The organism is Pseudomonas peli (genome assembly GCF_900099645.1).
Classification (GTDB): Bacteria; Pseudomonadota; Gammaproteobacteria; order Pseudomonadales; family Pseudomonadaceae; genus Aquipseudomonas; species Aquipseudomonas peli.
Window position 1 is genome coordinate 455735 of the sequence record NZ_FMTL01000001.1, and the last position, 113286, is coordinate 569020.

Annotated in this window: 109 protein-coding genes and 1 tRNA gene (2 of these 110 only partly in view); 59 read left to right on the top strand and 51 right to left on the bottom strand. The window is 60.3% G+C overall.

Annotated features, from left to right (window positions below; all coding sequences use genetic code 11):
• From uppS to rpsB, 5 genes are all read right to left on the bottom strand, one after another.
• Positions 1-722 carry the 5' portion of a polyprenyl diphosphate synthase gene (uppS, locus tag BLO50_RS02280; RefSeq protein ID WP_090248390.1) on the bottom strand. It extends 34 nt beyond the left edge of the window, so only the first 722 of its 756 coding nucleotides appear in the window; it begins with the start codon at positions 720-722; its stop codon lies off the left edge, out of view.
• 16 nt (positions 723-738) lie between these two features.
• Positions 739-1296: a ribosome recycling factor gene (frr, locus tag BLO50_RS02285; RefSeq protein WP_090248391.1), complete on the bottom strand. Its 558-nt coding sequence runs from the start codon at positions 1294-1296 to the stop codon at positions 739-741.
• Positions 1286-2035 (bottom strand): UMP kinase, encoded by a 750-nt coding sequence (pyrH, locus tag BLO50_RS02290; RefSeq protein ID WP_090248393.1) that lies wholly within the window; start codon positions 2033-2035, stop codon positions 1286-1288. Before pyrH ends, frr begins: the two co-directional genes overlap by 11 nt.
• Positions 2036-2225: 190 nt before the next feature.
• Positions 2226-3092, bottom strand: a complete 867-nt coding sequence (gene tsf, locus BLO50_RS02295; protein ID WP_090248394.1) for a translation elongation factor Ts — start codon at positions 3090-3092, stop codon at positions 2226-2228.
• A gap of 182 nt (positions 3093-3274) precedes the next feature.
• Positions 3275-4018: a 30S ribosomal protein S2 gene (gene rpsB / locus BLO50_RS02300; RefSeq protein WP_090248396.1), complete on the bottom strand. Its 744-nt coding sequence runs from the start codon at positions 4016-4018 to the stop codon at positions 3275-3277.
• Between the two features lie 285 nt (positions 4019-4303).
• Here rpsB and map point away from each other — a divergent pair, with 285 nt between their 5' ends.
• The 7 genes from map to BLO50_RS02335 all read left to right on the top strand — a co-directional run bounded on the left by map (position 4304) and on the right by BLO50_RS02335 (position 12234).
• Positions 4304-5086, top strand: coding sequence for a type I methionyl aminopeptidase (map, locus tag BLO50_RS02305; RefSeq protein ID WP_090248397.1), 783 nt, complete (start codon positions 4304-4306; stop codon positions 5084-5086).
• A 42-nt stretch (positions 5087-5128) separates the two neighbouring features.
• Positions 5129-7831, top strand: a complete 2703-nt coding sequence (locus tag BLO50_RS02310) for a [protein-PII] uridylyltransferase (protein WP_090248399.1) — start codon at positions 5129-5131, stop codon at positions 7829-7831.
• Between the two features lie 68 nt (positions 7832-7899).
• The gene (dapC, locus tag BLO50_RS02315) at positions 7900-9096 is read left to right on the top strand and encodes a succinyldiaminopimelate transaminase (RefSeq protein ID WP_090248400.1); all 1197 of its coding nucleotides are present in this window, start codon (positions 7900-7902) and stop codon (positions 9094-9096) included.
• Complete coding sequence (locus BLO50_RS02320; RefSeq protein ID WP_090248402.1) at positions 9096-9443, top strand: ArsC family reductase; 348 nt, start codon at positions 9096-9098, stop codon at positions 9441-9443. Before dapC ends, BLO50_RS02320 begins: the two co-directional genes overlap by 1 nt.
• Before the next feature lie 39 nt (positions 9444-9482).
• Positions 9483-10517 carry a 2,3,4,5-tetrahydropyridine-2,6-dicarboxylate N-succinyltransferase gene (dapD, locus tag BLO50_RS02325; RefSeq protein WP_090248404.1) on the top strand — a complete coding sequence of 345 codons (1035 nt, stop codon included), beginning with the start codon at positions 9483-9485 and terminating at the stop codon, positions 10515-10517.
• An 83-nt stretch (positions 10518-10600) separates the two neighbouring features.
• Positions 10601-11806 carry an aminotransferase class V-fold PLP-dependent enzyme gene (locus BLO50_RS02330; RefSeq protein ID WP_090248405.1) on the top strand — a complete coding sequence of 402 codons (1206 nt, stop codon included), beginning with the start codon at positions 10601-10603 and terminating at the stop codon, positions 11804-11806.
• Complete coding sequence (locus tag BLO50_RS02335) at positions 11803-12234, top strand: SufE family protein (protein WP_090248407.1); 432 nt, start codon at positions 11803-11805, stop codon at positions 12232-12234. Before BLO50_RS02330 ends, BLO50_RS02335 begins: the two co-directional genes overlap by 4 nt.
• Here BLO50_RS02335 and BLO50_RS02340 read toward each other — a convergent pair.
• Together BLO50_RS02340 and tcdA are read right to left on the bottom strand one after the other, a co-directional pair.
• Positions 12213-13016 (bottom strand): substrate-binding periplasmic protein, encoded by an 804-nt coding sequence (locus tag BLO50_RS02340; protein ID WP_244152824.1) that lies wholly within the window; start codon positions 13014-13016, stop codon positions 12213-12215. The two genes, BLO50_RS02335 and BLO50_RS02340, sit on opposite strands and share 22 nt — an antisense overlap.
• A gap of 74 nt (positions 13017-13090) precedes the next feature.
• Positions 13091-13912 carry a tRNA cyclic N6-threonylcarbamoyladenosine(37) synthase TcdA gene (gene tcdA / locus BLO50_RS02345; RefSeq protein WP_090248409.1) on the bottom strand — a complete coding sequence of 274 codons (822 nt, stop codon included), beginning with the start codon at positions 13910-13912 and terminating at the stop codon, positions 13091-13093.
• Between the two features lie 250 nt (positions 13913-14162).
• Here tcdA and BLO50_RS02350 point away from each other — a divergent pair, with 250 nt between their 5' ends.
• From BLO50_RS02350 to BLO50_RS02365, 4 genes are all read left to right on the top strand, one after another.
• Positions 14163-16757, top strand: coding sequence for a glycosyltransferase (locus tag BLO50_RS02350; protein ID WP_090248410.1), 2595 nt, complete (start codon positions 14163-14165; stop codon positions 16755-16757).
• 93 nt (positions 16758-16850) lie between these two features.
• On the top strand, positions 16851-18005 hold the full coding sequence (dapE, locus tag BLO50_RS02355; RefSeq protein ID WP_090248412.1) for a succinyl-diaminopimelate desuccinylase: 1155 nt from the start codon (positions 16851-16853) through the stop codon (positions 18003-18005).
• Positions 18006-18151: 146 nt separating this feature from the next.
• On the top strand, positions 18152-18955 hold the full coding sequence (locus BLO50_RS02360; protein ID WP_090248413.1) for a putative RNA methyltransferase: 804 nt from the start codon (positions 18152-18154) through the stop codon (positions 18953-18955).
• A gap of 2 nt (positions 18956-18957) precedes the next feature.
• On the top strand, positions 18958-19329 hold the full coding sequence (locus BLO50_RS02365; protein ID WP_090251136.1) for a hypothetical protein: 372 nt from the start codon (positions 18958-18960) through the stop codon (positions 19327-19329).
• A gap of 92 nt (positions 19330-19421) precedes the next feature.
• Here BLO50_RS02365 and fadD1 read toward each other — a convergent pair whose 3' ends face one another.
• Both fadD1 and fadD2 read right to left on the bottom strand, forming a co-directional pair.
• On the bottom strand, positions 19422-21110 hold the full coding sequence (gene fadD1, locus BLO50_RS02370; RefSeq protein WP_090248415.1) for a long-chain-fatty-acid--CoA ligase FadD1: 1689 nt from the start codon (positions 21108-21110) through the stop codon (positions 19422-19424).
• A gap of 378 nt (positions 21111-21488) precedes the next feature.
• Entirely contained in the window at positions 21489-23177 is a 1689-nt protein-coding gene (gene fadD2 / locus BLO50_RS02375) for a long-chain-fatty-acid--CoA ligase FadD2 (RefSeq protein ID WP_090248416.1), read from the bottom strand.
• A 185-nt stretch (positions 23178-23362) separates the two neighbouring features.
• Here fadD2 and BLO50_RS02380 point away from each other — a divergent pair, with 185 nt between their 5' ends.
• The 4 genes from BLO50_RS02380 (at position 23363) to BLO50_RS02395 (ending at position 26255) form a co-directional block, all read left to right on the top strand.
• Complete coding sequence (locus BLO50_RS02380; RefSeq protein ID WP_090248418.1) at positions 23363-24091, top strand: substrate-binding periplasmic protein; 729 nt, start codon at positions 23363-23365, stop codon at positions 24089-24091.
• A 72-nt stretch (positions 24092-24163) separates the two neighbouring features.
• On the top strand, positions 24164-25126 hold the full coding sequence (locus BLO50_RS02385; RefSeq protein WP_090248419.1) for an alpha/beta hydrolase: 963 nt from the start codon (positions 24164-24166) through the stop codon (positions 25124-25126).
• Positions 25123-25593, top strand: a complete 471-nt coding sequence (locus BLO50_RS02390; protein WP_090248421.1) for a MaoC family dehydratase — start codon at positions 25123-25125, stop codon at positions 25591-25593. The genes BLO50_RS02385 and BLO50_RS02390 overlap by 4 nt, the downstream gene beginning before the upstream one ends.
• A gap of 155 nt (positions 25594-25748) precedes the next feature.
• A complete protein-coding gene (locus BLO50_RS02395; protein WP_090248422.1) occupies positions 25749-26255 on the top strand; it encodes a DUF1993 domain-containing protein in 507 nt (168 codons plus the stop codon).
• 13 nt (positions 26256-26268) lie between these two features.
• On the opposite strand, the gene BLO50_RS02400 is transcribed toward BLO50_RS02395, so the two are convergent.
• Complete coding sequence (locus tag BLO50_RS02400) at positions 26269-27258, bottom strand: alpha/beta fold hydrolase (protein WP_090248424.1); 990 nt, start codon at positions 27256-27258, stop codon at positions 26269-26271.
• A gap of 199 nt (positions 27259-27457) precedes the next feature.
• Complete coding sequence (gene metE, locus BLO50_RS02405; protein WP_090248425.1) at positions 27458-29761, bottom strand: 5-methyltetrahydropteroyltriglutamate--homocysteine S-methyltransferase; 2304 nt, start codon at positions 29759-29761, stop codon at positions 27458-27460.
• Positions 29762-29911: 150 nt separating this feature from the next.
• On the opposite strand from metE, the gene metR reads away from it, so the two are divergent.
• The 7 genes from metR (at position 29912) to BLO50_RS02440 (ending at position 38146) form a co-directional block, all read left to right on the top strand.
• Positions 29912-30829: a transcriptional regulator MetR gene (gene metR, locus BLO50_RS02410; RefSeq protein WP_090248427.1), complete on the top strand. Its 918-nt coding sequence runs from the start codon at positions 29912-29914 to the stop codon at positions 30827-30829.
• 110 nt (positions 30830-30939) lie between these two features.
• Entirely contained in the window at positions 30940-31860 is a 921-nt protein-coding gene (locus BLO50_RS02415) for a bestrophin family protein (protein WP_090248428.1), read from the top strand.
• A 171-nt stretch (positions 31861-32031) separates the two neighbouring features.
• Complete coding sequence (locus tag BLO50_RS02420; protein WP_090248430.1) at positions 32032-32688, top strand: TetR/AcrR family transcriptional regulator; 657 nt, start codon at positions 32032-32034, stop codon at positions 32686-32688.
• Positions 32689-32693: 5 nt separating this feature from the next.
• The gene (locus BLO50_RS02425) at positions 32694-33776 is read left to right on the top strand and encodes an efflux RND transporter periplasmic adaptor subunit (RefSeq protein WP_090248431.1); all 1083 of its coding nucleotides are present in this window, start codon (positions 32694-32696) and stop codon (positions 33774-33776) included.
• 1 nt (position 33777) lies between these two features.
• A complete protein-coding gene (locus BLO50_RS02430) occupies positions 33778-36924 on the top strand; it encodes an efflux RND transporter permease subunit (RefSeq protein ID WP_090248433.1) in 3147 nt (1048 codons plus the stop codon).
• A gap of 126 nt (positions 36925-37050) precedes the next feature.
• The gene (locus BLO50_RS02435; RefSeq protein ID WP_090248434.1) at positions 37051-37791 is read left to right on the top strand and encodes a glutathione S-transferase family protein; all 741 of its coding nucleotides are present in this window, start codon (positions 37051-37053) and stop codon (positions 37789-37791) included.
• Positions 37792-37816: 25 nt separating this feature from the next.
• A complete protein-coding gene (locus BLO50_RS02440) occupies positions 37817-38146 on the top strand; it encodes a DHCW motif cupin fold protein (protein WP_090248436.1) in 330 nt (109 codons plus the stop codon).
• Between the two features lie 17 nt (positions 38147-38163).
• Here the strand turns inward: BLO50_RS02440 and BLO50_RS02445 are convergent, their stop codons facing one another.
• Positions 38164-38850 carry a class I SAM-dependent methyltransferase gene (locus BLO50_RS02445; protein ID WP_090248437.1) on the bottom strand — a complete coding sequence of 229 codons (687 nt, stop codon included), beginning with the start codon at positions 38848-38850 and terminating at the stop codon, positions 38164-38166.
• A 299-nt stretch (positions 38851-39149) separates the two neighbouring features.
• Here BLO50_RS02445 and BLO50_RS02450 point away from each other — a divergent pair, with 299 nt between their 5' ends.
• Entirely contained in the window at positions 39150-42233 is a 3084-nt protein-coding gene (locus tag BLO50_RS02450) for a transglycosylase domain-containing protein (RefSeq protein WP_090251139.1), read from the top strand.
• Between the two features lie 74 nt (positions 42234-42307).
• Here BLO50_RS02450 and cheR read toward each other — a convergent pair whose 3' ends face one another.
• Both cheR and BLO50_RS02460 read right to left on the bottom strand, forming a co-directional pair.
• On the bottom strand, positions 42308-43135 hold the full coding sequence (gene cheR / locus BLO50_RS02455) for a protein-glutamate O-methyltransferase CheR (protein ID WP_167354419.1): 828 nt from the start codon (positions 43133-43135) through the stop codon (positions 42308-42310).
• Between the two features lie 44 nt (positions 43136-43179).
• On the bottom strand, positions 43180-44112 hold the full coding sequence (locus tag BLO50_RS02460) for a chemotaxis protein CheV (RefSeq protein WP_090248441.1): 933 nt from the start codon (positions 44110-44112) through the stop codon (positions 43180-43182).
• A gap of 73 nt (positions 44113-44185) precedes the next feature.
• On the opposite strand from BLO50_RS02460, the gene flgA reads away from it, so the two are divergent.
• The 4 genes from flgA to BLO50_RS02480 all read left to right on the top strand — a co-directional run bounded on the left by flgA (position 44186) and on the right by BLO50_RS02480 (position 46830).
• On the top strand, positions 44186-44944 hold the full coding sequence (gene flgA, locus BLO50_RS02465) for a flagellar basal body P-ring formation chaperone FlgA (protein WP_090248442.1): 759 nt from the start codon (positions 44186-44188) through the stop codon (positions 44942-44944).
• A gap of 158 nt (positions 44945-45102) precedes the next feature.
• Complete coding sequence (gene flgM, locus BLO50_RS02470; protein ID WP_090248444.1) at positions 45103-45447, top strand: flagellar biosynthesis anti-sigma factor FlgM; 345 nt, start codon at positions 45103-45105, stop codon at positions 45445-45447.
• A gap of 85 nt (positions 45448-45532) precedes the next feature.
• Entirely contained in the window at positions 45533-46000 is a 468-nt protein-coding gene (locus BLO50_RS02475; RefSeq protein WP_090248446.1) for a flagella synthesis protein FlgN, read from the top strand.
• 80 nt (positions 46001-46080) lie between these two features.
• Positions 46081-46830: a flagellar brake protein gene (locus tag BLO50_RS02480; protein WP_090248447.1), complete on the top strand. Its 750-nt coding sequence runs from the start codon at positions 46081-46083 to the stop codon at positions 46828-46830.
• Here the strand turns inward: BLO50_RS02480 and BLO50_RS02485 are convergent.
• Genes BLO50_RS02485 through BLO50_RS02500 form a run of 4 tightly spaced genes read right to left on the bottom strand, consistent with a single transcriptional unit; the run spans position 46827 to position 50736 of the window.
• Positions 46827-47438: a TIGR04282 family arsenosugar biosynthesis glycosyltransferase gene (locus BLO50_RS02485; protein ID WP_090248449.1), complete on the bottom strand. Its 612-nt coding sequence runs from the start codon at positions 47436-47438 to the stop codon at positions 46827-46829. The two genes, BLO50_RS02480 and BLO50_RS02485, sit on opposite strands and share 4 nt — an antisense overlap.
• Positions 47435-48127 (bottom strand): TIGR04283 family arsenosugar biosynthesis glycosyltransferase, encoded by a 693-nt coding sequence (locus BLO50_RS02490; RefSeq protein WP_090248450.1) that lies wholly within the window; start codon positions 48125-48127, stop codon positions 47435-47437. Before BLO50_RS02490 ends, BLO50_RS02485 begins: the two co-directional genes overlap by 4 nt.
• The gene (locus tag BLO50_RS02495) at positions 48124-49440 is read right to left on the bottom strand and encodes an MFS transporter (RefSeq protein ID WP_090248452.1); all 1317 of its coding nucleotides are present in this window, start codon (positions 49438-49440) and stop codon (positions 48124-48126) included. The genes BLO50_RS02490 and BLO50_RS02495 overlap by 4 nt, the downstream gene beginning before the upstream one ends.
• Before the next feature lie 54 nt (positions 49441-49494).
• A complete protein-coding gene (locus tag BLO50_RS02500) occupies positions 49495-50736 on the bottom strand; it encodes a glutamine synthetase family protein (RefSeq protein WP_169852831.1) in 1242 nt (413 codons plus the stop codon).
• A gap of 446 nt (positions 50737-51182) precedes the next feature.
• Between BLO50_RS02500 and BLO50_RS02505 the strand changes: the two genes are divergently transcribed.
• On the top strand, positions 51183-51656 hold the full coding sequence (locus BLO50_RS02505; RefSeq protein ID WP_090248454.1) for a hypothetical protein: 474 nt from the start codon (positions 51183-51185) through the stop codon (positions 51654-51656).
• Positions 51657-51716: 60 nt separating this feature from the next.
• Here the strand turns inward: BLO50_RS02505 and BLO50_RS02510 are convergent, their stop codons facing one another.
• The gene (locus BLO50_RS02510; RefSeq protein ID WP_090248455.1) at positions 51717-52379 is read right to left on the bottom strand and encodes a YceH family protein; all 663 of its coding nucleotides are present in this window, start codon (positions 52377-52379) and stop codon (positions 51717-51719) included.
• A gap of 272 nt (positions 52380-52651) precedes the next feature.
• Between BLO50_RS02510 and sstT the strand changes: the two genes are divergently transcribed.
• The 3 genes from sstT to BLO50_RS02525 all read left to right on the top strand — a co-directional run bounded on the left by sstT (position 52652) and on the right by BLO50_RS02525 (position 54752).
• Complete coding sequence (gene sstT / locus BLO50_RS02515; protein ID WP_090251141.1) at positions 52652-53872, top strand: serine/threonine transporter SstT; 1221 nt, start codon at positions 52652-52654, stop codon at positions 53870-53872.
• A gap of 197 nt (positions 53873-54069) precedes the next feature.
• Entirely contained in the window at positions 54070-54351 is a 282-nt protein-coding gene (locus tag BLO50_RS02520; protein ID WP_090248458.1) for a peptidylprolyl isomerase, read from the top strand.
• 149 nt (positions 54352-54500) lie between these two features.
• The gene (locus tag BLO50_RS02525) at positions 54501-54752 is read left to right on the top strand and encodes a hypothetical protein (RefSeq protein ID WP_090248459.1); all 252 of its coding nucleotides are present in this window, start codon (positions 54501-54503) and stop codon (positions 54750-54752) included.
• Here the strand turns inward: BLO50_RS02525 and BLO50_RS02530 are convergent.
• Positions 54749-55633, bottom strand: a complete 885-nt coding sequence (locus BLO50_RS02530; RefSeq protein ID WP_090248460.1) for an EamA family transporter — start codon at positions 55631-55633, stop codon at positions 54749-54751. The two genes, BLO50_RS02525 and BLO50_RS02530, sit on opposite strands and share 4 nt — an antisense overlap.
• A 334-nt stretch (positions 55634-55967) precedes the next feature.
• Between BLO50_RS02530 and BLO50_RS02535 the strand changes: the two genes are divergently transcribed.
• The 5 genes from BLO50_RS02535 (at position 55968) to BLO50_RS02555 (ending at position 60856) form a co-directional block, all read left to right on the top strand.
• On the top strand, positions 55968-56669 hold the full coding sequence (locus tag BLO50_RS02535) for a YebC/PmpR family DNA-binding transcriptional regulator (protein ID WP_090248462.1): 702 nt from the start codon (positions 55968-55970) through the stop codon (positions 56667-56669).
• Positions 56670-56858: 189 nt separating this feature from the next.
• Positions 56859-57479 carry a putative periplasmic lipoprotein gene (locus BLO50_RS02540; RefSeq protein ID WP_244152826.1) on the top strand — a complete coding sequence of 207 codons (621 nt, stop codon included), beginning with the start codon at positions 56859-56861 and terminating at the stop codon, positions 57477-57479.
• 175 nt (positions 57480-57654) lie between these two features.
• Positions 57655-57981: a DUF2025 family protein gene (locus BLO50_RS02545; RefSeq protein ID WP_090251148.1), complete on the top strand. Its 327-nt coding sequence runs from the start codon at positions 57655-57657 to the stop codon at positions 57979-57981.
• Between the two features lie 113 nt (positions 57982-58094).
• Entirely contained in the window at positions 58095-59837 is a 1743-nt protein-coding gene (locus tag BLO50_RS02550; RefSeq protein ID WP_090248463.1) for an N-acyl-D-amino-acid deacylase family protein, read from the top strand.
• A gap of 113 nt (positions 59838-59950) precedes the next feature.
• Entirely contained in the window at positions 59951-60856 is a 906-nt protein-coding gene (locus BLO50_RS02555) for a hypothetical protein (protein ID WP_208597412.1), read from the top strand.
• Here the strand turns inward: BLO50_RS02555 and BLO50_RS02560 are convergent.
• The 4 genes from BLO50_RS02560 to BLO50_RS02575 all read right to left on the bottom strand — a co-directional run bounded on the left by BLO50_RS02560 (position 60813) and on the right by BLO50_RS02575 (position 65550).
• Complete coding sequence (locus BLO50_RS02560) at positions 60813-62135, bottom strand: phospholipase C/P1 nuclease family protein (RefSeq protein WP_420875446.1); 1323 nt, start codon at positions 62133-62135, stop codon at positions 60813-60815. The two genes, BLO50_RS02555 and BLO50_RS02560, sit on opposite strands and share 44 nt — an antisense overlap.
• 127 nt (positions 62136-62262) lie before the next feature.
• On the bottom strand, positions 62263-63117 hold the full coding sequence (locus tag BLO50_RS02565; protein WP_090248465.1) for an FHA domain-containing protein: 855 nt from the start codon (positions 63115-63117) through the stop codon (positions 62263-62265).
• A 133-nt stretch (positions 63118-63250) separates the two neighbouring features.
• Positions 63251-64753 carry a serine/threonine-protein kinase gene (locus BLO50_RS02570; RefSeq protein WP_090248467.1) on the bottom strand — a complete coding sequence of 501 codons (1503 nt, stop codon included), beginning with the start codon at positions 64751-64753 and terminating at the stop codon, positions 63251-63253.
• Between the two features lie 23 nt (positions 64754-64776).
• The gene (locus BLO50_RS02575; RefSeq protein ID WP_090248468.1) at positions 64777-65550 is read right to left on the bottom strand and encodes a PP2C family protein-serine/threonine phosphatase; all 774 of its coding nucleotides are present in this window, start codon (positions 65548-65550) and stop codon (positions 64777-64779) included.
• A gap of 280 nt (positions 65551-65830) precedes the next feature.
• Here BLO50_RS02575 and BLO50_RS22140 point away from each other — a divergent pair, with 280 nt between their 5' ends.
• From BLO50_RS22140 to BLO50_RS02600, 6 genes are all read left to right on the top strand, one after another.
• Positions 65831-65962 (top strand): hypothetical protein, encoded by a 132-nt coding sequence (locus BLO50_RS22140; RefSeq protein ID WP_256665405.1) that lies wholly within the window; start codon positions 65831-65833, stop codon positions 65960-65962.
• Positions 65963-66030: 68 nt separating this feature from the next.
• Entirely contained in the window at positions 66031-66465 is a 435-nt protein-coding gene (locus tag BLO50_RS02580) for a GNAT family N-acetyltransferase (protein WP_090248470.1), read from the top strand.
• A gap of 129 nt (positions 66466-66594) precedes the next feature.
• Positions 66595-67632 carry a GGDEF domain-containing protein gene (locus tag BLO50_RS02585; protein WP_090248471.1) on the top strand — a complete coding sequence of 346 codons (1038 nt, stop codon included), beginning with the start codon at positions 66595-66597 and terminating at the stop codon, positions 67630-67632.
• A 118-nt stretch (positions 67633-67750) separates the two neighbouring features.
• On the top strand, positions 67751-68266 hold the full coding sequence (gene msrB, locus BLO50_RS02590) for a peptide-methionine (R)-S-oxide reductase MsrB (protein WP_090248473.1): 516 nt from the start codon (positions 67751-67753) through the stop codon (positions 68264-68266).
• A 2-nt stretch (positions 68267-68268) separates the two neighbouring features.
• Positions 68269-68937 carry a peptide-methionine (S)-S-oxide reductase MsrA gene (gene msrA / locus BLO50_RS02595; protein ID WP_090248475.1) on the top strand — a complete coding sequence of 223 codons (669 nt, stop codon included), beginning with the start codon at positions 68269-68271 and terminating at the stop codon, positions 68935-68937.
• Between the two features lie 121 nt (positions 68938-69058).
• Positions 69059-69496 carry an abscisic acid-deficient protein Aba4 family protein gene (locus BLO50_RS02600; RefSeq protein ID WP_090248476.1) on the top strand — a complete coding sequence of 146 codons (438 nt, stop codon included), beginning with the start codon at positions 69059-69061 and terminating at the stop codon, positions 69494-69496.
• Positions 69497-69640: 144 nt separating this feature from the next.
• Here BLO50_RS02600 and BLO50_RS02605 read toward each other — a convergent pair whose 3' ends face one another.
• On the bottom strand, positions 69641-69976 hold the full coding sequence (locus BLO50_RS02605; protein WP_244152828.1) for a hypothetical protein: 336 nt from the start codon (positions 69974-69976) through the stop codon (positions 69641-69643).
• A gap of 282 nt (positions 69977-70258) precedes the next feature.
• Between BLO50_RS02605 and BLO50_RS02610 the strand changes: the two genes are divergently transcribed.
• Complete coding sequence (locus tag BLO50_RS02610; protein WP_090248478.1) at positions 70259-70795, top strand: thermonuclease family protein; 537 nt, start codon at positions 70259-70261, stop codon at positions 70793-70795.
• Between the two features lie 14 nt (positions 70796-70809).
• Here BLO50_RS02610 and BLO50_RS02615 read toward each other — a convergent pair.
• Positions 70810-70885: transfer RNA gene (locus tag BLO50_RS02615), tRNA-Thr, on the bottom strand.
• Between the two features lie 115 nt (positions 70886-71000).
• A complete protein-coding gene (locus tag BLO50_RS02620; RefSeq protein WP_090248479.1) occupies positions 71001-71843 on the bottom strand; it encodes a CvfB family protein in 843 nt (280 codons plus the stop codon).
• 312 nt (positions 71844-72155) lie between these two features.
• Here BLO50_RS02620 and BLO50_RS02625 point away from each other — a divergent pair, with 312 nt between their 5' ends.
• On the top strand, positions 72156-72344 hold the full coding sequence (locus tag BLO50_RS02625; RefSeq protein WP_169852821.1) for a hypothetical protein: 189 nt from the start codon (positions 72156-72158) through the stop codon (positions 72342-72344).
• A gap of 228 nt (positions 72345-72572) precedes the next feature.
• The gene (locus tag BLO50_RS02630) at positions 72573-74801 is read left to right on the top strand and encodes an LTA synthase family protein (RefSeq protein WP_244152829.1); all 2229 of its coding nucleotides are present in this window, start codon (positions 72573-72575) and stop codon (positions 74799-74801) included.
• Positions 74802-74817: 16 nt separating this feature from the next.
• Here BLO50_RS02630 and BLO50_RS02635 read toward each other — a convergent pair whose 3' ends face one another.
• Together BLO50_RS02635 and BLO50_RS02640 are read right to left on the bottom strand one after the other, a co-directional pair.
• Positions 74818-75597: a substrate-binding periplasmic protein gene (locus BLO50_RS02635; protein WP_244152830.1), complete on the bottom strand. Its 780-nt coding sequence runs from the start codon at positions 75595-75597 to the stop codon at positions 74818-74820.
• A gap of 127 nt (positions 75598-75724) precedes the next feature.
• Entirely contained in the window at positions 75725-76117 is a 393-nt protein-coding gene (locus tag BLO50_RS02640) for a transcriptional regulator (RefSeq protein WP_090248483.1), read from the bottom strand.
• A 174-nt stretch (positions 76118-76291) separates the two neighbouring features.
• On the opposite strand from BLO50_RS02640, the gene BLO50_RS02645 reads away from it, so the two are divergent.
• Both BLO50_RS02645 and BLO50_RS02650 read left to right on the top strand, forming a co-directional pair.
• On the top strand, positions 76292-76597 hold the full coding sequence (locus tag BLO50_RS02645; RefSeq protein ID WP_090248484.1) for a hypothetical protein: 306 nt from the start codon (positions 76292-76294) through the stop codon (positions 76595-76597).
• Between the two features lie 121 nt (positions 76598-76718).
• On the top strand, positions 76719-77699 hold the full coding sequence (locus tag BLO50_RS02650; RefSeq protein ID WP_090248486.1) for a zinc-dependent alcohol dehydrogenase family protein: 981 nt from the start codon (positions 76719-76721) through the stop codon (positions 77697-77699).
• 67 nt (positions 77700-77766) lie between these two features.
• On the opposite strand, the gene BLO50_RS02655 is transcribed toward BLO50_RS02650, so the two are convergent.
• Positions 77767-79116 carry a DEAD/DEAH box helicase gene (locus tag BLO50_RS02655; RefSeq protein WP_090248488.1) on the bottom strand — a complete coding sequence of 450 codons (1350 nt, stop codon included), beginning with the start codon at positions 79114-79116 and terminating at the stop codon, positions 77767-77769.
• A 253-nt stretch (positions 79117-79369) separates the two neighbouring features.
• Between BLO50_RS02655 and BLO50_RS02660 the strand changes: the two genes are divergently transcribed.
• A complete protein-coding gene (locus tag BLO50_RS02660) occupies positions 79370-80023 on the top strand; it encodes a 7-cyano-7-deazaguanine/7-aminomethyl-7-deazaguanine transporter (RefSeq protein WP_090248490.1) in 654 nt (217 codons plus the stop codon).
• 96 nt (positions 80024-80119) lie between these two features.
• On the top strand, positions 80120-80674 hold the full coding sequence (locus BLO50_RS02665; protein WP_090251165.1) for a dihydrofolate reductase family protein: 555 nt from the start codon (positions 80120-80122) through the stop codon (positions 80672-80674).
• Here the strand turns inward: BLO50_RS02665 and rarD are convergent.
• The 3 genes from rarD to BLO50_RS02680 all read right to left on the bottom strand — a co-directional run bounded on the left by rarD (position 80669) and on the right by BLO50_RS02680 (position 82822).
• Positions 80669-81565 carry an EamA family transporter RarD gene (rarD, locus tag BLO50_RS02670; protein WP_090248491.1) on the bottom strand — a complete coding sequence of 299 codons (897 nt, stop codon included), beginning with the start codon at positions 81563-81565 and terminating at the stop codon, positions 80669-80671. The genes BLO50_RS02665 and rarD overlap by 6 nt on opposite strands.
• Before the next feature lie 200 nt (positions 81566-81765).
• Positions 81766-82365, bottom strand: a complete 600-nt coding sequence (locus BLO50_RS02675; RefSeq protein ID WP_090248493.1) for an FMN-dependent NADH-azoreductase — start codon at positions 82363-82365, stop codon at positions 81766-81768.
• 142 nt (positions 82366-82507) lie between these two features.
• Positions 82508-82822, bottom strand: coding sequence for a 3-phosphoglycerate kinase (locus tag BLO50_RS02680; protein ID WP_090248494.1), 315 nt, complete (start codon positions 82820-82822; stop codon positions 82508-82510).
• Between the two features lie 77 nt (positions 82823-82899).
• Here BLO50_RS02680 and BLO50_RS02685 point away from each other — a divergent pair, with 77 nt between their 5' ends.
• The 5 genes from BLO50_RS02685 (at position 82900) to BLO50_RS02705 (ending at position 87754) form a co-directional block, all read left to right on the top strand.
• Positions 82900-83826 carry a PA3225 family LysR-type transcriptional regulator gene (locus tag BLO50_RS02685; RefSeq protein ID WP_090248496.1) on the top strand — a complete coding sequence of 309 codons (927 nt, stop codon included), beginning with the start codon at positions 82900-82902 and terminating at the stop codon, positions 83824-83826.
• 15 nt (positions 83827-83841) lie between these two features.
• A complete protein-coding gene (locus BLO50_RS02690) occupies positions 83842-84654 on the top strand; it encodes an alpha/beta fold hydrolase (protein WP_090248498.1) in 813 nt (270 codons plus the stop codon).
• An 11-nt stretch (positions 84655-84665) separates the two neighbouring features.
• Complete coding sequence (locus BLO50_RS02695; protein ID WP_090248499.1) at positions 84666-85220, top strand: peptidylprolyl isomerase; 555 nt, start codon at positions 84666-84668, stop codon at positions 85218-85220.
• Positions 85221-85343: 123 nt separating this feature from the next.
• Complete coding sequence (locus BLO50_RS02700; protein WP_090248501.1) at positions 85344-87176, top strand: ABC transporter ATP-binding protein; 1833 nt, start codon at positions 85344-85346, stop codon at positions 87174-87176.
• A 101-nt stretch (positions 87177-87277) separates the two neighbouring features.
• The gene (locus BLO50_RS02705) at positions 87278-87754 is read left to right on the top strand and encodes an REP-associated tyrosine transposase (protein WP_090248502.1); all 477 of its coding nucleotides are present in this window, start codon (positions 87278-87280) and stop codon (positions 87752-87754) included.
• 109 nt (positions 87755-87863) lie between these two features.
• Here the strand turns inward: BLO50_RS02705 and BLO50_RS02710 are convergent, their stop codons facing one another.
• The 7 genes from BLO50_RS02710 to BLO50_RS02740 form a co-directional block, all read right to left on the bottom strand.
• Positions 87864-88988, bottom strand: a complete 1125-nt coding sequence (locus tag BLO50_RS02710; protein WP_090248504.1) for a GNAT family N-acetyltransferase — start codon at positions 88986-88988, stop codon at positions 87864-87866.
• Between the two features lie 82 nt (positions 88989-89070).
• On the bottom strand, positions 89071-89988 hold the full coding sequence (locus tag BLO50_RS02715) for a ParB/Srx family N-terminal domain-containing protein (protein WP_090248506.1): 918 nt from the start codon (positions 89986-89988) through the stop codon (positions 89071-89073).
• 85 nt (positions 89989-90073) lie between these two features.
• A complete protein-coding gene (locus BLO50_RS02720; RefSeq protein ID WP_090248507.1) occupies positions 90074-91405 on the bottom strand; it encodes an OprO/OprP family phosphate-selective porin in 1332 nt (443 codons plus the stop codon).
• A gap of 227 nt (positions 91406-91632) precedes the next feature.
• Positions 91633-92232, bottom strand: a complete 600-nt coding sequence (locus BLO50_RS02725; protein ID WP_090248509.1) for an HvfX family Cu-binding RiPP maturation protein — start codon at positions 92230-92232, stop codon at positions 91633-91635.
• A 45-nt stretch (positions 92233-92277) separates the two neighbouring features.
• Complete coding sequence (locus tag BLO50_RS02730; protein WP_090248510.1) at positions 92278-92985, bottom strand: HvfC family RiPP maturation protein; 708 nt, start codon at positions 92983-92985, stop codon at positions 92278-92280.
• The gene (locus BLO50_RS02735) at positions 92982-93824 is read right to left on the bottom strand and encodes an HvfB family MNIO-type RiPP peptide maturase (RefSeq protein ID WP_090248512.1); all 843 of its coding nucleotides are present in this window, start codon (positions 93822-93824) and stop codon (positions 92982-92984) included. The genes BLO50_RS02730 and BLO50_RS02735 overlap by 4 nt, the downstream gene beginning before the upstream one ends.
• Before the next feature lie 23 nt (positions 93825-93847).
• Positions 93848-94147, bottom strand: coding sequence for an HvfA family oxazolone/thioamide-modified RiPP metallophore (locus BLO50_RS02740; protein WP_090248514.1), 300 nt, complete (start codon positions 94145-94147; stop codon positions 93848-93850).
• A 211-nt stretch (positions 94148-94358) separates the two neighbouring features.
• Here BLO50_RS02740 and plsB point away from each other — a divergent pair, with 211 nt between their 5' ends.
• The 3 genes from plsB (at position 94359) to BLO50_RS02755 (ending at position 97894) form a co-directional block, all read left to right on the top strand.
• On the top strand, positions 94359-96842 hold the full coding sequence (plsB, locus tag BLO50_RS02745; RefSeq protein ID WP_090248516.1) for a glycerol-3-phosphate 1-O-acyltransferase PlsB: 2484 nt from the start codon (positions 94359-94361) through the stop codon (positions 96840-96842).
• Positions 96843-96862: 20 nt separating this feature from the next.
• Positions 96863-97078, top strand: coding sequence for a hypothetical protein (locus BLO50_RS02750; protein ID WP_090248517.1), 216 nt, complete (start codon positions 96863-96865; stop codon positions 97076-97078).
• 138 nt (positions 97079-97216) lie between these two features.
• Entirely contained in the window at positions 97217-97894 is a 678-nt protein-coding gene (locus BLO50_RS02755) for a DUF4197 domain-containing protein (RefSeq protein ID WP_090248519.1), read from the top strand.
• A gap of 332 nt (positions 97895-98226) precedes the next feature.
• Here the strand turns inward: BLO50_RS02755 and BLO50_RS02760 are convergent, their stop codons facing one another.
• From BLO50_RS02760 to BLO50_RS02770, 3 genes are all read right to left on the bottom strand, one after another.
• A complete protein-coding gene (locus BLO50_RS02760) occupies positions 98227-99666 on the bottom strand; it encodes a high affinity choline transporter 1 (protein WP_090248521.1) in 1440 nt (479 codons plus the stop codon).
• A gap of 362 nt (positions 99667-100028) precedes the next feature.
• Positions 100029-103109 (bottom strand): efflux RND transporter permease subunit, encoded by a 3081-nt coding sequence (locus BLO50_RS02765; RefSeq protein WP_090248522.1) that lies wholly within the window; start codon positions 103107-103109, stop codon positions 100029-100031.
• Positions 103110-103114: 5 nt separating this feature from the next.
• The gene (locus tag BLO50_RS02770; RefSeq protein ID WP_090248524.1) at positions 103115-104236 is read right to left on the bottom strand and encodes an efflux RND transporter periplasmic adaptor subunit; all 1122 of its coding nucleotides are present in this window, start codon (positions 104234-104236) and stop codon (positions 103115-103117) included.
• A gap of 91 nt (positions 104237-104327) precedes the next feature.
• On the opposite strand from BLO50_RS02770, the gene BLO50_RS02775 reads away from it, so the two are divergent.
• Positions 104328-104966 (top strand): TetR/AcrR family transcriptional regulator, encoded by a 639-nt coding sequence (locus tag BLO50_RS02775; protein ID WP_090248525.1) that lies wholly within the window; start codon positions 104328-104330, stop codon positions 104964-104966.
• An 18-nt stretch (positions 104967-104984) separates the two neighbouring features.
• Here the strand turns inward: BLO50_RS02775 and BLO50_RS02780 are convergent, their stop codons facing one another.
• Positions 104985-105773: a class I SAM-dependent methyltransferase gene (locus BLO50_RS02780; RefSeq protein ID WP_090248527.1), complete on the bottom strand. Its 789-nt coding sequence runs from the start codon at positions 105771-105773 to the stop codon at positions 104985-104987.
• Positions 105774-105879: 106 nt separating this feature from the next.
• Between BLO50_RS02780 and BLO50_RS02785 the strand changes: the two genes are divergently transcribed.
• Complete coding sequence (locus BLO50_RS02785; RefSeq protein ID WP_244152831.1) at positions 105880-106644, top strand: hypothetical protein; 765 nt, start codon at positions 105880-105882, stop codon at positions 106642-106644.
• A gap of 8 nt (positions 106645-106652) precedes the next feature.
• Here BLO50_RS02785 and BLO50_RS02790 read toward each other — a convergent pair whose 3' ends face one another.
• From BLO50_RS02790 to ppc, 7 genes are all read right to left on the bottom strand, one after another.
• Positions 106653-107345: an extensin-like domain-containing protein gene (locus BLO50_RS02790; RefSeq protein WP_090248528.1), complete on the bottom strand. Its 693-nt coding sequence runs from the start codon at positions 107343-107345 to the stop codon at positions 106653-106655.
• Between the two features lie 13 nt (positions 107346-107358).
• On the bottom strand, positions 107359-108219 hold the full coding sequence (locus tag BLO50_RS02795; protein WP_090251167.1) for a DUF72 domain-containing protein: 861 nt from the start codon (positions 108217-108219) through the stop codon (positions 107359-107361).
• A 134-nt stretch (positions 108220-108353) separates the two neighbouring features.
• The gene (locus tag BLO50_RS02800; protein WP_090248529.1) at positions 108354-108695 is read right to left on the bottom strand and encodes a hypothetical protein; all 342 of its coding nucleotides are present in this window, start codon (positions 108693-108695) and stop codon (positions 108354-108356) included.
• A gap of 133 nt (positions 108696-108828) precedes the next feature.
• Positions 108829-109509, bottom strand: coding sequence for a tRNA (adenosine(37)-N6)-threonylcarbamoyltransferase complex dimerization subunit type 1 TsaB (gene tsaB / locus BLO50_RS02805; protein WP_090251170.1), 681 nt, complete (start codon positions 109507-109509; stop codon positions 108829-108831).
• A 161-nt stretch (positions 109510-109670) separates the two neighbouring features.
• On the bottom strand, positions 109671-110456 hold the full coding sequence (locus BLO50_RS02810) for a 5'-nucleotidase, lipoprotein e(P4) family (protein ID WP_090248530.1): 786 nt from the start codon (positions 110454-110456) through the stop codon (positions 109671-109673).
• Between the two features lie 194 nt (positions 110457-110650).
• Positions 110651-111298: an adenylate kinase gene (gene adk, locus BLO50_RS02815; protein ID WP_090248532.1), complete on the bottom strand. Its 648-nt coding sequence runs from the start codon at positions 111296-111298 to the stop codon at positions 110651-110653.
• Positions 111299-111544: 246 nt separating this feature from the next.
• On the bottom strand, positions 111545-113286 hold the 3' portion of the coding sequence (gene ppc / locus BLO50_RS02820) for a phosphoenolpyruvate carboxylase (RefSeq protein WP_090248534.1). It continues 895 nt past the right edge of the window; 1742 of the gene's 2637 nt are visible here — the last part of the coding sequence; its start codon lies beyond the right edge, outside the window; the stop codon is at positions 111545-111547.

Genomic DNA, 113286 nt, shown 5'->3' on the forward strand with positions numbered 1-113286 from the left:
GTTTTCCCAAAGCGACGCTGGCGGCTAGCAAAATCGGCCAAGGCTTTGCGCATGGCGTCGTGTTTGAAATCCGGCCAAAACAGGTCGGAGAAATACAGCTCGGTGTAGGCCAGCTGCCAGAGCAGGAAGTTACTGATGCGGTGCTCACCACCGGTGCGGATGCACAGATCCGGCAGCGGCAAATCGCCGGTTACCAGGCAACTCTGCAGCAATTCGGGAGTGATGTCCTCGGCGCGCAAATGACCGCCTTGAACTTCACGGGCCAAACGCTGCGCCGCCTGAGCAATATCCCACTGGCCACCATAGTTGGCCGCCACCTGCAGGACAAAGCGTTTGTCGCCAGCAGTCTGCGCTTCAGCCTCACGCATCGCGGCCTGCAACTCAGGGTGAAAGCGTGAGCGATCACCAATGATGCGCAGGCTGATGTCATTGGCATTGAGCTTCTTCGCCTCGCGGCGCAGCGCACTGAGGAACAGCTCCATCAGCGCACTGACTTCCTCGGCCGGGCGCTGCCAGTTTTCACTGGAGAAGGCGAACAGCGTCAGCACCTCGACGCCCGCCTCGGCGCACACCTCGATCACCGCACGCACCGCATCGACACCGGCTTTATGGCCGGCCACGCCGGGCAGCAGACGCTTCTTCGCCCAGCGATTGTTACCGTCCATGATGATCGCCACATGCCGTGGCACGGCGAACGGACTACCGTCTTTGGTCTTTTCCATGACGATATCCTGGCCGTTAAACGGCCATCAGATCCGCTTCTTTCTGCTTCACTGCCACTTCGATTTCCGCGACAAACTTGTCGGTCAGCTTCTGGATTTCGTCGGCCGCACGGCGCTCTTCGTCTTCGCTGATTTCCTTCTCTTTAACCAGGTCTTTCAACTGGCTCAGGGCGTCACGACGAATATTGCGCACCGCCACACGACCATCTTCAGCCGCATCACGCGCCTGCTTGGTGAAGCCCTTACGGGTTTCTTCGGTCAGCGCCGGCATGGAGATCAGCAGCAGCTCACCCAGGTTGGTCGGGTTGAAGCCCAGACCGGAGCTCTGGATCGCCTTGTCGACAGCCGCCAGCATGTTGCGCTCAAAGGCCACAACCTGCAGGGTACGGGCGTCCTTGACGGTGACGTTAGCTACTTGGTTCAGCGGGGTGTCGGAGCCGTAGTAAGGCACCATAACGCCACCGAGGATGCTTGGATGGGCCTGACCGGTACGGATTCGGCTGAAGGCATGAACCAGTGATTCCAGGCTCTTTTGCATACGCACTTGGGCGTCTTTCTTGATCTCATTGATCATGTTTATCTTCCTCAATCAGAGTGCCTTCAGCGCCACCCACTACAACGTTTAGCAGGGCACCAGGCTTGTTCATGTTGAAAACACGCAGCGGCATATTATGGTCGCGGCACAGGCAGATGGCCGTCAGGTCCATTACGCCCAGCTTGCGGTCGAGCACCTCATCGTAGGTCAGGCGATCGAACTTCTCGGCATGCGGGTCTTTGAATGGATCGGCAGTGTACACACCATCCACCTTGGTCGCCTTGAGCACCACGTCGGCATCAATTTCGATGGCGCGCAGGCAAGCGGCCGAGTCGGTGGTAAAGAACGGATTACCAGTGCCAGCGGCGAAAATCACCACCTCACCGGTTTTCAGATGACGCAGCGCCTTGCGCCGGTCGTAGTGATCGGTCACCCCAACCATGGAAATGGCCGACATGACGATGGCCGGGATATTCGAACGCTCCAGCGCGTCGCGCATGGCCAAGGCGTTCATCACGGTCGCCAGCATGCCCATATGGTCGCCGGTTACCCGATCCATACCCGCTGCGCTCAGCGCCGCGCCACGGAACAGGTTGCCACCACCTATAACCAGACCGACCTGTACACCGATACCGACCAACTGACCGACTTCCAGCGCCATGCGGTCCAGCACCTTGGGATCGATGCCAAAATCTTCCGACCCCATCAGGGCCTCGCCGCTAAGTTTGAGCAGAATGCGCTTGTAGCGCGGTTGACGACCACTCATCTGCTGAGCCATTGCGAGTCTCTCCTGCGGCGTTTGAATTCTGTGCAAACCTTCGGTTCGCTTTTATCGAGCGCTTCGACAGCGCCATGAGTCATTGGTACCAAAGCACCAACCACTCCACAGCTTAGCTGCGCCCTCAATTTGACAAAGAGGCCGCGCGCGTTAGCGGGCAGCCTCTTCGGGGCAACAGCGGTTAGCCGTCTTACTGCTTGCTGGCAGCAGCTACTTGCGCAGCAACTTCTTCAGCAAAGTTGTCGACCGGCTTCTCGATGCCTTCGCCAACCTTGAAGTAGGTGAAGGAAACGATTTCAGCACCGGCTTTCTTAGCCAGAGCACCGACCTTGATTTCCGGATCCTTAACGAAGGCTTGCTCAACCAGGCTGGCTTCAGCCAGGAACTTCTGGATACGACCAGCAACCATCTTCTCGACGATTTCGGCCGGTTTGCCCTTGATCTTGTCTTCGTTGAGGCTGACGAACACGGCTTTCTCGCGCTCGATGGCTTCAGCGGAAACTTCCGAAGGCAGCAGGAATTCAGGGTTGCTTGCAGCTACGTGCATGGCGATGTCTTTGGCCAGGTCGACGGTGCCGCCCTTGAGCACAACCACAACACCGATCTTATTGCCGTGCAGGTAAGAACCCAGAACGTCACCTTCAATACGCGCCAGACGACGGATATTGACGTTCTCGCCAGTTTTGGCAACCAGGGCCAGACGGGCTTCTTCTTGAGCAGCGATCAGCGGCTCAACTTCGGTCATCTTGTCAGCAAAGGCTTTCTCGACGCTGGCAGCAACGAAGTTCTTGAAATCGTCCTGCAGAGCCAGGAAGTCGGTCTGCGAGTTGACTTCGAGAATGACGGCAGTCTTGACATCTTCCTTGATGCTGATAGCGCCTTCAGCAGCCACGTTGCCGGCTTTCTTGGCAGCTTTGATCGCGCCGGAAGCACGCATGTCATCGATGGCTTTTTCGATGTCGCCGCCAGCCTTGGTCAAGGCCTTCTTGCAATCCATCATGCCTTCGCCAGTACGCTCACGCAGTTCTTTAACCAACGCTGCAGTAATTTCTGCCATTTCAAAATCCTCTGGATAGGTTGTTAACCATTCCACCCGCGAAAACGGGCGCTCAATTCGTAACGCATTGCCGACAATGACCAGAAACGATTGCAACTGCACGTCGACGATGGTTTTCAAGGTGGCAAAAAGGGGGCTAAGCCCCCTTTTTGCGAACTAAGCAAACGCTAAGCGCGTTTTACTTAGCCTTCAGCAGTTTCTGCAGCCGGGGCTTGCTCAACGAACTCGTCGGCGCCGCCGTTAGCGTTGGTGCGACCACGGATTACCGAGTCAGCCATTGCACCCATGTACAGCTGGATGGCGCGAATGGCGTCATCGTTACCTGGGATGATGTAGTCAACGCCTTCAGGGCTGCTGTTGGTATCGACGATGCCGATAACTGGGATACCCAGCTTGTTGGCTTCGGTGATAGCAATGCGCTCGTGGTCAACGTCGATCACGAACAAAGCGTCTGGCAGACCGCCCATGTCCTTGATACCACCCAGGCTGCGATCCAGCTTTTCCAGATCACGGGTGCGCATCAGGGCTTCTTTCTTGGTCAGCTTGGCGAAAGTACCGTCCTGGGACTGAACTTCCAGATCACGCAGACGCTTGATCGAGGCGCGGATGGTTTTGTAGTTGGTCAGCATGCCGCCCAACCAGCGATGATCGACGTACGGCGAACCGCAACGTGCTGCTTCTTCAGCAACGATCTTGCCAGCGGAACGCTTGGTGCCCACGAACAGAATCTTGTTTTTGCCCGAAGCCAGTTTCTCAACGAAGGACAGTGCTTCGTTGAACATTGGCAGGGTTTTTTCAAGGTTGATGATGTGGATCTTGTTGCGCGCGCCGAAAATGTACTTGCCCATTTTCGGGTTCCAGTAACGGGTCTGGTGGCCGAAGTGCACACCGGCCTTCAGCATATCGCGCATGTTGACTTGGGACATGATAGTTCCTTGATAAGTCGGGTTAGGCCTCCACGCATCCCGATCTCCAACCCGGCGAACTTGTCGCAAGGCACCCAGGAAACCGTGTCGATACGTGTGTGGGTTTAAGCTTTCGGGCACACAGCCCGTAAAGCGGCGCGTTTTATATCATAAAAGTCAGGACCAAGCTACTCACAGACAACAACATATGCAGCCAAGTTAGCCGCAGGTTTAACGTAGCGCTTATAGCTGGCGACTTGTAGCTGTTAAGATGTCGCCCTTTCTGTTCGCGTTCGAGAGCCGCACATGACCGTCACCATCAAAACGCCCGACGAAATCGAGAAAATGCGCGTAGCCGGTCGCTTGGCTGCCGAAGTTCTGGAAATGATTGGCGAACACGTCAAGCCCGGCGTCACCACCGAAGAGCTTGATCGCATCTGCCATGACTATATTGTCAACGTGCAACAGGCCATCCCTGCGCCGCTCAATTACAAAGGTTTCCCTAAGTCGATCTGCACTTCGGTCAACCACGTCGTCTGCCACGGCATCCCAAATGACAAGCCGCTGAAAGAAGGCGACGTGATCAACATCGACATCACCGTGATCAAAGATGGCTACCACGGCGATACCAGCAAGATGTTTATGGTCGGCAAAGTGCCGGAGTGGGCTGAACGCCTGGCCAAGATCACTCAGGAATGCATGTACAAAGGGATTGAGCTGGTCAAGCCCGGCACGCGCCTGGGCGATATTGGCGAAGTGATCCAGAAGCATGCGGAGAAGAACGGTTTCTCGGTGGTGCGCGAATACTGCGGCCATGGCATTGGCGCAGTGTTCCATGAAGAACCGCAAGTGCTGCACTATGGCCGCGCCGGCACTGGTATGGAACTGAAGGAAGGCATGACCTTCACCATCGAGCCGATGATCAACCAGGGCCGACCGGAAACCCGCACCCTGGGTGACGGCTGGACCGCAATCACCAAGGATCGCAAGCTCTCCGCCCAGTGGGAGCACACCATTCTGGTGACCGCTGATGGCTACGAGATCTTCACCCTGCGCAGTGATGACACCATCGCCCGTACATCGGCCTGAGCCGCTCGCTGAGTCTGCTCTATAGATAGAAGGAAGGCCGCAATGCCGCAGGTAGATCCCGAGCTGTTCGACCGCGGCCAGTTCCAGGCGGAACTGGCCCTAAAGGCCAGTCCTATTGCGGCGTTCAAAAAGGCCATTCGCCACGCCCGCGAAGTGCTCGACGGGCGTTTCACCAGTGGTCGCGATGTGCGCCGCCTGGTTGAAGACCGCGCCTGGTTTGTCGACCAGATATTGCGCGAAGCCTGGGACCGCCTGTCGTGGAGTGAAGACGCCGATATCGCCCTGCTCGCAGTCGGCGGCTATGGCCGCGGCGAGCTGCACCCCTTCTCCGATATCGACCTGCTAATCCTGCTCGACAACGCCGACCACGAAACCTTCCGCGAGCCCATCGAGCGCTTCCTTACCCTGCTCTGGGATATCGGCCTGGAAGTCGGGCAGAGCGTGCGCAGCGTGGATGAATGCGCCGAAGAGGCGCGCGCCGACCTGACGGTGATTACCAACCTGATGGAAAGCCGCACCATTGCCGGTCCCGAACGCCTGCGTCAGCGTATGCAGGCGGTCACCAGCACCGAGCAGATGTGGCCAAGCAAGCAGTTCTTCCTAGCCAAGCACAAAGAGCAGCGCGCCCGTCACGGCAAATACAACGACACCGAATACAACCTCGAGCCCAACGTCAAAGGCTCACCCGGCGGATTACGCGATATCCAGACCATCCTTTGGGTCGCACGCCGGCATTTCGGCACGCTGAACCTGCACGCCATGGTCGGCCAGGGCTTTTTGCTGGAAAGCGAATACGCCCTGCTCGCCTCCAGTCAGGAATTCCTCTGGAAGGTGCGCTACGCACTGCACATGCTCGCTGGCCGCGCCGAAGACCGTCTGCTGTTTGACCACCAGAGCAAGGTAGCGGCCCTGCTGGGTTACGAAGACAGCGACAGCAAGCTCGCCATTGAGCGCTTTATGCAGAAGTACTACCGCGTGGTGATGGCGATCGCCGAATTGAGCGATCTGATCGTCCAGCACTTTGAAGAGCAAATCCTCAACGCCGGCGAAATTGGCCAGGCCACGCCGCTTAACAGTCGTTTCCTGCTGCGTGATGGCTATATCGAGGTCGCGCACCCCAACGTCTTCAAGCGTACGCCGTTTGCCATCATGGAAATCTTCGTCCTGATGGCGCAGCACCCCGACATCAAAGGCGTGTGCGCCAATAGCATTCGCCTGCTGCGCGAGCACCGTCACCTGATCGACGATGATTTCCGCCGTGACATCCGCAACACCAGCCTGTTCGTTGAACTGTTCAAAAGCCCGCAAGGCATTCATCGTAATCTGCGGCGCATGAACCGTTACGGCATCCTCGGCCTGTACCTGCCGGAGTTCGGCCATATTGTCGGGCAGATGCAGCACGACCTGTTCCACATCTATACGGTCGATGCGCACACCCTGAACCTGATCAAGCACCTGCGTAAGTTCAAGTGGACTGAGCTTGCGGAAAAATTCCCCCTGGCCAGCAAGCTGATCGACAAGCTACCCAAACCCGAGCTGATCTATATGGCCGGGCTGTATCACGACATCGGCAAAGGCCGAGGCGGCGACCATTCGGAGCTCGGTGCGGTAGACGCGGAAGCCTTCTGTGTACGCCACCAGCTGCCAAACTGGGACTCCAAGCTGATCGTCTGGCTGGTGCAACACCACCTGGTGATGTCCACCACGGCGCAGCGCAAAGACTTGTCCGACCCACAGGTCATCTTCGACTTCGCCCGCCTGGTCGGCGACCAAACCCGCCTGGATTACCTCTATGTGCTGACCGTGGCCGACATCAACGCCACCAACCCCAGCCTGTGGAACTCCTGGCGTGCCAGCCTGCTGCGCCAGCTGTATACCGAGACCAAGCGTGCGCTGCGCCGCGGCCTGGAAAACCCGCTGGACCGCGAAGAGCAGATACGCCTGACGCAGATCGCCGCCCTGGACATCCTGGTGCGCGGCGGCACCGACCCGGATGATGCCGAGCAACTCTGGTCGCAACTGGGTGACGATTACTTCCTGCGCCACACGGCATCGGACGTGGCCTGGCACAGCGAGGCGATCCTGCAACACGGCAACAACAGCGAGCCGTTGGTACTGATCAAGGAGACCACCCAGCGCGAGTTTGAAGGTGGCACGCAGATCTTCATCTACGCCCAGGATCAGCACGACTTTTTTGCCGTGACCGTGGCGGCCATGGCCCAGCTCAACCTGAACATCCATGACGCGCGGATTCTCACCTCCACCAGCCAGTTCACCCTCGACACCTACATCGTGCTCGAAGGCGAAGGCGGCTCGATTGGCGAAAACCCAGTGCGGATCAAAGAGATTCGCCAGGGCTTGGTCGACGCATTGAAGAACCCAGACGACTACCCGGCCATTATCCAACGCCGGGTACCGCGCCAGCTCAAGCACTTTGCTTTTGCGCCGCAAGTGACCATTCACAACGATGCGCACCGACCAGTGACCATCCTCGAAGTCACCGCACCGGATCGACCGGGCCTGCTGGCGCGAATCGGGCGGATTTTCCTCGACTTCGACCTGTCGCTGCAGAATGCCAAGATCGCCACTCTGGGCGAGCGGGTGGAGGACGTGTTCTTCGTCACCGACGCGCACAACCAGCCGCTGTCCGACCCCGAGCTGTGCATGCGCCTGCAGGAAACCATGGTTGCGCAACTGTCCGATGCCCCAGGCACGCAGGCCGAACCAAGCCGAATCGTTATTTAAAGCCCCTTATTACCCTTGAGCCGCCCGCCATCTTGGATGCGGGCGCTGGCAGACCTCAGGAAGCAACAATGAACGACGCGTTAAACCAGCTGCAGCCCTACCCGTTCGAAAAGCTCCGCGCACTGCTGGGCGCCCTACAGGCTCCCGCCGGCAAGAGCCCGATTGCCCTGTCGATCGGTGAGCCGAAACACCGCTCGCCGGAATTTGTCGCCGAGGCGTTGCGCGCGAACCTCGACCAGCTTGCGGTCTACCCGACCACCCTGGGCATCCCGGCGCTGCGTGAAGCCATCGCCAACTGGTGTAACCGCCGCTTTGGCCTTCCGGCCGGCGTGCTCGATCCGGCGCGCCACGTGCTGCCGGTCAACGGCACACGTGAGGCGCTGTTTGCTTTTACCCAGGCGGTGGTCAAGCGCGATGTCGATGGCCTGGTAGTCAGCCCCAACCCCTTCTATCAGATCTATGAAGGCGCGGCTTTTCTTGCCGGCGCGCAGCCGCACTATCTACCATGCCTAGAAGAACATGGTTTCAACCCGGATTTCGACGCCGTCAGCGACGAGGTCTGGCAGCGTTGCCAGATCCTCTTTCTCTGCTCACCCGGCAACCCGACCGGCGCGCTGATTCCGCTGCCGACACTGAAGAAGCTGATCGCCCTGGCCGATAAATTCGACTTCGTGATCGCAGCGGATGAGTGCTACAGCGAGTTGTATTTCGATGAAGGCCACCCGCCGGCCGGCCTGCTGACCGCCTGCGCCGAACTGGGCCGCCATGATTTCAAACGCTGCGTGGTGTTCCACAGCCTCTCCAAGCGCTCCAACCTGCCAGGCCTGCGCTCGGGCTTCGTCGCCGGTGACGCCGACATTCTGAAATCTTTCCTGCTGTACCGTACCTACCACGGCTGCGCCATGCCGGTGCAAACCCAGCTGGCCAGCGTCGCCGCCTGGAGCGACGAAGCCCACGTCAAAGCCAACCGCGACCTGTACCGCGAGAAGTTCGACGCGGTGCTGGCGATTCTTGGCGATGTGCTGGATGTGCAACGGCCGGATGGCGGTTTCTACCTGTGGGCGAAAACGCCGATAGACGATGAAACATTTACCCGCGAGCTGTTTGCCCGCGAGCATGTCACCGTGGTGCCTGGTTCGTACCTGTCGCGCGCAGTGGACGGCAACAACCCGGGTGCCGGCCGTGTGCGCATGGCTCTGGTCGCGCCGCTGGCCGAGTGCGTGGCAGCAGCCGAACGTATCCGTGATTTTGTGAAGAGCCTCTGATGAGCAAGACCCTGTTTGGCATAAAAGCCTGCGACACCATGAAAAAAGCCCGCACGTGGCTCGACAAGCACGGGGTAAGCTACGCCTTTCATGATTACAAAGCCTGCGGCATAGACCGTGGCAACCTGGAAAAGTGGTGCAATGAGCATGGTTGGGAAACCATCCTGAACCGTGCAGGCACCACCTTCCGCAAGCTGGACGAGGCGCAGAAAAGCGGTCTCGATCAGCACAAGGCGATCGAACTGATGCTCGCCCAACCGTCGATGATCAAACGCCCGGTGCTGGATCTCGGCAACAAGACCCTGGTTGGCTTCAAAGCCGACCGTTATGCCGCCGAACTGGTTTGAACCAGCCGGCCCACACGAATTTGCGGTAAGGAAAACAGCATGAGCACAACCCTATTCAGCCTGGCTTTCGGCGTTGGCACCCAGAACCGTCAGGGCACCTGGCTGGAAGTCTTCTACGCCCAGCCACTGCTCAACCCGAGCAGCGAACTGGTCACCAAAGTGCTGGAAAAAATCGCTTACCAAGGCGGCAACCAGGCTCTCAGCCTGACCAATAGCCAGGCAGGCGACCTGGCCGAAGCGCTGAAAAACTTCGACAGCCAGCAGTCCGCCCTGCTCACCCGCCTGGCCGAAAGCCAGAAGCCTCTGGTGGTCACTCTGCTCGCCGAAGACGCCGCACTCACCAGCACGCCTGAGGCCTACCTCAAGCTGCACCTGCTGTCGCACCGCCTGGTTAAGCCGCACGGCCTGAACCTCACCGGAATCTTCCCGCTGCTGCCAAACGTGGCCTGGACCAGCCAGGGTGCGGTCGACCTCGGTGAACTGGCTGAGCGTCAACTGGAAGCACGCCTGAAGGGCGATCTGCTGGAAGTCTTCTCGGTGGACAAGTTCCCGAAAATGACCGACTACGTTGTGCCGGCTGGCGTGCGTATCGCTGACAGCGCGCGCATTCGCCTAGGCGCCTATGTGGGCGAAGGCACCACCGTGATGCACGAAGGCTTCGTTAACTTCAACGCCGGTACCGCTGGCCCAGGCATGATCGAAGGTCGCGTATCGGCGGGCGTATTCGTCGGCAAGGGTTCGGACCTGGGCGGCGGCTGCTCGACCATGGGCACCCTGTCCGGTGGCGGCAATATCGTCATTTCCGTCGGCGAAGGCTGCCTGATCGGCGCTAATGCCGGCATCGGCATTCCGTTGGGCGACCGCAACACTGTGGAATCCGGCCTGTACATCACCGCCGGCACCAAGGTGGCACTGCTGGATGCTGACAACAAGCTGGTCAAGGTGCTCAAGGCCCGTGATCTGGCGGGCCAACCGGACCTGCTGTTCCGCCGCAACTCGCAAACCGGCACCGTGGAGTGCAAAACCCACAAGTCGGCTATCGAGCTGAACGAAGCCCTGCACGCGCACAACTAAACGCTACGCAGTTGCCACAGGCCGGGCCCATGCCCGGCCTATCTATTTATACTCAACAGACAGTTCTTGCGGTGCCCAAGCCCATGTCACTGATCTCCCCATGGCGTGCTGACTTCCCTGGCATTCTGGCCCTTGCGGCCGAAGGCCAGACCTATCTGGACAGCGCTGCCACTGCGCAAAAACCCCAGGCCATGCTCGATGCCCTGCTCGGCTATTACGCCGGTGGAGCAGCCAATGTGCATCGCGCCCAGCACCTGCCGGGCGAGCGCGCCACCCGCGCCTTCGAAGCCACGCGGGAGAAGGTTGCACGCTGGCTAAATGCTCCCAGCGCGCAGCAGATCATCTTCACCCGCAGCGCCACCGAAGCCTTCAATCTGCTGGCCTACGGCCTGGAGCAGCGCCTGCAGCCCGGTGACGAGATCGTCATCAGCGCCCTGGAACATCACGCCAACCTGCTGCCCTGGCAGCAACTGGCACTGCGCCGCCAGCTCAAGCTGGTGGTGCTGTCGCTGGATCAGCATGGGTTGATCGACCTAGCCCAAGCAGCGCAGCTGATCGGCCCACGCACGCGCCTGTTGGCGGTCAGCCAGCTGTCCAACGTGCTCGGCTGCTGGCAGCCACTTGAGCCGCTGCTGGCCTTGGCACAGGCGCAAGGCGCACTGACTGTGGTCGATGGCACACAAGGCGTGGTGCACGGTCGCCAAGACGTGCAAGCCCTGGGCTGCGACTTCTATATCTGCTCTAGCCACAAACTCTATGGTCCGGACGGCGTGGGCCTGCTTTATGGCCGCACGCACGCCCTTGAGCAGCTGGCGCACTGGCAGCTTGGTGGCGAGATGCTGTTGCACACCGACTACAGCAGCGCCAGCTTTCGCCCAGCACCATTGGGTTTTGAGGCTGGCACACCGCCGATTGCCTCGGTGATCGCCCTCGGCGCCAGCCTGGATTATCTGAACAGCCTCAATGCCAGCGCCGTAAGCGCCCACGAAGCAGCCCTGCATAGCCAGCTGATCACTGGGCTGCAGCAGCGCCAGGGCCTGCGCCTGCTCGGTACACCGACTGTCGCGCTGGTCAGCTTTGTAGTCGATGCCGTGCACCATGCCGACTTGGCTCACCTGTTGACCGAACAAGGCATCGCCGTGCGCGCCGGCCATCACTGCGCCATGCCGCTGTTACAGGGCCTCGGTCTGAGCGGGGCGATTCGTGTGTCGTTGGGTTTGTATAACGATGGCAGCGATTTACAGCGTTTTTTCAGCGCGCTGGATCAAGCCTTGGAGCTGTTGCAATGAGCCTTCCTGCCACTGCGCAGACTGCACTGCAAGCCTTTAGCGCATGCCCCGGCTGGGAACAGCGCGCCCGCCTGCTGATGCAATGGGGCGACCAGCTCGTCCCGCTGAGTGATGCCGAACGCATTGAAGCCAACCGGGTGCAGGGCTGTGAAAGTCAGGTGTGGCTGCTGGCCGAGCGCGACGGCGCGCACTGGCAGTTTCGCACCAGCAGCGATGCACGGCTGTTGCGTGGTTTGCTGGCACTGCTGCTGGCCAGAGTCAACGGCCTGCCGGCATCCGAACTGGCGCAACTGGATCTGCCGGACTGGTTTGCCCAGCTTGGCCTGGCCCGCCACCTGTCGCCCTCACGCAGCAACGGCCTCCAGGCTGTGCTGACACGGATGCAGCACTTGCTCGATGCCAACGATCAGGGCGCGGCGCGCCACTGATCGGCATTGCCGGAATACAGGGCCTGTTGCAAACGCTCCAACTCACCGTTCTGCGCCAAACGGCGCAAACCGGCATTGAATACCTTACGCAGCTGATCAGCCTTGGTATCGCCTTTGCGAAACAGCAGGTGCAGCGGCTCGGTATTCAATACTCGCGAATGATGGGTGATTACCGCACGCGCTTCGGGGGCAAACATCCGCCGCAGCATGGCGTAACCCACCGCCCGATCCTGCGGATGAAAATCTACGCGGCCTAGTTCTAGCAGACGAAAGCCGGTGTCTTCCTTACCGCTTTGCTGCACCGTTAACGCCCCACTCTGCACCGCCGCATCAAACTGCGGGCCATAGGAGTAACCATGGGTGGTGGCGATGCTGAACGACTTGAGGTCTTCAATACGCGCCCAGTTCAGCTGCTGGTCGGTGCGCTGGAACAGCACAATTTCGCCCTGCACCACCGGATCACTGCATTCACTGATGCGCCGCCGCGGGGCTGAACAGGAATACGGCATCACCGCATCCAGATTGCCCTGTTCGAGCATCAGCAGGTTGCGGTCCCAGGGGTAGTAGACGAACTCAACCTGATACCCCGCCGCCTTGAAGATATCGCGCACCAACCGTGACAAGGCGCCGCCATCTTTGCGCTGCTGATCAACATAGGGCACCCAGTCACCGGTACCAACTCGCACAACCGGGTGGGCATGGACACTCAGGCAAGCAGAGAACGCAGCAAACAGCAGCGCATATCGCGGGACATGACGTAATACATGACGCAGCAGGGACAACACAGCACACCTCAAAAGAGAACTACCAGCACATCCCTGCTGAACATAGACCGCAACCGGTCATTCTTTAAATATTAGCCAACATCATCATGTGCGGGCCGCCGCTCTGCCGGCCGCCGAGTACCAGCAACCAATTTATCGACGATGCGCGCCGCGGCGACCATGCCAAAAGTCGCGGTCACCATCATCACTGCGCCAAAACCGCCGGCGCAGTCGAGCTTGACCCCCTCCCCCACAAAACCCTTGTATTGACACACCGTACCGTCGGGTTTGGGATAGCGCAGCTGCTCGCTGGAATACACGCAGGGCACGCTGTAATTGCGCCCAGGCGTGCGTGAGAAGCCGTAATCGCGGCGCAGGGTGGAGCGCACCTTGGACGCAAGCGGATCATTCCAGGTTTTGTTCAGGTCGCCGACCTGGATCTGCGTCGGGTCGATCTGCCCGCCCGCGCCACCGGTGGTAATCACCTGGATCTTGCGCCGTTTGCACCAGGAAATCAGCGCAGCCTTGGCATTGACACTGTCGATGCAGTCGATCACTGCATCCAGGTGCTCAGTGATGTACTCGGCCATGGTCTCACGGGTCACGAAATCCGCCACCGCATGTACCACACAGGCCGGATTGATCGCGCGGATACGCGCCGCCATCACCTCGACCTTGGGCTGACCAACCGTGCTGTCGAGCGCATGCAGCTGACGGTTGCTGTTGCTGACGCAGACATCATCCAGATCAAACAAGGAAATCTCGCCCACTCCGGAGCGCGCCAATGCCTCTGCTGCCCAAGAGCCCACGCCGCCAATCCCGACCACCGCCACATGCGCAGCCGCGAGCCGCTCGGCTCCCTGGCGACCATATAGACGGGCGATCCCGGCAAAGCGTTGTTCATCCACAGGCATTCTTCACTCTCACAAGCCACAAGCGGCGCGCATTATAGGTAGCTGACGAGCCGCACCCAAGCCCTGTCTTGGTCTAGCCCTGTCTATCCGATGAACAGCCATAGCACATTGCCACTATCGGAACCTTCACGACCGACAATCGTCCCATCAATATGCCCGTCTGCCGGCTATACAGCCCAATGTCAGCGGCGTAGCATGCGGCACCCGACGCTCGTCGCTTTTTATTGCCCCTTCGCTGGACCTGCACACTATGCCTTCGCGTAAGTTTGGACTGAACCTGGTCATGTTCCTGGCAATTGCCGCCGTGTTTACCGGTATCTGGGCGCTGTATAACCGCCCGGTGACCGCACCGGATTGGCCAGAACAGATTTCCGGATTTTCTTTCTCGCCTTTCCGCGCCGGGCAAAACCCGCAGCAGGACACCTACCCCAGCGATGAGCAGATGCGCGCTGACCTGGAGCTGCTGAGCACGCACACCGACAACATCCGTACCTACTCGGTAGACGGCCCACTGGGCAACATCCCCCTGCTCGCCGAAGAATTCGGCCTGCGCGTGACCCTGGGTATCTGGATCAGCCCGGATCTGGAGCGAAACGAGCGAGAAATCGCCAAAGCCATCGAAATCGCCAATAACTCACGCAGCGTAGTGCGCGTGGTGGTCGGTAACGAAGCGCTGTTCCGCAGCGAAGTGACGCCGGAAAACCTGATTGCCTACATCGACCGCGTACGCGCGGCAGTCAAGGTGCCGGTGACCACCTCGGAGCAGTGGCACATCTGGCAGGACCATCCAGAGCTGGCTCAGCACGTCGACCTGATCGCCGCCCACGTTCTGCCTTACTGGGAATTCGTGCCGATGGAGGACTCCACCGACTTCGTGCTGGAGCGCGCCAAAGACCTGAAAAAACTCTTCCCGAAAAAGCCGCTGCTGCTTTCCGAAGTTGGCTGGCCGAGCAACGGCCGCATGCGCGGCGGCGCCGATGCCTCTCAAGCGGACCAGGCGATATACCTGCGCACGCTGGTCAATGCGCTCAATGCCAAAGGCTACAACTACTTCGTTATTGAAGCCTTCGACCAGCCGTGGAAAGCCAGCGATGAGGGCTCGGTGGGTGCGTATTGGGGCGTTTACAACCTCGAACGTCAGGCCAAATTCGCTTTCGAAGGCCCCGTGGTGGCGATCCCACAATGGCGCTTGCTAGCTATCGGCTCGGTGGTACTGGCCCTGCTCAGCCTGGCGCTGATGCTGATCGACGGCAGTGCCCTGCGTCAGCGCGGGCGCACCTTCCTGACCATTGTCGCGTTCGCCGGCGGCTCCGCCCTGGTATGGATCGGTTACGACTACAGCCAACAGTACAGCACCTGGTTCAGCACCTTGGTTGGCCTGCTGTTGGGCATTGGCGCCTTCGGCGTGTTTATCGTCCTGCTGACAGAAGCCCACGAACTGGCTGAAACCGCCTGGACCCGCGCGCGGCGCCGGCCGTTCCAGCCGGTCTTGGCCGACAGCGCCTACCGCCCCAAGGTATCGGTGCACGTACCCTGCTACAACGAGCCGCCGGAGATGGTCAAACAGACCCTCGACGCCCTGGCTGCGCTGGATTATCCGGATTACGAAGTCATCATCATCGACAACAACACCAAGGACCCGGCCGTGTGGGAGCCGGTTGAGGCGTATTGCAAAGTCCTGGGCCCACGCTTCCGCTTCTTCCACGTAGCACCAATTGCCGGTTTCAAAGGCGGTGCGCTGAACTACATCCTGCCGCACACCTGTCCGGACGCCGAAGTGGTGGCGGTGATCGACGCTGATTACTGCGTCGACAAGAACTGGCTCAAGTACATGGTGCCGCACTTTAGCGACCCTAAGATTGCCGTGGTGCAATCACCGCAGGATTACCGTGACGGCAACGAGAACGTCTTCAAGAAGCTCTGCTATGCCGAATACAAAGGCTTCTTCCATATCGGCATGGTGACGCGTAATGACCGCGACGCGATCATCCAGCACGGCACCATGACCATGATCCGTCGTACCGTGATGGACGAACTGAAGTGGGCAGACTGGACCATCTGCGAAGACGCCGAACTGGGCCTGCGCGTATTCGAGAAAGGCTACAGCGCCGCCTACGCCCACGAAAGCTTCGGCAAGGGGCTGATGCCGGACACCTTTATCGACTACAAGAAGCAGCGCTTCCGATGGGCTTACGGCGCCATTCAGATCATGAAGGGCCATGCACGCAGCCTGTTCCTCGGCAAGGACTCCGAACTCAAGAGCGGACAGCGCTACCACTTCGTCGCCGGTTGGCTGCCGTGGATCGCCGATGGCCTGAATATCTTCTTCACCGTCGGTGCGCTGCTCTGGTCGGCAGCGATGATCATCGTGCCGCAGCGGGTTGACCCGCCGCTGATGATCTTCGCCATCCCGCCGTTGGCGCTGTTCTTCTTCAAGCTGGGCAAGATCCTGTTCCTCTACCGCAAGGCCATGGGAGTTGACTTGGTGCGCTCCTTCCAGGCTGCGCTGGCAGGCCTGGCGTTGTCGCACACGATCGCCAAGGCGGTGCTCTACGGCACCTTCACCAAGACTATTCCGTTCTTCCGCACCCCGAAGATGGCCAGCAACCACGGCATCCTGGTGGCCTTGGCCGAGGCCCGTGAAGAAGTGTTTATCATGCTGCTGCTGTGGGGTTCAGCCATCGGTATCAGCATCGTCCAGGGCTTGCCCAGCGCCGATGTGAAGTTCTGGGTAGCCATGCTGCTGGTGCAGTCGCTGCCCTACCTGGCCGCGCTGATCATGGCTTTGCTGTCGTCACTGCCGGCGCCTCAGGCAAGCGTGCAGGAAACCGCCGCGGCCAGCTGATCACAGGTGTGCCTGAATGCTAGACGGCGGCCAATGGCCGCCGTTTTGCTTTAAGATGGCGGCCTTTCCGCTTGATGCCGCCTTGGAGCCGCAATGACCGCCAACGCCACGCCCCTCTCCCCGACGCTGGAGCTTGCCTGTGAGCTGATTCGTCGTCCTTCCGTCACGCCGCTTGATGAAGGCTGCCAGGAGCAGATGACGCGCCGCCTTGCCGCCTGCGGTTTCACCATCGAGCCGATGCGTATCGAAGATGTGGACAACTTCTGGGCCAGCCACGGCAGCCAAGAGGGTCCCGTACTGTGCTTTGCCGGACACACCGATGTGGTGCCCACCGGCCCGGTGCAGAAGTGGCAGCACCAGCCATTCGATGCACTGATTGATGAAGACGGCATGCTATGTGGCCGTGGCGCGGCGGACATGAAAGGCAGCCTGGCGTCGATGATCATCGCCGTTGAACGCTTTGTTGCGGAATACCCGGACCATAAAGGCCGTATCGCTTTTCTGATCACCAGTGATGAAGAAGGCCCGGCGCACCATGGCACCAAGGCGGTGGTTGAACGCCTGCGCGAACGTAACGAGCGTCTGGACTGGTGCATCGTCGGCGAACCCTCGAGCACTACCCTGGTCGGTGACGTAGTGAAAAACGGCCGCCGCGGCTCGCTCGGCTGCACCCTCACCGTACGCGGCAAGCAAGGTCACGTGGCCTATCCGCACCTGGCGCGCAACCCGATTCATCTGGCCGCGCCGGCCCTGGCCGAACTGGCCGCCGAGCATTGGGACGACGGCAACGCGTTCTTCCCGCCGACCAGCTTCCAGATTTCCAACCTCAACGCAGGCACCGGCGCGACCAACGTGATTCCAGGTGAGTTGAAGGCCATCTTCAACTTTCGTTTCTCGACTGAATCGACGGTTGAAGGCCTGCAGCAGCGCACTCAGGCCATCCTCGACAAACACGGCTTGGATTTTGAGCTGGACTGGGCACTCTCCGGCCTGCCTTTTCTCACCGAACCAGGTGCCTTGCTCGACGCCGTAGCGGCCAGCATCAAGGCCATCACCGGCCGCGATACCAAACCGTCTACTAGCGGCGGTACCTCGGACGGGCGCTTTATTGCCACCCTTGGCACCCAAGTGGTCGAACTCGGCCCGGTCAACGCGACCATCCACCAAGTCGACGAACGCGTGCTGGCCAGTGATCTGGATGTGCTGACCGAGATTTACTATCAAACCCTGGTCAATCTGCTCGCATGAAAATCCATGAACAAGCCTGCTACGCACCCCGATAGCTGCGTTGGGCGGTACTCGCTCCCCGCCTATCTATTTGATATGTCTCGTCGCTGCGCTCCGTCCGCCTTGCTCTCAGGGCGCTCGCGACGGCCTGTTAATGGATTTTTCGCATGCTGACCTGCCCGATCTGCCAGGCGCCGTTGCAGACGCTCGACAATGGTGTGACCTGCCCGGCCAACCACCGCTTCGACCGTGCACGCCAGGGTTACCTGAACCTGCTGCCTGTGCAGCACAAGAACAGCCGCGACCCCGGCGATAACGCCGCCATGGTCGAGGCCCGACGGCGCTTTCTCGACGGTGGGCATTACGCCCCCCTAGCGCAGCGCCTGGCCAAACTGGCCGCCGGTTATAAACCGGAACGCTGGCTGGATATTGGCTGTGGCGAGGGTTACTACACCACACAGATCGCCGACGCCCTGCCGCAGGCCGATGGCTATGCCCTGGACATCTCCCGCGAGGCGGTCAAGCGCGCCTGCAAACGTTCGCCCCAGCTGACCTGGCTGGTGGCGAGCATGGCCCGTGTGCCGTTGGCGGACGCCAGCTGCCAATTACTCGCCAGCGTCTTCAGCCCGCTCGACTGGCAGGAAGCCAAGCGCCTGCTGGCACCCGGCGGTGGCCTGCTGCGCATGGGCCCAACCCGCGAACACCTGATGGAATTGCGGCAGAAGCTGTACGACGAAGTGCGTGACTACGATGATCAGAAACATCTGGAGCTGATCCCTGATGGCATGCGCCTGGCCCACAGCGAAACCCTGACCTTTAATCTGCACCTGAACAGCAGCGAGGCCCGCGCCGACCTGCTGGCCATGACCCCACACGGCTGGCGCGCCAGCGCCGAGCGCCGTGCGGCGGTAATCGCCGAACCTTGCGACGTGACTGTCGCCATCCGCTACGACTGGATCGAGAGACTATGACCATGCGCCAACCGGATATCGAGATTTACCTGAAAGACGCCGACCACACCGCCATCGGCGAGTGGCTGAACAGCGCACTGGGCAGCTGCACGCCTTGGCAGCAGAAAGGCCAGACCTATAAATGCACGGCCGGCGACGTACCCGTCACCTGGCTGCCCAAAGCGGTTGGCAAATGGAACAGCCTGTACCTGGAAAGTGATGCCACGCCCTGGGCTGACGACCTGGCCTGCGCTCAAGCGGCCTTCGCGACACTGAATGTTGAAGTCCGCTGCGCGCCGGGCGGCTGGCAGGAAGAAGAAAGCGACGAGCAAGCCGACCGCTGGATGCGCATCAGCGCTGATGGCGTAGAGGAAATCACCTGGCGCACAGCTTGACCGACCACTGAAACTAAAGCTCACCGCTGTTCGGTCGGTTTAGTCGCAGACACAAAAAACCCCGCCTAGGCGGGGTTTTGTTTAGCGCGGTTTTACTTCTTGCCCATCTTCTTCAGTTCTTCATCACGCAGTTCGCGGCGCAGGATCTTGCCAACGTTGGTGGTCGGCAGGATGTCGCGGAACTCCACGGCTTTCGGCACTTTGTAACCAGTGACGTTGGCGCGCATGTGCTCCATCACCTGCTCTTTGGTCAGGGTTTCACCCGGCTTGACCACCACAAAGATCTTGATCGCTTCGCCCGACTTCTCATCCGGCACACCGATGGCTGCGCACTGCAGCACACCTGGCAGAGTGGCGAGCACGTCTTCCAGCTCGTTCGGGTAGACGTTAAAGCCGGACACCAGAATCATGTCCTTCTTGCGGTCGACGATACGCATGTAACCGTCTTCCTGAATCACCGCGATATCGCCAGTCTTCAACCAGCCTTCGGCGTCGAGGATTTCGTCGGTGGCTTCCTGGCGCTGCCAGTAGCCCTTCATCACCTGCGGGCCTTTGACGCACAGCTCACCAATCGAACCCAATGGCTGCTCGACGCCTTCGTCGTCGATCACCTTGCACACGGTCGACGGTACTGGAATACCGATGGTGCCGATTTGGATATTGCTGAACGGGTTGACCGAGGCCACCGGGCTGGTTTCGGTCATGCCGAAGCCTTCGCAGATCGAGCAACCGGTCACCTGCTTCCAACGCTCGGCAGTCGCCAGTTGCAGCGCCATACCGCCGGAGAACGTGGCTTTCAGGGTAGAGAAGTCCAGCTTGCGGAAGTCCTCGTTGTTGCACAGGGCAACGAACAGGGTGTTGAGACCGACAAAACCGGTGAATTTGTACTTGGCCAGGTCCTTGGTCATCGCCGGCAGATCACGCGGGTTGGTGATCAGCACGTTGTGCCCACCAATCAGCATCATCGCCATGCAATGGAAGGTGAAGGCATAGATGTGGTACAGCGGCAATGGCGCGATCAGCACTTCGCTGCCTTCGCTCATTTCCGAGCCCATCAGTGCCTTGACCTGCAGCATGTTGGCGATCAGGTTGCGGTGGGTGAGCATCGCGCCCTTGGCCACGCCGGTGGTGCCGCCGGTGTATTGCAGCACGGCAATTTCACCATTGGCCGGAGCTGCTTCTTTCACGCTCTGACCACGGCCTTTGGCCATGGCAGCGGTGAATTTGACGGCTTGCGGCAGGTTGTAGGCCGGGACCATCTTCTTCACGTGCTTGACCACGCTGTTGACCAGCAGGCGCTTGAGCGGCGATAGCATGTCGCCGACTTCAGTGATGATGACCGTCTTGATCCCGGTTTTCGGCAGAACCTGTTCTGCCAGGTGGGCCATGTTGGCCAAGCTGACCAGGGCCTTGGCGCCGGAATCGTTGAATTGGTGTTCCATTTCCCGCGCGGTATAAAGCGGGTTGGTGTTGACCACCACCAGACCGGCGCGCAAGGCACCGAAGACAACAACCGGATACTGCAGCACGTTGGGCAGTTGCACGGCGATTCGGTCGCCAGGCTGCAAGTCGGTGTTCTGCTGCAAGTAAGCGGCAAAAGTGCCGGACAACTCGTACAGCTCACCATAGGTAATGGTTTTACCCATATTGCTGAAAGCTGGCTTGTCGGCGAAGCGTTGGCAGGACTCTTTCAGTACCGCCTGGATGTTCGGGTACTGGTCAGGATTGATTTCGGCAGCAATCCCAACGGGATACTTATCCTTCCAAAAGTTTTCGGTCATGGAAGCCCACTCCTCAGCAACAGCTTGATCTTCACCGCGCGTAGACGGTTGTTTATTGTAGATTTGCGTGTTTTCTGCGATTTGAACGGCAAAAAAATTGCCGGGAGCAATTTTTGACGTCACACAGCAACAGCCTGGAAAGCAGGGTCGCCATGGATGGTGGATCACAAAAAAGCCGCCCGAGAGTAGCAGCTTTGCCAAACAGCGACTAGCACCAATAAGCGCCGCAGCAGTCACAAAAATGACCAGCACGGCAATTTAAGTCATTTTTATTGATGGCGCTGAAAGCAGCGAGTTACAGGGGTTGCGCGGGGATTGGCGGAGGTTTCATACAGCCGCAGCTAAACCTGCGACTGTATTGACGCGACCGTGTATGCGTCAGGCGATATCGCGCAGCTCGCGACGGAGAATCTTGCCTACCGGGGTCATCGGCAGCGAATCACGGAAGACGATCTGCTTGGGCACCTTGTAGCCGGTGAAGTTTTCCTTGCAGTAGGCCTTAAGCTCATCAGCACTAAGGCTGCTGTCGCGGGCCACCACGAACAGCTTGACCGCTTCCCCGGACTTCTCATCCGGCACGCCGATGGCCGCGCAACTGGCGACTTTCGGGTGAGCCATGACCACATCTTCGATCTCGTTGGGGTACACGTTGAAACCCGAGACGATGATCATGTCCTTCTTGCGGTCGACAATGCGCACAAAGCCATCTGGGTCGATAACCGCCACATCACCGCTTTTGAACCAGCCCTCGGCGTCCAGCACCTCGGCAGTGGCTTCTTCACGGTTCCAGTAGCCCTTCATCACCTGCGGGCCCTTGATGCACAGCTCGCCGCGCTCGCCCAGGCCTTGCTCAACGCCGTCATCATCAATGACCTTGAACGCCGTACCCGGCACCGGAATGCCCACCGTGCCCAGACGCGCTTTATCGCCATAAGGGTTGGTACTGGCCACTGGCGAGGTTTCGGTGAGGCCATAGCCTTCAACCACGGTACAGCCGGTCATCGCCTGCCAGCGCTCTGCGGTGGCCTTGACCAAGGCGGTGCCACCGGAGTTGGTGACCTTGAGCTTGGAGAAATCCAGTTTCTGGAACTCGGGGTTATCCATCAGCGCGACGAACAGCGTGTTGAGGCCCAGCAAGGCAGAAAACTGCCACTTGCCCAGCTCCTTGACGAAGCCTGGGATGTCACGCGGGTTGGTGATCAGCACGTTGTGGTTGCCGTTGACCATCATGCACATGCAGTTCGCGGTGAAGGCATAGATATGATAGAGCGGCAGCGGCGCGATCATGATTTCCTGGCCCTGCTTCATCAGCGGGGTGCCATCGTTGCCCAGCTGCGACAGGCAGGCATCGACTTGCAGCATATTGGCCACCAGGTTGCCGTGGGTGAGCATCGCGCCCTTGGCCACACCGGTGGTGCCGCCGGTGTATTGCAGCACGGCGATATCTTCCTGACCGACCTTGACCGGCTTCAGTGCATGCCCTTGGCCCTGCTTGAGCGCATCCTTGAAGCCCACCGCCTGCGGCAGGTGGTAGTCAGGAACCATCTTCTTGACCTTCTTTACCACGGTGTTGACCAGCCAGCCTTTCAGGCTAGGCAGCATGTCACCCATCTTGGCTTCAATCAGGTAATCGATCTCGGTATCCGGCAGCACGTCCTGCACCAGCTTGCCGAACATGTTCAGGTACACCAGCGCACGCACGCCGGCATCCTTGAACTGGTGGCGCATCTCGCGGGCGGTGTACAGCGGGTTGGTGTTGACCACAATCAGCCCGGCGCGCATGGCGCCGAACACGGCAATCGGGTACTGCAGCACGTTGGGCATCTGCACGGCGATGCGCTCACCCGGTTGCAGGTCAGTGTGCTTTTGCAGGTAGGCGGCAAAGGCCGCCGAGAGCCGATCAAGCTCGGCATAAGTCAGGGTCACGCCCAGGTTGCTGAAGGCGGGCCGGTCGGCGAACTTCTTGCACGAGCGCTCGAACACCTCGATAACCGACTTGTAAGCCCCCAGGTCGATGTCATTGGGTACGCCGGCCGGGCGTTTGTCACTCCAGAAATCAGGCTGCATTATTTTTATCCTCTTGCCCTGAGATGGTCTAATCCGCGCTGCGGAGTTGGCTGGAAGTTAACAGCTAACGCCAAACAGGCAAATAGCCGAGCAGCGTCATTGACGCACTGAATCTTGCCGCTCCCTATGGAACTATCCTGCCGCGCCACCTATAACCAATCTGCACCCTGCGCTGACGGCTCCCCATGCCTATCGTTCTATTCGTTGCTACGTTGCTGTTTTTCTTCGCGCAATCGGCGCAGGCCCAGCCACAACTGCGCATGGCCACCCTGGAATACCCGCCCTACAGCTCTGAACACCTGCCGGATGGCGGCAGCATCGTCGCCCTGACCCGCCGCGCCTTTGCCGTACGCGGCTATCCGCTGCAGATCGACTTTCTACCCTGGGCGCGAGCGCGTGTTGAGCTGGGCAACGGCAACTACCAAGGCGCGCTGGCGCGGTGGCCCAAGGAGGTTAACGAGGAAGGGCTGCAGCCCTCGCGCCCGCTGTTTTACAGCGAACTGGGGCTGTTTATCCGCAACGGTTATCCGCTGCAGTTCAGCCAGCTGCAGGAATTACGCGAGCGCACCCTGGGCATCGTGCGCGGCTACGGTTACCCACAGCATATTCTCGATGCTGGGCTGACCCTCGAAGACGCCGTGGACGACATAAGCAACCTGCGCAAGCTCAATGCCCGGCGTTTCGACATGGTGTTGCTGGAACGTATCGTCGGTAACTATTTGATCGCCAACGATGAACAACTGCGCGGCAAGCTCAGCTGGCAGGGCAATGTGCTGGAGCGCGTCCCGCTGCTGGTCGGCTTTGTTCCCGCCAAGCCCGGCGAACCGGATTGGAGCGCAGTGTTTGAGCAGGGCCTGCGCGATCTACACAGCAGCGGCGAATATATGCAGATATTGCGCAGCCATAATCCTTAAACCCGCACGGACTTTGCGCCGCGCCGCGCGGGGTGCACAATGCGCAGCTTCTGCAGGCTTAAGGGATTCGCCATGCTCCACCAAGCGTTCTGGCTCAATAGCACCGATGCAGCGCCCCTCTTTATCAACCGCTGGTACGCCGAACAGCCGCCGAAAGCGTTGCTGATGGTCGCTCACGGCATGGCCGAACACAGCGGGCGCTATGCACGCCTGGCCGAAGCACTGGTGGCGCAAGGCTTCGAGGTGTATGCGCATGACCAGCGCGGGCACGGCAAAACTGCCGAACATGGTCTGCTCGGCCACTATGCCGACAACAAGGGCTGGGAGCTGGTGGTCAATGACCTGGCCCACCTTAACCATCATATGCGCCAAACCCACCCGCAAACGCCGATATTCCTGCTCGGCCACAGCATGGGCAGCTACATCAGTCAGGCCTACCTGATGCACCACAGCTGCAGCCTGCAGGGCGCAATTCTTTCCGGCTCCAACTACCAACCCGTGGCCCTGTACCGCGCCGGCCAGTTGCTGGCACGCTTCGAGCGCTGGCGGCAAGGGGCACAGGGGCGCAGTGCGCTGCTGGAGTTCGTTTCGTTCGGCTCATTTAACAAAGCCTTCAAGCCCAACCGCACCGCCTTCGACTGGTTGAGCCGCGACCCGCTGGAAGTCGACAAATACATCAGTGACCCACTGTGCGGCTTCCGCTGCAGCAATCAGCTGTGGGTCGACCTGCTCGGCGGCCTGCAACAGATCACCCCGCTGGAAAATCTTGCGCAGATCGACAACAGCCTGCCGCTGCTGGTGATCGGCGGGGCCTGTGACCCGGTCAGCGACGGCCACCGTCAGCAAGACCTGGGTAATGCACTGAGCGCCGCCGGCAACCAGCACGTACAGGTCAAACTCTATCCCGATGCGCGTCATGAGCTGCTCAACGAGAGCAACCGCGACGACGTCACCGCCTACATCATCGACTGGTTGCAGCAGGCTCTCAGCCAACCGCGCCAGTGCCACCAACAGAGCCAAGAGAGTCACCCATGACCCAGAGCAGCAACACGCCCTACGACGCCCTCGAAGTCGGCCAGACCGCCAGCTACAGCAAGACCGTCAGCGAACGCGACATCCAGCTGTTTGCCGAAGTATCCGGCGATCACAACCCGGTGCACCTCGACGCTGAATATGCCGCCACCACCATGTTCAAGGAGCGTATCGCCCATGGCATGTTCAGCGGTGCATTGATCAGCGCCGCCGTAGCCTGCGAACTTCCTGGCCCTGGCACCATCTACATCGGCCAGAGCATGCGCTTCACCGCACCAGTGAAGCTCGGTGACACCCTCACCGTGCGTCTTGAAATCCTTGAGAAACTGCCAAAATTCCGCGTGCGTGTAGCCACTCGCGTGTTCAACCAGAACGATGAGCTGGTGGTCGATGGCGAAGCGGAAATCCTCGCCCCGCGCAAAGCGCAAACCGTTGAACTGACTCAGCTACCGCCGATCACCATCGGCTAAAAATTGCTCACGATCGACTGCCCGTTGCTCGGCGGCAAGATCATCAACAGCTTCTAAGCTTGTTAGACCACGTCAACGCCGCTGCCTGCAGCGGTGCACCGCCCTTCTAAACAATCGCGCTCGGGCAATCCGCTTCGGCGCTTCTGGAGATTTTCATGTCCCTGTCCATGTACCAAGCATCCATCCCGGTCTTCACCCGCCAGCTAAACAATCTGTCGACTATCCTCGGTATCGCCGCCGCCCACGCCGAAGAGAAGAAGATCGAGCAGAGCGTATTTCTCAACGCGCGCCTGGCCCCCGATATGTTTCCACTAAGCCGCCAGGTGCAGATCGCCTGTGATGGCGCCAAGGCCGGCGCCGCCCTGCTGGCCGGGGTCGACGCACCGAGCCATGCCGATGATGAAGCCAGCTTTGCCGAGCTGCAGGCACGCATCACCAAGACCCTGGATTTCCTGCACAGCCTCGACGCTGCGAAGATCGACGGCAGCGAAGCGCGTACAGTCACCCTCAAGCGCCGCGACAAGGAAACCCACTTCCAGGGTCAGGCCTTCCTGCTCGATCACGTCATGCCGAACTTCTATTTCCACTACACCACTGCCTACGCCATCCTGCGCCACAACGGTGTCAGCATCGGTAAGCGCGATTTCCTCGGTACTCGTTAAGTAACTCTGCGCCTTAAAGCCGCGCCCACTGCCCATCGCCTCGATGGGCCTGCAGATGCGGCAACACCGCCGCCAGCAAGGGTTCTTTGAACGCTTCCTGAAAGCGGTGGGCCAGACCGGGGATCAGTCTCAATTCACTGTTCTTGATATGCGCCGCCACATGCACGCCGTGCATCACCGGCAGCAGCGGGTCGGCCGTGCCATGCACCACCAGGGTTGGCACGCGCAGACGGTTAAGCAGCTCGACCCTGCTCGGCTCCGCGAGAATCGCCAACAACTGACGTTGCACACCTTCGGGGTTGAACGCCCGGTCGTAGGCAATCTGCGCCTGTTGCAGCAGTAACTGCCGGTCATCGCTGACCGCCGGGCTGCCCAGCGCGGCCAGCAGGTCGGCCTGCTGCTCCAGGGCTATCGCGCGGTTGGGCGCTTCACGTTTGGCCAGCAGACTCAGTAGCGCGCTACTTGGCGCCGGCAACCCCTGAGCACCGGAGCTGGTCATAATCAAGGTCAGGCTCTGCACCCGCTCAGGTGCAAGGTCGGCCATATGCTGGGCGATCATTCCGCCCATGCTCGCCCCAAGTACGTGAACCTCACGCACGGCCAATGCATCCAGCAAGCCCAGGGCATCCTTGGCCATATCGCGCAGCCCATAGGGTGCTGCCACCGACAGACCGAGGCGATAACGCAGTGCTTCATAGGTCAGATTGATTTCTGGCGCGTTGCCAGCCCATGCGCTCAGCCCAACATCGCGGTTATCGAAGCGGATCACCCGAAAGCCCTGCTCACACAGGCGCGCCACCACTTCATCCGGCCAGTGAATCAACTGCCCGCCCAGGCCCATCACCAGCAGCAGCGCAGGATCGCTGTCGCGACCAATGCTCTGATACGCCAGACGCACCTCGCCCACATCCGCCGTGTGCGTCGGCACCTCCACATCACAACGCTGCGCCGCAAAAACCGGCAGGCCGCACAACAGTGCAGCGAGAAGAATCAACCCACGCATAACATCACCCAGACCCGGGACAGCAGAACGCAGCACCCCATTAAGACGCGAGTGTGGTGATGTTTGTGCGAGCGCGCTGCCACACAAGCGTGACAATTTGATGAAGGGAGACGAGCGGTCTTTCTACCGCGACAAAAAATAGCGAAAGCCCCTGCGACAGCCGATCAGGGCAGTCACAGGGGCGTACTCGTGAAGGCAATCAGGCCAGTTCGCTACGCAGCTGACGAGCTGCCGCCACCATATTGATCAACGCGGCTTCGGTCTCCGGCCAGGCACGGGTTTTCAGGCCGCAGTCCGGGTTGACCCACAGCCGCTCGAGCGGAATGCGCTGCGCAGCCTTGCGCAGCAAGTTGACCATCTCCCCGCTGTCCGGCACCCGTGGCGAATGGATGTCATATACGCCGGGGCCGATGTCGTTGGGGTAGTCGAAGCGTTCGAAGGCCTCCAGCAGCTCCATGTCCGAACGCGAGGTTTCAATGGTGATCACATCGGCATCCATAGCGGCGATGGACTCGATCACATCATTGAACTCGCTGTAGCACATATGGGTGTGGATCTGCGTCTCGTCGCGCACGCCCGAGGCGCACAGGCGGAAGGCTTCGGTGGCCCAATTGAGGTACCCCTGCCACTGTGCCTGACGCAGCGGTAAGCCTTCACGAAACGCCGCTTCGTCGATCTGGATGATCTTGATCCCGGCCGTTTCCAAGTCCACCACCTCGTCACGAATGGCCAGGGCCAGCTGGCGTGCCTGCTGTTCGCGGGAAATGTCGTCGCGCGGGAAGGACCACATCAGCATGGTCACCGGGCCGGTCAGCATACCCTTCATCACTTTGCGGGTAAGGGTCTGCGCATAACCGATCCAGGCCACAGTCATGGCCTTGGGCCGACTCAGGTCGCCATAGATCACTGCCGGTTTTACGCAACGCGAACCGTAGCTCTGCACCCAACCGAAACGGGTAAAGGCATAGCCGTCGAGCTGCTCAGCGAAGTACTCGACCATGTCGTTGCGCTCGGCCTCACCGTGCACCAGCACATCCAGACCGAGGTTTTCCTGCACCTCGACGGCATGACGGATTTCGCTGTGCATGGCCTCGGTGTAATCCCTCGCCGACAGCTTGCCAGCCTTGAACGCCTGACGCGCCAGACGAATGGCGGCGGTCTGCGGAAACGAGCCGATGGTGGTGGTCGGCAAGACCGGCAACTGCAGGCGTGCACGCTGCTGCTCGATGCGTGTGACAAATGGCGACTGACGCTGGCTGTCGGCAGCAGTAATGGCAGCCAAACTCGCCTGCACTGCCGGCTTGTGGATGCGTGGCGATTGCGCGCGACAGGCCTGCACGGCGCGGCTTGCCGCCAGCGCGGCCTGCACCTGAGCATCCTGCGGGTTATTAAGCGCCGTGGTCAGCAGTGCGACTTCCTCACACTTCTGCACGGCAAAGGCCAGCCAGCTTTTCAACTCATCATCCAGCTTGTCCTCACGACTCAGGTCGACCGGGCTGTGCAACAGCGAGCAGCTCGGCGCCACCCACAAGCGCTCGCCCAGGCGTTCCTGAGCCTGCTGCAGCGTCTCCAGTACCGCTTGCAGATCGGCACGCCAAACGTTACGGCCGTTGACCACGCCCAGCGACAGCACCTTGTAGGCCGGCAAACGGTCGAGGATGGTCGGGAACTGCTCGGGCGCACGTACCAGGTCGATATGCAGTCCATCCACCGGCAGGCTGGCGGCCAGGCCGAGGTTGTCTTCCAGGCCGGCGAAATAGGTAGCGATCAGTTTCTTGCAGGGCTCGCGCTGCAGCAGGTTGTAGGCGCGCTCGAAGGCGTTCTTCCAGGCTTGCGGCAGGTCCAGCACCAGAATCGGCTCATCGATCTGCACCCACTCCACACCCTGAGCGGCCAAGCGCTGGAGGATTTCGCCGTAGACCGGCAGCAGCCGCTCAAGCAAATCGAGCTTGTCGAAATCGCTGCCCTTGGCTTTGCCCAACCACAGATAGGTCAGCGGGCCGATCAGCACCGGTTTGATGCGGTGACCCAGGGCGTGGGCTTCTTCGACTTCCTCGAACAGTTGTTCCCAGCTCAACTGGAACTGCTGATCGGCGGTAAATTCAGGGACCAGGTAGTGGTAGTTGGTGTCGAACCACTTGGTCATCTCTTGCGCATGAGCAGCGCAACAGGCGCTCTGGCTGCTCTTGTTTGCAACGGCACCGCGCGCCATGCCGAACAAGGTATCCAGGGTCGGCTTGCCGTCTGCCGGGCGAAAGCGCTCGGGGATCACGCCGAAGCTCAGCGAGTGCGTCAGCACCTGGTCGTACCAGGCAAAGTCGCCGCCCGGCAGCAGATCGATGCCAGCGTCCTTCTGCAGCTGCCAGTGGGCGGCGCGCAGTTCACGACCCACAGTCCGCAGGCCGGCCTCGTCCAGCTCGCCTTTCCAGTAGGCCTCCAGGGCTTTTTTCAGTTCTCGGTCACGACCGATACGCGGAAAACCAAGGGAATGGGACAGGGCCATGTCAGAACGCTCCAGCAGATCAATAAGATGCTGGCTATTCTCGGCACCCCGTCTAAGTGAGACAAACTCAATCTATTCGCCTTGATCTATAGTTTTACTCATGTTCTGCTTGTCGCTAGAACGCCGATCCGCCAAACACCGAGGCCCGCCATGCTCGAATTGCGCCACCTGAAAACCTTGCATGCCCTGCGCGAAAGCGAAAGCCTGGTGGACGCAGCCGAGCGTCTGCACCTGACGCAATCGGCGCTGTCGCATCAGTTCAAGGAGTTGGAAGAGCGCCTGGGCATGCCGCTGTTCGTGCGCAAAACCAAGCCGGTGCGCTTTACCAGCGCCGGCCTGCGCCTGTTGCAGCTATCCGACACGGTATTGCCGCTGCTGCGCGGTGCCGAGCGTGATTTAGCCCGCCTGGCCGGTGGGACCGCCGGCCGGCTGCACATGGCCATCGAATGCCACAGCTGCTTCCAGTGGCTGATGCCGACTATCGACCAGTTCCGCGATGCCTGGCCGGAAGTGGAACTGGACCTGGCCTCGGGCTTCTCCTTCGCCCCACTGCCCGCCCTGGCCCGCGGTGATCTGGACCTGGTGGTGACCAGCGATCCACTGGAGCTGGCCGGCATCACCTATGTGCCGCTGTTTACCTATGAAGCCATGCTCGCCGTGGCCAACCAGCATCCGCTGGCCAGCAAACCGTGCATCAAACCGCAGGACCTGGCCACGGAGACCCTGATCACCTACCCGGTGGAACGCGACCGCCTGGACATCTTCACCCGCTTCCTTGAGCCGGCGGATGTCGAACCAGCGCAGGTGCGGACCTCCGAGCTGACGGTGATGATGATGCAACTGGTGGCCAGCGGCCGCGGCGTGTGTGGCCTGCCCAACTGGGCGCTGCATGAATACAGTTCGCGTGGCTACGTGACGGCAAAACGCCTGGGCGATAAGGGGCTGTTTGCCACCCTGTATGCCGGCATCCGCACCGATATGCTCGACGCGCCGTTTATGCGTGACTTCCTGCTGACCGCCAAGGACACCTCCTTCGCCAATCTGGAAGGCGTCAGCGTGGCGCGTTAGAGGCCTTGCAGAAACGTCGTGGCGGATTAAACAGGACCTAGGCAGACACCCAGGCGCGGCGCATAATTCGCGCCGCTCAAACCCCTCCGATCCCTGGATGCACTTCCGCCATGATCGTTCGCCCGCGCCCCAGTGCGTTGCACCTGTTCTTTGTTCGCCGTGGTTCAATCTTCCCGCACATTGCCTCCAAGCTGCTGAGCATCACGCTGCTCTCCTGCATGGTGGTGGGGTTTTATGAATACGGTTGGCTCCAGTGGCTCGACCAGGTCAGCGCCCCACCGTTTTCACTGCTGGGGTTGGCGCTCTCGGTGTTTCTCGGGTTTCGCAACAGCGCCTGTTATGACCGCTGGTGGGAAGCACGCAAGCAGTGGGGCGAATTGATCATCCAGGCTCGCGGCCTCGCCCGTGAAAGTCATGCCCTACTGCCCGGTGATGACAACGCGGGCTTGCGCCGCCAGACCATCCAGCGCTGTATTGCCTTTGCTCACGCCCTGGCCGCTCATCTGCGTGGGCAGGATGGCGCGGCGGCCTGTGCCGCCTGGGTCGGCCCAGACGAACTGACAATCCTGCGCCAACGGCGCAACGTGCCGGACACGCTCCTCATCTGGATCAACCAGGACCTGGCCCAATGCGTACGTGAACAGCGCATCAGCGATGTGCTCTACAGGGGCCTGGAACAACGACTGGATACCCTAGCCGCCAGTCAGGCCGTCTGTGAACGCATCAAGAGCACACCCACACCGTTCGCCTACACCCTGCTGCTGCACCGCACGGCCTGGTTGTTCTGCATGCTGCTGCCATTCGGCCTGGTCAGCTCACTGGAACTGCTCACACCGGTTCTGGTAACGATTATTGCCTACACCTTCTTCGGTCTGGATGCTCTGGGTGACGAACTGGAGGAGCCCTTCGGCCTGTCAGACAACGACCTCCCCTTAAGCGCCATGGTTAGGGGGATTGAGATCGACCTGCTCGAGTCTCTTGGCGACACCTTGCCCGCACCCTTGCAGCCGCAGGACTACGTTTTGCGGTAATGGCGCTTAAACAGGAGCGCAGCAGCAATAACCTGGTGTTTGCCTGATGAGCCCTCAACACTCACTTCTCTGCAAGTAACTGCACGGCAAAGCCTGTTACAACTGCCGGCTTGCCGCATCGTGACCAACAGTCATAGCATGACCACCGGTCACAACCTCTGAAAAATCCGTATGCGCTACCAAGATCAACTCTTCGAACAACGCGAAAACGCCCTTCTCGATGCGGCCCGCCAGCTGTTTGCCGAGCAGCCCTGGGATCGCGTGACGATTGCCGAAGTGGCGCTTGCCGCCGGCATCGGCAAAGGCACGGTGTACAAGCACTTCCCCAGCAAGGAAGCGCTGTATGCGCGCCTGGTGCTCGACCTCAGCCGCGCCAACCTGCTGGAACTGCGCGAACTGCATGCCGCCAGCCCCGCGCAGGACGCCATGCGCCGGGTGATCCTCCGCGCCTTCGAGCAGATGCTGGCTAACCCGATTCAGGCGCAGCTGTGCCTGCACTGCGACCGCCCGGAGTTTCAGGAGCGCCTGGAAAGCCCGTACCGCCAGCAATTCCTCGATATAGAGCGCGAATTCCAGCTGTTCTTCAGCGACATGCTCGGCGTGGCCCTGAACAACCAGGCGCTCAGCCAGAGCGACTGTCAGAACCTGTTGTGGGGCGTGGAAGCCTGCGTCAACGGGGTAATGGCACGCATCGCCTCCGGTGGCTTTGCCCACTGGGCTGAGCCGATTGCCCTGGATGAGTACTTCGCCCGCGTCACCGATTTCATTATTGCCGGCCTGCGCACTCAGGCCGCCGAACTGCTTGCTCAACCCCATTGCCACGAGTAACCACCATGTTCAGTCAGCTGTCCAAACGCCCCTGGTTGATCGCCGTCGTCATCAGTCTGCTGCTCGTGCTGTGGCTGTTCAGCGGCTCGCTGTTCAAGACCCAGGAAACCGCCACGGCCGATGCGCCAGTGGAGGAAAAGGGTCTGACCAAGGTTGAAGTGCAGTGGCTGGAAGCCAGCCCGATGCAGCGCCAGCATGTGGTGCAAGGGCAGATCGAAGCCTGGCGCCGGGTCGAGCTGCGTTCGCAGATCAGCGGCACGGTGATGCGCCTGGATCAGGACAAAGGCAACCCGGTCAAGCAGGGTCAGTTGCTGCTCAGCCTCTCCACCGATAACCGTCCGGCTCAGGTGGCCAAGGGCGAGGCCGATGTACGCCAGCGTGCCGCCGATGCCAGCGCCGCCGAACGCCTGCGCGAACGCAACCTGGTTTCGACCAACGAACTGATCCGCCTACAGAGCGAACTGGCCAAGGCCCGCGCCGAACTCGATCTGGCGCGCATTCAGCTGGGCAACACGCAAATCAACGCGCCGTTTGCCGGGGTGTATGACCAGCGCATGGTCGAGCTGGGTGATTTCGTTCAGCCGGGGCAAAGCTTGCTGACCCTGGTGGACATCAGCCAGCTCAAGGTCAGTGCGCAGATTGCCCAGCAGGAAGTCACCCAACTCAAGCTGGGGCAGCCGGTGAAGGTCGAATTGCTCGACGGCCGCGAACTGCAGGGCGAGCTGCACTTTATCGCCGCCGCCGCCGATCCGGGCTCACGCAGCTTCCGCATCGAGGTCAAGGTTGCCAACCCGCAAGCCCTGCGCCTGGCGGGTGCCAGCGCGACCCTGCATGTACAGACCGGCGAAGCCCTGGCCCATCGCCTGTCGCCCGCCCTGCTGAGCCTGGATAAAGCCGGCCGGCATGGCGTCAAGTGGGTTAACGAGCAGCAACAGGTAGAGTTCACGCCCGTGCAACTGATCAGCGTCGACAATCAGGGCGCCTGGGTCAGCGGCCTGCCTAACAAGGTCGCCTTGATCACCCTCGGCCAGGGCTTTGTCGAGCCGGGCCAGCAGGTGATCAGCCAGCTGGCCAAAGGGGGTAGCTGATATGCACGGCCTGATCGCTGCGGCGCTGGATCGCAGCCGCACCAGCCTGCTGGTGCTGCTATTTCTTATGCTAGGTGGGCTGGCGGCGTATTTCGCCATCCCCAAGGAAGCCAATCCGGATGTCAGCATCCCGATCATCTATGTTTCGGTAACCCTCGAAGGCATCAGCCCGGAAGACGCCGAACGCCTGCTGGTTCGCCCCCTTGAGCAGGAGCTGCGCAGCCTCGAAGGGGTCAAGGAAATGCGCTCCATGGCCAGCGAAGGCCATGCCTCGGTGACTCTGGAGTTCGATGCTGGCTTCAACGCCAAACTGGCCCTGGCCGATGTGCGTGAGAAGGTTGATACCGCCCGCAGCAAGCTGCCAGAGGAAGCCGAGGAACCGACAGTCAATGAAGTCAACGTGGCGCTGTTTCCGGTGCTGTCGATTGGCCTGTCCGGGCCGATTGCCGAAACCGAATTGGTCTACATCGCCCGGCGCCTGAAAGAGAACGTCGAAGGCATCGCCGAAGTGTTGTCGGTGGAAATCGGCGGCGACCGCGAAGACCTGCTGGAAATCGTCGTAGACCCACAGGTGCTCGACAGCTACGGCATCGATTACAACGAGCTGTTCAACCTGGTCAGCCGCAACAATCGCCTGGTCGCCGCCGGCAGCCTGGACACCGGTGCCGGGCGTATGAGCATGAAAGTGCCCGGGGTGATCGAAGACCTCGAAGACGTACTGTCCATGCCGATCAAGGTGGTCGGCGACAGCGTGGTGACCTTCGGCGACGTTGCCACCATTCACCGCACCTTCAAGGACCCCACCGGCTACGCACGGATCAATGGCCAGCCGGCGGTGGTGCTGGAGGTGTCCAAGCGCAGCGGCGCCAACATCATCGACACCATCGAGCAGGTCAAGGCGCTGATGGTCAAAGCCCAGCCGCTGCTGCCCGAAGGCCTCAAGGTCAGCTACATCATGGACCAGTCGCAGCAGGTGCAGAGCATGCTCAGTGACCTGCTCAACAACGTGATGACCGCCATCGTGTTGGTGCTGATTCTGGTTGTGGCGAGCATGGGCATGCGCTCGGCGCTGTTGGTTGGGCTGACCATTCCAGGGGCCTTTCTGACCGGCATCCTGGTGATCTGGATGTTCGGTTTCACCCTGAATATCGTCGTGCTGTTCAGCCTGATTCTGGTGGCTGGCATGCTGGTGGACGGCGCCATCGTCGTCTCAGAACTGGCCGACCGCTACCTGCACCAGGGGCAAACACCACGCCAGGCCTGGGCCAATGCCGCCATGCGGATGGCCTGGCCGGTCATCTCGTCCACCGCCACCACCCTGGTGGTGTTTTTGCCGCTGCTGTTCTGGCCCGGTGTGGTCGGCCAATTTATGAAATACCTGCCGGCCACGGTGATCGTCTGCCTGCTCGCTTCACTGGCCATGGCCCTGGTATTTCTGCCGGTGCTCGGTGCGGTCACCGGTGGCCAACCGCTGCCGCAGCCGACTCAGCCAGGCCGAGCAGCCGTGGGTTATCGTCGCCTGCTGGGCGCTTTGCTGAAGCGCCCAGGGCTCACCCTGCTGGGCATCCTCGCGTTGATTGCGCTGATCTACACCGCCTATGGCCGTTTCAACCATGGCGTGGAGTTCTTCCCCGAAGTCGAGCCGGAAAACGCGCAGATCTGGTTGCGCGCCCGTGGCGATCTGTCGGTGCAAGAAAAAGACGCCCTGCTGCAACAGGTGGAAAAGCGCCTGCTCGGCATGAGCGAGGTCAAAGCGCTGTACGCCCGCTCCCTGGCGCAGCCGGACGGCCAGCTCGGTGCGGACGTGATCGGCACCCTGCAGTTCCAGTTCGTCGAATGGCATGAGCGACGTTCGGCCGGCCAGATCCTCGCCGATATGAGCACGCGAACGGCGGATATCCCGGGCATCGTGCTGGAGTTCCGCAAACAGGAAGAAGGCCCCAGCAGCGGCAAACCCGTAAAGCTACAGGTCAGTTCCATGGACCCGGCCAAGGCCGATCAGTGGGTCGAACAGGTGCGCGCCAACATGCAGCGCCTGGGCGGCTTCAAGGATGTCGAGGATGACCGTGCCCTGCCGGGTATCGAATGGCGGGTCAAGGTCGACCGCGAGGCGGCTGCGCGTTTCAGCGCGGATGTGCTGAGCGTGGGCAATGCCGTGCAGATGGTCACCAACGGCCTGAAACTGGCTACCTACCGCCCGGAAGACGCCACCGATGAGGTGGATATCCGCGTGCGTCTGCCAGCTAATTGGCGCTCCCTCGACCAGCTCGGCCGGCTGACCCTGAACACCCCGGCCGGGCAGATTCCGCTGAGTAATTTCGTCTCCCTGCAACAGGCGCCGAAGGTCGGCACCCTGCGCCGGGTCGACGGTAACCGCACAATCACCCTACAGGCCGACATCGCCGAAGGCGCGCGCCTGGACGAGCGCCTGCAAGCCCTGCGCGAAGCCATGGGCGAGGTGCCCGTTGATGTGCAGGTGAAGTTCGCCGGCGAAGACGCCGACCAGCGTGAAGCCGCGACCTTCCTCGGCACTGCCTTTGCGGTGGCGATCTTCCTGATGTTTATCATCCTGGTGACCCAGTTCAACAGCATCTACCAGTCGCTGCTGGTGCTCTCGGCCATCGTACTGTCCACCGCCGGGGTGCTGATGGGCCTGCTGGTCAATGGCCAGTCGTTCGGCATCGTGATGGTCGGTATGGGTCTGATCGCCCTGGCGGGCATCGTGGTGAACAACAACATCATCCTCATCGACACCTACAACCAGCTGCGCCGCCAGGGTCTGGAGCCGCGTGAGGCGGCGCTGGAAACCGGCAGCCTGCGCTTGCGCCCAGTGCTGCTGACCGCCGTGACCACGGTCCTCGGCCTGGTGCCGATGGTGATCGGGGTGAACGTTGACCTGCTCACCCCAGGCCTGGGCTTTGGCGCGCCGTCGACCCAGTGGTGGACCCAGCTGTCCAGCGCCATCGCTGGCGGCCTGAGCTTCGCCACCGTGCTGACCCTGCTACTGACGCCTTGCCTGCTGGTACTCGGCTCGCGTTTCGAACGTCGCCCGCCGCCGCTGGAAACCTTCGACGATGACCTGCTCGACTTGCCGGAGCATCTGCTGGCCAGTGCCACCGGCAAGGTCGAGCTGCAACGCACGCCCTAAGCAGTTCGCCCAGGTCAACGGTGGCCTGGGCAATGGCTCCCCCAACGAAAGCCTGGACTGCTGATTGCGACTGGGTAGTCGACCAAACAGCCCGTACACTCGGCGCATCATTGTCGAGGGCCCACCATGCGCACGCTTTATCAGTTCCCGATATCCCACTACTGCGAAAAAACCCGCTGGCACCTGGATCACAAGGGCCTCGATTTTCAGGTGGATAATCTCTTTCCTGGTCTGCACCGGCTGAAAAGCAAGCGCCTGGCCAATATCGTCACCCTGCCGATCCTCAAGGATGGCGAGCAGGTCATCGGCGACTCCACGCAGATCGCCCTGTACCTGGAGCAGCATTATCCAGAGCGTCCGCTGCTGCCGACCGACGCGGCACAACGCGCCGAGGTGCTGGAGCTGGAAGAACAGTTCGACCGCCTGGGTGTGCATGTACGCCGCTGGTTGTACGGCCAGATCAAGCAATGGGACTCGGTGATGCACGCCATGCTCAAGGTCTACCGCCCGCTACTGGGCCTGCGTGACCTGATGAAGCCGGTGCTGATCAACGGCGTACAACGCCTGTATGGCGTTACGCCGCCGCGGGTGGCGAAGTCTCAGGCCGAACTGCTCGAAGGCTTGGCACTGATCGAGTCGCGTATTCATGGCGACCCATCACGCTATCTGGTCGGTGAGCAGCTGACCCTGGCCGATATCAGCGCCGCCGCCCTGTTCGCCCCGCTGTTCACCCCCGCCGGTACGCCGTGGGAAGGCATTGCCGGACACGATGCCAAGACCCAGGCCTTCCTTGATGAGCTGCACGCTCACCCGGCCGGCCAATGGGTGATGCGCCGCTATGCAGAAGACCGTCAACGCCGCAGTTGAGCGGCTTGAGCAAAGGACTGACACCATGAACCTCAGCGATATCCCATTCGGCGTTACCGACTGGAGCCAGATTGAGCGCAGCGAACATGCCGGCGAAACCGGTATGGCCTACTGGCGCACCCAGGTGTTTGGCAACATTCGCGTGCGCATGGTCGAGTACAGCGCCGGCTACCTGGCCGATCATTGGTGCAAGAAAGGCCACATCCTGCTGTGCCTCGAAGGCGAACTGCACACCGAGCTGGAGGATGGCCGGCGCTTTGTCATGACAGCGGGTATGAGCTATCAGGTCGCTGATCAGGCTGAGGCGCATCGTTCATCCACGACCGACGGGGCGCGGCTGTTTATCGTCGATTGATCGGCAGTACAGCCGGTTCAGCTGCGCTCGGAACTCAGCAGCATCAACAGCGATACCGGCTGTTCGCTCTCCGGGTGCAACGGCTCCTGCAGCCATTGCAGGCGCCAGCCGGTTTCACTGAACAACCCCAGCCAGGACTCCAGCGTGCGAAAGAACCAGGGCATCGGTTGGGCAAAGCCCTCGCCGAAGCCGGCAAAGGTTTCCACCCGCCAACCGTCGCGATAGCTCGCATCGTTGCAGGCGCGCCAAGGATGCAGGGTCTGGATCAATAAGCGACCGTTCTCCGCCAGTAGGCCATGCAAGGCATTCAGGGTCGGCGTCAGGGGTTCTTCCAGCAGGGCAAAGTTGCACACCAGAACATCGAAACGGCCCAGCAGCTCGGCCTGACTTTCCAGCTCGGCATAGCCGCATACGCGGTACTGCGACGCACCTGTCGCCGCCTGCTGCGCCACAGCAATCAGCGGGGCGGAAGCATCCACGCCAACCGCCTCGATGCCATGTTCGACCAACCCACGGCACAACCAGCCCTCGCCACACCCCAGATCCAGCACACGCTTAGGCGCCAAGGCCAGAATCGCCTGAACGATGGCGGCATCCGTCACCAACCGGCGGCTTTCAATGCGCTGCTCGCGCACGGCTGCCGTCCAGGCATCGGCATTGGCCTGCCAACTGAGGTTGAGTTGCTCCCGATGATCGCGCTGCATCGCTCACTCGTCGCCTGTTCCGTCACGGCAAAATTCCAGCCAACTGCGCCTCAACGCAGCATCACCACAATCGTGCACCAGTTCCCGTATCGCGGTGTTGCCGCTGATCACTTAATCCAACAGCCGCGCATAAAAATCAGCAAAAAATCTTCCGGCTGCCAAGCCCATCCCGGCTTACCTACTGCACCAACGACTAAACTACAGGCAGTGGCCAGCTGAGAGGAACTCAGTGCTCAAGCCCGCTGATGTTATTCAGCAACCTGTCAAACCTATGGATGAGTACATCAGGCTAAATGAATATGGGCGCACCTTGGCAACTCGATATCACCACCCTGCCGGCCGGCGAACCACCTAACCGGCGCAAGCGCATCAGTAAAGTGAAGGTCACTTTCTGGCTGCTGGTTTTACTGCTGTGCATCGCTGCCGGCTTTTGGCTGGCCGAGGAAGTGCGCACCTCACGCTTTCAGGCTCAGGAACTCAGCCGCTATGCGCAAACGTTGAGCTACCAGGTCAAGCCAGGTCCCAGCCCGTCGATCATCTACCCCAAAGAAGGCCCTTTCGATAAGCGCCAGGGCTATACCTACCTGCCCCTGATGCTGGAACGCCTTGGCCAGCGCAATTACATCGTTCAGCAGCAGGCGCAGTTCTCCCCCGCCCTGCTCAGCTATGCCCAGCGAGGCCTGTTTATCCCCTACCCGGAAAAAATCCAGAGTGGCCTGCGCATCAGTGATTGCAGCGGCACGCCCTTCTATGAATTTCGCTACCCGCAACAGCGCTACCCAAGCTTCAACGCCATCCCGCCACTGGTAGCCAGCAGCCTGCTGTTTATCGAGAACCGTAAGCTGCTCGACCCCGAGCAGCCGCTGGCCAATCCGGCGGTGGATTGGCCGCGCTTTGTGATGGCAGCCATCTCCCAGGTTGGCAAGCTGCTGGACATGCAGGACCAGTCTGCCGGCGGCAGCACGCTGGCCACCCAGTTGGAGAAGTACCGCCACTCCCCGGATGGCCTGACCTTGTCGGCCACGGAGAAACTGCGGCAGATGCTTTCCGCCAGCGTGCGCGCCTACCAGAGCGGCCCGCAGACACTGGCTGCGCGGGAAAATATCGTGCGCGACTACCTCAATAGCGTGCCGCTCTCCGCCGCCCCCGGGCATGGCGAAGTGCATGGCCTGGCCGATGGCCTGCGCATCTGGTTCGGCGCGGACTTCACCCAGGTCAATCTGCTGCTCGACCCGGCGCGCTCGCCAGATGCCAGCCTGGCCGAGCGCGGCCTGGCGCTGCGTCAGGTACTGGCCCTGATGATTGCCCAGCGCCGCCCCTCGTATTACCTGGCTCAGGGCCGTAATGACCTGGCCGAACTGACCGATAGCCATATCCGTCTGCTGGCCGGCGGCGGCCTGATTGACGCGGCGCTACGCGATGCGGCACTGAACCAGTCACTGGTCTACCGCGACTGGGCCCTGGAGCCCAACCTGCAGGTGGTGGACGGTAACAAAGGCATCAGCGTTTCGCGGGCACGCCTGTCAGCCATGCTCAACATGCCGCTGTATGACCTGGATCGCCTCGACCTGAGCGCCACCAGCACGCTGAACAACCAGCTGCAGCAAGCCGCCAGCCAGTACCTGCAGCAATTGGCCGACCCGGAGTTTGCCGGGCAAATCGGCCTGTTTGGCGAGCGTCTGCTGTCCCCGGAAAAGACTGCCGATGTGCGCTACAGCTTCACCTTGTTCGAGCGCACCAGTAACGGCAGCGTGGTAAGGGTGCAAACCGACAGCACAGACCAGCCGTTCGACATCAATGAAGGCAGCAAGCTGGAGCTGGGCTCCACCGCCAAGCTCAGGGTGCTGGCTACCTACCTGGAAATCATTGCCGAGCTGCACCAGCGCCATGCCGGCCAAAGCGCCAGCGAATTGCGCGCTGTCAACGCTCAGGACAACCTCACCCGCTGGGCCATCGGCTATCTGCAGAGCACCCCCAACGCCAGCCTACCGGCCATGCTGGATGCCGCGCTGGAGCGCAAATACTCGGCCAGCCCGGGCGAGCGTTTCTTCACTGGCGGCGGCATTCACACCTTTGCCAACTTCCGCCGCGAAGATAACCAGCGCATCGCCAGCATGCGCGAAGCCCTGCGCGAGTCGCTCAATCTGCCATTTATCCGCCTGATGCGCGATCTGGTGCGCTACAGCACCTACCAGGGCCCGAACAACAGCGCCGAACTGCTCAAGGACGACAAGGACCCGCGCCGCCAGGCCTACCTGCAAGACTTCGCCGACCGCGAAGGCACCACCTTCCTGCTGCGTTTCTGGCGTAAATACCAGGGCCAGCCCGAGCAACAGCGCCTGGACACCTTCCTCAACGGCCTGCGCCACACCTCGGTACGCCTCGCTGCCGTACACCGCTACCTGATGCCGCATGCAGACGAAGCCAGCTTCGCCGCCTTCCTGCGCAAGTACCTGCCCCAGGAAAAACTCAGCGATAGGCGCATCGCCGAGCTCTATAAGAGTTACGGCCCCGGCACCTACAGCCTGCCTGACCAGGGCTATATCGCTCGCGTCCACCCGCTTGAACTGTGGCTCTTGGGCTACCTGATCGAACAACCGCAAGCGACCTTCAGCAATGCGGTGGCCGCCAGCCAGGACGAACGCCAGGAAGTCTACGGCTGGCTGTTCCGCAGTCGCCACAAGAGCGCGCGCGACAGCCGCATCCGCATCATGCTGGAGGTAGAGGCCTTCCTCGATATTCATCGGCGCTGGCAAAACCTGGGCTACCCCTTCGCCCACCTAGTCCCGTCGCTAGCAACCGCCATCGGCAGCTCTGGCGATCGGCCGGCTGCGCTGGCCGAGCTGGTTGGCATTATTCAGAACGATGGCATTCGGCAGCCCACCGCGCGCATCGACAGTCTGCATTTCGCCGCTGATACGCCTTACGACACCCTGGTGGTGCGCGACCATGCCGAAGGCAAGCGAGTGATGGCCTCGGAAGTCGCAGCGGCGCTGCGCAGCGCCCTCGCCGATGTAGTTGAAGCCGGCACCGCGCGGCGCCTGCTCGGCAGTTTTACCCAGGCTGATGGCCAACCCCTCAAGGTCGGCGGCAAAACCGGCACAGGCGATAACCGCATTGAAACCGTCGGTGCAGGAGGTCGGGTGCTCAGCTCACGGGCGATGAACCGCACCGCAACCTTTGTGTTCTACCTCGGCCCGCGCCACTACGGCACCCTCACCGCCTTCGTCCCAGGCCGCGCCGCAGAAAGCTTCCGTTTCACCTCAGCGCTGCCGGTGCAGGTGCTCAAAGGCATGGCACCAATTCTGCTGCCCTACCTTCAACCGGACACCCACAGCCAGTGCTTGCCACCTATGCCGGCGGCTCAGGCCAGAACCTTGTAGACCCTGAGCAAAAAACTGTCCGCAATAAAAACGGGAGGCCAATGGCCTCCCGTTTTTATTGAACCTTGCCGCGACTATTTCGCCTTGTAGATGATCCCAGGGCTGCATTGCACCATCTGATAATGGTTAGGCAGACCATTGAGCGCTTCAGAAGCCCCCAGGAACAGATAACCGCCCGGTTTCAACATGGCATGAATACGCGTGAGGATGTCCTTCTTCACCTCGGCCGAGAAGTAGATCAGCACGTTACGGCAGAACACCACATCGAACTTGCCCAGGCTGGCGTAACTGTCCAGCAGGTTCAGTGGACGGAACTCAATGCGGCTGCGAATGGCCGGCTTGACCACCCAGCGCCCCGGCCCCTTGGGGTCGAAATAACGCTGCAGGCGCTCCTGGGAAAGACCGCGGCCCATCGCCAGGCTGTCGTATTCACCGGATTTACAGTTGATCAACATGGTTGGCGAAAGGTCGGTGGCAACAATCTGCAAGCCGCCTTTGAGCTGACCGATATTGGTCTTCTCGAACTCGTCGATGGTCATCGACAGCGAATAGGGTTCCTGCCCCGACGAGCAGGCTGCTGACCAGATGCGCAGGCGCTGACCAGGGCTGGCCTTGATCATCTCCGGCAGCACGCGGTTCTTCAGCACCTCGAACGGATAGGTGTCGCGAAACCACAGGGTTTCGTTAGTGGTCATGGCATCGACCACTTGCTCGCGCAAACCACTGCGCGGCTGGGTCTGCATGCGCTGCACCAGCTCACCCAGGGTCTTGATGCTGTTCTGCTCCATCAACTTGTTGAGCCGACTGGAAACCAGATACTGCTTGTTGGTGCCAAGCAGAATGCCGCAGGCTTTTTCCAGGAAAGTCCGGAACTGCTCGAAATCCAAATTACCTGTAGACACTCGCGAGGCCTCGACAAACATATGATTCACTGAGGGCAAAGCCCTCAGTCCCCTGCCGCGATATTGATGCGGTCAGCTACCCGTGCAGCCAGGTCATCCGGGCGAAACTTAGCGAGAAAATCATCCGCGCCGACTTTCTTCACCATGGCCTGGTTGAACACGCCCGATAACGAAGTATGCAGGATGATGTGCAGCTTTTGCATGCGCGGATCTGCGCGGATCTCCGCGGTCAACGTATAGCCATCCATTTCCGGCATCTCAATGTCGGAAATCAGCATCAAAAACTCTTCTGCAGGGTTCTTGCCCTCGTCCACCATCGCCTTCAGATAGTCCAGTGCCTGACGCCCGTCGTTAAGCGCAACCACCTCCACGCCGACAGTTTCCAGACAGCGAGTAACCTGTTTACGCGCCACTGATGAGTCATCGCAGGTCAGCACACGCTTACTCACCGCACGGGCCTGGGTCTCCGCATTCAGAACACCTTCAGAGATAACTTCGGATGTCGGAGCCACTTCGGCCAGAATCTTCTCGACATCAATGATTTCAACCATCTTGTCGTCAAGGTGGGTGACCGCTGTGAGGTAATGGTCACGACCGGTGCCCTTGGGTGGTGGATGAATCGACTCCCAGTTCATGTTGACGATGCGCTCTACCGAGTGCACCAGAAAGCCCTGAACCTTGGTGTTGTATTCAGTGATGATGACAAAGCTGTTGTCGATGTTAGCCAGCGGCGCGCTGCCGGTGGCCATGGACAAATCAAGAATCGGGATAGTGCCGCCACGGATATTGGCGACACCACGAACAACCGGGCTCGATTTCGGCATGATGGTGAGCTTGGGGCACTGCAGCACCTCTTTCACCTTGAACACGTTGATCCCATACAGCTGGTTGCTGTTCAGACGAAACAGCAACAACTCCAAACGATTCTGCCCAACCAACTGAGTTCGTTGGTTAACCGAATCCATCACACCGGCCATACCCAAACTCCTTATTTGAGTAACAGATTGCTGTCAGCGTAGCAGGCGGCACGCGCCTTGCTATCTAACCCATATGAACACTGAAACGACAACGAACCGACACTCACTGGCAAAATGCCGCTACTGGCTGGCAGTTGTACCCGCTTTGCTGGCAGTCGGCTATAGCGCTTTGGCAACAGCCAACGCCACACGACCTGAACAACTTATCGGCGCTGGCGAAGTTTTTCTTGAGCAAGCGGTGAACGATTATTTACAGCGTAGCAACATCGCTGGCCGCCATGAGATTCAAATCAACCAACTCGACCCACGCTTGCGCCTGCCAGAGTGCCAGCAGCCCCTGACCACAACCTTGGAAAGCCCTGCGGAGCCGATTGGCCGTGTCACCCTGCGCGTACGCTGTGACGGCGCCTCGCCTTGGACGGTGTTTGTGCCCGGACAAGTGCGCCTGTACCGCGAAGTGGTGATCGCCAGCCGACCGTTGAAGCGCGACATCCTGTTGACACAAATGGACGTGATGTTGGCTGAGCGGGATGTCGGCCTACTCAACCAGGGTTATCTCACTGCACTTAAGCAAGCTATCGGCAAAAAATTGACGCGCCCTTTGTTACCCGACCAGGTGCTTGCGCCCATCCATGTGCAAATGGCCGACGCCATCCGCAAAGGTGATCAGGTTGTTATCAGCGCGCGCAGCGCAGGTATCAGCGTGCGAATGCAAGGCGAAGCCTTATCTGACGGCATAATTGGCAAGCAGATCAGTGTGCGCAATCAACGCTCGAACAGAGTGATCAGAGCCCGTGTAATCGGCCCTGGACAGGTTGAAGTAGCGATGTAGGCATGATTCTTGTTTTAAACTTTGTTCACTCGGTGAGCTGACGATTATCCACACTGTGTTTAGACTGTTAGTTGGCGCACACTTTTTTGCCCTAAAGTTTTCCAGGGCAATGCCGACAAGCTAGGCAAGCGTCCAAACTCTGTTCGAGGTTTTGCATCATGGTCATTGATATCAACCGGCTCAACAATGCCGCATCGCCAGCCAATTCGGGGCGGGCCGGCAGTGCGCAGGCCGGTGGCCAGAACGAAGCCATCAGCGGCAAACAGCCTGGCAACGTCCCCAACCCTGTCGAGCAGGCACAACAGGCCGGCAAAAGCGGTGAGTCCGTGCAGTTGAGCCGTGATGCGCAACAGCTGCAGAAAGTCAGCGAGAAGTTGCGCGACCAGCCGACCGTCAATAAAGAGCGCGTTGCCCAACTCAAGCAAGCGATTGAAGACGGCAGCTACCAAGTTGATAGCCAGCGCGTTGCCGGCAAACTGCTTAATTTCGAATCCCAGCGCTAGTCACCGGGCTACGCTGGGGTAATTGGTCGCCCAATAGACGCTGAATGCTACTCGCATCAGTGCCTGTTACCCCGAAGAGCCTGCGATGCACGACACCCAGTTGCTTGAACTGTTCACCAACGATATCGGCACCGCCGAGCAGTTGCTTGAATTGATCGACACCGAATTTCAAGCCCTCAGCGACCGCGACCTCCCTCGCCTGCAAAGTATCCTCACGGAAAAACTGCCGTTGCTGACGCTGCTCGACCAGCACGGCAAGATACGCAGCCAGCTGCTTAGCAGTCTTAACCTCAGTACCGACCGTGCAGGCCTGAAAACGCTTGCAGCTCAGTCCAATCAGGGCGAGCTGTTGCTGGAGCGTGGCGACCAGCTCAACAGCCTGCTCGAACGCTGCCAAGCGGCCAATCTGCGCAATGGCCGGTTGATTCGTTCCAGTCAGGCGTCCGCTCACAGCATGCTCGGCATTCTGCGCGGCAACGAGACACCCAGCCTCTATGACAGCCGCGGTAGTGCCGCTAGAATCGGCCAGCAGCGCCCGCTTAGCCAGGCCTGAAACCCAACAAGGCACAGGGGACATACTGTCATATTGCCAGTATGCTAGTGCCATAGTATTTGCTCGGAGAGTTATGGACCGTGTCCAGTCCTTTTAGCCAGGAAGATGGCCCGCAGCCGCCCAAGGTGCTCAAGGCACCGGTGGAAATAGTTGCCAACCTGCGCCAACTGCAACAAAACCATGACCCACTGATCATCACCTTCAACGAACGCAACCAACGTTTCCAGAGCTACGTCATTGACGTCAACCGCGATAAAAATCTGCTGATTCTCGATGAGTTAGTGCCAAATGACGGCGAGCGCTATTTGGCCAATGGCGAAACATTCAACGTAGAAGCCTTCCATGAAGGCGTGCGTGTAGCCTGGACATGTGAACAGAGCGTGCGCATTACCGAGCATGAAGGCGCGCGCTGCTACTTCAGCCCGATGCCGCTTGAGGTGACCTATCACCAACGGCGTAGTGCATTCCGCGCGCCGCTTAAGCAAAGTGAGCTAATCAAAATTGAGCTCGCCGGCGATAAGCTGCGTACAGCCGTACCGGGGCATTTGCTGGATATCTCTGCAACCGGCTGCAAGCTGCGCTTCCCCGGCAACATCACCAGCAGCCTTCAGGCGGGCCAGGTCTATGAGCGGTTTACTGCGCGCTTTCCTTTCGGCGCCATGACCACGGCCATCGAAATGCGACACGTTCAATATGAAGACAAGGTAGACACCACTTTTGTCGGAGCACGTTTTCACCGCATAAATGGCCAGGAACAGCGCCTGGTTGAACGCTTCGTCTACCAGCTGCAGCGCGAAGCGCGGCGCTTTGAAAGTGACGGACTGTTCTAGATCACGATATTCAGCGCCGCCAGGCGAGACAAATCTTCAGGTCGATCCACATCCCACAACGCAGGCAGCAGCCCCGGATGCCAGTCCAGTTGCTGCAGGCGTTGCAGTGTCATATCCAGCACTCGCTCAGTGCCCCATGGCATCTCACTGAATAAAGCTGCCTCTATGCAACGCAGCCCTAGCAGCACATAACCGCCATCCTCCGCAGGCCCAATCACGACAGACCGCTCCTGCAATGTGCTACAAGCTGCTTGCAGGTAGTCGCCATTGAGCGCCGGACAGTCATTACCGATCAGGATCACCGCATCACTTTCAGCCAGCCCTAGCGTGGCGATACGGCGCATGCGCTCGCCAAGATCACCAGCCGGTTGTTCGACCAACGTCCAGCCAAGGCGCTGCGCCAGCGCCTGCAGACTTGTACTGGGAACGCCATCCAACCAGAGAAAACGCTCAGCAAAGCCGTGAGCCGGTAACTGCAATGCGCGCTCTAGCAGCATTTGCTGCAGGTCACAGGCCCCCTGAGCACCCAGGGCTGGAATCAGGCGAGTCTTTACCTGCCCCGCGACCGGTGAACGAGCAAGCAGGTGCAATGAGATCGACAGGTTCATAGCCATGACCCTCGGCGGTATTGGCGGGCCAGCTTTGCTGGACTGACACCACAGTAGTAGGCAAGCCGTAGGCGCCACATCAGCAGCACAGTACGCACAATCCCGTTCTGCTCCCAGCGCCGACTGGAGGTCAATAAGGGCGGACGCAAACAGCGCGGTCGAGCCAGCGACCTAAGTCGCTTGCACAGGTGTAAATCTTCCATCAAGGGGATCTGTGCATAACCGCCCAACGCGTCAAAGGACTGTCGGGCAACAAAAATCCCCTGATCACCCGAGGCGATACCGCTCAGGCGCGAACGCAAACTGATCATCGCGCCAATCAGCCGCAGTGCCGGCCCTTGCCCAGATAAACGCACATCGAAGCGCCCCCACAGAGGTCGCTCACTTAGCACGTCGTGTAAACGCATGAGCGACGCGGCACTGACCCGCGTGTCGGCATGCAAAAACCACACATATTCACCACAAGCCACCGCCGCACCGGCATTCATCTGCAAAGCGCGCCCAGGGGCCACTCGAAGTATTTGATCAACCCGCCCGAGTGCCAGCTCACAAGTACTATCGCTGCTACCGCCATCGACCAGGATCAATTCGGCACCAGAGGCACGAAGCCCCGCCAAATCATCCAACAATGCGGGCAAGGCTTGCGCTTCATTGCGTGCAGGAATCACCACGCTTAGCAACGGTTTCATCCGCGCGGCTCTGGCTGGGTAGGCGACTCACCTTCAGGCGCTTGCACGGCACTGGTGTCATGCATCTGCTCTTGCACCACCTGCTCATCGACGCGAGGATCAAGTGCCGCCGTCAACGGCGAACTGATGGTACTGTCAGGCATAGGAATGTGGTGCAGCGGCGCATCGTCGACCTGATGCAGATGGGTGACGCGCTCCGGACGGATACGCAGCACCAGAATCAGTGCGCAGCCGCAGACGAAGGCATACAGCATGTTCGCGCCGAGAAAGCGCATCAGCACGCCCGCCAGCAACGGTCCGATACTGGCGCCGACACCGAAGGTCACCAGCAGCATGGCCGTCAGTGATACCCGCCGCTCGGCTTCAACATGGTCATTGGCCAGGGCCACCGCCAGCGGGTAGAGGCTGAATTGCAAGGCACACACCGCAAAACCGCCGGCAAACAACAGCGGCAAACTGGCCTGCGGCAGAATCGCCAGAGGCAGCGCAGCCAGCGCCAGCAACGCGGCACAGCCACGGATCAGCTGCACGCGGTCATGCCGATCAGACAACCAGCCCAACGGCCACTGCACCACCAGGCCAGCGATGATGCAGCAACCCATAAACAGACCGATCTGCTCAGTGGACAAACCCATGCGCGTGCCATAAAGCGGCGCCAGGCCGTAGAACGAACCAATCAGCAGCCCCGCGACCACAATGGTGGTCAGCGACAACGGCACACGGTCGATAAAGAAGCGCATCTCCAGCGGGGCTGGATGCAAGGGTGCAGGGTGCAGCTTGCGGGTCAAGGCCACCGGCACCAGGCACAGGGCAAAGCACAATGCCACCAACATCAGCAGCTCAAGACCGAGCGTCGGGTGTACCACCAACACCAGCTGGCCGAGAATCAAGCCGAGGTAGGAAGCCCCCATATAACCGGCAAACACCTGACCACGCTGGCTGGTTTCCGCCTGCTCATTGAGCCAGCTCTCGATCACCATGTACTGGCACATCATGCCCAGGCCGACCAGCATCCGCAGTAGCAACCAGCTGGGTAACCAGTCGCTCAAGCCATGCCCGAGAACCGCAGCGGTGACCACACCGGCGCAGGCGACATAGGCGCGGATATGACCCACCCGAGCAATCAGACGGTGGCCAATCTTGCCGCCCAGCACCAGCCCCAGGTAATTGGCCGCCATAAGCGCACCGACCCAGAGTCCATCGGCCGTTTCCGCCAACCGCAACGCCAGGTAAGTGCTCAACAAACCCGAGCCCAATAGCATCAACAGGGTGGCGAAATACAGTGAACTAAATGACTTGAGGATCACAGACATGGGGCGGCTGGTGTCTCCATAAAAGCCGCCGAAACCCTGCTCGGCGGTCAGACTCTAGGCATGGGACGCCAGTACGCGGCGCTCCCACGGGGTAATTTCATCAAAGAAACTGGTGAGTTCCAGCGTCTTGCTGGCGATGTAGCCTTCGATGAACTCGGCACCAAACAGTTCCTGCGCCAGTGCACTGCGCTTGAGACGCTCGATCGCGGCATGCATGGTACAGGGTAGCGCCAATTCGTCCGGGACCTCGAACTCACCCTGGATCGGCGCACTGGGCTGCAGCTGCTGTTCAATCCCATACAAACCCGCCGCAAGGCTCGCCGCCAGCGCCAGATAAGGATTGGCATCGGCGCCCGGCAAGCGGTTTTCCACCCGCCGCGCCACTGGCGCACTGGCCGGAATGCGCAGGCCTGCGGCGCGATTATCCTCCGACCAGCAGGCATTGTTCGGCGATGCATAAGGATGACAAAGGCGCTGATAGGAATTTACATGCGGGGCAAACAGCAGAGTGAAATCAGCCATAGCGGCCTGCTGACCGGCAATAAATTGATAGAACGCCGGCGTTGCCTGGCCATCGGCCGCGCTGAAGATATTCTGCCCACTGCCCTGCTCCACCACATTCTGATGAATATGCATTGAGCTGCCCGGGGTATGCGCCAGCGGCTTGGCCATGCACACCACAGCAAGGCCATGCTTGAGTGCGACCTCCTTGAGCAGGTGCTTGAACAGAAAAGTCTGATCCGCTAGCAGCAGCGGATCGCCGTGCAGCAGGTTGATCTCAAACTGGCTGACGCCCATCTCGTGCATAAAGGTATCGCGCGGCAACCCTAGCGCCGCCATGCACTGATAAACCTCACGGAAGAACGGACGCAGGCCGTTGTTGGAACTCACACCGAAGGCCGAGCCGCCGTCTTCACGCCGGCCATCGAGCCCGAGCGGCGGCTGAAATGGCTGCAGCGGATCGGCATTGCGGGCAAACACGAAAAACTCCAGCTCGGTCGCCACCACCGGCTGCCAACCATGACTGGCGTAACGCGCAATTACCTGCTTAAGCAGGCCGCGGGTCGACAACCCGGAACTGCGTCCATCCAGTTCATCAGCATCACAGATGGCCAGTGCGCGCGGCGTTTCACTCCAGGGCAGCCGATGAATCTGTGTCGGTTCTGCATTCAAGGCCAGGTCACCGTCATCACTGCCGTAATAACACGGCGCCGGATAGCCACCCATGATGCATTGCAGCAATACCCCGCGCGCCAACTGCAAGCGCCGTCCCTCCAGAAAACCCTCAGCCGTCATCACCTTGCCGCGCGGCACACCGTTGAGATCAGGCGTTACACATTCAACTTCATCAACACCACGCAGCAACTCAGCCAGGGCGGTGCGGTCGAGGGTACTCATTTGCTGTTGTCCTTATTGATGCAAAAGGCCGCAGTTGCACGGCGAGGCGCACAAAATACGCACCAGGCGTTCGATATTTCAAGCAAAGCCACACCCGATACCTGACGCGCAAGCTACGCAGTCAAATATATCGACTAATTAGATATTAATGATCATGCACAATCGCTCCAAAAACCATCGTATAGACACTCAAAAATAAATATAACTACATGATAAATAAACTATTAATTCAACTATCGATGCCGTCGATGATTACCATGCCCAGCCTGCACTTCTTCATCAAATTTTCATCCGTATGATTGGCTCCGTACTCACTTACAACCGCCCTTACGAGGAGCCTGAACATGAAAAAGCAAATTCTCACCGCCCTGATCCTGAGCAGCCTGTCCATCAGCGCCTTTGCCCTGCCACAGAACAACCCGCAGCCACTGCTGGGTGAAAAGCAGGACAGCAGCGTGAAGACCCTGATGGGTTTTGGTAGCAACCTGCAAACTGAAGGCAGCGCTGATCGTACCTATAAGCCCCAAATGGAGCACATGCAGTTAGCGGAAAGCAGTGCCGACCGAACCCACAAACCGCAGATGGAACACCTTCGTATCGCCGAAAGTAGTGCTGACCGCACTTATAAGCCCCAAATGGAGCACATACAGGTAGCGGAAAGCAGTGCCGACCGAACCCACAAACCGCAGATGGGAAACCTTCGTGTCGCCGAAAGTAGTGCTGACCGCACTTATAAGCCCCAAATGGAGCACATGCAGGTAGCGGAAAGCAGTGCCGACCGCACATACAAACCGCAAACCCCGGGGAAAACTGCCTAATTAAGCAGTCGTATCAGCTAACCTTCTGACGCTTCTCGCATAAAGCACCCAATGGGTGCTTTATGCGTTTAGGGGCGACTCCAACTGCGCCAAGCGCTCTTCCAGCGCCGCAATCCGCGCCTCCAAAGCTTCCAGGCGCTCATCCTGCTGACCGCCCGCCGTCGCGCGCTGCGGCTCACCGGCTCTGGCTGCCAATACCGCCTGCAAATCCGTTGGGTCACCCAGCACATGCATATAACGGTCTTCACGCTGCCCCGACTGGCGTGGCAACAGGCAGGCCAGTTCGCGGCTGATCAGGCGCTCAAGGTGATGCTGCACCTGCTCGACATCATCAAAATCATGCATGCGGCTGCTGCGGGTCAGCAGCTCGTTGATAGTCTGCGGGCCACGCAGCAGCAACAGACCGATCAGCACCACCTGCGCCGCCACCAGTTCCAGCGCTTTGTCGGCGCGATGCTCCCAGCGATCCGCCCGGCTGCCCATTACCAGGCGCGCCATTTCTCGCCCCTCCAGGCTGCGCAGAGCCTGGCCGACCTGGCCGGCAGTAAGGTTGAGCACCGGCTCACGGCTGGTTTTCTGATTGCAGGCCAGCACCAGGGCATTCAGCGTCAGGGGATAGGCTTCGGGGGTGGTCAGCTGCTTTTCGATCAAGCAACCCAGTACCCGCGCTTCGACGATCGTCAGGGTTTCAACCGCCATAGCGTTCGCATCTTCGTTGGACATAACCACCTCATGGCCTCGCAAAGGCCCTAGCCTAGCCCGCCTGACGACCGGTTGATAGGCATGACTGCCGCTGGGCGGGGCGGCACTGCGCCAGCGCGTAACAGCGGGTCACTGTGGTAGAGTCGCGCGCTATTTTTCAGCGTGGCCTTGTTTCATCCCCCGCGAAAAGCCTCATAACGCGCACTGCAGCCATGCATCCAGCCCCGGCGCCCCGAGCCCGGCAGGCAATAAAAAGAGATCGCAGGCCTGCCCGCCAAGTAGAGATGCATGTCATGACCACTGCCCAACATCCGCTTATCCAACTGCTCAACCGCACCAGCCTGGTGCTGCAAATTGCTATCGGCCTGGTGGCTGGTATCGCCCTGGCGCTGTTTCTGCCTGAAGCCGCGGCAAGCGTCAGCTTCCTCGGTACGGTGTTTGTCTCGGCGCTGAAGGCCGTGGCTCCGGTGCTGGTATTCGTACTGGTGGCGGCGTCGATTGCCAACCATCAGCACGGCCAGCAGACCCATATCAAACCGATTCTGCTGCTGTACCTGATCGGCACCTTCAGCGCCGCGCTGATTGCAGTAGCCGCCAGCTTTGCCTTCCCGTCCAGCCTGACCCTGGTGAGCAACAGCGCTGAACTGTCGCCACCCGGCGGCATCAGCGAAGTGCTGAAGACCCTACTGCTGAATGTGGTGGATAACCCGGTCAACGCCCTGCTAAAAGGCAACTTTATAGGCATCCTGGCCTGGGCCATTGCCCTGGGTTTTGCCTTCCGTCACGCCAGCCCGAGCAGCAAGCAAATGCTCGCTGACCTTTCTGACGCAGTTACCAGCATCGTCAAACTGGTGATTCGCCTGGCGCCACTGGGGGTTTTCGGCCTGGTTGCGGCCACCCTGGCTGAATCAGGCATGTCTGCTCTGCTCGATTACCTGCACCTGCTGTTGGTACTGGTGGGCTGCATGCTGTTTGTCGCCCTGGTGACCAACCCGGCGATTGTCTATTTCAAGACCCGCCGCAACCCCTACCCGCTGGTGCTGACTTGCCTGCGCGAAAGCGGCCTGACGGCGTTCTTTACCCGCAGTTCGGCGGCCAACATTCCGGTCAACCTGCAGCTCTGCCAGCGTCTGGGCCTGCATGAGGAAACCTACTCGGTGTCGATCCCACTGGGCGCGACCATCAACATGGCCGGTGCCGCCATCACCATCAGCGTTCTGACCCTGGCCGCCGTAAACACCCTGGGCGTTGCCGTGGACCTGCCTACCGCGCTGCTGCTCAGCGTGCTGGCCTCGATCTGCGCCTGTGGAGCCTCAGGGGTTGCCGGCGGTTCGCTGCTGCTGATCCCGCTGGCTTGCAGCCTGTTCGGCATCCCCAATGATGTGGCCATGCAGGTGGTTGCCGTCGGCTTTATCATCGGCATCGTGCAGGACTCTGCAGAAACCGCGCTGAACTCCTCCACCGACGTGCTGTTCACCGCCGCCGCCTGCCAAGCTGAGCAACAACGCAGCTAAACGCTGGCCGAAACAACAAAAGGCTTACCCACGGGTAAGCCTTTTTTATGCACGCCATTCAGGGTTCAACGCAACGCAGCGTGAATCAGCGCTCCAGGCAGCTTTTATTACTCAACCGATAAACGTCGCACGCCCAGCGTTTGAATAACCGAACGATTCCGGTAGGCTTTGCCGCTTCTTTATAAGGAGTAATTCCCATGGCCCGCGCCACTGCCCGTCACATTCTGGTTGCCAGCGAAGACAAGTGCAACGAACTGAAAGCCGCAATCGAAGGCGGTGCCGACTTCGCCCAAGTCGCCAAAGACAACTCCAGCTGCCCGTCCAGCCGCAGCGGCGGTGACCTTGGCTCGTTCGGCCCAGGCCAGATGGTCAAGGAATTCGACACCGTAGTATTCAGCGCACCAATCAACGTGGTGCAAGGCCCGGTGAAGACCCAGTTCGGTTATCACCTGCTGGAAGTGACCAGCCGCCAGGACTGATCCTGCCTCTTCGCTGGGCCGCTAGGCCCGGCGAATCCTATTTGGCGCAGCGCCCATCGGGCACCACGCCACTGACCAACAGTCCAGAACCTCGGGCAATAGCCAGGTATACTCGCCGGCCTTTTCTTCTCGCACCCGCGGACCTCGCCATGACCCAGATTCCAGCAGCTGAACCCACCCTCGCCGTTCAGCCTGCCGACAGCGCCGCGCCGTCCACCAGCGAGAGCAACGCCACCAACGCGGTCAAAGCCAGCGGCTTTGCCTCGCTGTTCGGCGCCGCCAAAGCCGCTTCCGGCAAACAGGACGATCAGCCCTGGCACCAGAAGGGCAACAAGTCGAGCCATGAAAAGAAGATCGGCCCAGCGCCAAGTGGGACTCGCCGCGCCATGGGTAAACGTTAAGTCCAACGCGCGCGCAAACGCTCCTGCAACCAACCGCCGCAAAAATTCAGCAGCAAACCGAGCATCACCAACAGCGCACCGACTAGCTGCAGGCTGCTCAGGCGCTCATCAAGCAGCAATGCCGATGAGGTCAGTCCGACCACTGGCACCAGCAGCGAGAACGGCGCCACCTGGCTGGCTGGGTAGCGCGACAGTAAGCGGCTCCACAGGCCATAGCCCAGAATGGTCGCGCCGAATGCCAGGTAGACCAGCACCAGCAAGGTATCCAGGCTAAAGCCGCGCAGCGCAAACTCGATCACCTCGGGGCCTTCCATCAGCCAGGACAGCGCAAAAAACGGCAGCGGCGGCACCAGGCTGCCCCACACCACCAGCCCCACCAGATTCACCTTACCCAACTTGCGCGTGACGATATTGCCCAGCGCCCACATGGCGGCAGCGCAAAGCGTTAGAAGAAAACCGGCCAGGGTCATCAGGCCATTACCCTGCGAGCCAATCAGCAGCAACCCACCGGCCGCCACCAGCAGGCCGAACAGGTTGGCCAGGCGAAAACGCTCACCCAGCAACAGCACAGCAAACAGCAGGGTAAACAGCGCCTGCGATTGCAGCACCAGCGATGCCAGACCGGCCGGCATGCCAACGGACATAGCCGAGAACAAAAAGGCGAACTGCCCCAGCGAGATGGTCACGCCATAGGCCAGCAGCCAACGCAGCGGAATCTGTGGGCGCTTGATAAACAGCACGGCAGGAAAGGCCGCCAGAAGAAAACGCAGGGCCCCCAGCAGCATCGGCGGCATCTCATGCAGGCCGATCTTGATCACCACAAAATTCATGCCCCAGACGATGATCACCACCAGGGCCAGCAGTAAATCCTTGGGTTGCATGGACGCTCCAGATTAATCAATCAGCGCTTATTAAAGCGGCCAGCAGCGCCATAACGCCCATACAGAAACCCGGCAAATAAGCCGTACAGCACAACACTGATCGGCAGATTGCTGCGCCACAGGTGCCGCCAGCGCCTCGAAGGGCTAGAATCGCACCCCTTAGAGCCTATTTACGATCTAGCGAGCTAGAGCCAGACAAGGCAAAAACAGCCGAGGAAGCGGAGTTTACGAGCTGTAAATGAGCATTCCGAGGCTGTTTTTAACGCAGGCTGGCCGACGCGCAGCAGATCGTAAACAGGTTCTCACCCATTAACCCGCAACGACGAGATACTCCATGGGCGCCCAGTGGAAAGCCAAACCTAAAGAAGCCGCGGCCAACGCCAGAGGCAAGATCTTCGGCCGCTTGGTCAAGGAAATCATGATCGCCGCCCGCAACGGCGCCGACCCGGACCTGAACCCCAAGCTGCGCCTGGCCATCCATCAAGCGAAAAAAGCCTCGATGCCCAAGGAAACCCTCGACCGGGCGATCAAGAAAGGCGCCGGCCTGCTGGGTGATACCGTGACCTTCCACTCCGCCACCTATGAGGGTTTCGCCCCGCATCAGGTGCCGGTGATCATCGAGTGCCTGACCGACAACATCAACCGCACCGTGGCGGAAGTCCGCGTGCTGTTCCGCAAGGGCCAGATGGGCGCTTCCGGCTCGGTAACCTGGGATTTCGACCACGTGGGCATGATCGAAGCCAGCACCGAGAACGATGCCGACCCGGAAATGGCCGCCATTGAAGCCGGCGCTCAGGATTTCGAGCCGGCCGATGAAGGCAACACCCTGTTTATCACCGAGCCAACTGACCTGGATGCCGTGTGCCGCGCGCTGCCGGAGCAGGGTTTCAGCGTCAACTCGGCGAAAATCGGCTATATCTCAAAAAACCCGGTGAGCAGCCTGACGGCCGAGCAACTGGAAGAAGTCGAAGCCTTCCTCGAAGCCCTCGACGCGCACGATGACGTACAGAACGTCTACGTCGGGCTTTCCGGCTAAACAAAGACTGACCAGGCCCGCCGTGCAGGATACGCAGCGGGCCCACGAACGGCACCGTTCAGTGTGCGCAGTTCGTCGAATCGGTCGATTAACCACTGCCCGCGCCCCGCAAAGCGGGTAGAATCGCCGCCCGCCGCGCCACCAGCGCCCGGCGTGTACACAAGGACGTTGTCACACAGGAGTTTTACCGTGCACAAGTTTCTGATTCTGGCCGCTTGCCTGCTGCTTGGCGCCTGCGCCAGCAACCCGCAGACGACCTACCAGCAAGACGTCAAGGCGGGCAAAAGTCCGATGGCCAAGAGCGCCCTGGAAGCCATCCACAACACCCAGGCCATTCCGCTGCCGCTCAACCCGGGCCTGTTGGCACCTCAGTGGCCGATCAGCGCCGATGAGCCGCGCCTGGACTTTGGCAGCTCGATCTCCAACTACCGGATCTTTTCCCTGCAGCTGAAAAAGGGCGAGCGCTACACGCTCAACGTGCACTCACTGTGCAACGCCCCCTGCATGGGCGTCAGCAAATACGCCCTGAAACCACGCGCCATGCTGCTGGATGCCTACGGCGCAGTGATTGCCGACAGGCCCTCGCGTGCCGAAGCCGTGGTCGGCCAGATCAGCCTGAGCTGGAATGGTGAAGCCGCCGAAGACGGCACTTACTACCTACTGGTAGCCGCCGATAACGACGACATCGGTGAAACCATCGTGATCGACGATGTCTGGGTCAACAACTCGCCGCTGATGGCGGTAAAGGTGGGCATGCAAAGTTCGCCATTCGGCAAGATCAGCGCCTTCTCCAGCACCCACAAAGACTAAATCCACCACCCTGGCGAGTTGCAAAGGCTCGCCGGGCGACACCCTCTTGCACCTGCCATTCGCTTACCTGCTCAGAACTAGTGCCATCCGCCCACTTATTGATCCATCGCAAGATGCACTGCTCATAGCCCCTTAGCCTATGCCGATGAGTTCCACTGCCATCGACGAGGTTCCCATGAGTATCACCTCTGCCAGTATCTGCGCGGCTGCCGACCAACTACAGGGTTTTGTCGGTTTCAATGCCAAGACCGGGCGCTATATCGTGCGTTTTTCCGAAGACTCCTTTGGCCTCGACGTGCTCGAAGAGAGCATCACGCCTACCTGCGAATTCGTCTGGCGTGCCTTTGACGGCGAACTGATGAGCCTCGACCGCGCGCGCCTGCAACTGCTGCTGGAACAGAATATTGATGACCGCCTGGCTATCAGCGAACCGCTGCGGGTCTACATGCGGCGTACCGATATACCGGAGATCAGCGCCGAACGCCGTCGCCTTAACGCCTGAGCAGCTTGTCGAGGTGGCCGAATTGACCGAGGGTTGTTCACTTACACCCTCACAACAACGGCGCACGGCAGACTAAGCTCGACGAGTCAGAATCACTCGCCAGGAGCTTGCCGATGTTCGATGTGCTGATCAAAAACGCGCTGTTTTTCGATGGCAGCGGCGCGCCCGGCGTCGTGCGTCACCTTGGCATTCATGACGGCAAGCTGGCCTGCATCAGCGCCAGCGTCCTAGACGAAAATGGCTGCGGCCAGGTGATTGATGCACAAAACCGCTGGGTGACACCCGGTTTTATCGACATGCACACCCATTACGACGCCGAACTGGTGGCCGCCCCTGCGCTCAAGGAATCGGTGCGCCACGGTGTGACCACGGTGATGATCGGCAGCTGCTCGATCAGCATGGTGTTGTCCAGCCCCGAGGATTGCTCTGACCTGTTCACCCGCGTCGAATCGGTGCCGCGCGAGCATGTCCTGCCACTGCTGCAGGCACGGAAGACTTGGCACAGCGCCGACCAATTCGCCGTCTTTCTCGATCAGCATCCGCTGGGGCCGAACATATGCTCCTTCCTCGGCCACTCTGATTTACGCGTTGCCGTGCTTGGTCTGGAACGTGCCGTGGACGCCAACGTACGCCCCACCGAGGGTGAATTACAGCAGATGGAACGCCTGCTGGAAGAAGCGCTGGACGCCGGTTTGCTCGGCCTGTCGAGCATGACTAATCCCTGGGACAAGCTCGATGGCGACCGCCAGCGCTCGAAATCCCTGCCCTCGGTGTATGCACCCTGGGCCGAGTACGCGCGGCTGAACAAGATCCTGCGCCGGCGCGGACGCATCCATCAGGGCGCGCCGAACCTGGTAACCAAACTCAATGTACTGGCCTTTCTCTGGGACAGCATCGGCGGTTGGTGGCGCAAGCCGCTGAAGACCACCCTGATCACCCTGATGGATGTCAAAGCCGACCCGTGGCTCGCCCCGGTACTTGGCCCACTGACCCGTTGGATCAATCGCCTGACCCATGCCGACTTCCGTTGGCAAACCCTGCCGGTGCCGTTTGAAACCTACGCCGACGGCATGGAGTTTGTAGTTTTCGAGGAGTTTCCCGCCGGCCAAGCCGCCCTGCACCTGGCCAACCACGACATGCGCAGTCAACTGTTCCAGGACCCGGCCTACCGCCTGCGCTTTCGCCAGGACGTGGAGAAGAAATTCGGCCCACGGGTCTGGCACCGCGACTTCGACGACGCCTGGATTGTCGACTGCCCGGACGCCAGCGTGGTCGGCAAAAGCGTTGGCGAACTGGCCAAGGCGCGTAATGAACACCCGGCTGATCTGTTTCTCGACCTGCTGGTGGCCCACGGCCCGCGCCTGCGCTGGCGCACGCTGATCGCCAACCATCGCCCCGAGATGGTGGAGAAGCTGGTGTGCGAGCCGAGTACGCTGATCGGTTTTGCCGACTCCGGTGCGCATATCCGCAATATGGCCTTCTACAACTTCGGTGTGCGCCTGCTCAAACTGGTGCGCGATGCCGAGCTACGCGGCCAACCGGTAATGCCGATTGAAACGGCAATCTGGCGCCTGACAGGCGAACTGGGTGAATGGTTCAACATTGACGCCGGCAGGCTCTACGAAGGCGCTCGTGCCGACCTGGTAATCATTGACCCCAGGGCGCTGGATGAATCCCTGGCCAGCTACCAGGAAGCGCCGATGGAGGCCTTCGGCGGCTTGCAGCGTATGGTCAACCGTGGCGACGCCGTGGATGCTGTTGTGATCAACGGGCGTATCGCGTACCAGCAAGGCGTATTCGCCAGCGACCTGGGGCAGGCGCGCGGCTACGGAGCGTTCTTGCGCAGCAGGGCCTGAGTCGACGATGGCAATCGACCTACGGCATACGGCCGCGACGCCAGGCTGGCATAATGCGCGCCGCACTGCCCACTGAACCCTGCCGGGCCGGTATTGAAAGGATTCATATCGATATGCCACTCCCCTTGCAACAGACCGTCTGGCGCTGGCTGCTATGCCTGTTGCTGTGCGGTTTGTTATTGCCCGTGCACGCAAGTGACGCGACCGCCATTTACTACCCGCGCTGGAGTGACGGTGATGAGTCGCGCTCCAACTACATGCTGGCTCAGTTACGCCTGGCGCTGGATAAAGCCGGCAGCCCACTGCGTCTAGTGCCCACGCACACCAGCATGGAGCAAGAGCGTGCGTTGGTTGATTTGCAACACGACAAACACCTGGATGTGGTCTGGAGCATGACCAGCCACGAGCGCGAAGAACGCCTACTGCCTGTACGCATACCGTTGGACAAAGGGTTATTCGGTTGGCGTGTCGCGTTGCTGCCCCGCGAGCGCGTGGACCTGCTCAAGCACGTGCGAACCCTGGATGACCTGCGCCAGTTTACGGCAGGCCAGGGCCACGACTGGCCCGATACCGCCATTCTGCAAAGCCAGGGCTTACCCGTGGTGGTGTCGTCCAACTATGCCAGCCTGTTTCATATGCTGCAGGCACGGCGTTTTGATTACTTCCCGCGATCGGTTCTGGAAATCGGTACCGAGCTGCAAAACCCACGGGCACAGCAGTTGGTCGCCGACCCGCATGTGCTGCTGCACTACCCCACAGCGTTGTATTTCTTCTTTTCACCGCGACGCCCGGAACTGGCCGAAACCGTCCGCATAGGCATGGAGCGCGCCGTCGCGGACGGCTCCTTTGAGCAGTTGTTCAAGCAACAATTCGCCCACAGCCTGGCGCACCTGCAAGACGCCGAACGCCAGGTGATCGAACTGCCCAACCCGCTATTGCCCAGTGCCACCCCGCTGCAGAGGCGTGAACTGTGGTTCAGTCCGACGCAGTTACGCCAGACACAGGTGGCGCCAAAGTAGCCTGCACAATGTTGCGGGTGTGTGCGCCAAAGCGTTTAAACAGCACCACCAGCATCTGCTCAAGTACCGGGTCGACTTGGGCCTGAGTCAGCTGATTCCCCCCGCTAAAACCGGGCGCAGCCGCGGGTTTGCGGGCCAACCACTGACCAATCACCTGATCCAGCGCATCCGCCGTGGCATAGGACTCCGCCGCCACCACCTGCTGCGCGTAATCCACCGAATAAGTCGGATACGCATCCGGTGGTGTTTGCGTATACGCCTGCAACAGGGGCGCTGGCGTTTGTTCGTCCATCAGGTGCTGCATGCGCTCCAGCTGATACTCCTCGATGGCCGTATGCCGATCCGCTACGCGGGCAATCGCTGCTTGGCGGTCTTGCGGATAACCGGCTGCGCCTTTGAGCGCAATCAGCATCAGCTCTGGCGTACTAAAGCCCGGAACGGTCTTGGCGTGGTAGGGCTGGGTCAGGTCCTGCATGTAGTGCAGCGCCCAACCGAGGAAGCGATAGCCCCAGTAGTCGTGCCCAGTGGCCAGGGCCAACCGCGCCAGCCCGGTGTATTGGTAGATGCGCCAGTGCGGCAGGGTGCGGCGTAGATAAGGCGCTGCCTGAAGCACCAACTCCGGCTCGTGGTAATAACCGATATGAAATGGCGCCTGGGAGGAATACTCGAAGCGCGCATCGCCGAAGGGCTGCACGCCGAAGTTGTAGCGCGCGCCGGAATCGCCTGGGTTGTCGCTGAACAGGTTGATATCGTGGCCATAGTCCGGCTCATCGGCCGCACTGCTCAGCACCTGCAAAGCACTCACCGCCTCACCGGGCTGCAGCGCCAAATACCGCCAGTGGCTCCAGGGACCAATCTTGCGAAACACCAGCACCTGCTCGGCCCTCAGGCGTGGTCGACCCTCATCGCCCTGCCCTGGTAACTGCTGAACAAAACCGGCCAGACGAATCTGCGGGTTGACCCGCAATGCCTGCAGAAACGCGGCACGACGCTGCTCAGGCAGGGTGCTCGCGGCCTCGAACCGCAGATCATCCGGGCGGGGTGGATAGTCCGGAAAATGAGCACTGGCAAAGGCTTCCTGCTCATCCAGCAATTGCTCGATTGCCGGCGCCTGTGCGTCCAGAAAGGCCTGCAGCGGTTCATAGGTCAGCGTGCGCTGCAACTGCGGCAGGTTCTGCAAGGCCAGCTGACTGCCCAGCGAGTGGTTGGACCACGCCAGGGCATTGAACGGCTGAAGCGCCAGGCAACAGGCAGATAGCAACAGGAGCAATGGCTTCACGGAGACTCCAACAGCGGATGGCAGTGCAAAGGACGTAGCCTAACGCCAAAGCTGCCACCTGGCACTGTCGTATCAAGTCAGCCCATTCACCAATCGAGCAGCGCAGTGCTTACAGATCCCGCCAGAGCTAGAGAACAAACACCACCGCCGCCGCGACCAACCCGGTTACCAACAGCCCCGCCAACGCCAGCAACGGCTTGTTCAAGCCAGGGGGGGCATTCGCCGGCGCTGCACGCAGCGGGTTGGCCTGCACGTTTGTGCGCAGCGGGTTGGACTGGTTGTTTGACGAGCTGGAAAGCGGCGCCGCTTTGAGCGGTTTTGGCAGGTCCACCGCGCGCATAAACAGCGTGGCGTCTTCATCTTCGCTGGTCGCCACGGTGCTTTTCGGGCCGATCACCAGCAGGCTCACCGAGCCCATCTTCAACTGATCGCCCGGCTGCAGCACTGCTGTCGTGACCTTCTGTTGGTTGACCAGTAGGCCGTTAGCCGAAGCCAGGTCTTTGACCTCCAGCACGTCATCCTTGAGGAAGAACTCACAGTGACGGCGCGATAACTCCTGATCGCTGAAGCACAGCTCGCACTTCACCGAACGGCCAAAAGTCATGGAGCCGTTGATATGAAATTTCTTGCCTTCGTGTTCACCCTGAATAACCTGCAAGTACCAGCGCGCGGTTTGCTCGGTGTGGGTCTTGCTGCGCGCAGGGTCGACCAACTGCAGCTCCACCGCCCCCAAGCGCACACGGTCATCGGCGCGCAGTTGAAAGCGCGTGCTGACGCGCTCGTCATTGACGAAAGAGCCGCTCGGACTGCCCACATCGGTCAGGTAATAGAAGCCCTGATCCTGACGGATTTCCGCGTGAAACGAAGCGATGCTGGGGTCTTCCAGCACCAGGCTGTTGCGGCTGTCCTGGCCGATGGTGAAACGCTCGTCGACCAACCAGATCGGGGCCTGACGATTATCACTGAAGTGAATTTTGAGCATCTGCGCACTCCGCCAACATCGGTTAAACAACCAGCTGTAACCCGTCGTACCTGGGCATTCATATGCGGCACGGTGGACGAGGCGCGCATGCTGCCTGCCAATCTAGCCAGTAGCAATATGCCAGCATAAAAACTTAATCGAATAGGTTGTTCCATAACCGCTTGACGGGGTTTACCGGTGCCGGCTGTTCCGCAGCTGCCGGCCGGCGCCGCGGCGCTTGGGCCAGTCGTACGCGCTGCTCATGACCATCGAGCAACTGCAATAACTGCTCGTTGGCCGGCTCTACTTCCAGGCCCTGCTGCACCAGCGCCAAGGCCAGGGCAAACTCGCGGCGCTTGTAGGCACCCTCACTTTGCTCGATATAGCGCTGCGCCACGCGGTTGATTCCGGCCAGGGCCAGCAGATTATCGGGCTCCCAGGCCAACACCTGACGGAAGTAGTAAGTCGCACTGTCATCCTCAGGCAGCAGCAACTGCTGATCAGCCAGACGCTGCTCAGCCAACGCCAAGTACTGGTTGATCCGCGCCTGCAGCACCCGCGCCAGGCCATCCAGAGCTTCCGGGTTATCCGCATCCAGCGCCAGGACCTGGCGGAACAGGTAATCGGCGTTGTCCTGCGGCGGTTCCAGCAGGCTGCCGTTTTGCAGGCGCAGCTCGGCACGCGCCAGGTAGTCGCTGATCTGTTTTTGCTGGTACAGGTAATAACCGCCGCTGGCAGCACCGGCCAGCAACACGATGCCGGCCAGCAGCGAGACCCACAGCGTACTGCGCGCAGTTTCGCGTCTGGCCGGTTTGCTCAGGCTCAGCGCGGGGGCGATGCGCGTGCTGTCCGGGTCATCGCGGGTCAGTTCATCGAGGCTGGCAAGCAGCACCTTGCAGTCAGCAAAACGCTCATCCGGCTCTTTCGCCAGCATGCGATCGAGCAACCACTGGTAGTTCTGCAAATGCGCCGGCAGTTGAGGCACGTCCATCTGCAGGTGGTTCATCACGGTCTGGGTGTAGTTGGCAGCGCGGTAGGGATTACTGCCCGTGAGCATCTCCAGCAGGATCACCCCCAGGCTGTAGATATCACTGCGCGCATCCAGTGCCTGGCACTGCGCCTGTTCGGGGCTGCTGTAGGACGGGCTGCCGACGGCGATGCCGAACTGGGTCAGGTCATGGTCCAGCTCGACTTCCTTGGCCACGCCAAAGTCGGTGATCACCGCCGTGCCGTCGCTGCGAAAGAGGATGTTGGCCGGTTTGATATCGCGGTGTACCAGGCCTTTGTCATGCACCACCGCCAGGCCGCTGGCCACCTGCTGCACGATACGCAGCGCGCGCGGCAGGTCGAACACCTCGCCCTTGTGCTGCGCCAGATCGCCACCCGGGACGAACTCCATAGTCAGGTAGTGGCGACCATCGGCGAGCTGGTCGATGTCATAGATGGTGATGATCGAGGGGTGATGCAGGGACGCCACGATGTGGCCTTCCTTGAGAAAGCGCTGACTGAACGCCTGATCATCCGCGCTCAGCAGCACCTTGATCGCCACCTTGCGCTGCAGGGACGCCTGCGTGGCCAGGTACACCTCGGCCATGCCGCCTTTACCCAGGCGACCATGCACCTGATAACCGGGGATTTCGAGCAATTGTTCAGTCATGGGGGTCAGGGCACACCGGCGAATTAGGGCTTGCGGGAAGTGAACAGGCGGCTGAGCAAACCTCGCGGTTTGGCCTCGACGCTGGGCGTGGCCGCATCACGGCCGAGTACGATACAGGAGATATTATCCTTGCCGCCCAGTTGGTTGGCCTGCGCCAGCAGCTTTTCTACCAGCTCATCGAGGGTCTGAGCGTTACTGCACAGCTGCTGGATCTGCGCGTCTTCCAACTCGCCAGTCAGGCCGTCGCTGCACAGCAGCAGCAACTCATGCTCACCGAGCGAGCCTTGCAATATGCCGACTTCCAGCGGCTGATCATCACGGCCCAGGCACTGCAGAATGACATTGCGCTGCGGATGGCTACGCGCCGCCTCAATGCTCATCTGTCCGGCATCGATCATCGTTTGCACCCAGCTGTGATCGCGGGTCAGACGCTCGATCTTCCCGGCGCTGACCCGATAAGCGCGGCTATCACCGACCCAGGCAATGCTGAAGGCCGCGCCAACAAAGTGCACCGCCACCAAGGTCGTGCCCATGCCGCGCTGCTCACCGGTACGCGCCACGCTGAGGATTTCGCGATTGGCCGCATGCACCGCCGTCACCAAGTCCTGGCCTTCGGCACAGGCCGCCTGCAGCGTCTGTAAGGCCAGGGCACTGGCCACTTCGCCGCATTGATGCCCCCCCATGCCGTCCGCAATCGCCCACAGATTCAGCTGTGGGCAACACAACAGAGCATCTTCATTGTGCCCACGTACCCGCCCAGGCACGCTCTGGCCGGCATAAATCAGCGCTTGTTCCATCAACGTCTCGGCTTAGGGGTTCAACAGTCGCACAGCAAGCAGGCTGTACACGGCGTAATTAATCCCATGATGCGGCGGCACGCTCAGGCTGTCACCGCCATCCACCGATTTTGCCGGTGAACTGTTAACCAGTCGAACCCTGTCCTGCATCCAGACGCCCAAATAACGCCTCAGCTATTCGCCCTGCATAGGCGTAGACTCCAAGTACCAGCCTCGCCTCACCGCGAGGGGATGGCCCGCTCCAGAACATTCAACCACGACATTGTCAGAGGTGAAGATCATGAGCAAAGGTATGGATTCGAAGAAACAAGTGAAGAAAAAGCCGCTGAAAACCGCCAGCGAAAAGCGTACGGACAAGAAAGACAAGCAAGGTGCGAAAACCCTGCTCGGCAGCCACGCCGCCAACGCCTGAAGCACCCGTCTGAGGCAAGCATCGCGCTTGCGCTCAGGCATCCACTCACCGTCGCAACAGTACCTGCAATGCACTACCGCCAACTCCCCACCTCGCTCAAGCCACTGGCTGACAAGTTCTACCGCAATCAACGATCAGCCATGCGCGCCGCAGCCGGCGCCCAGCTATGGGTAGCCGAAGACCGGGAAATCGTCGCGGCGCTGTGCCTGCACCCGGTCGCACATGGGCATTGGCTGACCAGCCTGCTGGTCGATAGCGCTCGGCAGGGGCAAGGCATCGCGCTCCAGTTGATCGAGACTGCGTTGCTCGATTGCCCGGCACCGGTCTGGCTGTTCTGCCACCCGCAACTCAGCGACTTCTACCTGCGCCTGGGCTTTGCCCCCTGCACCGACCTGCCTCAGCCGTTGGCTGAACGCCTGAGGCGCTATCAGCGCAGCAAAAACCTGCTGGCATTTGTGCGCGTGCCGAGCTCGAGCCTTACCGCTCAAGGGCTGGAACCTTAGTACCAGATAAACCAACACCATTCGGCAGATAGTGGCCCATGCTGGCACGTTGCAGAATTTTACTATTGCCATCGCCAGGGCAAGCTCTGCATGCTTAGCTCATAACAACGACAACAGTGGCCTTTAACTATGCAGATATCGCGGTTGCTCAGGCGCCTGCGTAGCGACTTCCAGTTGTCCATCATCACGCTGATGGGCCTGTTTGGCGTGATTGGCATTAGCCCCTATGCCGTCTACCGGCTAGCGACCGGCAACTACCTGGTAGGCTCCTCCGACACCGTGATCGTTGTCTCCACAGTGATGGCGGTGATCTATGCCTGGCGCACCGGTGACACGATCAAACCCGGCATCTACCTGGCCACCATCTTCTCCGCCGGTGCAACGCTGATCGCCATCAACCTGGGTGTAAACGGCCTGTTCTGGATTTACCCGCTGATCATGTTCAATTTCTTTATGGTGTCGCCGGCCAAGGCCTTGTTGGCCACCACCCTGGTGCTCACCACGCTGGTCGGTTACGGCCAACTTAAACCCGGCTCGGTATTCGAAAGCGACTACCAGATGGTGTCATTTCTGGTCACCAGCATGATGGCCAGCATCCTCAGTTTCGTCTTTGCCTACCGCACCAGCACTCAGCGCGACCAACTGCAGCAACTGGCCATCCATGACCCGCTGACCGGCGCCCGTAATCGCCGAGCGATGAATGAAGAACTGAAGATCGCCGCCTCCATTTACCGCCGCCACGGCAACAGCTACGGCGTCTTGGTGATGGACCTGGATCATTTCAAACGGATCAATGACAACCATGGCCATCATGCCGGCGACCAGGTGCTGGTGGACTTTGTCGAACTGATCAAAAGCTCATCGCGCAAGGAAGACCGACTGTTCCGCTTCGGCGGCGAGGAATTCCTCCTGCTGCTGCCCAACACCGAACGCGCAGGCTTACTGGCCGCCGCGCAACACCTGCAGCAGCAAGTGGCGCAGCACCTGCGCGGGCCCAGCGGTGCGGTGACCATGTCAGTAGGCGGGGCCATCTTGCGCCGCGACGAACACTGGGAAAGCCTGCTGCAGCGCGCCGACGAACGCCTCTATCGCGCCAAGAATGCCGGCCGTAACTGCATCGTCATCGATGATGGCGTGGACAAAACCAGCAGCCTACCCATCGCCTGATCCCTCGATTTATCTTTACTTACAACTTGCGCGGAAAAATTCTCGCGCGCGGCGAGCAAGGCTGTAACAACTCGGCTTTGTCTCTGTCTATTGGCCACACTTCATACAGAGCACTGCCATGAAAAGACGCTCCCTGCTCAAGGGGATGGCCCTCTTGCCAGCCCTGCCCTTGCTCGGTCACGCCCCACTTAGCCTGGCAGAAGCTGTTGCCAGTAGCGTGACGCCTCTGAATAAACCCCACAGCGACTGGCGCGACCTGCTGACGCCTGAAGCCTATGCCGTGCTCTTCGAAGAGGACACCGAAGCGCCTGGCAGCAGCCCGTTAAATCAGGAAAAACGCGATGGCACCTACCTGTGCGCCGCCTGCTACCTGCCGCTGTTCGCCAGCCAGGACAAATATGAAAGCGGCACCGGCTGGCCCAGCTTTACCCAGCCGATTGCCGGCCATATGGGCACCAAAAGCGACTTCAAGCTGTTCTTCCCGCGCACCGAATACCATTGTGCGCGCTGCGGCGGGCATCAGGGTCATGTCTTCGACGACGGCCCGAAGCCGCGCGGCGAACGCTGGTGCAACAACGGCGTGGCCTTGCGCTTTATCCCGCAAGGCGAAGCCTTACCTGAGCTGCGGAGCTGAACATGACTGCTATGACCTATACTTGGCGCCGCCGTCTGCTGGCCAGCAGCATCCTCGTTTTGGGCGGCCTGCTGGCCGCTTGTGAACCCACAGCTGCGCAAGCGCCGCAGCCGCAGTCCAAAACCGCAACGCCGATGGTGGAAAACCCCGGCGTGGCAATCTTCGCCGGCGGCTGTTTCTGGTGCACCGAGTCAGACTTCGACAAAGTGCCCGGCGTAATTGACACCACCTCCGGCTACATCGGCGGGCATGTCGACAACCCCACTTATGAGCAGGTTTCTGCAGGCACTAGCGGGCATATCGAAGCGGTGCGCGTACGCTTTGACCCCAGCAAGACCAGCTACGCCAAGCTGCTTGAAGCCTACTGGCCCACCATTGATCCGGTGACCGCCAACGCCCAGTTCTGCGACCGCGGTCCGCAATACCGCAGCGCGATCTTCTACAGCAGCGCCGAAGAGCAGCAACTGGCCGAAGCCTCCAAAGCCACTTTGGATAAATCCGGGCGTTTGCCGGCCCCGGTGGTCACGGAAATCCTCGCCGCCAGCACCTTTTATCCAGCCGAGGACTATCACCAGGACTATTACCAACGTAACCCGCTGCGCTACAACTACTACCGCAACGGCTGCGGTCGTGATCAACGCTTGGAGCAACTCTGGGGCAAGAAGCAATAAACCGCGCCCATCGGCTGGCCCTCGTGCCCGCTGATGGCGCTGTATTCAGCCGCTGATGCCAGGATGCGGCAGTCGTCGCATCCGCTATGGTTGAGTTCACACCTTGCCCAGTGAGCACTCAATGGCCCCGTTGAAACCCCTGTTCAAACTCACCTCGCTGATCGCTCTGTTCGGCTGGCTGATGCTGGTCTGCCTGCCATTCTGGCCCTATACCGATGAACTGGTACTGGGCCTCAGCGTGGTCCTGCTGGCCATCGTCTATAGCTGGCTGTTGTTTGTCGCCATGCGCCAGCGGCCTGAACCGGGTAGCGGCAGGCCCGGTTTCTTTAGCCTCGGCGGGGTGCTCTCACTGCTGCGACAACCCACCGCCGCACTGGCAGCCTGGATACATATTCTGGCGTTCGATCTGATGGTCGGGCTGTTTATCCGCCACGAAGGCGCCATCGCGGGCATCAGCCACTGGGCACTGTTACCCTGTTATGTGCTGACGCTAATGTTCGGCCCACTGGGCCTGCTGGCGTTTCTAGGCTTGCGCTGGGGCTTGGTGATGGCGGCCTGAGCTAGCAGGCCGTTGAGAATGTTAGCGAGGCAGTCGAGACAAGGCGAAAACAAGCGAGGAAGCGGAGTTTACGAGCTGTAAATGAGCATTCCGAGCCTGTTTTCAACGCAGTATCGGCAACGTAGGTAATTTTTCAACGGCCTGTTAGCGGCTGCGCTCATAGTATTCAGTGCTCTGCCCTGGATACTGCTGCACCCGGTAGCCATTGGGGTACTCAATCGTTTGCTTGATCGTCCCGCGGTTTTCTATCGACTGGCTGCCGTAACGCTGCTCATGGCGCTGCAGGCCGTCGGGTAGGCGCTGCCCGCCATAGAGATTATGGCTTTCGATGGTCTGTGAGCTGCCGATGCTGCCACTGGCACCGGGGCTGATATAGGTCTTCGGAATGACCCGCAACGTCTGCGGCGCCTGCTGCTCGGCATACAGCGGCGTTACCAACAGCAGCCCAACCAGGCTGATCGCATATCGACACATCGTCATCACAACCTCTGCGCCATTGGCGCGTAACGAACTTGATGGTTTGGCAACAGCACCCCACCTGCGGTTCCGACCTGTGGTCCACCTTGGCAGACTTGAGCCGTAAAACTGCTCAAATATTGAGCAATCATCCGCGAATCGCAGAAAAGCACAAGCCCCACACTAGCCGATGCAGAAAGCCCTTGGATAAAGCTGGCATGCTGTTTCGCGATGCCCGTCCCGCTAAATCCGCCAAGCATTTATTAGTATCACCGACTACGTCTTCACTTGAGCAACACGCCCCAGATGACCTTTCGCATCGTTCTACTGTTTCTTATCAGCCTGCCCAATCTGGCACTTGCTGATCCCTTCAGCTGCAGGGCAGTGGCCATCAGCGACGGCGATACGTTCAGCTGCCAGACCACCGAGAATAAACGGTTGCGGGTTCGCCTCGCAGAAATTGACGCACCAGAAAGAAAGCAACCCTATGGCGCCGAAGCCAAGCAGGCGTTGTCAGCTTTGGTGCTGGAGAAACAGGTCGTCCTGCAGGTCAACGAGGTGGATCGCTACGGCATCACACGGGCTCGCGCCTATGTCGGTGGCACTGACGTGAACTACACACTGGTCGCGCAAGGCGCTGCCTGGGCCTATACCAAGCAGCTGAAAGACCACCGACTCAAAGATGCCGAAACCCTGGCCAGAAACATGGGTAAAGGCCTCTGGCACCTGCCCGCCGAAGACATCGTCGCGCCCTGGGACTGGCGCTACGCCGGCAGAATTGCCGCGCCGCAAAAAACCAAACCCAGTCGAACTGCATCGTTCTCTCAGTTCGGTGGCGGCTAGAACATTGGGGTTGATGGTGCCGGAGACAGGAATCGAACCTGCGACCTTCGCGTTACGAGTGCGCTGCTCTACCGACTGAGCTACACCGGCAAGATATTGCTTAAGTCGCGCACACTAGCTGCAACGCGACTCAAGCTGTCATCCCAAGCCTAGCTGACGGCCGTACACCTCACGGACTTTGCGCTGCTGTGAAGTGTAACGGCGGTTACTTGCTCGGCAGTTCGATACGGTCTTCGTGGATCACGATGCGACCCTGTTTGTACAAACCGCCGATGGCTTTCTTGAAGTTGCCCTTGCTGACCCGAAACAGCCCGGCAATTTCTTCTGGCGAACTCTTATCGTTCACCTTGAGCACGCCATCGTGCTCACGCAACTTGGTCAGAATCTGCTCGCCCAAGCTGCTGGCCGCTTCTTGGCCAACCGGTTGCAGGCTCAGGCTGATTTTGCCGTCGGCACGCACTTCCTTGATAAAGCCTTTTTCCTGCATGCCGCTGCGCACAAACTTGAACAGCTCATTCTTGTGGATCAGGCCCCAGTGCTTGCCATTGATAATGGCTTTGAAGCCCATATCGGTGGATTCGGCCACCAACAGATCAACTTCCTGGCCTGCCGTATAGTTGGCTGGCACGTTATCCAAGTAACGATCCAGACGTGCGGTGGCGGTGATGCGCTTGCTGCGCTTATCGAGGAATACATGCACCACGCAGTAATCACCAATCTGCAACGGGCGCTTTTCTTCGGAGTGCGGTAACAATAAATCTTTCGGCAAACCCCAATTCAGGAATAAGCCCACGCGATTTATATCCACAACTTTCAAACTGGCGAATTCACCCACCTGAACTTTTGGTTTTTCTGTGGTGGCAATTAATTTGTCTTCGCTGTCCAAGTAAATAAAGACGTTTAACCAGTCTTCCACTTCGCTTGGGGTGTCGCTCGGGATATAACGCTTAGGCAATAGAATTTCGCCATCCGCACCGCCATCCAGGTACAGGCCGAAGTCGGTGTGCTTCACGACCTGCAAACTATTCATTCGTCCAATTACAGCCATGATGCCCTACCCTCATTACCAGGCCGGCATTCTAGCCGACTCGCCTCTGAATTTCTCGGCCTACCGGCCATCGCACAGCGCCAGCCTGATGGCCTGCGGAGCAATCCGACCGATGGCCTAGATCGCGAGACGCAGCCTCAATACGAATTATCTATTCTTATTAAAACAATCACTTACTGGCATATCCGCTAATTACGCGGGCTATTTACAGAATAATCTCTCTGCATATCGCTACATCCGAGCTTTATTTATCAAGCAATTGTCAAGCATTTCGAGTATTATGCGCGGCCAAATTAATTTTTGAGTAGGTTAATGGCCGTCATGCGCGTAAAAGCATCCAACAGCAAACCCAAGCCGGCTCCAGCCGTGGAAACCAGCGCCTCGATCGACGCACAGATCGAAGCCTTCCTGAAATCCGGCGGGGAAATTCAGCAAATTGCCAAAGGCGTCAGCGGCCAGGTGTACGGCACCACCAAGCAGATCACCATCGGTAAAAAGTAACGCTTTCTGGCCATGCAGCGCTTTGCTCGCAATGACAAGGCGCTGGCCAGTGCATAACCCCCTCAGCTTCCAAGCCCCCTTCCTCAGTCCGACATCAGTTGTTTCACCCTTTTACGCCCCGCCCACTGGCGCTTAGCACAACCTTGTTTCAGAATCATGTCAGCCCGCAATTTGCGGCGGTTTCGGCATTGCCACTGCTGAACGATGGCAATCGCCCCAGGAGTACCCGTGCGCGTTACCTGCAATTGGCTGCGACACCCTTCCAGCACCCTGCTTACCCTCGGTTTGTTGTTACTCGCCCTGCCATTGCTCAGCCGCTACCTGTTGGGCTGGTCGCATACCTATGGCTATCTGTCTGACCTGGCGATTGGCAGCTTGCTGGTGGTAATCCTGCACCAACGCTCCTGGCTGCTGAGCATTGCTCTGCTGCTGACCTGGTGCATTTTCACCTTGAGCACCGCCGAGCTGGTCAATGCCGTAGGCCGCATGCCAGAGCCAACCGACTTGCAGTACTTAGGCGACGCACAGTTTGTCAGTCATTCAACCCAAGGCAGTGGTTTGAGCCAGCCATTATTGGCTTTAGCCATGGCCGTGCTGATGGCGCTTTACCTGGGCCTGCGCAGCGTACAAACACCGCGCCGTGCCATGCCGTTTGCACGCGCCTGGCTGTTGCTGCCACTGGCCCTGTTTGCCGTGCACACCGTCGGCCAGCAATTCAAACCCAGCGAAGCGGACCAATGGTTGCAGTTCAACTTGCCGCACAAGTTACTGGCGGAAAGTACCAATGGCGCTCAACAGCACCTGGCCGACTGGCTGGCGGGGGACGAGCCGAGCAGCCCACCTGACATCAGCGGCCTGAATCAGCTTGATCTGCACGGTACGCCGCTGCTCAAGCAAGCCGGCAGCGCCCGCAACGTATTGATCATTACTCTGGAAGGCGTAACCGGCGCCTATCTGCAAGCCAGCCGTCAAGCCATCGGCAGCAGCTACGCGCAAGACCCGATGCCGCGCCTGAGCCAGTGGGCCGAACGCGGCATGCTCACCACCGATTATGTCCTGCATAACCATCAAACCATCCGCGGGCTCTACGCCATGCTTTGCGGTGATTACGAGAAACTCGACTCCGGCACGCCGAAGGGCGTTGAACTGCTCAACAACCCGGCGCGCAGTGAGCAATGTCTGCCCGCGCAATTACGCGAACGCGGCCTGAGCACGCACTTCCTGCAAGGTGCCGGGCTGCGCTTTATGGCCAAAGACCAGATCATGCCGCAGATGGGCTTCGACAAGACCTTGGGCCGCGACTGGTTCAAGAACAAGCCCTACCTCGAATTCCCTTGGGGCATGGACGACAAGGCCTACTTCGAAGGTGCCCTGGGTTACGTGCAACAGCTGCGCAAGAAGCGCCAACCCTGGATGCTGACCCTACTAACCGTGGGTACTCACCAGCCCTACTCCGCCCCGCAGGACTACCTAGACCGCCACCCTAACGCCAAGCTGGCGGCGATTGCCTACCTGGACGATGCCGTTGCTGACTTTCTCAACGCGCTGGAAAAACAGGGCGTGATGAAAGACACCCTGGTGATCGTCACCTCGGACGAGTCACACGGCCTGGAAAACGTCCGTCTGGCTTCGGCCTGGGGCTTCAACTTGCTGCTGGCGCCCGAGCAGGCGCAACTGCCTACCATCAAGCAAGGCGTGTATGGCCATATCGACCTGACAGCGTCGGTGCTCGACTACTTCGCCTTCCCGGTCCCGAGCAATATCGCCGGACGCTCATTGCTGCGCGATTACGCCACAGGCCGCCAGATCATTTCCTACACCAACGGGTTGCTGCGCCAGCATGACGGCCAGGGCACGCTGACCGAATGCGACTTCCAGAATGTCTGCCGACGCTACGCTAGCACCGGTTTTATTGCCGACAGCGCACGCTATCTGGGCCGCTTAAGCGGCAAACCGGCACGCCTGATCAGCCAGCAAGCGGCCCTGCTTGACCAGTCACTGAGCAATGGCGGTCAGATCAAGCAAAGCTATCAGTTCGCCAACCAGCAGCCTATCAGGCTAAAACCCAGCGTCAGTGATGATTGGGCAGACAACCTGGTGGGCGCGCAGTACCTGACCTTGGGTGCAGCTACCCAGACCACCGTCACCCTGAAAATCCGCGCCCTGCGTATGGATAAAAAAGGCGCCACGCTGCAATTGAAAACCAAGGAATACGACCGCGATGTCGACGTGGCGATCCCACCGCTACCACTGCTGACACGCGACAAACCCGTCCAGGTCAGCTTCACCTTCGACAACCCGCAAGCACGCAAGGCGTTCTCCTTCCACCTGCTGGGCCAGGGTCAGGGTGCAATCGAGATTGTTGATTTCAGCGTCAGCAGCTTGCCCCTGCCCAGCGAGGAGGAGCTGCTCGCTGCGCAAGAAAGCCTGGAAGAAGTGGCGCCCGTCAGCCAGTGACGACAATCACAGGCCTTCAATACACGGCGTAACGGCGCTCGATAGTCGTGTACTCACCATTCTCCCGAATCGCCGCTAAACCCCGGTTGAAGCGCTCGCAATCGGCCTGCAGGCGGCAACCCAGCTTGTAGTCAGTAGGCGCAAAAATCGGGTACAGGGTCAGCGGCTGCGTCACATCCACCTGGGTATACACCTCACGGTTGAAGTAACGCAGGATGCGCATATCCGACACCACCACATCCACCCGACCGCTGTAGAGCATGCGGTTGCGGGCGATCTGAAAAGCTTCTTCGCGGTAGCGCGGGTTGTTTGCAGCCATGGCCTCAAACTCGCTGCCAAGCAGAAAGCGCGCACGCTGGAAGGCATTTACCGAGTAACCCACCAGGTCGCTGATGCGCTGGATATCCAGGTTGCGCGAGCGCAAGGCCACCGCGACGTTCTGGTAGCGGATATAGGCATCCGAATAAAAAATAGAACCACCGCTGCGCTCGTTGGTGGTGGCAATAACGTCGATATGGCCCTTGCTCAGCATCAGGTTCAAGCGCTCCATCGGCGCATAGTACGCCATCGGCTCCAGCCCGCCGCGCTGCGCGGCAGTCATCACGATGTCGTACTCCAGGCCACTGGCCTCACTCTCGAAGATATAAGGCGGTTTGTGCGTACCAAAGCCTACGCGCAAGGCTTGCGCCGAGACGCTAAGACTGCACGACAACAAACAACAGACCCACAACCACTTCATAGCGATACCCAAGTTGGACCAGAGCCCAGCATAGCCGGCTATGGCATGACTCTGCATTGCTCTATCGCTGAGATCGATTATTCCGAATCGGACATACGCCACGCATCAGCAGCTTTCAGTGCAAGACTGAAAGCCTAACTGCCCAGCCGTGCACTAGCGGCTGAGCACGCATTGCCAAACGTTGTTAAACGAGATTGGCTTTAGCCGCCGTATCGGCAAAAACCTCCGGCGATAACGCGGCCGGGCCCTGGTCGTCAAGCAACTCACGGGAATGCTCACCCCCAGGAATGCTGCTATCAATCATGCTGAGCAGTTGCAAGCCTCGTGGGGTCAGCACGAAATTCTCGCCGTTACCGCCCTCCTCTTCCGGCCGAGGTTCGATAAAGCCAGCGCCGAGCAACTGCGATTCGTACTCCGCCGCCAGTGCTTTCAACGCATCCAAGTTATCGGTGTGCTCACCTGCACGCTCAAGCTCCTGCGCGAGCTCCTCGGCATAAGCACGGGGCGCGAAGTTTTTACCGGCGGAACTTTGCACTTCATGCAGCAAGCGCTCGATAAGATCCCAGTTATAAGACATATCGCTCTCTCCCATTCGCGTTGCGCTCAACCCAGTGGCAAGCGCGAGGGCTGCATTGCACGCCGCCCTGTTAAGTTCCGACCCACCTCTGCCCGCTTAGGTTCGACCTGAACTTTCCCCACCCAGGCCTACTCAACCGAACACGTCTGCCTATTCGCCCGCGAGGACATTGCCATGAAGATCACTCTGCCCAGTAAAACCGCTCTGAGCCTTTGCGCTGACTTCGCTCTATTTGCCCAGAGCACGGCCTACGCTTCGTGCAGTTCCGAGGAGGCGATCGCCAAAGCCGAGCAACTCGCAGCCAAAGTCGCAGAGATCACCAAAAAAGATCCTGCCCGTGCGGAACAGCTGCGCGCAGAACTGAAGGAAACCTCACCCGAGACTTCCTCTGACGAGATGGAAAACGCTTGCGAAGGCTACGACCAGCGTCTCAATGAACTGGAAGAAGCCGGCGATAACATGCAAGACGACCCAAACTAGCCACCACTCGGCTTGTTCAACCGCTGCCGATCACCCGGATCGATAACGGAGGATTCGTCGCACCTTGGTCACTCCGGTCTAGACTTCAGCCACTTTGTTCAGCCTCTACCGGAGAATTCCCATGCTTAAAGCCGAATACCAACAACGCGGCCCGCAACCTCACGAAGTGATTGCCGCCGTAGAGCTGCAACTGCCAGAGCCTGGCGCCAGCCAGGTGCGCATCAAGGTTCTGGCTGCGCCGATCAACCCGTCGGATGTGCTTACCCTGACCGGCGAATACGGCATGCTACCGCCGCTGCCAGCGATTGGCGGCAACGAAGGCGTCGGCCGCGTGGAAGTACTGGGCCCCGAGGTCGGCAACCTGAAGGTCGGCCAGATGGTGCTGTTACCGGTTGGCTGCGGCACCTGGGTCAGCCACTTGAATGCGCAGGCCAATAAACTTATTCCCCTGCCGGAAGCCGACCCACAGCAACTGGCGATGATGACGGTTAACCCACCGACCGCCTCCCTGATGCTCAGTGAATTCGTCGACCTCAAACCCGGTGACTGGGTGATCCAGAACGCCGCCAACTCCGGCGTCGGCAGCTACCTGATCCAGCTGGCCAAGCTGCGCGGCTTCAAAACCATCAACGTGGTACGCCGTGAGTCGGCAGTGGCCGGCGTGGAAGCAGAAGGCGGTGATGTGGTGCTGGTCGACGGTCCGGATCTGGCTAAACGCGTGCGTGCTGCCACTGGCGGTGCAAGCGTGCGTTTGGGCATTGATGCCGTGGGCGGTGAAGCCACTGATCACCTGGCCGCCAGCCTTTGCGAGGGCGGCGTATTGGTTAACTACGGCATGATGAGCCGCCAGCCGTGTCAGGTTTCGCCCGCGTCGTTTGTGTTCCGCGATGTCAGCTTGCGCGGCTTCTGGCTGGCCAAGTGGTTCCAGAACGCCAGCCAGGCCGAGCAGATGAAAGTGTTTGGTGAGTTGGTACAACTGATCGCCAGCGGCAAGCTGCATACCCGCGTTGCTGCGACCTATGACGTCAGCGAGATAAAGCAGGCCGTAGCAGCTGCCGCCAGTGGCGAGCGCGATGGCAAGATATTGATCGTACCGAAGTAAGCCCTGAAATGACGACGGCGGATTAGCTCCCCAGCCAACCCGCCGTTGTAATCACACTGCAGCCGAGTTATTCCGCTGCGGGGGTACGGCGCTTCAGCGGTGCCAAGCCGTCCTGGCTGACCAGCACCGGCGCATCGGGTTTCGGCCGGTTGATGGTGTTGCGCTTCGGCGCCTTGGCGGCCGGCTTTTTCGTGGCGAGTTTCTTGCCGGTTTTCGGGTCGATCTTTTTCTTCTTCGGACCAACCGCCTTGCCGGACGCCTTGAGGTTTTTCGGGCCCTGGTAAATGCCCTTGAGGTCCTTGATATTGCGGCGCTCGAAACGCTGCTTGAGGTAGCGCTCGATGCTCGACATCAGCGCCCAGTCGTTGTGGCAGATCAGCGAGATCGCCAGACCTTCGGCGCCAGCGCGGCCGGTACGGCCGATGCGGTGCACGTATTCGTCGCCGGAGCGCGGCATATCGAAGTTGATCACCAGATCCAGGCCGTCAACATCCAGACCACGGGCCGCTACATCGGTGGCCACCAGAATCTTCACCGCGCCCTGCTTGAGGCGGTCGATGGCCAGCTTGCGATCCTTCTGGTCCTTCTCGCCGTGCAACACAAAGGTCTTGAAGTCATGGGCGACCAACTTGCCGTACAGGCGGTCAGCCTGGACGCGGGTATTGGTGAAGATGATCGCCTTGTCGTAGGTCTCGTTTTTCAGCAACCACTCGACCAAGCGCTCTTTGTGATGGTTGTGGTCAGCGGTGATGATCTGCTGACGGGTGCCCTCATTGAGCTGGCTGACGCGGTTGAGCTGCAGGTGCTCAGGCTCTTTCAGCACCTTGCCGACCACTTCGCGCAGGGCTGCGCCGCCACTGGTGGCAGAGAACAGCAGGGTCTGGCGGTCGGCATTGCACAGTTCGCCGAGACGTTGCACGTCTTCAGCAAAGCCCATATCGAGCATGCGGTCGGCTTCATCGAGCACCAACACTTCGACTTCATCGAGCAGCAGGTTGCCGGCATTGGCGTGTTCGATCAGACGGCCTGGCGTGCCGATCAGGATGTCGACCTTACGCAGCATGGCGGCCTGCACCTTGAAGTCTTCACCACCGGTGATCAGACCACCCTTGAGGAAGGTGAACTGAGCGAAGCGCTCGACTTCCTTGAGGGTTTGCTGCGCCAGCTCACGGGTCGGCAGCAGGATCATCGCGCGTACGCTCATGCGTGGCTGGGAAGCGCCATCGCCGAGCAGGCGATTGAGCATTGGCAGCACAAAGGCTGCGGTCTTGCCGCTGCCGGTTTGCGCGGTAACCCGCAAGTCTTTTCCTTGCAGCGCCAGCGGAATGGCCGCCAACTGCACCGGGGTGGGCTCGACAAATTTCAGCTCGGCCACGGCTTTGAGCAGGCGTTCATGCAGGGCGAATTGGGAAAACACGGGTATACCTCGACAAAAAATCAGCAATACAGCGGCATAGATTACCGGTTCTGCCGGCTAAAAGCCCGAACGGCCTGGCCAACGGCGTCTGTAGCCTAGTTGGCGGCCCTGCAGCCGCGCGCGTAAACAGCACAAATCGACGCCTCCCGTCAGACCACTACGCATATAAGGCATCGCGCCGGTAGAATGCGCGCCGCCATTCAATTCCGGGTGGCATGGGTTCCCTAACCCCATTCAGCAAAAAGGTTCCGTCATGCTTATTACCGCCCCTCAGCGCCTGCGCAATGCACTTATTGCACTGGTGCTGTTTCATATCTTGATCATCATCGCCAGCAATTACTTGGTGCAGCTGCCGATCACCCTGTTCGGCTGGCACACCACCTGGGGCGCGTTCAGCTTCCCGTTTATCTTCTTGGCCACTGACCTGACCGTACGCCTACTCGGCAAACAGGCGGCGCGCCGGGTGATTGCCCGGGTGATGCTGCCGGCGCTGCTGATTTCCTACATCGTCTCGGTGCTGTTTCAGGAAGCCAGCTTTCGCGGCTTCGGCGCCTTGCTGGAGTTCAACGAGTTCGTGCTGCGCATTTCCATCGCCAGCTTCCTCGCCTACGTCCTGGGACAGTTCCTCGATATTCAGGTATTCGACCGCCTGCGCCAGCTGTCGCTATGGTGGGTAGCGCCGACAGTCTCGACCGTCCTGGGCAACCTGCTGGACACCTATGCGTTCTTCTCGGTGGCATTCTGGAACAGCAGCAACCCGTTTATGGCCGAGCACTGGGTGGAGATCGCCACCGTCGATTACGGGGTCAAACTGGCGGTCAGCCTGCTGCTGTTCGTGCCGCTCTACGGCATGTTGCTCAATGCCATTCTGCGCATGTTGGCTGGGCGTACTCAGGCCGCCAGCTAAGCGCGCAAGACCAGCAGGAAACTTTGCTGCGCAATCCGACTCAACCGTTCAACAGCCCTCGCCATGGGCTTGTTCGGTTGCCGGGGGGGCATCAGCATGAAACCCACTCTGATCTACTACGTAGCCGCCAGCCTGGACGGCTATATCGCTCGCCCGGATGGCCGGGTCGATTGGCTGGAAAGCATCCAGGCGGCTGGCGACGACCACGGTTATCACGCCTTTTATGACGGCATCGACGCCCTGCTAATGGGCCGCATGACCTTCGACACGCTGATGGACGCCGAGGAGGATTGGCCCTACCTCGGCAAACCCTGCCTGGTACTGACCCGCTATCCGCACGAACAATTACCGGATGGCGTAAGCATGCGCCATTGCACACCGAGCGAAGCCCTGACGACGCTGGCCGAACAAGGCCATCAGCGTATCTGGCTGGTGGGCGGTGGTTCGCTGGCCGGTAACTGTTTTGCTGCCGGTCTGCTCGACGAGCTGGTGGTGAGCCTGGTGCCTTATCTGCTGGGCGCCGGTATTCCAATGTTCGCCAGCGGTCTGGAACGCAGCCTGAGACTGCACGAACAACGTAGTTTCAGCAGCGGCGTGATGCAACTGCACTATCAGGTGCTGCCGGAAAACCCTGCGGATGTCGTTCTATAAACCTTGCCGCGCCTGCTTGATCAATAGCCGCGCGCTGTCCCAGCCGACCAGCAGTACCGCCAGCCAGATCGGCAGGTAGGTCAACCATTGCGCGCTATTGAACTGCTCACCGAGAAACAGCAGCGCTACGAGAAACAACAGCACCGGCTCGACATAACTGAGAATACCGAACAGGCCCATCGGCAGCAGACGACTGGCAGCCATCATCGCGGCAAACGCCAGGGAGCTGAGGATCGCCAGCCCCGGCAGCAGCCACCACAGCTGCGGCGCCTGGGCAAACAGCTGCGGCGGGCTCCATTGCAGCACCAGCCAGATCGCCACCGGTGCCATAAACAGCATCTCGAAGGCAAAGCCGGACAAGGCGTCCAGGCGCATCCAGCGGCGCAACATGAAATACGGTGGATACCCCAGCACCGTGACCATCACCACCCAGGAGAACGCCTGGGTCAGCCACAGTTCATGGGCCACGCCGAGCAAGGCGCAGAACACCGCCAGACGCTGCAACGGCCGCAGCCGCTCGCCATAAAACACCCGCCCGGCCAGCACCATGGCCAGCGGCAGCAGGAAATAGCCCAGCGACACTTCCAGCATGCGTCCGGCCAGCGGCGCCCAGACAAACAGCGCCCACTGAATCCCCATCAACAACGCGGCCAACAGCAGACTGGCGAACAGCAACGGCTCGCGCCGCACTCGTTCGCAGGCGGCGAGCAGCACCGGCCATTGCCGCGACAAGGTGATCAGCAGCAACACCGCCGGTATTGACCACAACACCCGCTGGGCAAACACCTGCAAGCCATCCAGTGGTGCTAACAGCCGCACATAGCCCGGCACTAGAGCAAACAACACCGAGGCAATAATCGACAGCGCTACACCGCGCCCAGACAGCTGCATCACTCCACCCTGCTCAATCAGACCCTGACATCTTGCCTGGCTTGTAATGAAGTCCACAGTCATAAAGCGACACAGCCAGGTACTTAAACAGCCGTACAGTGCAAAAATGCAGGGCATAAAAAAGCCCGCGCTGCATCAGCAGAGCGGGCAGAGACGTCCAGGAGCACCGGACGCCAGGAGATCAAGATGTTGCGGAAAAATCAGATGGCCTGGGCCAGTTGCGCCTTGGCCTGATTCAGGCCCTTTTCCATAAACTCGCTGCCCAGGTTGAGGCCTTCGGCATGGATAAAGCTGACATCGTGGATACCGACAAAAGCCAGCGCCTGACGCAGGTAGGGTTCCTGATGGTCCTGAGCGCTGCCGGCGTAGATGCCGCCGCGAGCGGTCAGGACAAAGGCACGCTTGCCGCTGAGCAGGCCTTGCGGACCGGTTTCGGTGTACTTGAAGGTCACCCCGGCGCGCAGCACGTGGTCGAGCCAGGCCTTCAGGGTGCTGGGGATGGCGAAGTTGTACATGGGAGCGGCCAGCACCAGCACATCGGCGGCCAGCAGTTCATCGGTCAGCAGGTTGGACAGCGCCAGTGCCGCTTGCTCGGCGTCGCTCTGTTGCTCCACTGGGGTCATCCAACCGCCCAGTAGGTTGGCATCCAAATGCGGCACCTGATCAACCGCCAGGTCACGCACTTTGATCTGATCTGCCGGATTGGCAGACGACCAGTTGGCGATAAATTGCGCCGTCATCTGACGCGAAACCGAACCTTGCTGGCGGGCGCTGCTTTCAATTACCAGGATGTTGGCCATGTTGTGTGCTCCATCGAAGGGGTGTTGAACGTCGATGGACAAAGAGTAGGCGCACTTAATTCGATTAAAAAGCGCAAATAACCGCACAAAACAATCTAATAATTTGATTTATAGCCAGGCCGCGCTTAGTCTCAGGCCAGTATTAAGACAGCTCGCAGGTTAGTTTGACCCGCAGCTTGATAATGCTACGGCTGAACTTCACCGCCAGGTTGTTGCTGTCACCAGCGGGCAGGACGACCTTGCGGGTGCGCGGCGCTTCAGGGCCGTTCCGGAAAACCGCCGTGCACTTGGCATCGCTACGGCCATAGTTGTACAGCTGCACAGCCCCCATGTTGTGGTCGATTTCCTGAGTGGTGGCGGAGACTTCAGCACCATTAAGCTGTTTTTCCACCTCGATCGGGTAGGCCATTACAGTCAGCGGCAAGCAGGCCAGCAACGCACAACAGAGCTTTTTCATCAGGGCAGTCTCCGGTAAAAGACGGCCAGTTTAGGTTGATTGAGTGGGTGTTTGCACCCTCAGTACGGGAATCGAATATGAAAGCCCCCCGCGTAACGCTCGACCAATGGCGCACCCTGCAGGCCGTGGTCGATCACGGCGGTTTTGCCCAGGCCGCCGAGGTGCTGCACCGCTCGCAATCTTCGGTGAGTTATACCGTGGCACGGATGCAGGAGCAGCTGGGCGTACCGCTGCTGCGTATCGACGGACGCAAGGCGGTGTTGACCGAAGCCGGCGACGTGCTGCTGCGCCGCTCGCGGCAACTGGTCAAACAGGCCAGCCAACTGGAAGACCTGGCGCACCATATGGAGCAAGGCTGGGAGGCCGAAGTACGCCTGGTGGTCGATGCCGCCTACCCCAACGCCCGCCTAGTGCGCGCGCTGACCGCCTTTATGCCGCAAAGCCGCGGCTGCCGTGTACGTCTGCGCGAGGAAGTTCTGTCCGGGGTGGAAGAAGTGCTCAAGGACGGCATGGCCGACCTGGCCATCAGCGCGCTGAACATTCCCGGTTTTCTCGGTGCGGAAATGAGCACCGTGGAGTTTGTCGCCGTGGCTCACCCCGATCATGCGCTGCATCGCCTGCAGCGCGTCGTAACCTTCCAGGATTTGGAAACCCAGATGCAGGTGGTGATTCGCGACTCAGGTCGCCAACAACCCAAGGATGTTGGCTGGCTCGGCGCCGAACAGCGCTGGACGGTCGGCAGCCTGGCCACTGCCGCCACGTTTGTCGGCAACGGCCTGGGCTTTGCCTGGTTGCCACGCCATATGATTGAGCGCGAGCTCAAGGACGGCCTGCTCAAACCGCTGCCACTGGACCAGGGTGGCAGCCGCAACCCCTTGTTCTTTCTCTACTCGAACAAGGACAAGCCCCTGGGGCCCGCAACACAGATTCTCGTTGAGCTGATTCAGCGTTTCGATGCTGCGCCGTTAAATGCAGCCTTTGCTGCGCCGCTGCCCTCGGCCTGATAAGGAGTCCCGCAGATGCCCTACTTCAACAACGATGATTGCCAGCTGCACTATGAAGACTACGGCCACGGTGCCCCTGTGCTGCTGGTACACGGCCTTGGCTCAAGCACCCGCGATTGGGAATACCAGGTGCCCGAGCTGGCCCGTCATTACCGGGTGATCGCCTTGGATGTGCGCGGCCATGGCCGCTCGGACAAACCCCGCGAGCGCTACAGCATTCAAGGTTTCGCCGAGGATGTGGCGGCGCTGATCGAGCACCTGCAACTGGTGCAGGTACATCTGGTGGGCATTTCCATGGGCGGCATGATCGGCTTCCAGCTGGGCGTGGATCGCCCCGAATTGCTGAAAAGCCTGTGCATCGTCAACAGCGGCCCGGAAGTGAAGGCGAAAAGCCCGCGCGACTATATCGAGATCGCCAAACGCTGGACGCTGTCGCGCCTGCTAAGCCTCGACACCATTGCCAAGGCACTCGGCAAACTGTTGTTCCCCAAGCCTGAACAGGAAGAGCTACGGCAGAAAATCCTGGTGCGCTGGCCGCAGAACGACAAGCGTGCTTACCTTGCCAGCCTGGATGCGATTATCGGCTGGGGCGTGCGGGAACGCCTGGCGCGGATCAGCTGTCCGACCCTGGTGGTCACGGCCGACCGAGATTACACCCCGGTGGCGCAGAAGCAGGCCTACGTTGACGAAATGCCCAATGCGCGCCTGCTGGTAATCGAAGATTCACGCCACGCCACACCGCTGGACCAACCCGAACAATTCAACAGCAGCCTGCTGGCCTTCCTTGCCGAAGTCGAACAGGCCGCCCCCACTGCCACGCAACAATAAGGACTACCCGCATGTTCAAGACCCTCACCCTCGCCGCCTGCTCCATCCTGTTTGCCGGCAGCCTGCTGGCCTCCGAAAACCCGAAAGTGCTGCTGACCACCAGCCTCGGTGAAATCGAGATCGAACTGGATGCCGAAAAGGCGCCGATCAGCACCGCCAACTTCCTCGCCTACGTCGACAGCGGCTACTACGCTGGCACCCAGTTCCACCGCGTGATTCCTGGCTTTATGGTGCAAGGCGGCGGTTTCGATGCCGACATGCAGCAGAAAGACACCCAGGCGCCGATCAAGAACGAAGCCGACAATGGTCTGCACAACGTGCGCGGCACCCTGGCCATGGCCCGCACCCAGGTACGCGACTCCGCCACCAGCCAGTTCTTTATCAACCACAAGGACAACGCCTTCCTCGACCACGGCTCGCGTGACTTCGGTTACGCGGTGTTCGGCAAGGTGGTGAAGGGCATGGACGTGGTCGACAAGATCGCCCAGGTGCCGACTGCCAACCGTGGCGGCCATCAGAACGTCCCGCGCGAGCCGGTGCTGATCACCGCCGCCAAGCGTCTCTGATAAACCCACGCGGGGTGAGCCTGCTCACCCCGCGCGTTTCCCTCCTGCTTTTTCTGCGCAACACCCTCCCGGCAAACTCGTTAGAATCGGGCGCTATTCCCTGACTTAGGCAGGATGCCTGACATGCTGTTCCGCCGCTTCGAACACCTGATCGACGTTTTCAAAGCCAGCCCGGATATCGAGCCTCCTGCCGGCATGCTGGCGTTTTACGCCTACTATTTGCGCCAGGTCTGGCCGCTGATGCTCGCCGTGCTGGTGGTCGGTTTCGTCGCCGCCCTGATCGAAGTGGCGCTGTTCAGCTTCCTCGGGCAGCTGATCGACATGACGCAGAACACCCCGAGCGGCGAGTTCTTCGAGCAGCACCAGCACACGCTGCTGTGGATGCTGCTGGTGGCGCTGGTCATCCGCCCACTGGTGTTCGGCCTGCATAACTTGCTCACGCATCAGACCATCAACCCTGGCCTAACCAACCTGATCCGCTGGCAGAACCACCGCTATGTGCTCAAGCAGAGCCTGAGCTTCTTCCAGAACGATTTCGCCGGGCGCATTGCCCAACGCATCATGCAGACCGGCCCTTCGCTGCGCGACTCGGCGATGCAGGTGGTCGACGCGCTCTGGCATGTGCTGGTGTATGCCGCCAGCGCGCTGTACCTGTTTGCTGCCGCCGACCTGCGCCTGATTGCCCCGCTGCTGCTGTGGATAGTCGGTTACTGCGCGGCGCTCTGGTACTTCGTGCCGCGTATCAAGGAACGCTCAGCGGCGGCCTCGGCGGCGCGCTCGAAAGTCATGGGCCGGGTGGTCGACGGCTACAGCAACATCACCACCCTCAAGCTGTTCGCCCACACCCAGGTCGAGGAACACTACGCCCGCGAAGCCATGCAGGAATTGCTCGGCAAGGTACGTCTGCAGTCGCGCATCATCACTACCCTGGATTTCCTGATCACCTGCCTTAACGGCATGCTGATCGTCGGCACCGGCGCGCTGGCCCTGTGGTTGTGGGATCAGCAACTGATCAGCACTGGCGCTATCGCCCTGGCACTGGGCCTGGTGATCCGCATCAACGGCATGGCCGAATGGATCATGTGGGTGGTTAACGGCATTTTCGAGAACGTCGGCACCGTGCAGGACGGCATGAAAACCATCGTGCAGCCGCGCCAGGTACTCGACCAGCCCGAGGCCAAGCCGCTGCACGTCAGCCAGGGCGCCGTGCAGTTCGACAACATCCACTTTCATTACGGCAAGCGCAACGGCGTGATCGCCGGCCTGAGCCTGACGGTGGCACCCGGAGAGAAGATCGGCCTGATCGGCCCGTCCGGCGCGGGCAAATCAACCCTGGCCAACCTGCTGCTGCGCCTTTACGACCTGGAGAGCGGGCGCATCCTGATCGACGGCCAGAATATCGCCGACGTAGCCCAGGAGAGCCTGCGCGCGCAGATCGGCATGGTCACCCAGGACACCTCGCTGCTGCATCGCTCGATCCGCGACAACCTGCTCTACGGCAAACCCGAAGCCAGCGAAGCACAGCTGCTCGACGCCGTGCGCAAGGCCCGCGCCGACAGCTTTATCCCGCTGCTGGACGACGGCATGGGCGGCCATGGTTTCGACGCACAGATCGGCGAGCGCGGGGTAAAGCTCTCCGGCGGCCAGCGCCAACGCATCGCCATCGCCCGCGTGCTGCTCAAGGACGCACCGATTCTGGTGCTGGACGAAGCCACCTCGGCGCTGGACTCGGAAATCGAAGCGGCGATCCAGGAAAGCCTGGATACCCTGATGCAGGGCAAAACAGTGATCGCCATCGCCCACCGCCTGTCGACCATTGCGCGTATGGACCGGCTGGTGGTGATCGATCAGGGGCGTATCGTCGAAACCGGCAGCAACAGTGAGCTGATTGCCGCAGGCGGCCTCTATGCGCGCCTTTGGCAGCATCAGACAGGGGGATTTGTCGGGGTGGAGTAAAACGCAGATAGCGGCCATGGGCCGCTACGGTTGATGTGTATTGTCAGACTATCCTCCTGTAGGAGCGGGCCATGCCCGCGAATTTCTCAAGGAGAATGCTTATGGACGAGCGCTGCAGCTACAAAACACAGGGCAACGCGGCCTTGCGTAGAGGCCGTGCATCTATCTGCAATACGGCTTATCTGATCACCACAACAACCCAAAACCGCAAACCGCTGTTCACCCACTTTCCAGCGGCCTGCTCGGCCGCACGTTGTTTTGAAGACGCCACCTTACTCAGGAATAGCCGCATCCTGGCCTGGGTGTTAATGCCGGATCATGCGCACTGGTTACTTCAGCTTGGCGAGGCCGACAACCTCGGCGAAGTGATGGGCCGGCTCAAATCCGCCAGTTCTCGCTACGCCAACAGAGCCCTAAATCGAGCGGGCCCGCTCTGGTCAAAAGCCTTTCACGATCATGCCCTACGCGAAGAGGAAGACCTTCAAGCCGTCGCCCGTTACATCGTGGCCAACCCACTGCGGGCAGGTTTAGTTTCACGGATCGGCGATTACCCGTTCTGGAATGCCGTCTGGCTTTGATAAGGCTCAGCGATGGTTGGGGTCTCCGATATCGATTCGCGGGCATGGCCCGCTCCTACGAGTAGTGCAGTGGTCATCCTGTAGGAGCAGGCCATGCCCGCGAAAACCCTCAGCCCTGCCGATACGGCAACAAACCGCGTGCATCCTCAGCATAACCGCGCACGCCGTGCTGTTCTTCGGCGAGAAAATTCGCCACGGCTGCGCGCAGGCCGGGGTGGCAGAGGTAGTGCCAGGAGTGGGTGATGACCGGTTCAAAGCCGCGAATCAGCTTGTGCTCGCCCTGGGCACCGGCGTCGAAGCGTTGCAGACCATTGGCGATGGCAAAGTCCATACCCTGGTAGAAACAGGTTTCGAAATGCAGCCGATCAAACTCCGCCAGACAACCCCAGTAGCGTCCGTACAGGCTGTCGCCGCCGACCAAGCTAAAGGCCATGGCCACCGGTCTACCGGCCTGATGGGCGAGTACCACGCGGATCATCTCCGACATGCGCTCGGCCAGCAGGCTGAAAAAGGCGCGCGTCAGGTACGGTGACTGGCCGCGCACGCGGTAGGTATTGGCGTAACACAAGTAGACGAAATCCCATTCCAGCTCACTAAGCTGATGGCCCTCACGCCAGTCAAACTCGATGCCCTGCCCCGCCACTTGCTCGCGCTCTTTGCGCATCTGCTTGCGCTTACGCGAACTGAGCGCATCGAGAAAGTCCTGAAAATCCCGGTAGCCACGGTTGCGCCAATGAAACTGACACCCCAGGCGCTGCAACCAGCCATCACGGCCCTGCAGCAGGGCATTCTCAGCCTCGGTGGTGAAGTTGATATGCAGGCTCGACAGCCCCTGTTGCTCCAGGCCAGCGCTTAGCTCATCGAGCAACTGCCCGGCCGCCTGTGACTCGCCCAATACACGCTGGCCCGTCACAGGCGAAAAAGGAATCGCTCCGAGCAGCTTGGGGTAATAGTCGATGCCCGCACGGTGGCAGGCATCCGCCCAGCCATGATCGAACACGTACTCGCCATAGGAATGACTTTTCACATAGCCCGGCATGGCGGCCAGCAGTTGGCTTTGTTCGCCGAGTAGAACTGCATGAGCCGGCTGCCAGCCAGTGCGCCCACCAACGCTGCCGCTATCTTCCAGCGCCGAGAGAAAGGCGTGGCGCAAAAAGGGCTGCGCATCAGTCAGCAGAGCATCCCACTGACTGGCAGCAATTTCATGGATGGACTTCAGGCAGGTAGGCAACATCGGCAACTCGGTGATTCGGGCTTGGCCCCACTATAGCGCCAAGCCCAGCGCCAGACACCTTGCCTGGCGCGATATGACCGTGTCAGCGCGTGGCCTTGTAGGCAACCATATACGGCAGCTTCTTGCTGGCCATCTTGCCCATTTCCTTGCGGTCGACGGATGAGTAGCCGCCCAGCTCAGCCGCCTTGAAGCCGCTGTCACCGACCGCGCTGTCGGCCTTCAGGGCGACCATCAGCTTGGCAGCGGCAGCAATCGCGTCGCGGTAGTCACCCTTGTCGCGCAGGTCGTACTCACTCAGGTTGAGCTGCCCGCGCAGCCAGTTGCCCCAGTAGAACTCAAGAAACTCCGGGGCCACTTCGCCCGAACGGGGTTTGTCGTAGGCCACTTCACGGGTGAAATACACCAGCGCGCGGAAGGGATCATCCGCCAGGCTGCCCAGACCAAGCTGCGCTGGAATCTGCTCCGGGGTAATCACCTGACCTTGGCCATCCTTGAGCCAGACCTTGCGCGCGGCCTGCATGCGCTGCCAGAAGCTGGCCAGATCCGCGCTGTCGCTGAAATTGTCGGTCACCTTGACCCACATCTGCAGCTTGGCGCCGCCTTCGGGCTGCTCCCACAACGTGGTGAACGTATGGTGACCATCGGTCAGGTACAACTTACCCTCTGGGCCGACCACCACAGTTTTCATCTCACTGCTGCGTGAAGCCACTGCGCCCTGGCAACTAAAGCTGTCCGGCTGATGCAGATTGGCGCCCTTTGGCACCTTACTGCTTTCGCCCTGGCCATTGCCCTCGCAGTACTCATCGAAGAGTTTGTTCGGCTCTTTGGCAAAACGCCCGAGTTTGTAAAAAATCTGGTCATAACCCACCACGGCCTGGGTCGGGTGCAACTGTTCGAGGCGCACCTGCAACAACTCACCCGTTTTGGCCGCACGGTAATCCTCAGCCACAGCCGCAGCACTAATACCCGCCATCAGTAGCAACACAGCAAAAACGCGCATCGGTCCTTCCCCACATAAAAATTGCGAAAAAAAGCCCCGCACTAGGCGGGGCTTAAAGATAGGAGCAGCAGTTGAGCGGTGTTACTTAGAACACGTACTGCAAACGACCAACGATGGCCTGGCCGTCGTCTTCTACTTTGTAGGTTTTGCCGTTCTTGGTCAGGCTGGCATTGGTGTTGACGTTGTCAACTTCATAATCGACGTAGTTCAAGCTCATGCGAATGGCTTTAGTCGGGAAGTAGTTGACGCCGACAACCATGGCACTGGTTTCAAACTCGTCATTGACGCTAACCGGAGCCACGCCAGCGATGATGTTGGTGCTAACGGCGGAAGCATCACCGTCGATAGTGCTGTTTTCATAGCGGGCAAACACTTCGATTGCACCGGCTTCAGTTGGTTTATCCCACTTGCCATCGGCAGCTTTGAAACCACGAACACCGCCAAACATGTAGCCAACCTGAGCGTAGTAACCGTCAACATCAACGTCCTGGGAAGTGCCAGTTGTGCTCTTGCCACTGATGCTACGGCTGAAGTATTCGGCTTGTGCACGCAGACCGCCGAACTGGGCACCGGCTTCCAGCAACCACTCGATATCTTTGTCGGTCACGCGAGTATCGGTGAAGGCCAGACGGTCATCACCATCACTGCGCAGGCCCATACGGGTGCGAACGCGGGCACGGTCGTCATCCGGGTTGTTGCTGTGGAAGTTGGCGCCGAGGTGAACAACGTCGGTACCGTTCATGTAAGGAGCCCAGTTGGCACGCAGCGTATAACCAAACGACTCATCGTTATCTGTATCGCCATCGTTGTATTCGGTCTTGTAGGTAGCAGCCTGAGCCAGCAGACCATAATTGTCGCCGCTGTGTTTAACCGCCACGCCAAAGTTGGTGTCTTCGTCACCATTGAGGTAGTCGTACATGAACGGACGCTCAATACCAGTGATCCACGAAGAGCTGGTAGTGTTTTCCAAGCCGTAATCCACGCCAAAACGACCAATGGTCACGCTGGCAAAATCAAGACCGTCGTAGCTGAAGTAGGCATCGGTAAACTCAGTCGCGTTATCATCCGAGCCATCGTGTTCCAGGGTGAAACCGTAACCCCAGTTCTTGTACGCAACACCTTCGATAGACAGCTCAGCACGACGGATATAGGTGTTGAAAGTGCTATCGAACGGGCTGTCCTCTGCTGCGGCGCGCAGACCATCAAAGTTGGTGGCATCCCACTGCAGCTTGCCGCCCAGTTTGAAGCTGAATTCTTTGTCGGTGGTGGCGACTTCCAGGCCACCCTTGGTCTTGATCACGAGATCGGCGCCGTCAGTGGTGACGGTACCGGCGAAAGCCTGGGCGGAAACGGCCAGGGCCAGAGCGCTGGTTGCGAAGCCGGCCATTACTCCACGAAAGCTGTGCTTACGGATCATCGAAGATTCCTCTAAATGGACTTTTAAGTGTTGAAAACACCCGAGCGCTGGGGCTCGTTCGTGCTGGAGGGAATCTTGGCGGCGGGATATTTCACGGCAGTTGCTGATATATAAATATTTGATGACAGCGGAACTTTTTACTTCCTTTACCTATAAGCAGTAAAAACCGCTCTAGTTCAATGCTTTGCCAGAGGCCCGCACCATTGCAGCTACGGGCCCTGTTCGGCTCAAGGTTGCCGACGCAATGCCCGGCTAAACCAATAATCCAGGCTCAACCAACGCCCGGCCCCACTGAAAAACAGCGCCACCAGCATCACCAGGTAGGTGGCGGCAAACTCGATGCCGTTGTTCAGCACCACCAGCTTGCCGCTGCTGGTCAGCCAGTCGTAATTGCCGTGCTCTTTGAGCAACTCGCGGGCACGCTCGAGTTTGCCCACCGAGTCCATGACCCGCTCATTGGCGAACGGCGCGCTGGCATCGGCAATCGCCTGCCAACCGAAAGGCAGGTGCACGGCAAAGATCGCCACCAGCATGGTGACGATCAGCGGGATGCTGACCCAGCGCACCGCCAGGCCGAATAACAGCAGCAGCGCCCCGCCCGCCTCGGTCAGGGCCGCCGCCCAGGCTAGCAACTCGGGGAATGGCAGGCCCAGGCCCCAATCCGGATTGCCGAACCAGGCAGCGGTGGCGTCGATGTCCGCCAGTTTGTGCATTCCGGCCATCCAGAACACCGGCACCAGGTACAAGCGCAGCAATAACGGACCGATAAAATCCAGACGACGGGTAGCGTCCAGGGCATCCTGGAGACGATTGAGAAAGCTCAGCATGGGACATCTCCGCAGGTCGACACCGAGGGTGCCGGGGTCAAGTTATTAGGTTACGGGGGAATACCAGATTTCCTGGCGACACCATTCCGTCAGCAGGTTATGGGCATTGTTGAAGTACTGTGTGTCGGCGCTCAGACCATGCTGCTGGGCCAATGCCAACAATGCTGCGTCAGCGCCTTCACCAGCCTGCAGCCGTGTCGCCAGCTGGTAGGCAAAGGGGCTGATTTGCATAAAGCGCACCTTGTCCTGCCCATCGCGCCAGACCAGCAGACAGGTCGGCTCGTCCGGCGGCGTTGTCGGCTGGAAGTCGCAACCAATACGCTGCACCGGCCACTGATAGGCCAGCGGCCAGGCCAGTGGCGACCAGCCCTGCGCAGGCAGCTCGGCCTCGCTGACATCCAGCGCCAGCTCGACCCACTCGTAATGCGCCAGTTCGAGGATAAATGGCGGATCGCCCACCTCGGCGATATAGCCCTGCTGTAACCAGGCGAGAAACTCCTGGCTGATCTGCAAGAAATAAGGCGTGCGCGCCTGATGCTCGGCAATAAAACTGCGTACCAGACGCTGCCAGCGATCAGCCTCGATAAGCCGGTGCAGCACCGGGAAGGCGCCGCTGATAAAGCCTTCGATATTGTTGAAGAACAACGCTTCATACACCGCCATCCGCTCGGCGGTAACACCCGCAAGCAATGGCTGCTCTGCCGGTTGGCGAATCCGCGCGGCAAATGCGCGTTGTGCGTCAACGCCGCTCATGTGCCGTAACTCCGCACCGGAGCCGCAGCCGCTTGCAGCTGCCGAATCTGCGCCACCTCGGCGTACAGCTCGCTAATCGGTGGGAAGTTGAAATCCCGCTCCAACAAGGTCGGGCGCACACCATGCGCGGCATACGCCTGCTCCAGCAGCGCCCACACCGGGTCGATCACCGGCGCGCCGTGGGTGTCGATCTTCAAATCACTGGCCTGGTCGTAATGCCCGGCCACATGCAGATAGGCGATGCGCGCACTGGGCATGGCAGCGATATAAGCGGCCGCATCGAAGTTGAAATTGATGCTGTTGACGAAGACGTTGTTCACGTCGAGCAACAGCTGGCAGTCGGCCTGCTCCAGCACCGCACGGACAAATGCCGGTTCATCCAGCTCGCCCGGCAACTGCGCATAGGCCGAGACGTTCTCGATGATCAGCGGCCGCTCCAGCACGTCCTGCACGATGCGCACGCGCTCGGCGATACGCCGCACAGACTCCTCGGAAAACGGCAGCGGCATCAAGTCATACAGCTGGCCATGGTCGGCGCAGGCCGACAGGTGCTCGCTGTAACCGCGCACGCCATGCAAGTCGAGAAAGCCCTTGATGGCCTTGAGCAGTTCGAGATCCAGCGGGGCAAAGCCACCGAGGTTAAGGGACAGACCATGAAAGAGCAGCGGCTGACGCTCGCTCAGGGCACGCAGCTGCTTGCCCAGGCGCCCACCTACGCCGATCCAGTTCTCCGGTGCCAGTTCGAGGAAGTCCACCTCGTCTGTGCTGCAGTTCTGCAGCGCGCCCAGCAGGCCGCGACGCAGGCCCAGCCCGGCACCGTTAACGAAATCCATCTGCATGCTCTGCCCCTGCACTCAGTCCGTTACTCGGCTTTCTGCTCGCCGCCACACTTGCCTTCACCGCACTTGCCTTCGCCTTCGGCCTTGGCTTCGCCACCGCATTTACCCTCGCCACACTTGCCTTCGCCTTCGGCTTTCTTCATTTCGCCGCCGCATTTGCCTTCGCCGCAGCTGCCTTCAGCGGATTTTTCGCCAGCAGCCAGGCTGTAGCCGCTGCTCAGTTCCTGTGCGGCAAACGGGTTGCTCGCGGCCTGCACGTTCAATGCAGCGCTGCTCAGCAGTACCGCGCCCAGGGATGCAACAACAGTGTTCAGATGGTTCATGGCAACGCTCCAATGGTGGTTTACAGTGGCGGCCGATTGGCTGCCTCGGCCCAATAGACGAGGCCGACCGGCGGCTGTTACAGCTGCGCTGAAAAAATTTCGCAACCCAGCTGACGCCTGCTAAACCCTAGAAGATTTTTGCCGCCAGCCAAGCGATCCGGCACACTACGCCCCCCGAGCAAATGCTCGTTTTCAAGCCTGCAGACTCCGTATGACCCGATCTCCGCTCCGCCGTCTCGTTTTTGGCACCTTGCGCCGCGTGCTGTACCTCTGGGTGCGCTCGGAAACCATCAACCAGTCCGCCTTTACCCTCAAGCTCGACCGCAGCAAGCCGGTGTTCTACGTGCTGCAGCAGCCGTCGCTGAGTGACTTGGCGGTGGTCGATACGGAATGCCGCAAGGCCGGCCTGCCGCGCCCGGTACTGCCGGTGGCCGTGGGTGAGTTGCTGGAGCCTGCCGCCTTCTTCTACCTGACGCCTGAGCCCGACTGGCTCGGCCGGCAGGACAAACGCGGCATCTCGCCGACGCTGCAACGCCTGGTCAGCGCACTCAGCCAGCATGCGGTGGACGATGCGCAGATCATTCCGGTCAGCGTGTTCTGGGGCCAGTCGCCGGACCGTGAAACCAGCCCGTGGAAGCTGCTGTTCGCCGACAGCTGGGCGGTCACCGGGCGTCTGCGCCGGCTGGTGAGCATCCTGATTCTCGGCCGCAAAACCCGCGTGCAGTTCTCCACGCCGATTCATCTGCGCGAGCTGGTCGAGCAGGACAAAGGCTACGAGCGCACCCTGCGCATGGTCCAGCGCATCCTGCGCGTGCACTTCCGCAACCAGAAAGCCGCCGTGATCGGCCCGGACGTGTCGCACCGCCGCAACCTGGTTAAAGGCCTGGTGCATGGCCCGCAGGTGCGTCAGGCGATCATCGAAGAAGCCGAACGCGAGAACATCAGCCTGGAGAAGGCTGAAAGCCAGGCCCTGCGCTATGGCAACGAAATCGCCTCGGACTACACCTACACCGCCATTCGCTTCCTCGAACTGGTGCTCAGCTGGTTCTGGAACAAGATCTACGACGGCATCAAGGTCAACCATATCGAGGGCGTGCAGGAAGTCGCCCAGGGCCACGAGGTGATCTATGTGCCCTGCCACCGCAGCCATATCGACTACCTGCTGCTGTCCTACCTGCTGTTCCGCAATGGCCTGACGCCGCCGCATATCGCTGCCGGCATCAACCTGAATATGCCGGTGATCGGCGGCCTGCTGCGGCGTGGCGGCGCATTCTTTATGCGCCGCACCTTCAAGGGCAACCCGCTCTATACCGCGGTGTTCAACGAATACCTGCACACCCTGTTCAGCAAAGGCTTCCCGGTCGAGTACTTCGTCGAAGGCGGCCGCTCGCGCACCGGGCGCATGCTGCAACCGAAAACCGGCATGCTGGCCATCACCATGCGCAGCTTCCTGCGCAGCAACCGCCTGCCGGTGGTGTTCGTGCCGGTGTATATCGGCTACGAGCGCGTGCTGGAAGGCCGCACCTATCTGGGCGAGCTGCGCGGCGCGAGCAAGAAGAAAGAGTCGATCTTCGATATTTTCAAGGTCATCGGCGCGCTCAAGCAGCGTTTCGGCCATGTATGGGTCAACTTCGGCGAGCCGATCAAGCTGGCGGAATTCCTCGACAGCGAGCAGCCCGACTGGCGCGAGCAGGATTACGGCACGCAGTACCGTCCGGCCTGGCTGAATGAAGCCACCAACAACCTCGGCGAGCGCGTGGCCCAGCACCTCAACGAGGCGGCGGCGATCAACCCGGTCAATCTGGTGGCCCTGGCGCTGCTCTCCACCAGCAAGCTGGCCCTGGATGAACGCGCCCTGTCGCGGGTGCTCGACCTCTATCTAGCCCTGCTGCGCAGCGTGCCCTACTCGCCGCACACCACCCTGCCAGACGGCAACGGCCAGGCGCTGATCGAATACGTGCAGAAGATGAACCTGCTCGCCGAACAGAAGGATGCCCTCGGCAAGATCCTCTATCTGGACGAGCAGAACGCCGTTCTGATGACTTACTACCGCAACAACGTACTGCACATCTTCGCCCTGCCGGCGCTGCTGGCGAGCTTCTTCCAGAGCAGTTCACGGATGAGCCGCGAGCAGATCCTGCGCTACACCCGCGCGCTCTACCCATACCTGCAAGCCGAACTGTTTATCCGCTGGAACCTGGATGAGCTGGACGGTGTGGTCGATCAATGGCTGACAGCCTTCGTTGAACAGGGCCTGCTCAAGCTCGACGGCGATATGTATGTACGTCCGGCGCCTAGCTCGCGCGAGTTCGTCCTGCTCACCCTGCTGGCCCGCGCCATCGTGCAGACCCTGCAGCGCTTCTATATGGCCACCGCCCTGCTGCTGAATGCCGGCCAGAACGCCATCAGCGCCGAAGAGCTGGAAGACCTCTGCACCGTCATGGCCCAGCGCCTGTCGATCCTGCATGGCCTCAACGCCCCGGAGTTCTTCGACAAGAGCCTGTTCCGTCACTTTATCCAGAGCCTGCTCGACCAGGGCGTGCTGCGTCAGGATGAAGCCGGCAAACTCAGCCACCACCCGCTGCTCAGCGAACTGGCCGAAGGCGCCGCCAAGCGCGTGCTGCCGGCAGAGCTGCGCCTGTCGATTCGCCAGGTGACCATGGATCGCAACGAGGATGTCGCCGAGCCGGTGTAAACCGGCCTGGCCGCAGCGTTATGAGCGAAACCAACGACCAACCCGCACGGCCCTCCCGTGCGGAGTTTCACCAATACAACCAGGCTCGCGCCGAAGCTGAAGCCCTGCGCCTGCTGGCCGCCAAGGCCGAGTTGGGTGGCCGTTGGCTCAGCTGGGTGGCGGCCGAGCTGTATGCCCTTAAGCCCGCCGCCTACGCACAAATGGTGCGTCGCGAGCTGCAGCGCTTAACCAACTAGCTTCGCCCCTTCTCCCCTCTCCAGCGACCTTCTGGCGCGACGCCCTGCCAGAGCGGCGACGCAACTGCAGATTTGCCTGCGCGCGCCACTCCGTTAAGCTCCAGTTACTGCCTTACCAACCGCACAAGGATGCCCATCATGCTCCGTCTTATCTCCCTGGCCGCCGGCCTCGCCCTCTCCAGCAGTGCCTTCGCCCTGTCGCTGGCCGACCTTTCACAAAGCGACGCCAGCGGCGGCCTCAAGGACGCCCTCACCCAAGGCGCCAAAGTGGCCGTGCAGCAACTGGGCAAACCCGGCGGTTTCAGCAACAACCCGGACGTACGCATCGAACTGCCGGGCAACCTCGGCAAAGCCGCAAAAACCATGAAGATGATGGGCATGGGCGCGCAAGTTGATCAGCTCGAAGCAAGCATGAACAAAGCCGCCGAAGCCGCCGTACCGCAAGCCCAGGCGCTGCTGGTGGACTCGGTGAAGAAGATGACCGTGCAGGACGCCAAGAGCATCCTCAGCGGCCCGCAAGATTCCGCTACCCAGTACCTGAACAAGACCAGCCGCGAACAGATCCGCGCCAAGTTCCTGCCCATCGTCAAGCAAGCCACCGACCAGGTCGGCCTGGCCAAGCAATACAACAGCTTCGCCGGCCAAGCCGCGAGCTTCGGGGTGATCGACGCGAAAAGCGCGAATATCGAGAACTATGTAACCGAGCAGGCGCTGGACGGTCTGTTTACGATGATCGCCGAGCAGGAAGCCAGCATCCGTGAGAACCCGGCCGGTGCGGCGACCAGCTTGGCTAAGAAGGTGTTTGGGGCGTTGTAAGAAAGGTTGGATAGATGTGAAAAAGCCAGACCTTGGGGTCTGGCTTTTTTAGCACTGCGGAAACACGCAGGAGCGAGCGAGTAGCCAATTTAAAAGCCGCAACGGTGGATGAAAAAGCGTCATCCACCGTACTCCGGGATCACCAATATAAGGTCGCGTGGGACAACGCGAGGTTTTTCCGCAGCATGTTCACATGCCTCCGCTACCAACCATCGTCGTCGCGAGCTCTGCTTTTCAGTCCTCAATTTCACAAACGACGAGAAACGCCCCATCAGGGAGCCGGAAAACAAAACCCCGCCAATCAGCGGGGTTTTGTCGGCCAAGCGCCTGGCTTATTCCGCCTGCGCCACCAGCGTGCCGTTGTGGTTACGGCTCCACTGCGGCAGCAGCGTACCAATCAGCATACCGGCCATGCTGAACAGCAGGCCCGCCAGTTGTGGCGGCCAGAAGGCAGCTTCGCTCCAGGTGTATTCCAGATAAATCCACGACACCAGACCAAAGGCGATGGCCACCAGCGCGCCCTGGGTGGTCGCACGCTTCCAGAACAACCCGGCAAACAACGGCACCACGGCCGCCACCAGGGTCACCTTGTAGGCGTTGCCGACCATCTCGTAGATGCTCGCATCGGAATACAGGGCAAAGCTCAGGGTCGCCGCCGCGCAGACCACGATGGTGACGCGCATCAGCAGCAGGAACTGCTTGTCGTTAAGCACCGGCAGGAAGCGCTTGAGCACGTTCTCGGTCAGGGTTACCGACGGCGCCAGCAAGGTGCCGGAGGCAGTGGACATGATGGCCGAGAGCAGCGCGCCGAAGAACATGATCTGGGCGAACAGCGGCGTCTTTTCGAGGATCAGCAGCGGCAGAATCATCTGCGAGTCTTCGGTCAGCCACTTCTCGACCAGCGCCGGATCGATCATCGAGGCGGCGTACACCAAGAAGATCGGCAGCATGCAGAAGCCCAGATAGAACACCGCGCCGGCCATCGAGGCACGCGCAGCGATGTTCTCGCTCTTGGCCGACATCACGCGCTGGTAGACGTCCTGCTGCGGGATGGAGCCGAGCATCATGGTTACCGCGGCGCCGATAAAGGCGACGATGTCCTTGGGTTCGAAGGCGTGCATAAAGGTGAATTTGCCATCGCTGGCCGCCTTGCTGATCACCAGGTCGGCGCCGCCGGCCATGTCGCTGAACAGCCAGACCAGGTAGATCAGGCCAACCACGATGATGATCATCTGGAAAAAGTCGGTCAGGGCAATCGACCACATGCCGCCGAACAGGGTGTACATCAGCACGATAAAGGTGCCGAGGAACATACCCTGGGTCGTGCTGATACTGCCGTCGGAGATGACGTTGAACACCAGGCCCAGCGCAATCAGCTGCGCGGCGATCCAACCCAGGTAGGACATGACGATGACCAGGCTGATGATCAGCTCGACCTGCGGGCCGAAGCGTTTCTTGAAGTAGTCGCCGATGGTCAGCAGGTTCATCCGGTACAGCGGCCGAGCGATGATCAAGCCGACCAAGAACAGGCAACCAAATGAGCCAAATGGGTCTTCGACGATGCCGGCAAAGCCTTCTTCGAGGAAGGTGGCGGGGATGCCCAGCACGGCCTCGGAGCCAAACCAGGTGGCGAACACCATGGCGGCGACGATGGGGAAGCCCATGCTACGACCACCGGAGGCGAAATCGCGGGTGTTGTGCACCCGGGTGGAGGCGTAGAAACCGATGGCGACAGTCACCAGCAAATAGAGCGCAACGAACCAGATCAGCATGCTTTCCCGTTCCACAGACGTCAGCCCACCGCATGCATGGCCCGCGCAGGCTGCGCAGGACGGATCGATGGGCTACAGGTTTTTGTTATGACCATTCTCGACGGGTTGCTGCACGCGCCCGTTCAAGGTCGCGCAGTCTGGCAAATACGTAAAATATGTCAAACAAAAACGACGAAACGTAAGCAGATAATTCGAAGAAACGCTCTAAACACCTCTGTAACAGACTGTAATCGCAGTAAAAGTCAGCCGCACCACACCACTGACAGTTGCATATTTTTGACAGTAGACCGACAGACGACTTTTCTGACCGGCATAAAAAAGCCAGGCACTGGGCCTGGCTTTTCACATCGTCTGCCGCTGAATCAGGCTGGTTTCGCTTCCACTTCCTTGACCCGGAACCATGCCGCATACAGCGCCGGCAGGAACAGCAGAGTCAACGCGGTGGCGACGATCAGGCCGCCCATGATGGCCACTGCCATCGGCCCGAAGAACACGCTGCGCGACAGCGGGATCATTGCCAGTACCGCCGCCAGAGCGGTCAGCACGATAGGCCGGAAACGCCGCACGGTGGCTTCGATAATCGCGTGCCAGCGGTCCATACCGGCTTCGATGTCCTGCTCGATCTGGTCGACCAAAATCACCGAGTTACGCATGATCATCCCCGACAAGGCGATGGTGCCAAGCATGGCAACGAAGCCGAACGGCTGTCGGAAGATCAGCAGGAACAGCGTCACGCCAATCAGCCCCAGCGGCGCCGTGAGGAACACCATGGCCGAGCGCGAGAAGCTTTTCAGCTGCAGCATCAGCAGGGTCAGTACCACCACGATAAACAGTGGAATACCCGCGTTGACCGACTTCTGCCCACGGCTGGAGTCCTCAACGGTGCCGCCGACGTCCAGCTGGTAGCCGTCAGGCAGCTGTGCACGCACCGGCTCAAGGGTTGGCAGGATCTGCTTGATCAGGCTGGCCGGCTGCTCCTTGCCATACACATCGGCACGCACGGTGACGGTCGGCAGACGGTTGCGGTGCCAGATGATGCCTTCCTCGAAGCCGTACTCCAGGGTGGCGATCTGCGAAAGCGGCACGCTGCGACCATTATCGGTGGGCACCGCCAGGCTTGGCAGCAGGCCGAGTTCCTGACGCTCACTCACCGTGCCGCGCAGGAGGATTTCGATCAGCTCGTTACCTTCGCGGTACTGGCTAACAGGCGAGCCGGTCAGCGAACTTTGCAGGAAGCGCGACAGATCGGCGGTGCTCACACCCAAGGCGCGGGCACGCTCCTGATCGATGTTCAGGCGCACCACCTTGCTCGGCTCTTCCCAGTCCAGGTGCACGTTGCTCACATGGCTGTTCTCGCGCACCTTATCGGCCACCTGACGGGCCAACTGACGCACCTCGTCGATATGCTCACCAGAGACGCGGAACTGCACCGGATAGCCCACAGGCGGGCCGTTCTCCAGACGCGAGATACGCGTGCGCAGGGTCGGGAACTCGTCGTTCAGCACCTCAATCAGCCAGGTGCGGATCTTCTCGCGGTCTTCGATGCTTTTCGCCAGCACCACAAACTGGGCAAAGCTGGCAGCCGGCAGCTGCTGGTCCAACGGCAGGTAGAAGCGCGGCGAACCGGTACCGACGTAGGCGACGAAGTTGTCGATGCCTTCATGCCCACTGAGCAATTTCTCCAGACGCTTGGCCTGCTCCTCGGTGGCGGCCAGGGACGCGCCTTCACTGAGTTTGAGGTCGACCATCAGTTCCAGACGGCCGGAGGCCGGGAAGAACTGCTGAGGGACAAAGCGGAACAGCAGGATGGAGCCGACAAACAGCGCGATAGTCAGCACGATCACGGTTTTACGCCGACGTACGCACCACTCCACCGCCGTGCGCACGCGCCGGTAGAACGGCGTGCCATAGGGGTCGTGGCCGTCGGCGCTGCCGCCATGCTTGGCCGCATGCAGCTTGGCCAGATCAGGCAACAGTTTGGCGCCGAGGTACGGTACAAACACCACAGCAGCGATCCACGACACCAGCAGGGCAATCGCCACCACCTGGAAGATCGAGCGGGTGTATTCGCCAGTGCCCGACTGCGCCGTGGCAATCGGCAGGAAGCCGGCGGCGGTAATCAGGGTGCCGGTGAGCATGGGGAAAGCAGTGCTGGTCCAGGCATAACTGGCCGCTTTAATGCGGTCGTATCCCTGCTCCATCTTGATCGCCATCATCTCCACGGCAATGATCGCGTCATCCACCATCAGGCCCAGCGCCAGCACCAGCGCGCCGAGGGAAATCTTGTGCAGGCCAATGCCCAGGTAGTACATGGCGGCGAAGGTCATCGCCAACACCAGCGGAATCGACAGCGCCACCACCAGCCCCGTGCGTAGGCCGAGGGAGAAGAAGCTCACCAGCAGCACGATGATCACCGCTTCGGTGAGCACGCGAACGAACTCACCGACGCCCGTTTTCACCGCTGCCGGCTGATCCGACACCTTGTTCAGTTGCATGCCAGCAGGCAGGGTTTCCTGCAGGCGAGCGAACTCACCTTCCAGGGCCTCGCCCAACACCAGAATATCGCCGCCGGCCTTCATGGACACGGCCAGGCCGATGGCGTCTTCACCCATGTAGCGCATGCGCGGCGCGGGGGGATCATTGAAGCCGCGCTTAACCTCGGCTACATCAGAGATGCGGAACGTACGGTCGGCCACGCGAATCGGGAAGTTACGGATTTCATCAACCGTTTCAAAACGCCCGGTGACGCGCAGTTGCACGCGATCCGAGGCAGTTTCGAAGAAGCCGGCGGCAGCCACCGCGTTCTGTTCTTCCAACGCCTGCTGCACGGCCGCCAGTGGCAGGCCCAGGGTCGCCAACTTGGTGTTGGACAGTTCGATCCACACCTTCTCGTCCTGCAAACCGAGCAGATCGACCTTGCCGACGTCCTTGACCCGCTGCAGCTGCAGCTGGACGCGATCGGCGTAATCCTTGAGCACGGCGTAGTCGAAGCCTTCACCGGTCAGTGCGTAGATATTGCCGAAGGTGGTGCCGAATTCATCGTTATAGAACGGCCCCTGAATACCCTGGGGCAAGGTGTGGCGAATATCGCTGACCTTTTTACGCACCTGATAGAACAGGTCAGGAATGTCGGCGGAATGCATCGAATCGCGGGCGATAAAGGTCACCTGGGATTCACCCGGACGCGAGAACGAGACGATCTTGTCGTAGTCGCCGGTCTCCATCAGCTTCTTTTCGATGCGCTCAGTGACCTGCCGGGCCACCTCTTCGGCGCTCGCCCCTGGCCAGTTGGTGCGCACCACCATGGCCTTGAAGGTAAAGGGCGGGTCTTCGCTCTGGCCCAGCTTGGTGTAGGAAATAGCGCCGACTACAGCCAGCAGCAGCATGAGGTACAGGACGATCTGGCGGTTACGCAGCGCCCAGGCGGAGAGGTTGAAATCCATCGGGCTTACTCCTCAACCGTCAGGTCGGCCTTGGCCGTCAACTGCACCGCACGGTTGTCGCGGTCCACCGGACGCACCTGCTGGCCTTCACGCAATACCTGACCACCGGCCGCTACCACCCAATCAGTGGCTTGCAGGCCTTCGAGTATCGGCACGGTTTTCTCACCGTAGGCGCCAATGCGCACGTCGGTGCGTTTGAGGGTGGAATCCTTGGGGTCGACCACCCAGACATAGGGCTGGCCCTTCTCGGCCGTCACGGCCGACAGCGGCACGGCCAGCGGTACGTCGCCGTTGTGGGCGATAAATACGCGGGCGCTCTGGCCCAGTTCGGCCGGCACCTTGCCTTCCACGAAGGCCACGCGGGCAGCGAAGGTGCGCGATTGCGGATCGGCCGATGGCGACATCTCACGGATGCGCCCCGGGAAGCGCTGATCCGGCTGCGACCACAGTTCAACCGCCACATCCTGACCGACCTTAAAGCGCTCGAAGGCTTGCTCCGGAAGGTTGATCAACACTTCCCGCTCGCCATCCGCGGCCAGGGTGAACACGGTTTGCCCTGCAGCCACCACCTGGCCGACTTCAACCATCCGCCGCGCCACCACACCGTCCTGGGACGCGCGCAGTACCGCGTAACCAGCCTGGTTGTTAGCCACGTTGAATTCAGCACGCACTTGTTTCAGACGCGCCTCACCGGAGCGGTAGGTGTTTTCGGCATTGTCATACTGCGAGCGGCTGACCAGGTTGCGCGCCAGCAGGGTTTTGTAGCGGTCACGCTCGGCACGTACCAGCTGCAAGTTGGCCTCGGCCGCTGCCACTTGGGCGCGGATAGCCTCCAGCTGCAGACGCACGTCCTGCGGGTCCAGTTCGGCCAGCGGCTGGTCCTTCTTCACCCGCGCGCCTACATCAACCAGGCGCTTGGCCACCTTGCCACCGATACGGAACGCCAGCTCCGGCTCCAGGCGCGCACGCACCTCACCGGGGTAGGCATCCATCAGGTCGCCAGCCAGTTGCGGCTGCACCACCATGGCCGGACGCACGGCAACCTTGGCGGGCTCGCCATTACCGCAAGCGCCGAGCAACAGGATAAGACTGACAGGCAACGCAACAGACAGTGCATGACGAAACATGATGACTAACCTTTGTGGAGGCTTTTGAATATTTATACTGGCGGGTATAGTAAAAATAGCAAACTCACTAGTCCAGTATTAAAAACGACCAATGCCAAACAAAGTGTTGCCACCCAGCGGCCCCGGCCGACCCAAAGATCTGGCCAAGCGCAAAGCCATTCTGGAAGCGGCGAAGACCCTGTTTCTTAGCAATGGTTATGACGGTAGCAGCATGGACGCAATTGCCGCGGAAGCCGGGGTTTCCAAGCTCACGGTGTACAGCCACTTCACTGACAAGGAGAAGCTGTTCGCTGAAGCCGTGAAGTCCAAATGCGAAGAGCAACTACCCGAGCTGCTCTTCGAACTGGATGACCAGGTACCTATTGCGCAGACGCTGCTGAACATTGGTCGCGGCTTTAACCTGCTGATCAACAGCCGTGAGTCCGTGGAGCTGCACAGGGTGATGGTGAGCCTGGCGGCGCAGGACTCGACGCTGTCGCGGATGTTCTATGAAGCCGGCCCACAGCGTGTGCTGTACGGCATGGAAGAGCTGCTACGCAGCGCCGACCAGAGCGGCAAGCTGCGCGTACCCGACCCGCTGAGCGCTGCCGATCAGTTCTTCTGCCTGATCAAGGGCGGCGCCAACTTCCGTCTGCTGATCGGCTGTGGCGAGGCCCTGCAAGGCAACGAGGCCGAAGCCCATGTGCGCGATGCGGTAGACGTCTTTCTGCGCGCCTTCCGCGCCAAGTAGCGCAAAGCGTCGCCAGCGTTACTCGCTGGCGGCTTGCAGCTTCTTCTTCGGGTAGATGTCGTAGCGGCTGGATTTACCTTCCAGGGCATAGCCCGGCTTGGCGCCTTCAATCAGCGGGGCCTTGCGCGGGCGCTTGACTACCACCCGATGGCTGGCCAGATTCAGCGCCGCTTCAAGCAATGCGGGCGCATCCAGGTCATCGCCAACAAAGGGCCGGAACAGGCGCATCTCCTTCTTCACCAGCGCGCTCTTGTCGCGGTGTGGAAACATCGGGTCGAGGTAGATCACCTGCGGCGGCTCGCCCTGCCAGGCGCGCATTAGCTCGATGGCATTACCGTTGAGCAGCTGCATCTGCGCAGCAATCGGCGCCACATCGCGATCCAGCGCCGCACGCGCGAGACCATCCTCAAGCAGCGCGGCAATCAGCGGCTGGCGCTCGATCAAGGTCATGCGGCAACCCAGACTGGCCAGAACAAAGGCATCGCGCCCCAAACCGGCCGTGGCATCCAGCACAGTCGGACGCACCCCTGCCTGCACCCCAACCGCCTTGGCGATCATCTGCCCGCTGCCGCCGCCGAACAGCCGGCGATGCGCCACCGCGCCTTCGACAAAATCCACTCTCACCGGCCCCGGCGCTTGCGGGCCCAGCTCCACCAGCTGCAAGCCGCCCTCACCCAGTTGCAGGGCAAACTCGCTGTCGCCCTCCAGCGGTAAACCCAGGCGCGCGGCCCATGTTTCAGCTGACGCCTGCAGATGGGGAGCCAGGGCTTGCATACGAATTCTGGCTATTAGCCGCTCATCACTCATCAGAAAATGTGCTCAAAAATCACTCAATTGACTGCAAAAGCAGCCGATAACCTGCTCGAGCGGCATTTTGCCAGACCCGGCAGTTTCCAGCCGCACCGAGTTCGCCATGTTCGATGTAATTTCCGCCCCACGCAGCGTCGCGCCGTCGGCCGCCAACACCAGCTCCATCAGCGAGACGCTGGATGAAGGCAAACGCGCATCCCTGGATTATCAGATTCTGCGCCGCACCCTGATGCCCGATGAGGTGGAGACCCAAGCACCTGCCAGCCCGCCGGAAACACCCAGCGAGCCACCCGCCGTCACCGCCCAGGCCAGTGATTTTCAGGAAATGGCAGCCCAGCGCGAGCTGGAGCTGAACGTCAACATCAACGCCGAACCGAAGAAAACCGATCCACTGGTGCTCGATCTGGCCGGTAACGGCTTCAGCACCAGCGGCCTGGCCCGCTCGGTACGCTTCGATCTGGATGCCGACGGGAAGCTCGACCAGATCAGCGTGCCCACCGGCGACGATGCCCTGCTCGCTTATGACCGCAACGCTAACGGCCGCATTGATGATGGTCGCGAGCTGTTTGGCGACCAGAATGGCGCAGCCAACGGCTTTGCCGAACTGCGCAAATACGATGACAACGGCGATGGCCGTATCGACAGCCAGGATGCGATCTTCGAACGCCTGAGCCTGCTGCGCTTCGATGCCCAAGGACGGCAGTCGAGCCAGTCGCTAAGCCAGGCCGGCGTCAGCGCCATCGACCTGCAAGCGCGTGACGTGAAGATTGCCCTGGGCGCCTACGACGAAATCGCCCAACTCGGCCGCTTCGAATTCGCCGACGGCCGCAGCGGCCAGGCTGCCGACCTATTGTTGGCGCAGCGTTAAGCCGCTACTTAACGGCACATGCGCCATAACCCCATATCCACATGAAAGTGGTCACGATGGGCCGCGTTGTATTCCGGCCCCAGCGTGGTGTTAAAGCGCCGACAAGCCCCCTGCTGCACCTGGCGTAGAAACTCGGCGTTCTTGCCCTCTTTGGGCCAATCCTGCAGCACGCTGATGCGCCGCCCATCAGCCAGGCGAAACCCGACGATATCCAGCGCATTGGCCGAGGCATGCTGGCTACGCCGCTGACTGCCAGCAATGGTACGGCAGGCAAAGCTGCCCACATGCTCAACCCGCGCCACGCGCTGACCAAACACGGACTGGGCTGTTGGCTGCAAGTCATGCTGCTCGAACAGGGCAAAGGCCGCCGCCAGCGGGCAACTGGCGATAAAGCTGCTGCTGAAAGCAACTCCGGAGCTGTGTACGCGCAGGGTATTGTTCAGCGGGCACGCCACCTCTGGGCTGCTGTCGGCTTGCGGGGTAAAGCGCAGTGATGAGGTGTTCAAGGCCTGCTGGCACAGCGCGGGATCATCCTGCAGCCGCCAGAGTTTGAAGCTGGTCAGCAGGTTCGGCGTCTCGCGAATATCCAGCACTGCCCAGGGATTCCAGCGCGGCGGCACATCCAGCCAGCCACGCCAAATCGCCAGCAACAGGCCGGCGAGCACTACACAGAGAAGCAGAAAAGCACGGAATAAAGTCATGGAGCGCAGCCTATCAGAGCAGGCCCAACTGCTCGACCTCGTCCTCGACCTGCACCTGAGGTAAGGCTGTCAACCCTGGCAAACGCTGCATCAATTGCTGGTGGAAACGCTGTGCTAGCTGCGGAGCCAGGCGATTATCCGAGGTATGTAGGAAGACGTAGGGCGTGCGCCCTTCTTCGATCCAGCCCGCCACCTTGTCCAACCAAGGCGCCATAAAAGGGTCATTGGCCAGTAACTCGGGATGACCAATAAAGCGCAGCTGCGGGGCCTGGCTAAAGGCAGTGGGCCGCAGCGGCAGACGCGGTTTCTTGGCCTGCGCATGCAATACGGCTGGCGCGCTGGATACACAGCTGAACAACGCCCGCGAATCCAGACAGATGCGCTCAATACCACGGCCATGCAGTAGACGATTAAGGCTGCGTTCTTCCTCGCCCTTGGCAAAGAACGCCGGATGACGCACCTCGACGGCCAGCGCCTCGGCCTGCCAAGGCTCGATAAAAGCGCTCAGCTCCGCCAGGCGCTGCGGGCCGAAGCTTGCTGGCAGTTGCAGCCAGAACGGCGCGACCCGCTTACCCAACGGCGCCAATAGGCGGCGAAAATCGTCGCTGGCGCTCAGCTGGTCACGCAGGTCGCCGTTATGACTGATGTCGCGCGGTAGCTTGGCGCAAAAGCGCAGATGCGCCGGCATACGCTCGGCCCAACGGGCCACGGTATCGACGGAAGGCTTTGCGTAGAAGGTGGTATTGCCCTCAACGGCATTGAACACCTGGGCATACAACGGCAGAAAGTCGGCGCTGCGACTGCCTTCTGGATATAAAGAACCGCGCCAGGCTGGCTCGCTCCATGACGGGCAACCGAGGTAGTAAGGCAAGATCAATTCGAAGACCGTTGAGAAAGGTAGCGAGCAAAGACGAAATCAGCTGAGGGAAGCAGTGTACGAGTTGTAGATGAGTACGACGAGGCTGATATCAACGCGGCATGGCCGAGCGCAGTAGTTTCGCAGGGGGGCTAGGCGTAGAGGTCGAGGCCCATAACCTGCTGGGCATCCGCCTCGCTGGCGAAACTGGCGGTTGAGCTGTAGCTGGCCAACGCCTGGGCGGCGCGGTTGTTCAATGGCGGTTGATACAGCTGGTCTTGCAGGCGCGAAGGCAGGCTGTCGCTGCTGGCATTACTGGCTTCAACCTTGCGCGTTTGGGCTACTGGTTCAAAGCCCTGGGTGCTGGCGGGTGATGCAGGCTGCTCGCGACGCTCCTCAATCTCGCGCTGTGCTTCGCGAAATGGCGTAACCGCAGAGCCCGAGCGGGCACTGCGGTCTGGCGAATAAGAGGAGGTAAAACCGTCGATACGCATCAGTTACTGCTCGGCTTGCTTAGCCAACGATGGATACAAGTGTTGGCAATTTAGCCCCCGTAGACCGGCTTGGCAATCAAGCGCGGTGCAACGCGGCAATATGCGCGACAGAAGGTGGCTGGTACCCAGCGGTTTAAACCGAGGCTTTGGGCGTGGCCACTTGATCCCGTAGGTAAACCGGCTGCGCCAGGTCAGCGTCCAGCGACTCACCACGCGCCCAGGCAAAGCGCGCCAGGCTGAGCAGGTCTTCAGCATGCGGCAGCATGGCGGCATCCTGCCCGCTGACCGCAACTGGAATACGCGCTGCAAAGGTGCCCCAACCAGTACCGGCAGCAAACCAGTCGCCGCTAGCATAACCCGGCAGGCTGGCACGTTCCGGAGGCAATACAGCCTCGACGCCGGCCAGGCGCATTTCGCCCTGCTCAGCGCGGTAGCAGCCCCAATAGACTTCATCCATACGTGCATCAATGGCTGCAGCCACCTGCTGCGCGCCATGCTCACGCAAGCTGCGCTGCGCCAGCCCGGCCAGATTGGAAACAGGCAGCACCGGACGCTCCAGGGCAAACGCCAACCCCTGCACCACGCCAATGGCAATCCGCACACCGGTAAAAGCGCCAGGACCGCGGCCAAAGGCAATTGCGTCGAGCGCCGACAATGGCACCTCGGCATCGGCTAGCAGCTGCTTGATCATGGGCAGCAGACGCTGGGCGTGCAGGCGCGGAATCACTTCGTAGTGGCTGAGTACCTGACCGTTATGCAGCAGGGCAACGGAGCAGGCTTCGGTGGCAGTATCCAGGGCCAGGAGAGTGGTCATTGCAGTCGGACAGGTGACGAAATGGACGGGCATTAGACAGGCTTGAGGCATTTTTTTCCAGCGCAATCACTGCCGCCCGCGCCTGTCACGCGAGCGAACTCACAGCACCACAAGCCTGCAGCGAGCCACAACAGGCCCGCTGCTGACTGACTAAAGCGTGCTTACCAAGGCTGAATAACGGTCTTGGCATCCCAACCTTGCAACGGCGCTTTGGACCAGGTGCCGTAACTCGCGTTGGGGAAGACGATCCATTCGGTGCCCCATTTGCCTGCTTCGGAGGCCACGGTAGCGCGTTGATCGGCGAGCGGCGTCTTGCGGAAACGCGCATCGAAGTCATGCAGGGTGTCACCCAGCAGCAACACGATCTGATGATCTGCACTGACAATGGCGCGACGCTCCACCTTAGGCGGCCCCAGCAACAGCACGCTTTCTTCAGAGATTTGCGGCAGCCCGAGCTTGCTCAGCGTGGCCAGGGTGTACTTCTTCTGCTCATCGGCGCGATCGGAGATGTAGCGAATGGTCACCCCGAGCTTGTCGGCGTGCTCAAGAAATTGCTTCGCACCTGGAATCAGCGCAGGGGTACCGTCACGCTCCCAAGGCAACCAGGTGTCCCAGGCGTCATAGGTGTGACAGTTGGCCAGATCACGCGCAAGCAGGGCGCTGTTATCAATAACGGTTTCATCCAGGTCGGTAACGATGGCCAGCTTGGACGGATCTTTCGCTGCGGCCACTGCCGCATCCAGCTTCAGCGTCGCGATGTTGTACGCCTGCAGCTGCAGGGCCTGAACTTCCGCCGATTGCTGCTGGAAGCGCAGCCCCATGGTGAACTCGGCAACGCTGCAATCGGTCTTGGCCTTCGCCGGAGTCTCGGCGAAGGTCACAGGACTCCCCACCAGCGCTAACGCAAGGCCCAACCAGATGGCACTCTTTGCTGTTTTCTCGGTCATTGAATGCGCTCTCTTCCTTCGTATGAGTAAAGGCTTAATGCCTACAACCAGTCCATCTTGGTATAGACCAAGCCGATGCTAACTTAGGCGAGCAAGGTTACTGTTCCATGAACGACGCTCAGCGAGTCCAGCGCGCCAACCGCAGAAACGACAACGGCCCGCAAAAGCGGGCCGTTGGCTGACTGCAGCAAGGCTTAGCTGAGCGCAGCAAGCACCTTGGCAGTGATCTCGTCGACCGAGCCAACGCCTGCGATGGCGCTGTACTTCGGCGTGCCGTCAGCGGCAGCGAGCTTCTGATAGAAGTCCACCAGTGGTTTGGTCTGCGAGTGGTAGACCGACAGGCGATGACGTACGGTTTCTTCTTTGTCGTCATCACGCTGGATCAGCGCTTCACCGGTTTCATCGTCAATACCGGCGACTTTCGGCGGATTGTGCTCGGTGTGGTAGACGCGGCCCGATGCAGGGTGCACGCGACGACCCGCGATACGGCCGACGATTTCTTCGTCATCAACGGCAATTTCGACCACGTTGTCGATGACCACGCCGGCTTCCTTCAGGGCTTCAGCCTGAGGAATGGTGCGCGGGAAACCATCAAAGAGGAAACCATTGGCGCAATCGGCTTGGGCGATGCGCTCTTTGACCAGATTGATGATCAGGTCATCGGAGACCAGACCACCGCTGTCCATCACGCTTTTGGCAACCAGGCCCAATTCAGTGCCAGCCTTGACCGCAGCACGCAGCATGTCACCGGTGGAGATTTGCGGAATACCAAACTTCTTGGTGATGAAACCAGCTTGGGTACCTTTACCGGCACCGGGCGCCCCCAGCAAAATCACGCGCATCGATGTGCTCCTCAAGATTTAAGTAAAAATCGTCGGACTCGCCTCGTGGGGCCAATCTCAGAATTGTTCAAGCAGCGCTGCCAAACTGGGCCAGAGTGCCGAAAGGCCGCTCAAGATACACAGCGCACCCATAGCGCACAAGCCACCGAAAGTCGGATACACCTGCGACCACCTCTGAAAGGTAGTGCTTTCGCCAGCGCACTACATATGCACCAGCGAAAGCCCCCTCCGCCCTCTGCAATACGCCTAGCCGGTGTTACGTAACCCCGCCGCAATTCCCGCCACACTGACCAGCAAGGCCTGTTCCAGAGGGCTGTCGGCCTGATTGTCGCGCAGCCGGGAGCGTGCTAGTAGCTCGGCCTGGAGCAGGTGTAGCGGGTCCAGGTAGGTGTTGCGCACACTGATCGACTCCAGGGTTTCCGGGCTGTGCGCCAAGAGCTGCGACTGCCCGGTCAAACCCAGCACTGCGACCACCGCCTGCGACAATAGGCCGCGTAGATGCTCACCCAGCGGACGCAGGGCTGGCTCGACCAACCGCTCGTCATACAACTGGGCGATGGACTCGTCAGCCTTGGCCAGCACCATCTCCAGCATGTCGATACGGGTGCGAAAGAACGGCCAGTGCTCGCGCATCTGCCCGAGCAGCTCGCCTTCGCCGCGCTGCAAGGCATTGTCCAGCGCCGCTTCCCAGCCCAGCCAGGCCGGCAGCATCAGGCGCGTTTGCGTCCAGGCGAAAATCCACGGAATCGCGCGCAGGCTCTCGACGCCACCCTCGCGACGCTTGGCCGGGCGGCTGCCCAGAGGCAAGCGGCCCAACTCCTGCTCCGGCGTAGCCTGGCGGAAATAGTCGACGAATAACGGGTGTTCGCGCACCACCGCGCGGTAGGCGCTGACGCCATCGCTGGCCAGTTTGTCCATCAGCTCGCGCCAGGCCGGTTCCGGGCTGGGCGGCGGTAACAAGGTGGCTTCCAACACTGCCGCCAGGTAGAGATTGAGGTTTTGTTCGGCGATATCTGGCAGGCCGAATTTGAAACGAATCATTTCACCCTGCTCGGTGGTGCGGAAACGCCCCGTCACCGAACCGGGCGGCTGCGACAGAATCGCCGCATGTGCCGGGCCACCGCCACGCCCCACCGTACCGCCGCGGCCGTGAAACAGCAGCAGCTCGACATCCTGTTCACGGCACACCTGCACCAGGGTTTCCTGGGCACGGTACTGCGCCCAGGCCGCCGCAGTGGTGCCAGCGTCCTTGGCGGAGTCGGAGTAACCGATCATCACTTCCTGCGGCCCGTGCAAGCGCGCGCGGTAGCCATGCAGCGCCAGCAGCCGGCTGATCACCGGACCGGCGTTGTCCAGATCGGCGAGGGTTTCAAACAGCGGCACCACGCGCATCGGCCGTTGCAACCCGGCTTCCTTGAGTAGCAGTTGCACTGCCAGCACATCGGAAGCCGCACCGGCCATGGAGATCACGTAGGAACCCAGGGATGCGGCAGGCGCACTGGCCACTTCACGGCAGGTGGCCAGCACCTCCGCGGTTTCGCCGCTGGGTTTGAAATGCCCCGGCAGCAGCGGCCGGCGGTTTTCCAGCTCTTTCAGTAGAAACGCCAGGCGCGCCTCTTCATCCCACTCGGCGTAACGGCCCAGGCCGAGATAATCGGTGATTTCGCTCATGGCGGCGGCGTGGCGGCTGGAGTCCTGACGCACATCCAGACGCACCAGAAACAGCCCGAAGGTCGCCGCGCGGCGCAGGCAATCGAGCAACGGGCCATCAGCGATCACGCCCATGCCGCATTCATGCAGCGACTGGTAACACAGGGTCAACGGCTCCAGCAGCTCGCGATTGTCCTGCAGCACGGCTGCAGACGTCGGCACGTGTTCATGCAGCGCGGCCTGAGCCCAGCTGCGGGTGGCGCGCAGACGCTCACGCAGCTGCTTGAGCAGGCTGCGATAGGGCTCGGCGCTCTCGCCTACCCGCGCCAGCAGCGCCG

Excerpts from the sequence above, each read along its gene's own strand:
- BLO50_RS02545 (WP_090251148.1), top strand. The coding sequence starts at position 57,655 with ATGAGTATCACCTCTGCCAGTATCTGCGCGGCTGCCGACCAACTACAG.
- BLO50_RS02475 (WP_090248446.1), top strand. The coding sequence starts at position 45,533 with ATGCACGACACCCAGTTGCTTGAACTGTTCACCAACGATATCGGCACC.
- BLO50_RS02785 (WP_244152831.1), top strand. The coding sequence starts at position 105,880 with ATGTTCGATGTAATTTCCGCCCCACGCAGCGTCGCGCCGTCGGCCGCC.
- BLO50_RS02780 (WP_090248527.1), bottom strand. The coding sequence starts at position 105,773 with ATGAGTGATGAGCGGCTAATAGCCAGAATTCGTATGCAAGCCCTGGCT.
- BLO50_RS02555 (WP_208597412.1), top strand. The coding sequence starts at position 59,951 with ATGCCACTCCCCTTGCAACAGACCGTCTGGCGCTGGCTGCTATGCCTG.
- BLO50_RS02755 (WP_090248519.1), top strand. The coding sequence starts at position 97,217 with ATGCTCCGTCTTATCTCCCTGGCCGCCGGCCTCGCCCTCTCCAGCAGT.
- dapD (WP_090248404.1), top strand. The coding sequence starts at position 9,483 with ATGAGCACAACCCTATTCAGCCTGGCTTTCGGCGTTGGCACCCAGAAC.
- BLO50_RS02350 (WP_090248410.1), top strand. The coding sequence starts at position 14,163 with ATGCCTTCGCGTAAGTTTGGACTGAACCTGGTCATGTTCCTGGCAATT.
- pyrH (WP_090248393.1), bottom strand. The coding sequence starts at position 2,035 with ATGGCTCAGCAGATGAGTGGTCGTCAACCGCGCTACAAGCGCATTCTG.
- BLO50_RS02760 (WP_090248521.1), bottom strand. The coding sequence starts at position 99,666 with ATGCTGATCTGGTTCGTTGCGCTCTATTTGCTGGTGACTGTCGCCATC.
- adk (WP_090248532.1), bottom strand. The coding sequence starts at position 111,298 with ATGCGCGTGATTTTGCTGGGGGCGCCCGGTGCCGGTAAAGGTACCCAA.
- rpsB (WP_090248396.1), bottom strand. The coding sequence starts at position 4,018 with ATGTCCCAAGTCAACATGCGCGATATGCTGAAGGCCGGTGTGCACTTC.
- fadD2 (WP_090248416.1), bottom strand. The coding sequence starts at position 23,177 with ATGCAGCCTGATTTCTGGAGTGACAAACGCCCGGCCGGCGTACCCAAT.
- BLO50_RS02810 (WP_090248530.1), bottom strand. The coding sequence starts at position 110,456 with ATGACCGAGAAAACAGCAAAGAGTGCCATCTGGTTGGGCCTTGCGTTA.
- dapC (WP_090248400.1), top strand. The coding sequence starts at position 7,900 with ATGAACGACGCGTTAAACCAGCTGCAGCCCTACCCGTTCGAAAAGCTC.
- BLO50_RS02485 (WP_090248449.1), bottom strand. The coding sequence starts at position 47,438 with ATGAACCTGTCGATCTCATTGCACCTGCTTGCTCGTTCACCGGTCGCG.
- BLO50_RS02610 (WP_090248478.1), top strand. The coding sequence starts at position 70,259 with ATGACCTTTCGCATCGTTCTACTGTTTCTTATCAGCCTGCCCAATCTG.
- BLO50_RS02585 (WP_090248471.1), top strand. The coding sequence starts at position 66,595 with ATGCAGATATCGCGGTTGCTCAGGCGCCTGCGTAGCGACTTCCAGTTG.
- BLO50_RS02460 (WP_090248441.1), bottom strand. The coding sequence starts at position 44,112 with ATGGCCGGTGTGATGGATTCGGTTAACCAACGAACTCAGTTGGTTGGG.
- BLO50_RS02710 (WP_090248504.1), bottom strand. The coding sequence starts at position 88,988 with ATGTTGCCTACCTGCCTGAAGTCCATCCATGAAATTGCTGCCAGTCAG.
- BLO50_RS02705 (WP_090248502.1), top strand. The coding sequence starts at position 87,278 with ATGGACGAGCGCTGCAGCTACAAAACACAGGGCAACGCGGCCTTGCGT.
- BLO50_RS02685 (WP_090248496.1), top strand. The coding sequence starts at position 82,900 with ATGAAAGCCCCCCGCGTAACGCTCGACCAATGGCGCACCCTGCAGGCC.
- BLO50_RS02575 (WP_090248468.1), bottom strand. The coding sequence starts at position 65,550 with ATGGAACAAGCGCTGATTTATGCCGGCCAGAGCGTGCCTGGGCGGGTA.
- BLO50_RS02420 (WP_090248430.1), top strand. The coding sequence starts at position 32,032 with ATGCGCTACCAAGATCAACTCTTCGAACAACGCGAAAACGCCCTTCTC.
- tsf (WP_090248394.1), bottom strand. The coding sequence starts at position 3,092 with ATGGCAGAAATTACTGCAGCGTTGGTTAAAGAACTGCGTGAGCGTACT.
- BLO50_RS02310 (WP_090248399.1), top strand. The coding sequence starts at position 5,129 with ATGCCGCAGGTAGATCCCGAGCTGTTCGACCGCGGCCAGTTCCAGGCG.
- BLO50_RS02490 (WP_090248450.1), bottom strand. The coding sequence starts at position 48,127 with ATGAAACCGTTGCTAAGCGTGGTGATTCCTGCACGCAATGAAGCGCAA.
- BLO50_RS02390 (WP_090248421.1), top strand. The coding sequence starts at position 25,123 with ATGACCCAGAGCAGCAACACGCCCTACGACGCCCTCGAAGTCGGCCAG.
- BLO50_RS02775 (WP_090248525.1), top strand. The coding sequence starts at position 104,328 with ATGCCAAACAAAGTGTTGCCACCCAGCGGCCCCGGCCGACCCAAAGAT.
- BLO50_RS02365 (WP_090251136.1), top strand. The coding sequence starts at position 18,958 with ATGCGCCAACCGGATATCGAGATTTACCTGAAAGACGCCGACCACACC.
- tsaB (WP_090251170.1), bottom strand. The coding sequence starts at position 109,509 with ATGACCACTCTCCTGGCCCTGGATACTGCCACCGAAGCCTGCTCCGTT.
- BLO50_RS02725 (WP_090248509.1), bottom strand. The coding sequence starts at position 92,232 with ATGCTGAGCTTTCTCAATCGTCTCCAGGATGCCCTGGACGCTACCCGT.
- BLO50_RS02665 (WP_090251165.1), top strand. The coding sequence starts at position 80,120 with ATGAAACCCACTCTGATCTACTACGTAGCCGCCAGCCTGGACGGCTAT.
- BLO50_RS02680 (WP_090248494.1), bottom strand. The coding sequence starts at position 82,822 with ATGAAAAAGCTCTGTTGTGCGTTGCTGGCCTGCTTGCCGCTGACTGTA.
- BLO50_RS02750 (WP_090248517.1), top strand. The coding sequence starts at position 96,863 with ATGAGCGAAACCAACGACCAACCCGCACGGCCCTCCCGTGCGGAGTTT.
- BLO50_RS02395 (WP_090248422.1), top strand. The coding sequence starts at position 25,749 with ATGTCCCTGTCCATGTACCAAGCATCCATCCCGGTCTTCACCCGCCAG.
- BLO50_RS02600 (WP_090248476.1), top strand. The coding sequence starts at position 69,059 with ATGGCCCCGTTGAAACCCCTGTTCAAACTCACCTCGCTGATCGCTCTG.
- BLO50_RS02580 (WP_090248470.1), top strand. The coding sequence starts at position 66,031 with ATGCACTACCGCCAACTCCCCACCTCGCTCAAGCCACTGGCTGACAAG.
- BLO50_RS02360 (WP_090248413.1), top strand. The coding sequence starts at position 18,152 with ATGCTGACCTGCCCGATCTGCCAGGCGCCGTTGCAGACGCTCGACAAT.
- msrA (WP_090248475.1), top strand. The coding sequence starts at position 68,269 with ATGACTGCTATGACCTATACTTGGCGCCGCCGTCTGCTGGCCAGCAGC.
- map (WP_090248397.1), top strand. The coding sequence starts at position 4,304 with ATGACCGTCACCATCAAAACGCCCGACGAAATCGAGAAAATGCGCGTA.
- BLO50_RS02320 (WP_090248402.1), top strand. The coding sequence starts at position 9,096 with ATGAGCAAGACCCTGTTTGGCATAAAAGCCTGCGACACCATGAAAAAA.
- BLO50_RS22140 (WP_256665405.1), top strand. The coding sequence starts at position 65,831 with ATGAGCAAAGGTATGGATTCGAAGAAACAAGTGAAGAAAAAGCCGCTG.
- BLO50_RS02400 (WP_090248424.1), bottom strand. The coding sequence starts at position 27,258 with ATGCGTGGGTTGATTCTTCTCGCTGCACTGTTGTGCGGCCTGCCGGTT.
- BLO50_RS02650 (WP_090248486.1), top strand. The coding sequence starts at position 76,719 with ATGCTTAAAGCCGAATACCAACAACGCGGCCCGCAACCTCACGAAGTG.
- BLO50_RS02770 (WP_090248524.1), bottom strand. The coding sequence starts at position 104,236 with ATGTTTCGTCATGCACTGTCTGTTGCGTTGCCTGTCAGTCTTATCCTG.
- metR (WP_090248427.1), top strand. The coding sequence starts at position 29,912 with ATGCTCGAATTGCGCCACCTGAAAACCTTGCATGCCCTGCGCGAAAGC.
- BLO50_RS02530 (WP_090248460.1), bottom strand. The coding sequence starts at position 55,633 with ATGCAACCCAAGGATTTACTGCTGGCCCTGGTGGTGATCATCGTCTGG.
- flgA (WP_090248442.1), top strand. The coding sequence starts at position 44,186 with ATGAACACTGAAACGACAACGAACCGACACTCACTGGCAAAATGCCGC.
- BLO50_RS02675 (WP_090248493.1), bottom strand. The coding sequence starts at position 82,365 with ATGGCCAACATCCTGGTAATTGAAAGCAGCGCCCGCCAGCAAGGTTCG.
- BLO50_RS02715 (WP_090248506.1), bottom strand. The coding sequence starts at position 89,988 with ATGCGCGTTTTTGCTGTGTTGCTACTGATGGCGGGTATTAGTGCTGCG.
- BLO50_RS02565 (WP_090248465.1), bottom strand. The coding sequence starts at position 63,117 with ATGCTCAAAATTCACTTCAGTGATAATCGTCAGGCCCCGATCTGGTTG.
- BLO50_RS02660 (WP_090248490.1), top strand. The coding sequence starts at position 79,370 with ATGCTTATTACCGCCCCTCAGCGCCTGCGCAATGCACTTATTGCACTG.
- BLO50_RS02440 (WP_090248436.1), top strand. The coding sequence starts at position 37,817 with ATGAACCTCAGCGATATCCCATTCGGCGTTACCGACTGGAGCCAGATT.
- BLO50_RS02700 (WP_090248501.1), top strand. The coding sequence starts at position 85,344 with ATGCTGTTCCGCCGCTTCGAACACCTGATCGACGTTTTCAAAGCCAGC.
- dapE (WP_090248412.1), top strand. The coding sequence starts at position 16,851 with ATGACCGCCAACGCCACGCCCCTCTCCCCGACGCTGGAGCTTGCCTGT.
- BLO50_RS02435 (WP_090248434.1), top strand. The coding sequence starts at position 37,051 with ATGCGCACGCTTTATCAGTTCCCGATATCCCACTACTGCGAAAAAACC.
- plsB (WP_090248516.1), top strand. The coding sequence starts at position 94,359 with ATGACCCGATCTCCGCTCCGCCGTCTCGTTTTTGGCACCTTGCGCCGC.
- BLO50_RS02765 (WP_090248522.1), bottom strand. The coding sequence starts at position 103,109 with ATGGATTTCAACCTCTCCGCCTGGGCGCTGCGTAACCGCCAGATCGTC.
- BLO50_RS02605 (WP_244152828.1), bottom strand. The coding sequence starts at position 69,976 with ATGACGATGTGTCGATATGCGATCAGCCTGGTTGGGCTGCTGTTGGTA.
- BLO50_RS02640 (WP_090248483.1), bottom strand. The coding sequence starts at position 76,117 with ATGTCTTATAACTGGGATCTTATCGAGCGCTTGCTGCATGAAGTGCAA.
- BLO50_RS02735 (WP_090248512.1), bottom strand. The coding sequence starts at position 93,824 with ATGCAGATGGATTTCGTTAACGGTGCCGGGCTGGGCCTGCGTCGCGGC.
- BLO50_RS02425 (WP_090248431.1), top strand. The coding sequence starts at position 32,694 with ATGTTCAGTCAGCTGTCCAAACGCCCCTGGTTGATCGCCGTCGTCATC.
- BLO50_RS02535 (WP_090248462.1), top strand. The coding sequence starts at position 55,968 with ATGGGCGCCCAGTGGAAAGCCAAACCTAAAGAAGCCGCGGCCAACGCC.
- BLO50_RS02730 (WP_090248510.1), bottom strand. The coding sequence starts at position 92,985 with ATGAGCGGCGTTGACGCACAACGCGCATTTGCCGCGCGGATTCGCCAA.
- BLO50_RS02740 (WP_090248514.1), bottom strand. The coding sequence starts at position 94,147 with ATGAACCATCTGAACACTGTTGTTGCATCCCTGGGCGCGGTACTGCTG.
- BLO50_RS02430 (WP_090248433.1), top strand. The coding sequence starts at position 33,778 with ATGCACGGCCTGATCGCTGCGGCGCTGGATCGCAGCCGCACCAGCCTG.
- BLO50_RS02635 (WP_244152830.1), bottom strand. The coding sequence starts at position 75,597 with ATGCAGAGTCATGCCATAGCCGGCTATGCTGGGCTCTGGTCCAACTTG.
- fadD1 (WP_090248415.1), bottom strand. The coding sequence starts at position 21,110 with ATGACCGAAAACTTTTGGAAGGATAAGTATCCCGTTGGGATTGCTGCC.
- BLO50_RS02570 (WP_090248467.1), bottom strand. The coding sequence starts at position 64,753 with ATGACTGAACAATTGCTCGAAATCCCCGGTTATCAGGTGCATGGTCGC.
- BLO50_RS02520 (WP_090248458.1), top strand. The coding sequence starts at position 54,070 with ATGGCCCGCGCCACTGCCCGTCACATTCTGGTTGCCAGCGAAGACAAG.
- BLO50_RS02335 (WP_090248407.1), top strand. The coding sequence starts at position 11,803 with ATGAGCCTTCCTGCCACTGCGCAGACTGCACTGCAAGCCTTTAGCGCA.
- BLO50_RS02620 (WP_090248479.1), bottom strand. The coding sequence starts at position 71,843 with ATGGCTGTAATTGGACGAATGAATAGTTTGCAGGTCGTGAAGCACACC.
- BLO50_RS02500 (WP_169852831.1), bottom strand. The coding sequence starts at position 50,736 with ATGACGGCTGAGGGTTTTCTGGAGGGACGGCGCTTGCAGTTGGCGCGC.
- rarD (WP_090248491.1), bottom strand. The coding sequence starts at position 81,565 with ATGCAGCTGTCTGGGCGCGGTGTAGCGCTGTCGATTATTGCCTCGGTG.
- BLO50_RS02720 (WP_090248507.1), bottom strand. The coding sequence starts at position 91,405 with ATGATCCGTAAGCACAGCTTTCGTGGAGTAATGGCCGGCTTCGCAACC.
- BLO50_RS02510 (WP_090248455.1), bottom strand. The coding sequence starts at position 52,379 with ATGTCCAACGAAGATGCGAACGCTATGGCGGTTGAAACCCTGACGATC.
- msrB (WP_090248473.1), top strand. The coding sequence starts at position 67,751 with ATGAAAAGACGCTCCCTGCTCAAGGGGATGGCCCTCTTGCCAGCCCTG.
- BLO50_RS02690 (WP_090248498.1), top strand. The coding sequence starts at position 83,842 with ATGCCCTACTTCAACAACGATGATTGCCAGCTGCACTATGAAGACTAC.
- BLO50_RS02645 (WP_090248484.1), top strand. The coding sequence starts at position 76,292 with ATGAAGATCACTCTGCCCAGTAAAACCGCTCTGAGCCTTTGCGCTGAC.
- BLO50_RS02445 (WP_090248437.1), bottom strand. The coding sequence starts at position 38,850 with ATGCAGCGCGATCATCGGGAGCAACTCAACCTCAGTTGGCAGGCCAAT.
- frr (WP_090248391.1), bottom strand. The coding sequence starts at position 1,296 with ATGATCAATGAGATCAAGAAAGACGCCCAAGTGCGTATGCAAAAGAGC.
- BLO50_RS02800 (WP_090248529.1), bottom strand. The coding sequence starts at position 108,695 with ATGCGTATCGACGGTTTTACCTCCTCTTATTCGCCAGACCGCAGTGCC.
- metE (WP_090248425.1), bottom strand. The coding sequence starts at position 29,761 with ATGGCCCTGTCCCATTCCCTTGGTTTTCCGCGTATCGGTCGTGACCGA.
- BLO50_RS02495 (WP_090248452.1), bottom strand. The coding sequence starts at position 49,440 with ATGTCTGTGATCCTCAAGTCATTTAGTTCACTGTATTTCGCCACCCTG.
- BLO50_RS02790 (WP_090248528.1), bottom strand. The coding sequence starts at position 107,345 with ATGACTTTATTCCGTGCTTTTCTGCTTCTCTGTGTAGTGCTCGCCGGC.
- BLO50_RS02625 (WP_169852821.1), top strand. The coding sequence starts at position 72,156 with ATGGCCGTCATGCGCGTAAAAGCATCCAACAGCAAACCCAAGCCGGCT.
- BLO50_RS02450 (WP_090251139.1), top strand. The coding sequence starts at position 39,150 with ATGGGCGCACCTTGGCAACTCGATATCACCACCCTGCCGGCCGGCGAA.
- BLO50_RS02505 (WP_090248454.1), top strand. The coding sequence starts at position 51,183 with ATGAAAAAGCAAATTCTCACCGCCCTGATCCTGAGCAGCCTGTCCATC.
- BLO50_RS02415 (WP_090248428.1), top strand. The coding sequence starts at position 30,940 with ATGATCGTTCGCCCGCGCCCCAGTGCGTTGCACCTGTTCTTTGTTCGC.
- BLO50_RS02695 (WP_090248499.1), top strand. The coding sequence starts at position 84,666 with ATGTTCAAGACCCTCACCCTCGCCGCCTGCTCCATCCTGTTTGCCGGC.
- BLO50_RS02385 (WP_090248419.1), top strand. The coding sequence starts at position 24,164 with ATGCTCCACCAAGCGTTCTGGCTCAATAGCACCGATGCAGCGCCCCTC.
- BLO50_RS02525 (WP_090248459.1), top strand. The coding sequence starts at position 54,501 with ATGACCCAGATTCCAGCAGCTGAACCCACCCTCGCCGTTCAGCCTGCC.
- flgM (WP_090248444.1), top strand. The coding sequence starts at position 45,103 with ATGGTCATTGATATCAACCGGCTCAACAATGCCGCATCGCCAGCCAAT.
- tcdA (WP_090248409.1), bottom strand. The coding sequence starts at position 13,912 with ATGCCTGTGGATGAACAACGCTTTGCCGGGATCGCCCGTCTATATGGT.
- BLO50_RS02550 (WP_090248463.1), top strand. The coding sequence starts at position 58,095 with ATGTTCGATGTGCTGATCAAAAACGCGCTGTTTTTCGATGGCAGCGGC.
- BLO50_RS02380 (WP_090248418.1), top strand. The coding sequence starts at position 23,363 with ATGCCTATCGTTCTATTCGTTGCTACGTTGCTGTTTTTCTTCGCGCAA.
- BLO50_RS02330 (WP_090248405.1), top strand. The coding sequence starts at position 10,601 with ATGTCACTGATCTCCCCATGGCGTGCTGACTTCCCTGGCATTCTGGCC.
- sstT (WP_090251141.1), top strand. The coding sequence starts at position 52,652 with ATGACCACTGCCCAACATCCGCTTATCCAACTGCTCAACCGCACCAGC.